This window comes from Mycobacterium sp. smrl_JER01 (assembly GCF_048513595.2).
GTDB lineage: Bacteria > Actinomycetota > Actinomycetes > Mycobacteriales > Mycobacteriaceae > Mycobacterium.
Genome location: NZ_JBLXXK020000002.1, coordinates 55,109 through 169,163, shown reverse-complemented (window position 1 = coordinate 169,163; position 114,055 = coordinate 55,109). Strand labels below are relative to the sequence as shown.

The window sequence follows — 114,055 nt, the reverse complement described above, 5'->3', positions numbered from 1 at the left end:
AAGTCGGTGCAGCGCAGCGGTTTCTGGGTGAGCAGGCGTGCGCGGAAGTCTTTTTCCAGGCGGGCGATGTGGTGGCCGGTGACGGCTACTCCCCTGCCGAGGTGTTTCCCGGCGTCGGTGAGCGTGGTGAACTGGGTGATCACGGCGAAGCGTTGTAGCCGTTCCCAGCCGCCGTGGCCGACGAGGGCCGGGATGAGGATGGCCGGGATCTTTGGGTTGTCGCGGAGTTCGGCGTCGGTGTGTCGGGCCACGGTGCGTACCGGCATTCCGAGCGTGGCGGCTTGGGCGGCTACCGCTCCGCAGCGGATTTGGAGTTCTCGCGCGAGGTCTGCACACGAGCGTTGGCGGACGATGTATTCGGTGTAGAGCCAGTCGGGGTCGACCGGCTCAGTGGGCCGTGGCCCGGACGGCCGCAGGGGAATCGTGTAGTCGTGCATCAATCGAGAGAGGGTGCGTTTGCTGAACCCGGTCAGGGCGGCGATGTCGGCGAGGCTGCGTTGTTCCTGGCTGTACAGGGCGACGAGGCGTTCCCGCGGCAGCGCTTCGGCGGCTTGCTGATACACCCTGCCGGGCCGCCGGGCGCCGATGCGCGGGGCACGCGGGCGCGGGGGCAGCGCCGGGGCGGGATGCTGTTCGAGTGCATAGCGAATGAGGTCGCCGCTGACTCCTAACTGCTGGCTGGTGGCGGCGATGGTGCGGCGGTCAACCCGGATTAGTCGGTGTAGCTCCGCGATCTCGATATCGCCGAGCTCGACACCGGGTAACGATAGGCCGGCGACGATATTCGTCGGGGGTTCCCACACCACCGGCTCGTCCTGAATGCCTTGGGTTGCAAGGAACCTCGTTGCGTGACGGTGTAGGGCGCGGCTGAGCTGCGGGGTGAGGCGGCCCGGGAATTCCCTGAGCTCGGTGTCGGGGCCGTCCAGGCCGGTGCGGGGTTTGGTGGTGCCGCGGAGCTGGTGCTGCAGGTAGCTGCGTGGGTGGGCTGCCGAGCATCTTTGGTGGCTGAGGCTTCCGCAGATGCGGTCCCACTCGTCTTGGGCGAGCAGGCCGCGGTAGTCCAGGCGCCGTCGCCGCGCGTAGTCGATGGGTGCACTCTCCTCGCTGAGGTAGTCCGATAGGGCAGCGAGGGCGTCGCGGATCGCGGGCCAGTGCGGCGATTCTTTGAGCCGCCACAGCAGGTAGATGGCGTTGAGGCGGGCCAGCTCGCCGCCGAGATGCGCGGTGGCCTCGGCGATGTCCAGGTCGCTGCCGACCAGCAGCACTGCGGCAGCCAGCGCCACCCGCGAGCTGGAATGGGCCAACGCCGGCGGGCTCAGCCGCAACGCCCAGCCCGTCCACAATGCTGTGGGCAGCGCCCGAACCAGCTGCTGCTGCCGCTGCGTGTCGGTGGCGTGCAGCCTTGGGAAGGCACTGCCGAGGCGGCACTGCAACTGCGCAGCGGGGCTCAGGCGGTCACCGAGTGCGGTGAAATGCAGGGCCTGAAGCACCGGGCTCGCCGACGGCCCGGCCGGCAGGTCGAGATAGGTCCATTGATGCAGCACGTAGCGGCTGACCTCTTCAGGCAGCGCTGCCAGCGGCGCCGCGGCCGACCCGAAGTCGGGCCTGCTGAGCACGGTGACGGCCGCGGTGATCGCCGCGGCGCACGTCAGGACCGACGATGACATCTGCGCGTTGGCCGCCTGCCGCTGGTGTCGATATTGTGCGGCCAACTCGGCGGGCAGCAGGTCCTCGAGGTAGCGACCGGCGGTGGCCGACAGGATGCCGCGGCCAAGGATGCGGATATCGGCCAGCACGTCCCGAACTGGCATCGGATGCTGCGCGTAGAGCCCGAACTGGCCATTCTCGGCGGCGACCAGGTCGAGGAGCACCTGTTGGGCGAGCAGTGTCGGATGATCAGCCTCCAGCATGGTGACTGGGGTGTCGGCCAGGTCGGCGTCGCAGCGGAGCCGGTTTCTGCCGGCAGCCGTGGGGCTGGGGTGAGCACAGTGCACTGGACGCGGTGGGGCGGCGTTGAGGGGTTGGGGCGCGCGTTGGCGCCGGCCGCAGCGCGGGCAGTGTTCGGCCAGCAGGCATCGATGCTGCAGGCAGGCGAAGCTCCACATCAATCGCCACTGCAGCAGCCACGTTCCCCCGCTCGCGCCGAGGCAGTGCGGACAGAACCGCCACCCGCCGTGGTGGCGCGGCGTGGTTGCGGTCAGATCCGCTGTCGCTTCCTGTGCCCAGGACACGTTCGCTAGGTAGTGCGCCAAGGTCATCGCGTGCACCTGTGTCGGTGTGAGTCCTGTTGCGGCGGCGATCCGTTGCGCGTCGTCCTCGCTTACCGTGGCAGCGGTGACGCGGGTGCGCAGATCGGCAACGGTGTCTAGGCCCATGTGGTGGTACAGCGCGTTGAGTGACGTGTTGTGGCGCACCGCGATGGCGTGTAACCAGGAATCCAGCGCCTCCCCCGCCGCCGGTGCTGTGGTCAGGGGTAGCGCGCGGACGGTGGTCATGGCGGGTTGGGCGTGGTGCGTAGCCGGGTGGTTTTCTTGCCGGTGCGAAACGCGGCGTGTAGTTCACGGCGGCCGAGCTCGGCGGCGCTGTCGATGCGGCAGGACTCGAGGAGCTCGGCGGTGAGTTTCTCGGTGCCGGTGCGCATGGCTTTCTGGCAGGCCAATCGGATCAGCGCCATCAACGAGCCGATGTGGCCGGTGCTGCGCACGAACAACTGATCAGAGAGGTCATCGGCGAGCATGCCCGGATACTTCTGAGTCAGGAGCAGCCGTTGTTCGAGGGTGAGCAGTAAATCCCGCCAGCGCTGTCGTTGCTTTTCGGTGCCGACCATGAACGGTGACATGTCCACCGGCGTGGTGCAGCGCAGCAGCTGTTCCATTTCGTGATCGCGGTAGGCGTTGCAGTCATCGAGTAGCGCGTTGCGCTCGTGCAGGCCGATCCCGATGAGCAACACCGTCAGGGGGAACTCGTTGGCGATGTATTTGAACTGGTTACTCAGATCGGTCATGCGTTCCCGGCGACCGCGCAAGAAGTGCAGGTCATCGATGATGAGTAGCCTTGTCTCACAGGAGGACACATCATCGAGCGCGTGCCGCAGCAGTTGTTGGGCGCTGGCCCGCTGCCCTCCCGGGTGGGCGTAGAAGTCGCATATTGCCGCGTTGAACTCGCGGGTGCCCGTGGAGGCGGTCATACCGATCCGGCACACCGGCCACCTTTCATCTCCGGCGCGTGTCGTTGTCCCGTAACGCTCGATATGTCTGCGGTGCAGGCGTTTCCCGAACACCCGCGAGACGGTGCTCTTACCCAGACCGGGCAGTCCGCTGAGCGCAATCATCGGTTTGGTGTCCTCACCGGTCTGGCAGTTGCAGGCCACGAAGTCTTCGAGTTGCTCCAGCACGGATTGGCATTCAGCGGTCATCACCGTGCCCATTTGGGCGTGCCAGCGGCGGCGCTGATCGTTGTAATCCTCGCTGGCAGCCGCACCCAGATGACGTAGTTGTTTGTGGGACAGCGCTTCCGGCCGGTCCAGGGTCGGTGCGTCAACCATGTCGCGCCACCCCTCCTTGCGGGCCAGGGTGAGATTATCCAGATACTCGCGAGGGTTTCTGACGTCCGATTTGCCCCGCGGCGCCCTGGCAGGTCGCCGCTTCGGTGTTGAGGACTTCGGTGAGGTCATTCCACCTCCAGCACACCGTCGTAGAAGCTGCCCTGCTCCAGCGGCGGCTCGTCGGCGTCATCGAGGTCGCCGGGTTCCTCGTCGAGGTCATCAACGAACGCATCAGCGCCGGCGTCGTGGGCCCGCTCGCGAGGTTCGCGATCCAGTGCTGTAGCGACCGAGCTCAATTCGGCGCTGTCCGGTGGCGGGTTGAGATCACCGATGAGGCTGGACTGCTCGCGGGCCACCCGCAGTGCCCGGCGACGCTCGGCCATCGAGTTCGCGACGCTGAGTTTGCGGCGTTCCAGGAAGCTAGTGATGGCCAGCGGGTCATCGACATACCGGTTCTGGGCTTTGGCCAAGGTGCGCTCGAAACGCAAGATTTCCTCGCTCATCGGGGCGTCAAGCATGTCGGCGTGCTCCCATACCAACGGATGCCAGTGGCGGGTGCGGTCATCGCGGAAATACACTTTGGTGATGTCGTCGACGTTGTAGGCGATCGGCCACTTCTGGTTCGGATACGGGCTTTTCTCCTTCGCGCGTCCGGCGACGATGTCTCCTTTGTAGCGGCGCCCTCCCACGTCGATGCCATAGTGCTGGATGACGCGCCACACCACCGGCAGAAACTCGTAGGCGAGATCCGGATCGCGCGGCACCTCCAGATAGCCGGCGCGCGCCACCCCGTGGGCGAACATCTCCGCCGGGGTCATCGTCAGCTTCGGCACCCCCAGCCCGGACAGACTGTCGTGGGCGCTGTGGTGATAGATGACGGCGATCCACTCCCGGATGATGGCTTCCAGCTCATCGAGGTAGAACCAGGCATCCTGTTCCGGTGACACCCCGCGCGCGAAAATGTCCTGCCCCTTATAGCCGGGCAGCTCCTGCAGCAGACCCACGCGCAGCGTGGAGAAGAACCGCTCCACCGGCCCCTTATCGCGGGGTTGGCGCAACCGGGCCGGCTGGATTGAGATCCCCAACCGCTGACACACGCTGTTGAGGTGCGCGCTGACATAGATTTTGCCGTGATCGACGACCAACGTCTCGGGAACGACCGCCGGGGTCGCCGCCGGCACACTGCCCGGGTCGAGAGCGTCCTGTTCGACGAGCACCGAGCGCGGGATCCCGCGTGGGGGCCACATCGCTTCGGCCGGCCAGTCCCGCCCCGCCGGTTGCGGCCGAAACGTCTCGTACAACACCGCGGCCGCATCAATGGATTTCGTCGACACCGGGGTCAGCCGCAACCCGGTGACGCAGCGGCTGTACCAGTCCATCGCGACCGTCAGCTCGGCGTTCACCCACGTCAGCGTGTAGGGATCCATCGCGAACACATCCAGGCGAGTGGTGTCCATCAGCAGGTACTCCCCCGGCCGCATCGGATGCAGCTTGCCGTACACCTCGTTCGATCGGGAAGCGATGTCGCGGTTGCGTTTCGTGCTCTGCTTAAACAGCGGCCGCTGGTCCTCGAGCCGGGCCAGGATCCGATACGCCGTGCGCTGCGACGGCACCTTCACCACACCGGCGCCGAACCGCGCGTCCAGACGCGCACGGGTACGTCGAATCACCAAGTCCTCGTTGGGCTTCGACAGATCCGTGTACTCGCTCATCACCTCCAGGGCCGTCTGCTGCCACCGCGGATCCTGCCGCCCACCCATGCCAGGCTGCACCGCCCGCTGCGAGATCAATCCCGCTTCCCCGTGCGCCTGGTACTGCGCAACCCACCGCTCGACCGTGCGGGACTGCACACCCAACTCGGCCGCCTTGGCGGCATAACGTTCCATCACCGGCAGCTCGGACCGGTACGCAGTGCGCGGTTCATACGGCAGCGCGGTCTCCTGGCATCCGGAGCGGTAACCTGTCAACACTTCTCGCACGTGGGCCGCCCGTTCCAGCGCTTGTTTCCGGGCGGCCGCGGAGACCGCAGACAATGTCACCGCCGCGACCTCGCCGGGATCATCGGAAGCGGGTCCTTCATCAGAGCTGAGCACCCGAGCGCGATCAGACATCAGCAATTCACTCATGGATAATCGACGAATCACGTTGCCGCGCAGACCCCTCGACAACACTTCCAGGGACGAAGCCGTCACGTGCATCTCGACGATCTCTAACGCTTCGCCTTCGTAGATGATGCGCGACCCCACACCCACGGGCACCGCGGCATTCGTCATCGCCGTACCTCCAAGACACTCGAGGGCCGCAGCGGTGTTGCGAGGTCGACCACGATCTCTTGTTTCCACAGCAGATGCATCAGAGCATTGCGCATCCGCAAAGACGGACCTGTCGCAGCGACTCGACGCTCAGCATCGTCCAGACGCAGCCCGCCCAAACCGTCCATCGCACAACGAATGCGGTCGAGTGATCGCTGATCGACATATTGCTCTCGGCGATAACCGGCAAGAAAACGAACGTTCCCGAGCAGGATGGGTGGCTGCTCGCTCAACACCCGATACTCCCACCCCAGCGCCTCGAGCACTTCACGCGTCCACTCGCACAGCATCTGAATCTTCGGGTTCTCGGCAAGTCGCTGCGCGCGCACCACATCCACGACGGTGAGTCCGACCCCACTCCCCCACAGAAAATCTGGAATGTGGCGTCGCAGCCGACCGTTCACTACCGCACTCAGCCGGAACGGCTGCGCCACAACGCGGGTAACCGCCGGATCGAAATCCGCCAATAACAGCGAGGAAAGCTCCAAACGCGACTCGTAGATAACGTGGTCGCGTTCAGTAGCGGCCCAATACTTTCCGGAGTAATGACGCTGACCCTGATAGAAACGAAAAGTACGCCAAGGAACCGCCTCCAAGAGGACCGTATCCGAGACCTGACTCGCGGAGCGGACGTCGGCCTCACCGCTGCCCATCCGGTGCTCGATCACAGCCGTGGCCAAATCGACCTCGACACCGCCAGTCACGTCGGACATCCACAAGTAGGCCCGTGCAATGCAATCCCGCGTCCCGCCCGACCCGGTGCTTCCGCGAACAGCCAAGTGGCACAGAAAGAATCGCGCAGCAAGCCCATACGTCGCCGACGCCACGCCGATTTAGGCCGAAGGGCTTCCACCAACGGCCAACTGACCGTAGGGATCGAGAAGCGCTCTACCGGTACCACACCTAAGCAACTCCACCCAGCTTGTGATGTCCTCTGAGCATGTGCCTGCCCAGGACCAGAAGCAATAGGCTGGCCACGGAGAATTGATAGTCCACCGCGCCGCGATCGCTCTGGCGCAGTTTTACCCGTGCACACGGGTCGTCCGCGCCGTACTGCCGTGTCTCGACCGGCTACTCAGGCTCTACCAAGCAATGATCAGACCTTTTGCCATCCGACATGTCGAATTCGACATCGTTCGACATTTCATATGGCAATTCGACACGGAGAATGGCAACCTACACCCAACCCCTCATTGCACTAACAGCATTCGTCTATCCCTCCCCACCCCTGTGCCGGGTGGGGAGGGATAGACGGCCCGGTGGCCATTAGCCAGAAGTGAGCACCTTGGCTAGCTAGAGCGCAGTCAGTAGACCGCGCGCCGCCACGACCTCGGAGTCATCCCCCGCGCGGGCAAGCACAGCCTCGGTAGCCGAATCCACACACAGAGTCAGGTGCGCACGATGGCGCGTCATCGTCACGCACATCCTGCCCGCGTCCAACGCGAACGGCTCAGCGCTGCGGTATCCCGCCATCGGATGCAGGGCCACCACTGCTGGCCGCTCCATGCCCTGCAACGCATTGACCGTACCCACCAACACCTCTGGAAGATCGGAAAGCAACGCCCGAACAGCACCGGCCTGCGCGACATGGGGAACCGCCACGGCGATATCACCCTCCGACAACGCCATCCGCTCCCCACCGCACCGGTATTCGAACGTCATCAACTCCCGCACCCGATCCACCAGTGTAGCCAGCAGCGCCGGATCAGTCGGGCCATGTCTGGTCTTGACGCGCCGACACTCCAACTCCGGCAACACGGTCCCGTCACTGGCGACCACCGACTCGTCTGGCCGCCGCGAGGTGAAGGGCATCTGCGGGTAGAAGTGCTCCGATACCAGGGCGCATGTCTGCGGCCCCAGCCGCCACGAGTTCGTCAGCCGATGCACACTGATCGCATCACCATGGGCGGCCAACAACGCAGCCGGGGCAGGCTGGTGCGGTCCACTCAACTGGCCGTCCCAGCGCGCCGTCGAGCCGGTCACCACCGGGTCGACCTGGCCGGGATCACCCACGCACACAACCTGCCGCGCAAGCGCCCCCAGCGCCCCGACATCGGAATACGTTGCCTGCCAGGCCTCGTCCACCAAAAGGATGTCTCCCCCGACCAGAGCCGGATCGACGTAAAGCAACCGGGCGGTCGTCCCGATCAGAATCTGCCCACCTGTCGAGCGGTCCCACCGCACCTGGTGTCCAGCCACGGTGCGCACCCCCTCAACCGCTCGCCCCGCCCGCTGCCCACCACTCTTGACGATGAGTGCGGCACGGTCACTGACCGCCGTGATCCGCCGCCCCAACTCACTGGCCTGCTCACGCGTCTGGGCAGCCACCAACACCCGCAATCCAACCCGATGGGCCAGCGCACCGGCCAACAAAGCGATCAGCCGACTCTTACCCGAACCTGGACAAGCTGGCACGCAGATGCCTGCCTCTCCACTCCACGCGGCCATCAGCACCCGCGCCAGCATCGGAGAGTTCAACAGTTCACGCCCCGGCCATTCCTGCTGCACCACACCAGGTTTCTCAGCAGCAGCGGGTGGGCGTGCCTTTTCGCGCGAATCAGCCGGCACCGCACCAGCGCGCGCACCCACAAACGACTCAGGCAGTCGACGCATCGCCACCCTCCCCTCTCAAGTCCTCATCATCGGCAGCGGCGATCATCACGGCCAGCGGCACCGCACGGCGCGCGCTCGTAGGTGTCGTGCCCTGCGACAGCCACGAGAACCGACGCCGGTACAACCGGGCCACCGCCGCACGCCTTGACCGGATGGTCGACGGCGACGGCGGGGCAGGGATCACTGTCACCCGCTCTGCGGCCACCGGACGATACCCCGATTTCCGTAGCCCCCCGATGGTCACTGCCAACGCCCCGCCGACCACCTCCGTGGCCAACACGTCCCCTCCGAAGCGGTCCCCGACACCGGGCGTCGCCGCCATCGGCTCACCCGGCCAACCGATTACAGCGGCACCGGGGCGCAACCGGGTATCGAGCCGATCAGCGCGCACCGTGACGCGTCCCGCCTGCGGCCCCACCCCGACCACGACCTCGCCGCGACAGACGAACCCGCCATGAACGCCCCGCGCACGCCACAGCGGGTCACCCAATAACGCCGCCTCGAACAGATCGGTCGCATCGCAGCGGCTCGCCAGCCGCGCCGCCGCCACATGCAGTGTCTCGACGCGATCCCAGCTACGCCCAGCATTCAACGTCTCCTGCACCTTCCCCAGATGCCAGTCGTCGTCCTCGCGGATCTGTTCCAACCCCGCGAGCAGGTCTCCACCGGTCACCGCCCGGTGCCACACGTGCAGTCCAGCCACACCGGTCGGGACCGCCAGCGCTGCCCGCCACCGGCCCGCATGATCAGCACCGGGCACCACTCCAAGCATGAACCGCTGCCGAGACACGCCCAGTACGTCGGTCACTGCCGAGGTGCCGGGATGGGCGGCACGTTCGGCCCACCACCCGGCCAGCGCCGAACCCGCTGCCACCTCCGCACTGGCCAATGCTGGGTCAGCGTGACGAGCCGCCAGCCCGCCCAGCACACGCAACGTGGCAGCAGAGTCGACCACTGCAGTCGCCCCGCCGCCCAGATCACCGCCCGCGCAACCGCTCGCTCGTGCCACCGCCGCGAGCCCCTCGGGACCGTAGCCGCTGTATCGGTGCCCATCAGACCCCACCGCCTGCACATGCACCACCGATCCGCGCCGCCGAACGCCCACAGCGACCCGCGTCTCCCGCATCGGTGCCGGATTGTGCAACAGCCGGGGCACCGGAACCCCGGCATCACGAGCAGCCACCCGCACCGCCAGGTCGAACAACACCGCACTCACCCCGCACCACCACAGCCAGAGTCTCTTGTTGCACGCCCCCGCCGCGCAGCGGCGAATCCATCGGCTAGAGCCAGCGTCGCTGGATCGTCACCGCCACGCTCGGTGACCTGTCGAACGCTGCCCTGATCCCAGCCCGTACCAGCGAGCACCGCATCCACCCACTGCCCGAAATCGCCCACACCCCGCTCAGTCATGCCGCGACCCGCACTGTTTTGGCCCACGCGGGCGCGGTGTCACTGGCGTGCGCCCCAATCAGGGCCACGACCAACGGCACCGGCAAACTCTTTGCGGGCCAAGGCGTCCCGCCATCGGTCATGCACACAATGACGTTGGCGGCTGGCCGAGCCGCCAGAGCCGCATCAATCCCGACCCGCAGATCGGTCCCTCCGCCGCCGGTCAACTCGACCTCGCTGATCGAGCGGACCTGCCGTGCCGTCGTGGCCTTGGCATCGCAGCACAGCACCCGCACCGTGGCCGTCGTGCGCCGCAACACCGCCCGCGTCTCCGACAGCGCCGCCGCCAGGTCAGCCGACCCCATCGACCCCGACGTGTCGATCACCAGATCAACCGCGATCTTCGGAGCCCGCAACGTCGGCAGCAGTACACCGCCAGGTGCGCGCCGGTTGGGTCGACGCCACGAGTGGTGTACCTGACCCTGCTGATCCTCGACGGCTCGGCGCACCGCCGCGCGCAGCACTTTGGGCCACGGCACCACCGCAGGAGCCAGCTGCGCGTCGGCCCACCGGGTCAGGCCCGCTGGCATCGTGCCCCGACCTGACCCGCCAATCTGAGACTCGCGCAGCACCGCCCGAGCGACGGCCACCTTCACCAGCTCAGCGGCAGCACCAGACAATCCCGCACCGTTGCCGAGGTCCGCAGCAGCGGGCAGTTCCCCGGCCACCGCACGATCCCCGGCCCCGGACCCGCAACCCTCACCAACCTCCCCGTCGCCGCCATCCGTGTTGATCGCCTTCGGCGGCGACCCCTCGGGCACCAGGTGCTGGTAATACACCTCGGCGGCGTGGCCGTCCTCGCAGCCGATCCCCTGCGGCGTGACAGCCCCCTCCGGCAGGCCCACACCCGCCGCGATCAGGTCGTCGTTGATCTCAGCGTCAGCCGCGTAGTTCCACATGGTCCGGTCCACCAGCGGATCAACTGCCTCGGCACGGTCGCTGTGGTCGCGCAGCAAGTGCCCGATTTCATGCAGCAACACGGCCCCGGCGACCGGTATCGACCACCCCTCATCGGTGCCCAACAGCACCGGATCGATGTACACGCGCCAATGTCGGTCCACTGCAAATGTCTTCAGCCCCGGCGCAGCAACCGGCGAGAGTGCGAACAGCGCCCGCGCGAAGTAGGGCATCGCCTCGACAGCCACCATGCGCGCCAGCCGAAACCGCCGCCATTCCTCGGCGCTGAGCGCCCGCACCTCGCTCACGCGGCGCTCCCGGCATCCAAGCCAGCGGCGATCATGACATCGCGAAACCGCCGCGCCGACGCCGGAGGGCGAGCACCGGCAGGCATCGCCACGCTCAGATCACGTGCCGCCGCCCCCGCCACGTCCGGTGCACCGTGGGTCGCGGCCGCGACCAACGGACCCCACGCGGTGTTCCATGCGTCTCTGGTGCCCTTGGCCGCAGCCCAGGCCACCACACCGGACAACACCGCCCACACCTGGTCCGGACGCGCCGAACCCCACGCAACGATGCTGGGATCTGCGATCACCTCCGCGACAGCAGGCAAATCCATGCTGGCACGCCATTCCAGGAACTCACTGCCCGCACCGTCACCAACCAAACCGAGCGCAACCGTGCTGATCGCCGCCAGGTCGTCACGGCGCAGGTGCGCAAGCACCCTCGCCATCGCCTCCCAGGACCGCCGCGACGGCCACGCCCGCCCAGCAGCTTCATCGGTGTCGGGATAGCAGTGCAGCTGCCCAGGGCGCGCCTCGATGTAAGCGCACACCGCCCCCACTTCCTCGGCCTTGCGCAGGGGATCAGCGGCAACCGCACGCGACGCGGGCAGCGACGAGAACGCCGAACGCATACCGGTCAGCCATTCCTCGGCAGTCGGCGCGAAATCCACGTGCAGGAAACGATTTGCCATCGGTGGCGTCAGGTCGACGCCCCCAGCACTGCGATCCGGCGGATTGGCCGCAGCAACAATACGCACCTCATCAGGCAACTTCGTGCGCCCCACCACACGCTCCAACGCCACCGTCAGCATCGCCGCCTGCACCGAAGGAGAACAAGTGGATATCTCATCGAGCAACAGATACCCGCCGTTGGCGTCAACCAAAGTCTTGGCCCAGTCAGGCATCGCCAACGTCTGAACCGCACCATCGGTGACGACCGGCCATCCCGCGATATCGACAGGCTCGCGCTGAGACCCGATCACCGTTTCCACTGGCACGCCGTCAGCAGCGGCCAACGCTCTGACAACCGAGGACTTCCCAGTGCCGGGGTCGCTCCACAGCAGCACCGGAACATGTGCCCGCGCCGCCGCATCGATCACTGTGACAGTCGTGTCAAGATCACTCATAGCAGAGTCCCTCCGAGTGGAATCCTGGGCCAGCCCAACGCGTGCCCAACTACCTGCATACTACCTGGCATCTCCGACATAAACGGCCCGCGCTGCAACCACTTTCGCAGCACACCGCAGTTCCGGCGGCGGTCCTAGAGGATGCCGCGCACCTCGCAGTAGTGGTCATACTCCGACCGTGACACAGCCGCATCCCAGTCAACGCCGAGTGCATCGCACAGGTGGCGCAAATCCCCCAGCAGGTCTGTCAACGCCACCCCAATATCCTCATTTAGCTTCGCACCACCGAGATGCTGCGCGTAAGCCACCAGGCCACGCGCAGCCCACCCGGCACGGATATCGTTGTCGCGCTTCGGGTCACAATCAAGACTATCCAACAGTGACCGCTTCGGCTGACCCGCAATCAACACCGCCAACGACTCCACCGACTCGGCAGGCACACTGCCCGCATTGAACAGCGGCCCATCACCAGTACCGGCATACAGATGCATCAGCGTTCGCCCCTCCCTGGGCTGCTAGGCTCGCCCCAACGGCGTGCCTTCACAACGGGTATCCTACTGCGCTACACCGACATTCATAGGTACGCAGCGCGCGCACCCTCTCACTGCAACGAGCGGTGCCCAACCAACAACACGACGACGACGACGACACGGCGAATCCGACTGAAGGGGCCGATCACTCCCCACCCCTGTGCCGGGTGGGGAGTGATCGGCAGGTTAAGAACTGTGATCGGCAGAATGGTCAGTGTCGCCGCGGTACTCATTCACGTCGACGACGACCCTGACCGACATCCCGGCAGCTTCCAGCTCGCCGGCCAGTCGCGCCGCACACACCGCGTGAACCAGACACGGATACGGAACACCATCGCGCCGGGTCCGCGCCCTCGGGTATTCCCGCTCGAACAGATCCTGATCGTCGAGCATCACGATCTCACGTACCGAGTCGCTGTCGACCCATTCCAGCTCTGTGGCGGTAGAGGCGATGAAGTCGTCGATGGCCTGCAACTCAGCGATCAGACCAGCCTGGGGCGGCTTGGCCCCTCTTTCGGCGTTGTAGTAGGACTTCTCACCGATCCTGAACAGGGTTGACGCTTGATTCTTGCCCAGACCTACTGCCAGACGCCGAGCCGCCAGGTCAAAGCGCCGCGCCCCGCGGTGCACCTCGACGTCCCGGCCGGCGCGGCTAAGAGCGCCGGCAGCCCGGCCCACCGCGACATGCTGAAGAACGAGCGGGTAAGGATCTCGGTGAAGCGTTGTCACCGCATCGGGGCGACCGTCTATGAAGGCAGCGTGCTCGGTTGCGGCTTGCAACACTACGGCGCCGGCGACGGGGGCCGCTGCGACCAGCGTGGCAGCTTCACAGGCAACGAACGCCTCCATCTTGATCAGCTCACCGACCAGGTGCGGGCCGACCTCGCGCGCCCCGCTCTCGCGAGAGCGGTACTTGCCCGGCTCAATCCGCAGCAAGGCTGACAGATCGTTGGCGGACAGACCCAGGGCAGTCCGACGCGCCACCAGGTCCGACCACAAGTACGGTGCCACTTCGATACTGATATTGGCCCCTTGTTCGATGAAGGCTGTCAGCAACGGATCTGCCAATCCCACGCTCATGGTCCGGTCTCCCTCTATGGAGCGCTGGGCCTCGCCCCTGATGGGCCTGCCCCCTCCTTTCAGGGTACCCCTGCCCGTCTCTGATCTCGGCTGGACGCCCCAGCTTGGCTCGACTTCCGCCACCGGTCACTTCGAACGGGCCGCGCAACGCCCTGGTCAGCCGCCACGAGCCACGATGAGGAACGAAGCGGAGTTGGACACCGGAGCGCCGCCGTCGGGCGGGGCCACGGTGACGGTGACCTGGTAGGAGCCTGGCTCCATGATTTCCACGCGGCTGTTTGGGCTCCCCGAACAGTCGCTGCTGCGCCGAAACTGCGGGAACCCAGATGCCGAAGAGACGATTTCGGCGCTCACGGTGCAGTCCCCGCTGCCGACCTTTCCGCCGGGTCCTTGCGACGTCCAATCGAAGGTCATTAGCGGCGGGTTGATGCTGGACGGGTACGACGGCAACTCATAGGTGTTCTGGCCGATCTTGGTGAGGATTCCGTTGCCTATCCGCGGAACCACGCTCACCGACAGTATGGCCGGCTGCGCCGCCGCCGGTGGCGGCGCGACCGGTGACGGCGCGGCAACGGTGGGGAGATCCCCGCCGCTGCCGCTTCCGGGACTCGGGTTGGAGGGAAGACCTGTATCGGGGATGCTGACGCTGCCATCGGCCGAGGTGGCGGGCGGCCGCGATACCATCGAGGTAGGCGGCGGAGTCAACATGACTGTGCTGCTCGGCATCGAACCGCCACCGCTGACCTCGGGAGGAGCTTGGCAAGCCTTCAGCGCGGCCGGGATTCCGACCACAGCCGCGACAGCTGCGATGACGGTCGCAACGACGCCGGTCCTACTCCAGTTTTGATCAGTCCCCCCACCCATGCCAGGATCCTGCCACAGGCCCCGGGAGCCGGCGGCCGCAAGCCCTCATCGAGCGAGACGCATGAGCCGCGCACGGCGACGGCGCAGCACGCATGCCGGCCGCGGACTCAGCGTCGCTGCGCATTCACCGATCCGAGGGCGGTTTCACTCCTCCTCATTTCCAAGCGGCAGCTATCGGCCCGCATTGGTCTAGCCAGCGTCGAGTAGCAGACTCATCACTTTGGCGCTGTTCTTTATGATGTGGTGGCTCAGGGGTAAGAACGGGAATCCTGAGCTAAGCAAGTACAGCTGCAGTGATGCCATTCCGTATTTCGAAGCCTTCGCGCGCCAGTTCGCGATCAGCTCCATCATGTTGGGATTGTTGCCCCACGTCGCCCCGGCATCGGCCATCCCTTCCAGAAGTTGGAGGTCGGATATCGGCACGATGCCCGGCGCGTACACCTGCGGGGAGAGGTGTTTGAAGACCTTGTGACCGCGCACATTGATGTCGAACTGGGTGAGAAGTCCGTTGACGACGCCGGCGTCAGGCACGACGACGAGTGGGACGTACATCGTCGTCGTGCCGACCTTCTCGTTGCCCCAGCCGCCATGTGTCCTCACGAGGTCGATGGTCGAGAGCAGCTGCCCGAACTTCCCCTCGCTCGCGTCGGCGAAGATCTGCTCGATCTCATCGCTGTACTCATCCCAGGTCGCCAACCCCTGCGCCGCCTTGTCTTTCACCGCGTGATTCGTCGCATCGATCACGACGCAGTGCTCGTTGCCGAAGATCATCCAGTCACATACTGACGGCGTGTCTTTCGTTGTCCACGCGGCCTGCATCTCGTGTTCATCGACGATCGTGGTCAGATGAGGACACTTGTCGAAGATCCGGTGCAAGATCCCCCCGACGAAGACCTCAAACGCGTCACAAATGGCTGTCTTGAACCGATTTCTAAGGCTTGCGGTGCTGAAGCTGGCCCACGCTTCAAAGTAGAGCTGCGATCCGCACAGTCGGTCGATCACCCATTGACGGCGCAGCAGAACGAAGGTGTCGTCGTTCACGGCCAGGAACGGAAATCTGGTGAGCGTGTAGCGCTGGTTGCCGATTGCACCCCTTCTGCGATCCCCTTTCAGCTCGTCTCTGTACGGCTCCAACGACCTCGCCATGGTGGCGAATAGCAGGTCAATTGCGCTGGCCGCGGCACCATCGGCGAGCAGCTCCTGGCGCGTGAACCGCACCTGTGCGGTACCGCTGTTACGCTCGATGATTCGGGCGCCCAGGCGCATCACTTCAAGCAGTTCGACACCGGTCGCGATCTTGAAGGCCTCTGCTGGGGTTTCCCCCAAGCCCTTGGTGTTTGATCTCGGCGCCCACTCGGTGAACCACAAGTCGTAGGTGTTGGACAACGCTATTTCGTACTTGAGTGGCTGATTGAATAGCGAGGAGGCAATCTCCTTTTGGATGTGCGGCCGCGCGAACTCATGGGTCTCTTCGAGACCCATTTTCGGCAATTTCCTTTGCAGCCTCGCGATTTCCTCGTCAGTGGGTACGTCACCTGCGAACTCCGGGTCAGATTCCTGTTCGGAGAGAATCGACAACAGGAGGTGCACCAAACTGTTTCGATCAATGGGCGGTGCTGCCGGATCCGGCGATGCGCACTCAATGATCTCGCGCTGCAGCTGAGCGGTCGCCCGAGGGGCGACAAGACGGTCGTTATAGATGATCGCGCGATTGAGGGCTGCCTCGCACACGCCGCCACTGCCCCCGCCGGCAAGGAAGTCGCGCTCAACGACGTCAACGCGCTGCGTAGTGGTATAGGCCAAGTCCCACTGCCCCTGGAGACGGGAGACAGTTTCGAGCACGTCGTAGAGACCGACGCCGGCAAGCACAGCGCACCTCTCATCGACGCTCAGCGGCGTGCATCCCACACGTCCGGCGACCATCAGCTGGCCCTGTGCGCCCAGGACGCCCATCAGCTGCGAAATCGGGTCGCCGTTGCCCCCGCCGCTGCCACCCGGTGGAGTCGCCCAAGGCGGTATCGAGCCGGCGCGACCTGCCCCACCCGCCGTGGTGCTCAGGCTCCCCTTGCTGCCGTCGCGCTCGCGCTTCGCGGCGCGCTCTCGCCGGATTCTCGCCCCTTTGCCCATACGCCCTCCCTTAGCAGGGAATACACGATATTGCTGACATCGGCGCAGCGCTGTGATTCAGTGGACACACCCACATGACCTGGGGGTTTGGATGGGGGAAGATCCGCGCGACGACGCAACTGCACCGAGCGGTCAGCCCGCGCCACACGAGGGCCACGTCGAAAATGACGCTATGCAGTCCGGGGAACAGTCGGCTGCCGCCGATTCGGTAACAGAAACACCACCCGAGTACGGCGGCGCTGCGGACGCCGGAACCCCCCGCGGCCGCCACATCATCGATACGTTCCGCCCCATCATGGCGTTGGCTCGCAAATCCACAATTACGCTTGTCATATTGATTCTCGTGCCCATTTTCACAGCATTTGTCGGCGGCGTTCTCGGCGGCATTATTGTATGGCGCTTCACCTACAGCCAGGAACGGGCCGACCAGGCCCAAGACGAGACGGACAAACGCGAGCAGGCTGCTGAACAGGAAAGAATTCGGGAAAGCAATCCGCTGGACATCCGCGTCTCCAGCCCTCTTGTGAACATTCCCGGAATGTATGAATTCGCCCTCGTTGTCACCGACCCAGACCGGTTAGAACTCGGTCCGGAACCGCCGCTCGACCAGAGCTGTCCGCAGCTCTGGTCGAAGGGGACCCAGGCTGGCGGAAAACCGCCGACGTGGAACCGCTACAACGTGACCGTCAGTGGAAACGTACCCAGTACCGTGGCAATTGTCGGGCTACGCGCGACGATCACGAAACGCGCGGATCCCGAGAACGGGGCGCTGCTCATGTGCATGCCCATCCAGATGGGCACCGGCGCCCAGCAGGGCCCGAAACTAACGTTCGATCTGACAAGTTCAGACCAGGCCGAGGCGGTGGTCACCACAGGAACTGGCGGCCCCGCCCAGCAATTTCATGACGGCTTTCAACTCCACGTCCCGCAGAACGATGCCACCAACTTCACCATAGAGGCGCGACTACCCGACGCCAGTGTTGAGTGGCATGTCGAAGCAGACATCGTTTTCGGCGACACGGCTCGGACGATAGTCATTAATGACACCGCAAATAAAACTGATTTCAGCAGTCCGGGCCTACTCCCCACAGGGAACTACGAGGAACTGATCCTTGGCTGGGGCGGAGTGATTCCGGGTACATGGTCACGTGGCAACAGCGTGGCCGAATTGGAATCCCTTCTCGGACGGGAGGTTGTGCTCCCGAACCCGGCAACCGATCCTGAGGTGTTCGCGCCGCCCCAACCGGGAAGCCAGACCACCAATCCGCCGGGGTAGTCGCACCATCAGCTTCGACGAGGGCAGCACAAGCGCCCGGTTGCCGCTCCTGATGCAGCCGCGAACCACCCACCAAACGATGATCAGGGGTGGCGGCGACCGCGGGTCGGTCGGCGTCGGCGCCGTGGCTACACCCATTCACGCAGCCGCGGTAGGGCCATGGCCAGCCGGTCGAACAGTTCGGGCCATCCTTTTTGCAGCCAGGCGATGTGGCCGTTGGACAGCTGGGAGGCGTCGATGATCGAGTCGACCCGGATCCGGTCTACCGGGGCGCCGAGGGCGGAGAGTTTGCTGTAAAGAGGGTTGGGGGCGATCCCGCGGCCGGCGAGGTATTCGAAGACGTGGCTGGGTTGCCAGTCCCAGATCGGCCCAAGGGTGACTGTTCCGTCCTTTCGGCGCACCTCACCCCCCTGCTCGGCGCGGATCTTTTCCCGCGATCGCGCGGTCCGGGATGCGGTGTACGCGGCGAGCTGGCTGCTGTAGAGGGTGCGCCGCGCCGGCGATTCTTGTGCGCGCACACCCCACATCGAGCCTTGACCGAAGTGTTGGTGAGCGAGTGCGGCAGGTCGGGCGATCATCACTTCCGCCAGCGGACCGCCCAGCCCACGGTCTGGGGCCTGGTGGTCGAACCCGCCGCCGGCGATCAGAAGGGTCAACAGATCCGGCTCGGCCGGGATCACATGGAGGTTCAGCTTCCATGTGTCAGCGAGATCTCCGATATAGCTGAGGGTTTCGGGGAACTGCAGACCGCTGTCGTAGAACACGACCGGGACATTGGGGTCGACCCGACGCGCCAGGTCGACCACCACGGTGGAGTCCTTGCCTCCACTCCAGGCGACAAATCCGTCGTAGGTTTCGAGGTGCTCGGCGATGCGTTCGAGTAGCTGCGGGATCCGGCCGGGCCCGCGCCGGCGGGCCGCGATGCGCCGCAGCTGCTCCAGGTCGAGCGGGTCAGTGCTCACGCACGCCGCTCCTGGCTGGCCGCGCGACGTGTCGCAGGCGCGGTCGGGGACTGCTCAGCCAGCTCGATGTGGGTGCCGCGGGGAAACAATGCCCGCAGGTAGTTCTCCACCAGCGTGGCTGCCCCGCTGCCGTCGTGTCGCGATTCGGCTGCCACGGTGCCATCCCAGTACACCCACTGACCACCGCGTTTGAACCCGAACGGGGCCAAGGTGTCCTCGTTGATGTGGCGGCGCACGAAACTGCGGGCGGCACCAGTGACAAAAGACCAATTCTCGCCGGCGAAGGTGACGCTGCCGTCCTCATCGGCCACGTCAGCCAGTGAGCTCGGCAAAACGACCCGCGCCAGACAGCTCTCCTGGGGTAGCCGCCGGCCGCGGCCTCGCGCAGCCCGGTAGTGGCCGTTGCGGCCTGCCTTGTTGGGACCGATCTCGGATCGATTGGGGTGCACCAACCACTGCTCGGCCATCACCGCTCCCTCAGTTGAATAACGATCCGTTCACCGAAACCCCCTGTTTCGCCCGCCTTTTCGTAGGGCGCGTACTCGACTGAGGCCACTTCGAACTGCATACCCCGCGGCAGCAGGTGGGTGGTGTCCTCGACACTGTCGGATCGACCGAAGTACATACCACGACTGGTCACCATCTCGAACACCAGATGTCGGTCACTGTCATGTCCGGGCGTCTCGTGCAGGTTGTGCCTTGTCACCGTGAACTGGTCAAAGTCAACGACTGAGCCGCGGCGCAGGTTCGCCGGCACGTCACGCAGCCGTCGCACATCAGGGTGAGTATCGGGAAGCTGCACGGCCACATACACGCGGTGACTTCGGTCATTCTCCCGTTCGTAGGCCTGGACCAACCGATCTAAACGCTGTACCACGACACGATCGGCGTCATCGAGACGCTGCACATCACCGGCGGCCAGATGCAGCGCCCGATTCACGCGCCGCCACTGCGCGGGGTCTTCCTCGCTCAGCAAGGTACGGACCGCGCGATGCTGTGAGGCCGGCGCACGATCGAGGACCCGGTTCTTCACCACCGAGCGCAGCTTGCGCTGCCGGCCACTGAGGGCTTCACGAAACTCGTCGAGTGCGGGAAGCTCCGCGCGCAGCCGATCGGATTCGACTGAACTGACATCGCGCGGTGTCGCCCGGTCACGATCCCGCGCCGCACGGGTCTGCGAGGAGTCGCCATCACGGGCCTCGTCGATAATCCGGTTTGCCAACCGCAGAAAGTCGCGATCGCTCATTACATCGGCAGCCACTTCCCGGGCAGCCTTGATCTCGCGCTCGGAGACGGTGCCGCCTTCGATGTCAACGACCAACGGCTCACGGTTGGGTCGAGCGGTCTTGGCGCCCACGAGCTCAGAACCACCGCCGGCCAGGCCGGCTACCGGGAGACCGCCCGCTCGATGACACGCTCACACAGCAAGTCTAGAAATCCGAGGCAAGAGGACCATGCAGGTCGCCGGGGAGGGGCGGCCCCCAGCGTGTCTCTGCACCCAGGGGCCGCCGGGAGACGATCACTCCCAATCCCAGTGTGCGTTTAGTGCCCGCCACGCTAGCAGCACAACGACGATCACCCGGCCAGGAGCCGTACCCTGGGGCGGCGATGCTCTCCGACCCCGCTGCGGCCGCCTGGATCGCCGCCGGCCGCCCCGCCGGCGACATCCCGACATCCCAGGACGCCCCATGCGGGCGGTGCGGAGACCCGTGCCCCACAGTGCCCAGCTCGCGCGTCGTGCGAGAGAAATTCACCGACCTCGACAGCTGGCCCTACGGAACACGCCGACTCTGCCCCGCCTGCGCCTGGATCTACACCCGGCCACCCACCACCCAGAACAGCCTCCACATCGCGACCGCCACTGCCCCGGGCACCGTCTATGAGCATCCACAGCCGCACACCCTCGCCGGCCTGCTCACAGCCCCCGACGGCCTCCCCCACACCGACGCCGTCATCGTGGTCGTCGCCAAACGCCGCCACCTGCTACCGACCGCGCAATGGGCGCACCTGGCCACCGACGGCCTGGTCCTTCGATGGGACCACGCCTACGCCGCCCGATTGGCCGAGCTGTGCTGGCTACGCAGCACCCTCGGCGCCACCTGGCCGCAGCTGACACGTCCAGCACCACCAACCCACCTCCTCAAGTCTCAACCAGCCGACACCTGGACGAAAATCTTGACCGCATGGGAACGGCTCCAGCCGTGGCGAAGCACCCCACCACTGTGGGCCGCCGCGCGCGTCCTGACCAGGACACCACCAGAGTCACCTTCACCGCCGCGACCCTGACCACCGGCTACTGTGACGCCCATGCCGGAGGCCCAAACACCCACCCGCACCTGGCAAGCACTCGCCCCCGAGCTACCGCCGTTGCCCGGACCCGCCGACACTGCCGAACGCCTACTACTGCTGCTGCACTACGGAATCGACTGGGACACCAGCTGGGTAGCCGAACCCCGCCACCGCAAGACCTACTGGGATGAGGCCCTGCCCGGACGTGTACGCCGTGCCGCCTACCGCGCCGACACCCTCGACCGGTGGTGGTCAGACGTCTGCGGAACACTGGGCGCGCCCGCCCCACGCCAGCGCGATCGCCGCCTGGAACTGGCGACGCTACTCTGCCAACCCTCGATCCCCGTGATCGATGAGCTGCGCCACAAACTGCCCGCCCGCATCCTGCGCGTCCGGATCATCGCCGAGGCCGTCGCCGAGAAACGCAACGCGGACCGCCCATGACGGCACTGAGCACCATCCGCTGGGACATCGACATCGTGGCGCTGTCGTCCATCGTTCACCGCGAGGACTACAGCTCGGTGGGAACCGACAACTTCGCACTGTTCCGACGCGAGAAGATCCTCTCCGCTGACGGCACCATGACTGAGGTCCCCATCGTGTCGGGGTCCAGCTTCCGAGGAGTCCTGCGCCGCATCGGCGAACAACACACCGCCGCGATCCTCGACTACGAGAGCACCCTTCCCGTCCCGGCGGCCCACCTGCTCACCAACGGCGGCCGCCTCGCCAAATCCGCCCGACCCCTGACAGACGAAAGCGAACGCCAACTGAAAACCTTGCTCCCGCTCATCGCCGTCTTCGGTGGCGCCGCATCAGGGCGCATCATGTCCGGGCTGCTCACCGTCGGCAAGGTCCTGCCCGAGATCGCCGAGCTCGCCCACATCCTGCCGCGGCCCCCACACAGCGACCCAGCGCCACCGGCGGTGCTCAGCGTCGCCGAAGAGCCCTTCACCCACCTCGCCGACCACCGCCCCAACACCCACCAACCTCCCACCCAGGACACCGACGAGACCAGCCCTCTGGGCCGCTACTACGTCGAGACCCTGCCCGCCGGCACACGCCTGCAGAGCTGGATTCAGCTCACCAACGCCACCGACAACGAGATCAGCTTCCTGTCCACCGTCCTAGACACCTTCACCACCCGCGGACACCTCGGCGGCCGCATCGCCAGCGGCCACGGCCAGATCCGCGCCACAGCCACACCCACCACGTTGCGCGGCGCCGTCCCCGACCCCCTGCCCGACTGGACCGACGAGCTACGCACGCACCGCGATCAAGCCATCAGCGCCCTCACGGCCTTGACTTAACACCGATGCGTCCCCTGCTGATCACCGCAACGACCCCGCACGGCGTCGTCCTCGCACGCCCATGGGGCATCGCGCTCGACGGCCTGCTCGCCTCGGTGCTGTGGCACCGGCGCAAAGCCGACGCCCGATGCGCCGGCCAGCAGCTGACCTACCACCCCGACGCTGCACCGGCCGACGTCGAGCTTCCGCTGGCACGATGTGGAACACCCGGCCAAGAAGCCGACTGGCACTGGATGGCCACATTCTGCGACCTACACCCCCGCCAACCCGCGGAGCCCGATATCCGTTGGCGCACAATGCGCACTGACAGATCCCGCCTCCAGCACCTCGCGCCCACCATCGGATCCCAAGCCGTCTCCGACAGCGCTGGCCGATACCAGCGGCGCGTCATCCCCGTGATGGCCCATCCTGCGTCCACGCTGACGTGGCGTGCTGTCGGCGACCCCGATGCGATCGCCGACCTGACCGCAGACCTCACCTCGATTGGCAAACACCGCGCCGTTGGCGAAGGTTTCGTCTCACGCTGGGAGATCAGCCACCTCGACGATGTCACCGAGTGGGAAGCCGGCCACCAGCACGAGCCTGGCGTCCTTGGCCGAACATGCCCACCGCGGTGCGTCAACGACGCCACTCTGACCGGATCCTTGGGTACCGCCGCAGTCAGACCCCCATACATCCATCCGGGAAACCGAACCACCGCCTACTATCCAGCGCGGTAGACAGGCAGACCGGCCCGCCACGCATCAACACACACCGCGCCGAGGTTCCGCCCCCGGCCCGGACCTCCGGGATTGCCTGGCCTGACCATGATTGGCGATCCAGCGGCGAACCTGCCGCGCTCATACCCCGGTCGCACGGTGACAACGCACGAAGGCAGATCTTGCAGAACGTGCGAGCCACGGCGCGCGCTCGTAGGTGTCGTACCCTGCGACAACCACGAGAACCGACGCCGGCATAGTTTCCGCTGCGCCGGTAACACGTTGCGGTTGCGTCCAGCAGAGTGGTGTACGAGTCGGACCTGATCAGCGGTACCGGCGTGTCGTAGCCGAAGGATTGAAGGTCATCGCGTGATTCTTCGAGAGACCGACCAAAGTCACTCGAGCACTACCTCGCCGACCTGAGCGAGTTGAGCATCGAACGCCGCCGCAGCCACATCGGCACGCTCAACGGGCTGTTCACCGCGATCCGCCAGCACCACTGGCACTCGGGCCTGGCCGCCACGGTCACCTTCTACAACGAGGACTACCCGCACCGCGCCGAGTTGCTGCCCCGGGCACTGGCCGAGCAGGTCATGACCCAGCTCGAACACCCGGCCAACCTCGACCGGTTCGACAACCGCACCTACCGGCTGATCACCATCGTGCTCATGCGCAGCGGATTGCGGGTCACCGACGCGCTGCGGCTGCGCGCCGACTGCATCACCACCGACGCCGAAGGCGCCCCCTACCTGCGCTACTTCAATCACAAGATGCGCCGCGACGCCCTGGTCCCCATCGACGCCGAGCTGGTCGACCAGATCAACGAACACCGCCGCCGCACCCTCGACCGCTGGCCGGGCGGGCCACTCGCCGACGCCGCCTGGGCCAAACAACGCCTGGCACAGGCAACCCAGGCCCTGCCCACCGGCTACTGCGGCGGGCTGCCGCTGCTCGCAGGACACCGAACATGCGCTCTGACAACAGCATTCACCTCGTCACCGCCGCCCGCCAACGCCACGAACTCGCCCGCGCAAAAGCCCTGGCCGCCCTGCACGAGCTCGACGCACCCGCCAGCCCATCACTTTCAGCACCGTCGCCGACGCCGCAGGCGTCTCCCGTTCCTGGCTCTACGCTCAGACCGACGTCAAAGACGAGATCCGGCGCCTGCGCGCCCGCAACCAGCCCCGGCCGACCCCAACGATTCCGTCCCGGCAACAGTCCAGCGACCAATCCCTGCGCCAGCGCCTCGACATCGCGCTACGCCGCAACCGCGAACTCACCGACGAAAACCAGCGGCTACGCCGCCAACTCGCTGTCGTTCTCGGCCAGAACCGAACCGCGACACCCCACCCCCCACCACATCGCAATCGGATAACGATCGGCCCATGCTGAACCGCCAGCGCACCCACCCTCACGACCGTCATCGACACCGTCCACAACACGAAACACCAGCTCAGACGACCGCACCTGCACCGGACTCCAGATAACGCAAGAGCGGCTCAACAACGAAATCCGCGGAACTTCACGCCACCGGATATGACCGTATGAACCCCGGCATCGAAGTCGACTCACCAGGCGGACCCACCATGGAAGTGATCGATCCGTTCTCCAACACGATTCGGTTCTGCCAGACCACCGCATAGAACGCGGTCACCGGGTGGTCTTTGACCGCCCGGTGACCGATTGCCGTTGTCTCGTTTCTAAAGAATCGAGACCGATCACTTCCTGTCTCAAGTGGCGGGGCCTGGTGCCTCCATCTCGGCGTGCGGGTTGCGTGGGGTGGGCCGGTCGATCTGCTCACGCAGGATGTCTCCGTGTCCGGCGTGGCGCGCGAATTCTTGAATCATGGCCAGCAGCGTCCACCGCATGCTGACGGTTCCTTCTCGCGGGTTGTCCTTGGTGTCGTCGAGGTCGAAGCCGGCCGCGATCTCACGCGACTTTTGGCTGGCGCGCTGAAACTCGGCGATGACGTCAGCGAGCGACTCGTCGTCGGTCACGGTGAAGGTGCCTTCGTCACGGCGTGAGTAACCATCGCATTCGGATTCCTCAAGTCCCGCCCAGAACCGCTGAAACCAAATCCTCTCTGCGCCAGCGGCATGCTTGATCAGTGAGATGGGCGTCGTCAGCGATGCAACAAGTCGGCGTCGGGCTTGGGCTTCGGTGAGACCACGGACGGTCTCGATGAGCGCTTCGCGGTTGTGGTCAAGCAGATTCTCGATGATCAATCGCTCGGTACCATTACGTATTTGGTTGTCCGGCATGGCATTTACTCTCTTTCTCTTTGGTTGGGGTTTGGTCACAAGGCGGTGGTAGATGCACACTCAAGTAGTGAGTGGTTTTGAGCGCTTACTTGCCGCGGCGCGGGCCGTGGTCGCTCCGCGGCAGTTAACGGAGTCCGCTGTGTGCGGCACTGTCGGCGCCGCGATAGAGACGGCTACCGGCGATGTGTTCGTGGGTGTCTGCGTGGACACCGCGTCATCGCTGGGGTTTTGCGCTGAGCATTCAGCCGCGGCCGCGATGCTTACCGCAGGTCAAAGCGAGATCGTCCGAATGGTGGCAGTGGACCGCCACGGCGCGGTACTTGCTCCCTGCGGGCGCTGCCGGGAATTCATCATCCAGCTCGATGAGGCCAACGTAGACACCCTCGTGATGACCGACTTAGACAGCTCGATCGCGCTGCGCGAGCTGCTGCCGTTCAGATGATCGTACGGTAGTCGGCCCCGCTAACTCGACTCTCAAAGCCCGTAGCTTCCGCAGGCGTTTGAGGTCGTCTCGTTTCTAGAGAAACGAGGTCGATCAGTTCCTGTCTCACCAAGAGAGATGTGCGGGCAGGGCGCTAGAAACGTTTGCGCGATACGGATTTACGTGGTGGCTGATTTGCTATCGCCGTCGGCTACCTCGGGATTGAGGATGTAGAGCCCGGCAATCGTTCGATCGTCGCGGAAGGTGATGCGAGCGACGAAATCGCCGGCCTCGAAGGCCAATGGCGTGTTGGTGACGGTGAAGTCGCCAGCGCGCACGGCCTCCGTGTCTCCGTATTTTTCGTATGCGCCGGCCATCCCCGCGAGGTAGGCCTGGCATGTCCCCGGTGAACGGGGCCATCTTGTTTTAGAGTCCTGTTGCCCGTGACCTGGGCCGGATAGGACGATAGAGAATATGGCTGGACGGAAGCGGAACTCCGCGGAAGACATCGTGCGCAAGCTGCGACGCGCAGACGAGCTGGCTGCGGCGGGCAAGACCCAGGAGGAGATCGCCGGCGAGCTCGAGGTGTCGGCGGCGACGTTGTACAACTGGCGCCGCCAGTACGGCGGGATGGACACCGACGCGGCGAAGGAACTCAAGGAGCTCCGCGAGCAGAACGGCCGGCTCAAACGCCTGCTCGCCGATGCCGAGCTGGAGAAGGACGCATTGCGGGAGGTGGCGCGGGGAAAATTTTAGACCCGGCTGCTAAGCGCCGCGCCGTGGACATGCTCGTCACAACGATGAAGCTGTCGAAACGGTTGGCGTGCAGAGCGGTTGGGCTGCCCCGCTCCACCTATGCCCGCACCCCGGTCGCACAGACGCCCGCCGATCCCGATGCGGATCTGAGGGCCACGCTGCGCATCTACGCACGCGAACACCCGCTGCACGGGTTCCGGCGCGCGTGGGCGCACCTCAAGCACGACCAGGGCGTACTGGTGAACAAGAAGAAGGTGCACCGGCTGTGGAAAGAAGAGGGTCTGCAGGTCCGGATCTACCACCCTCGCAAACGCGCCGGCGTCTCCACGATGCCGCAGATCGAAGCAGATGCGCCGAAGGTGGTCTGGGCGATTGATTTTCAGTTCGACTCCACCGTCGACGATAAGGCCATCAAAATCTGCTCGATGATCGACGAGCACACCCGGCTGTCGTTGTTGAACATCGTGGAGCGCTCGATCACCGCCGAGCGGTTGACGGTGGAGTTGGACAAGGCATTCGCTTTGTGGGGCGGGCCGCCGCTGGTGCTCCGGATGGACAACGGACCGGAGTTCATTTCACATGTGCTGCAACAGTTCTGCGGCGACCGCATCGGAATCTCCTACATCCCACCGGGCACGCCGTGGAACAACGGACACATCGAATCTTTCAACAACCGGCTACGGAAGGAGTGCCTGAACCGCAACCACTGGACGAGTCTCCTCGAGGCGCGGGTGGTAATCGAGGACTTCAAAGACGACCACAACAACCGACACCGGCACTCATCTCTGGGCTACCTCACCCCGGCCGAGTACTCTGCCCGATGCAGCCACACCCACCACCCCGTGGAAGGCTGCCAGATCGACTGACATCAATCACATACGGCTCTAGAACAAAGTGGTCCGACTATCGGGGACCTGCCAGGCCCACGCCTCGGCGAGTCCCGCTTCCGTGAGACCCGCGCGCATCGTCTCATCGAAGCGCTCAGTGATATCGGCCCACCGGGCGTGAGCGTGATCATCGATGACTGCCCGGGCTAGCTCAATGGCTTCAGGAAGCGGACTGGTATCCATGACTTCTCCGTTTCGAGGATCGATGGGCTTGCCGTATTTCTGGAAAGCGGCCTGGCGTGAAACGCCAAGCACTTGGCCGATTTCCTGCCATGTCCGGCCCGCCTCTCGTGCCTGTCGTACAGCCGCAGCCATCAATGCCTCGGCTCCGCCCCGGATTTGGTGCGCTGCACGCACCAGATCAATCGGATCGCTGTCGCTATTGAAAACCGGGGCGGCAAGGATCTGGCCGAGTTGGCGATGAAGCTGTTGGCCAGCCAGCATGAACGAACCTGACATACGTCAATACATTATTGACGTTCGTAGATTTGTCAACTTTAGATTGACAAGAACTCTCAGCGACCACCGATCTGAACAGATGTTTGCTGGCCCAGAAGCCTGTCACGTTTGTAGAGATTTGAGGTCGATCACATCCCGTCTCGGTTCTTCACGGCTGCGGTGCATTGGGCCGCCGGTAGCGTGGTCGGTTGTGTCTGAGGACCGACCGTTTCCCGAATCGCAGGTGTATAACCATGGGCTTCTCGACGTGGGGGACTGCAACCTTGTGTACTGGGAGACCAGGGGCAACCCCAATGGTCGACCGGCGCTGGTCGTGCACGGCGGACCGGGATCGGGTAGGCCGCGTGGCGCCCACAAGGGGTTCGATCCCGAGGGATTTCAGATCGTGCTGTTTGATCAGCGCGGATGCGGTGACAGCAAGCCCCACGCCAGTAACCCGGCGACCGACATGGCGCACAACACCACCGAACACTTGCTCGCCGACATGGAAACCTTGCGTGAGCACCTTGGTATCGACCGGTGGCTGCTCTACGGAGGCTCCTGGGCGTCGACGCTGATCCTGGCCTACGCCCAACGCCACCCCGATCGGGTGATCGGAATCGTCCTGGTCGGAGTGACCATGACCCGATCTCAGGAGATCGACTGGCTCTATGGCGGACTGCGTCTGCTCTTCCCCGTCGAATGGGAACGGTTTCGCGCGGGGGCACCCGAGCGCGACCGCGACGGGAACCTCGTCGAGGCCTACCGGCAGCTGATGGAGAACACGAACGTCGCCGTGCGGGAGCAGGCTGCACACAACTGGTGCGCATGGGAAGACGCCGTCATTGCCCACGAAAGCTTGGGCAGTCCCGGTCAGTACGGTGCGAAACCGGACGTAGCGAAGCTGGCGTTCGTGCGAATTTGCACGCACTACTTTGCCCATCGCGCGTGGCTTGATGACGGTCAGTTACTGCGAGACGCCCACCGCCTGAAAGGAATCCCCGGAGTCTTGATCCACGGGCGTCTCGACCTGTCAGGCCCGCTGCTCACCGCATGGGAACTCGCTCAGGCGTGGCCGGACGCCGACCTAAGGATCATCGAGGACTCCGGTCACACCGGCAGCCCTGCCATGGGAGCCGCAGTCATCGACGCCATCGCCAGGTTTCACCCGCTGCGTTCAGTTCTAGAGAATTGATGTCGATCAGATTCTGGCTCGGGTCACGGTGCCCCAGTACACGCCTATGCCCTGTCATCAATCAGGGATTGAATCCGTTGCTGGCAGTCAGTAACGTCACTGTATGGGTTCGATGCGACCCGCCGCCCGCGCCAAAAAATTGGTGAGGTGAACGCATCCGGCTCGGTCACCACCACACTCGTCTACGAGCACACGGTGCCTGGACAATCAGCAACGCGGGCACTGATCGCACACCGGCATCGGAAACGTAGGTGAAGTGATGGATCTGACCCTTGACGACGCCAAGCGCGCCGCACGCATACTCCGGGACCAACTACCCGCCGCCAATCTGACGCACTCCAAGGCTTTGGAAATCGTGGCCCAGCAGCTCGGTTTCCGGGACTGGAACACCGCAGCTGCGGGGCTCCCAACCCGCCAGGGCATGAGCGCACCCGTGCCCGTCCTCCGTAGCCTCGATGAAACCCGGGCACGCGAGTTCTACATCGACTACCTGCATTTCACCATCGAATGGGAACACCGCTTCGAGTACGCGCAATCAATCCTCTACATGCGGCTGCGCCGCGACCGGTTCGTACTCGACCTCTCTGAACACCACGGCGACGGCACCCCGGGCTCGACCGTATGGGTACCAATCAGTGACGTCGCGGCGCTACACAAAGAACTCCACGCCACCGGATATGACCGCATGAACCCCGGCATCGAAGCCGACTCACCAGGCGGACCCACCATGGAAGTCATCGACCCGTTCTCCAACACGATCCGGTTCTGCCAGACCACCGCATAGAACGCGGTCACCGGGTGGTCTCTGACTGTTGGCCGTCTTTCGGGATGACGACCATGGGGTAGTGGATCGTCGTTGAGGTTGCCGATCTGGAGGCCCGGATTGTTGCGGAGTTGCTGGTGTTGGTGTGCACCGTCAGGGTGAGGACGTACTGATGGGTCGCGCGGCACCCCGCTGAAGTCTTGGCGGGCTCGCAGGGTGCCGCGCTGTAGTGCACGGAGGCACTCATGGTGACGGTAGAGGCTGATCTCGTTCACGTCGAGTCCCGGCTGGCGTCCGGGCAGATGGACTGCCCGTCCTGCCCCGACGGCGTATTGGCCTGCTGGGGTTTCGCCCGTGTCCGCCGTGTCCACGGCGTCACCGGCCCGGTGCGTCCGCGGCGGGCTCGATGCCGGTCATGCCGAGTCACACACGTGTTGCTGCCAGTGATGGCACTGTTGCGCAGGGGGTATGGCGCACAGACTATTTGGAACGCGCTGGTCTTGCGGTCCCGTGGTTGGGGGCATCGCCGAATCGCAGAGAACCTGGGGGTGCCGGCGAGCACGGTGCGGGGATGGCTGCGCCGGGTGACCGGGCGTGTCGAGTCGATGCGGGCGTGGTTCCTCCAGGTCGCGGTGGGCACCGGGATCGACGTGGCAATCCCAGATGGGTCTGGCTGCGGCTGGAGTGACCTGGTGGCCGCGATCGCCACCGCCGCCGCGGCGATCGGTGCGCGGTTCGGCCCGGCTGGGGTGCTGGGCGTGATGACGCCACCGCTGGTGATGGTGGCGGTCAGCGGCGGCAGGTTGTTGGCGCCGTGCTGGCCGCCGGCTGCCCGGCGCATCTGAGCAACACCAGTTGCCCCTGACGTGGGGCTCACGTGATCGGTGATCCTCGCCAAGGCACCTGCCCGACAATCGGTTTCGGGCCGGGCCGTCAACAGTGTGAGGAGAACGTGGCGGTGTCGTTGGAGGACCACAAACGTCGGGAACGGGCCCAGGCGATCGGGCTGTTTCGGTATCAGCTGATCTGCCCCGCCCTCGAGCAAGGGCTGTCGACCAAGCAGCGCGGGAAACTGGTCCGCGAGATCGCTGATCGCCGGCATATCGATCCGTTCGGCGCCCAGGTGCAGGTGGCGCGGGCGACGCTGGACCGTTGGATCCGCCGCTACCGGACGGGCGGGTTCGAAGCGCTGGTGCCTGAGCCGCGGCGGCTGGGCACCCGCACCGACACCCAGGTGTTGGAGCTGGCGGTCTCACTGAAGCGGGAGAACCCGGCCCGCACCGTGGCTCAGGTGGCCCGGATCCTGCGGACCGCGACGGGGTGGGCGCCCTCGGAGTCGACGCTGCTGCGCCACTTCCACCGGTGTGAGTTGATGGGCCCGACCGCCGGTCAGCCAGGCGAGGTGTTCGGCCGATTCGAAGCCGCTGATCCCAACGAACTGTGGGTCGGCGATGCCCTGCACGGCCCGCGGGTCGGAGACCGCAAAACCTACTTGTTCGCCTTCCTCGACGACCACTCTCGGCTGGTGGTCGGGCACCGCTTCGGGTTCGCTGAAGACACTGTGCGCCTGGCCGCCGCCCTGAAGCCGGCGTTGGCGGCCCGCGGCGTTCCCGCCTCGATCTATGTCGACAACGGTTCAGCCTTTGTGGATGCGTGGCTGTTGCGGGCATGCGCGAAACTCGGGATCCGATTGGTGCATTCAGCACCCGGGCGCCCGCAGGGCCGCGGCAAGATCGAGCGGTTCTTCCGCACCGTGCGCGACCAGTTCCTCGTTGAAGTCACCGACACCAGCGCCGAGGACCTTACCGCCGCGGGGGTGGACCACCGTGGGGCTCTGTTGGAGCTCAACCGACTGTTCATGGCCTGGACCGAAACCGAGTATCACCGCCGCACCCACTCCGAAACTGGACAGTCCCCGCTGGATCGGTGGGAGGACGGCTGGGACCGCCTCGGCGGGTCGCCGGCATTGCCGACCGCGGCGGATCTGACCGAGGCGTTCTTGTGGTCGGAGTTTCGGGTGGTCACCAAGACCGCCACGGTCTCGCTGCATTCCAACACCTACCGAGTTGATCCCGCCTTGGCCGGGCGCAGGGTGGAGCTGGTGTTCAGTCCCTTCGATCTGGAGTCCATCGAGGTCCGCTACCGCGACCAGAGTTTCGGTGCCGCGGTCGCTCACACCATCACCCGCCACGCCCACCCGAAAGCCCGACCTGAAACCCGTGACGATCCGACACCGGCGACGGGGATTGACTACCTTGCGCTGACCGCCGCGGCCCATCATGAGCAGCTGCGCCATGACGAACGTATCGGCTACCACGCCCTCTACGGAGCGGACGGTCAGACCACGATCGGCACAGCTGAACAAGACGGTCAGATTCCCGGCCAGCTCTCCATCACCGACCTCGGCTCCGACAGCGCTGCCCATGAAGATGGGATGTCGGCATGAGTATTGAACGGCTGCAGTCACATTGGGGGTTCAGTCGGATGCCGTTCGGGCGCAACCTGGCTCCGTCGATGCTGCACCGCCACCCCGGCCACAGTGAAGCCATCGCCCGGATCAGCTGGTGTGTCAATCAGTGCGCCATCGGGGTCATCACCGGCGAAGTCGGCGCCGGCAAGACGGTGGCCATCCGCGCCGCCGCCACCGCCCTGGACCCGGCTCGCCACGTCATCATCTACCTGGCCAACCCCACCATCGGCGTTCGCGGCATGCTCACCCACATCGTGGCCGCCCTTGGGCACACCCCGGTCTTTCACACCGCCCGCCTCGCTCCTCAGGCCGCCGAGGCCCTGGCCGCTGAACACGCCGAACGGGGCCGCAACCCAGTGCTGGTGGTCGATGAAGCACACCTGCTCGACAACCATCAACTCGAAGCGATCCGACTTCTCACTAACCACGACATGGACTCCGGATCCCCGTTCGCGGTCGTGCTGGTCGGCCAACCGACCCTGCGGCATCGGCTGCGCCTGGGTGTCTTGGCCGCCCTGGATCAGCGCATCGCGGTGCGCTACGCCCTGCCTGGGATGAGCCCGGCCGACACCGCTGACTACATCAGCCACCACACCAAGATCGCCGGCCGCTCCGACACCCTGTTCGCCGACGACGCCGTCACACTGATTCACAACGCCTCGCGCGGGCACCCCCGCGCGGTCAACAACCTCGCCTTGCACGCGTTGACGGCCGCGTTCGCTGCCGGTCATTCCATCGTCGGGGAGAAAGCTGCCCGCATCGCGATCAGCGAAACAGCTTCAGACTGAACGAAACTCCCACCACCACGACCACAACTGCATCACCGCGGCGACGATTCCGTCACCGAGACCACCACGGCCCCGCTCACCACACCGAGCGGGGCCGTTCTCATCACAGCATCATCACCACCATCGGTGACGCCGACATGGTCACCGTCGACGACGCACAACACCGTCGGCAGCCAGCACGAATGTCCGGACAGACTCCACATCCACAGATCCACCCTAGATGTACAACTTGTGGTTGTAGCTCGCCGCCTGACGAGTTGTTTGAACTCAGCTGTTGGTTTGAGGGGCCTTGCCCCCGTGTAGTGGACACGGGATTTGTGGTTACGCGGCTTGTGGCAGCGTAGTGGATGTGTGGGTGTTTTCGTAGCTGGCCGGGCTGGAATAGGCGCAGCGGGAGTGCCTCCGTTTCAGGTTGTAGCGGACCAGCCAGCAGAACACTTCGCGGCGGCAGGTGGGCGCGTCGGGCCAGTTGCTGCGGTCCTGCAGGATCTCGCGTTTGAGGGAGGCGTTGAACGACTCAGCGAGTGCGTTGTCGGCACTTGACCCCACCCCGCCCATAGACTGGACGACGCCCAGATCTGCGCAGAGTTCGGCGAAATCGGTTGAGGTGTACTGACTTCCGTGATCGGAATGGAACACTGCACCGGCCAGCGAGCCGCGCAGCGCCTCGGCGGCTTTGAGTGCATCTTCGACCAGTTCGGTGCGCATATGCTCAGCGATCGCCCACCCGGCGACTCGGCCGGAGAAGCAGTCGATCACCGTCGCCAGATACAGATTCGACCCGGTCGCCAACGGTAGGTAGGTGATGTCTCCGACATACTTTTCATTCGGTGTCGCTGCGGTGAAATCCCGGCCGAGCAGGTCCGGAACCTTCTGGTTCGCCGGATCCGGCGTCGTGGTCTTCACCCGTCGTCGGCGGCGGTAGCCGGCAATCCCGGCGGTGCGCATCACCCGTGCCACCCGCTTGTGGTTGACCCGCTCCTGGTCGGGGACACCGTCGTTGAGCTCAGCGGTGATCCGCGGCGCACCATAGGTGCTATCCGCATCGTGCACAGTGCGGATACGCGCCTCGAGTGCCTCGTCCGCGGCCTGACGCGCAGCACGGCCGCCAGCGCCGGCCAACCAGGCATAAAACGAGGAACGCGCGACCTCGACGACCGCGCACAGCCACTTCACCGGATAGGCGTCGAGGTGGTCGGCGACGAACTGAAAGCGGCTCACCAGTTCGTCTCCCCGGCGAAATATTTGGCCGCCGACCGCAGAATGTCACGCTCGGTCGACAACCGAGTCTGTGTGGCACGCAGCTGCTGCACCTCGGCTCGGAGCCGGGCCAGCTCCTGATCAGGGGTTTCCGCACCCGGCGCCGGCTGTCCTGCCGGAGTCAGGTTGCGGTGCCGGATCGGCACCCCGGCCGCTTTGCACCACGCCGATAACGTCACCCCACTGATACCGAGCTCGGCGGCAATCTCGGTGACCGTCGCGCCCTCGGTATCCCGGTACAGCGCTACCGCGTCTCGTTTGAACTCTTCGGGATAATTTTTCCTTGCCATCGGTGTCGATCATCTCGCTTCCCCCGCCAATCTTGCGGGATTCAGCGTGTCCAACACCTGGGGTCAGGGCCCGAGTTCTGCTCAATGCTCACACCTAGAGGTTGTTCATTCGAGAGGACGATGATGGACTTTGCGCAGACGGTGCAGCGTGCAATCCGGCTCACCGCGGAACTAAGTACGCTCGAATACGCAGATCAGAAGGCCATCCGCCAGGGCTGGAGCAGGCTCACGGGACAAACTGTCGATGAGAAGTTCCATCTCATCCCGCCGGTCTACTCAGACCACGGAATCAACATCCGCGTCGGCAGGAATGTGTTCGTCAACCAGAATTGCCGTTTCAACGACATCGGCGGGATCGATATCGGAGATGACGTCATGCTCGGCCCGAACGTCAGTCTCATCACCTCGGGGCACCCGCTAGACCCCACTGAGAGACGAGTCGGGATCACTTCCGCGCCAATCGCTATCGGACGGAACGTGTGGGTTGGTACGTCCGCGCTGGTCATGCAAGGTGTGACCGTGGGCGATGATGCCATTGTTGGAGCCGGCGCCGTCGTCACCCGCAACGTTCCCCCGCGGACACTGGTCGCCGGCGTACCGGCAACCGTCGTCAAAACACTCGATTGCCCCCGCTGATGGCGAAACAAGACCGCAGCGCGCCTTCGTCCCCCTTCCGGGGGATCGATTGTGCGATATCTACACAAGATTGACCAGTCTCAGACGTAGAGATAGCGAGTGTCTCGAATCTTCGATGTCGGCAAACAACGAGACGGTACGCAGCGGCAATGCCGTCGGTTACATGTGCAACAAGCAAGACCCGATTCTCATCCGGGCTTACACATGTATTCATCGTCTAGAACTGCTCAAAGAGCCTTATCTTCAAGGTTCGTTACGGATAAGCGATCAATAGGTCTGGCCACGGTGTCTCGACGAGGAACGTAGCGGCCTGCATCGCCGCGTTGTCTCGGGCTGCAGCGTCTGCGTGCTCGGCGGCTTCGATCTCGCCGAACAGGTCGAGCTGGACAACGGTCACGACGGGCTCGCTAGCCTCGGCCGGCGGCGACGTCGTAGGAGCCGTCGTCGGTGTAGTCGGTGGTGTCCAGATCCCACGCTTGGTCGTTGACGAGGTCGATCACGTGGTCGTGTTCGCAGTCGGGACAGCGGAACGCGGCGAGGTGGGCCACGAGGTGCCGTCCATTGGACAGCTGGGCCCGGCGAATCGCGCGGACCATGCCTGGTTCGGTCCAGACCCTGCCGAGATTCATGTGGGGATCTTGGTGGCTTCCGCAGCGCACGCATTTGGGGCGTCGTGGCGGAGGCGGGCAGATGATGATGTCGGCGGTGTCCGACCAGCTGCCCCATTCGACGGGCAGGCCGTCCCATCGTGGCGGCAAGTCATGCTGGCGCGGCCACAGGTCAAGCTCCACAGCGCAACCTCCCGGCCAGTTGCAGGTCGTCTGCGGCGTCGATGTCGCGTGGGTGCGTGGTCGGGGGTGCGCCGCTGGCGGGCTGCTGGGGCCGGGGCCTGTTCATGCCCGGGCCCCGCCTTCGGCGCCGTCGAGGAGTCGTCGGGCCGCCTCGATGATGGATCTCACGGTGCTGTGGTGCAATTCGGTCTGGCGGGCGATCACGGTGAAAGGGACCTTTTGGTCCCACAGTTCGAGGACCTGCGCCGTCTGGTCTACGGACTTCTGTGTCGCCCCGTCTCGGACGAGGGATGCGGCAACTTGCATCCACCCGGTCGATACCTCAGGCGCCGCAGCGGCCGCGCTGGGCCCAGTTGTGGGCTCGACCGTGTCGATGGCCGCGCCGGCGCGACGGTCCGCCTGCGGTCCGGGCGCGGCGGCGGCACGGATCGGGTCGGAGGGTGGCTCGACGACGGGTTCTTCGAGGTCGAGCACGGGGATTCTTCGCTGCTTTCTGACGGGGGCGGGGCTCAAGACACCCACTCTGACGGGGGTGTCTTGAGCCTCCGCGATGGGCGCCTCCGCGGTGGGGGTGTCCACGGAGGCGTCGGCGGCCGGGGCGCGTCGTGAAACGAAGGCTGAGATGCGCAGCATGGTAGCGGCTCCGTGCACGGTGGCCAGAAGACTCAGCGGAGCGACCGCGGCGATGCAGGCGGCCAACCAGGGCCACAGTGCTGTGTCGGGCGGGAGGTAGCCGTGCAGGGCGTTGCCGCCGATGCTGATGATCGCCGAGATTGCCAGCACTGCCCAGAAGTAGCGGCGGTGGGCGCGGCTACCGACGCCAGCCGGGCCTAGGACGATGACGGCGACGGTGGCCAGAACGATGGTGAGGTCGACGATGACGGGCCACAGTTTGGCCAGCTCGGCCGGATATCCGGAACGTTGCGCGAGATCGGCCAGAGAGGCGAAGCTGAGCACGAAGCTCGCGGCCGCGACGACTGCGGTGATCAGGACTGCAACGATGCACGCGACGCGCACTGCGGTTGGTGAGATTCGCAGCTCCCGCTCGGGTGCACCAGGGCCCGGCTCCGCGGTGCCACATCCTTGGGCGGCCACCGGAATGCCTTTGGCAGCTGCCTCTTTCGCGTTGTGGCCGTTGCGGCGGTCTTCCATGATTACTAACCGTTGTCGGTGGCCACCCTGTTTTCAAGACCACCTGCCGCAGGTGAGGTGGATGGCCCGATGGTGAGGACGTTCGTCCTCGGCGGGATCTGGGACCCAGCGTTGCCGACGTTGGTGATGCCGCCGCGCAAGGGTCAGTTGTCTCGTCGATGCCTGACGTCTCGGCGGGGTTTAAGCACGGCAGGACGTGTTAAGACTCTAGTCTATGACAGCACAGTTGACCATTTGGATATCGCGTCAGTGAACCTATCTAGTTATGACCGCCAATCGGACCCGCGTATGACCAGGCGGGTGCTGCGTGGGTTCAATGCACAGCGGTTCGCCGAAGTGAGGCGGGACCGCCAGTTCACCGTGTCTGATCTCGCGCGCCTCGCCGACGTCGGCCAGTCGACTGTCCATTCCTGGGAAGCAGGCCGCGGCACGCCTCAGGTCGACCTCCTGGCTCGTGTCATGGCCATTCTCGATGCCCCGATTGAGCTGGTCGTGACCGTACCGGTCGATGAGCGTTTTCCCGGTGATTGGCGCGTCATCCGCGGACTCACTCAACCGCAACTCGCCGCCGCGGCCGGTATCGCCACCACCACGCTACGAGGGATCGAGCGCGCCGACATTGGACTCACCGAAGCCACCGCGACCAAGTTGGCGGAGCTGCTAGGCGTATCCACGGAGGACTACCAGCAGGCCTACCAGCGGGCCCGTAAACGCCCTCCCGGAACCACCGCCTGACCAGGCCGCAACCAGCGTCGACACTTCGTTCACTTCGCTGGCGGGACCAAAGGCGATAGCCACACCCGTCACTCGATGTCGCGGGCCTGGCGCCGGAATTCGTCGTAGGCGCGGATCGTGGCCTTAGGAAGCCGGCCCCGCTCGGGAACCTCGTGGCCGTGGTCGCGGGCCCATTGGCGAATCAGAGTGGAATCCGACCTTCCGCGGGGGGTGGCGCGTTCCTTGGCCGAGCCGCCGACGCGCCGGCCCCTCCGCATATAGGGCTTCAGGGCTTCACGCAGGGGCCGGTCGTCGATCAGGTCGATCTCGTAGTCCACGCCGTCCAGGCCGAAGTGGATGGTCCTGGCCCCGGGCTCGTCAGTGATGTCGTCGACGAGTTCGACCGTTACCTTCTTGGCCATTCGTGGATGCCCCTTATCGTCGCGGTTCTGGCGGGGGTGGCGCACCGCCTGGTCCCTGACGACGCGGCGATGGCGGCGGAGGCGGGGGCGGTGGTGCCGGTTTGTCGTCGCTGCGATGCCGCCCTGGCGAGGATCCTCGCGGCGGGGATCCGACCGGTCGAAGGTGCCGCACTGGTGGCGGGGGCTGCGCTCCAGGCCCTTGGCCGTTGCCCCGACGCGCAGGAGGCGGGGGCGGGGGCGGCGGCGGTTTGCGACGCGGCGCCGTATCACCGCCCGGTACCGCGGCGGTCGGCCGATTCTGTTCGGTCTCACCACCGCGCTGGTAGCGCACACCGGGTAGGTCTGGGCCGGCGGTTGCGGCCGCATGGTCGGTGGCGGCCGGTGCGCTCGTGTCGGCGGGCCAGCGCGGCTGGCCCGCCGGCTGCGCCCTGACGCCCGTCGGATTGAGATCGGGACGGACGCCCCGTGTCGGGCGGGCCAGTTCCGGCTCCGCGCCCCGGGTGGCCGCGCGCGGCGCTGACGGCGGATTGACTCCGAGCAGGCGGCGTTCCTCGTGGGTGGGTTTGGCTCGCACGCGGGCGCTCAGTCCGGTACGGGTTTGCAGGGTGAAGGAGTTCTCCGCGTCGGCGTCGACGAGCTCGACGTCAGCGTCGCAGGCCTCATCGTTGGTCAGCACCGTGACCCGCGGAAGCGTGGCCGGCCATTCGTCATCAGTGTCGAGCACCAGAAGTGCGTTATCGGGCAGCGATTCCGGGATGGACCCGACCACTGCCCCTGACGCGGCCACCGCCACAATCGATTCCCACTGCGCTGCGCGATCGGTCACCACGACCAGGGGACGTCCGGTCACACTGGCGCGCAGGGCCACCTGCCGCAGCAGCAGTGGAGTCTGGCACAGGACGGTGATCGGCCCCGCCAGCGGTAGGTGCACCGAAGCCTTGTCCCGCGGGTCGCCGATGGATCCGATGACGGGCCCGGTCGGCCCGAACGGAATCACCGGATCCGCGCCGGTCAGCAGGGTCGACGGGATGGGCGCCTCGAAGGGCAAGTACCCGATCCGGAACTGACGCCACATCGCCGGTTGCACGCCGTAGAGCGGGCCCAGCCGCGACACCGGTGGCGCCGTCGGACGGGCAGCGGTGCGATAGCGCACCAGTGCGGCGATGTTCACGGTGTCACCGCCAGCGCGGCTAAGCCGGATCAGCGTGGATGTTCTTTGCGCCAACGTCCATGTCCACCACTGCGGCGAATCGACGCTGATATGCGCGGGATCGGCGTAGTACACGCTGGCGTACCCCTGACGACTCTCCATGTGTGACCAGTGATCAACAGTCGGTGTGTCGTCGTGCAGTGCCGCGTTGACCGCATCGATCTGCGCCGCGCTTGCCGGGACAGCGTCGATCCCCTTGGCCGCCAGCATGTCGGCCGCACGAAGGCATGTCGTGGCGGCGACCCGGTGCGCGGATTCGATGTCCCTGCCACGGCGATCGATCGCTGCCAAGTTCTCGTAAAGGCGCATCCTTAGCACGATCCAGTTCGACCGCGCCGCTGCAGCTGGGGTGGGGCCCGTCATCTGTTGGTAGAGATCGGAGAATCCACCGACGGCCCGAAACCCGTCGCCGAGAAGGTCGATCGAGTCGAGCTCGACGTCGAGCACGTTCATCATCTCGGTCAACATCGCGATGCTGATCGTGTTGATTGTGCGTTCCTCGGTGTCGGTGACCACGCTGGGCGCTATCGGATCAGGCCGTAGCTCGACCATCATGGTCAGTGTCTCGTTCTCCGAGACCACACCGATCGGCACCCCACCGGTGGGTACATCCAGGGCTGCGGGCCACTGCGGCGGGGTGGCGGCACGACGGCGCCGCCACCAAGTCCATCTGCGCTGGACCCACCGTGTCAGCGTGACGTGGTAGACGGTGCTGAACGCCAACAGCGCCAGAACGACCACCGGAAGCGCGACCCACACCGGATGCAGTCTCCCCACGGTGGCCGCCACCCAGCCCACTGACACCACCAGCACGGTGATGGTCCGCCACAGCGTCCACCGCATTCCCCACACCGGCGGCTTGGTGAACCCCGATGCTGCACCCGTTTGTAAACGGCCGCTCCCACTGTTCATCGGCTCTGCTTCCTCCGCAGCGCGAACACCACGCCCACAACAGCGACACCGAGCGCCACCACACCCAGCAGTGTGTAGGTCGCGACTTGGCGTGGCGCCATGTCCGGCGGTGGCGGGGGCGGTTGCGGGACGATCACCTCGTTCACCGGCCGCGTCGGCACCGGATCGGCGACATTCCACGTCAAGGCCGCCAACGGGTCTAACACTCCCCATCCCAATGCCGGATCCGGGGTGGTCGGAGCAGCCCGCGCAGTGGCCTTCAGTCGATTCATCACTTGGAAAGCGTTGAGCTCGGGGTATTTCTGGCGGACCAGCGCCGCCACCCCGGAGACGTAGGCCGCCGAGTAGGAATCACCGAAGATCGGCACCAGCACACCGTCCTGACCGGGCACTCCGTTGACCAGCCGCCCATCGGGATAGTTGCCGATGCTGGTGATCAGCTCGCCCGGTGCCGCCAGATCCATCCACGGGCCCTGCAGGGTTGTCGTCGACGGCGCGCCGTCACCGTTGACCGACCCGACCGCCAGGACGTAGTCGGCCCACCAGGCCGGCGACGCGATGGTGACCACGTTGTCCCAACTATCTGGATCTCCTGCCGGCGGCGCCGGATTCTGGGTGCAGTCCCCGCCGGTGTTGCCCGCGGCGACGACAACCACGACATTGCGTTCGGTGGCCGCCCACCGCAGCGCGGCACCCAGCTCCCGGTCATCGGCGTGACGAACAGCCTTCATGCACGACACCATCGAGATGTTGATGACCTGAGCCCCCAAGTTGACCGCGTGTACCACCGCCCGCGCCATCGCCCGCAGATCCATCGCGGTCTCGGAGGCATTCGGGTCGTCCCCCGGCGGGGCCGCGCGCTCGGGGCTGAAATGCGTGGAGGATTGCCGGATGCTGATCAGTGCGGCATCGGGGGCAACCCCGGCGAAGCCGTCGCCGGGATGCGGTGAGGCACCGATGATCCCAGCGACCAGGGTGCCGTGCCCGTCGCAGTCGGATAACCCATCACCATCGGTGACGTAATCGCCGCCGGGCCTTAGGTTGGGCAGCCGGAAGTTCGGGGTGACACCGGTGTCGATGACCGCCACGGTGATTCCGGCGCCGGTGGCAAACGGCCGCACCGCATCAAGATTGAGAAGCCGCCACCCGGGCGGCGGGTCGGCGAAGTTACTGCCCGGCAGCACGCCGGGGGTTTGGCAGGCCACAGGCTGGGCCATGGGAACCTCAGGGCCGGTCGTGTCCGGCGGCACCGCGGCGGCATCGACGCTGGGCGGGGTCAGCGCCGCCGCTGGCGCGGCCGGGCCGATCACCGCGACCAGTATCGCGACCGCAGCGATGGCCACGGGCCGCCAGAGCCAATTCCCGAGCGAATCTGCGCTCATCCCAGGCTCAGATCTCGAAGCGTGGCGTAGACGCCCATCACCCAAAAGCACAGGGGGAACGCCACACCCAGCGCGGCGTTGCCCAACCACTGCACCCACCGGCTCACCCGCGGATTGACCGAGCGGCCCGGCACCACGATCGCGATTACGCTCAGCCCCACAGTCACTGCGGCTACCGCCGCCATGACCACGATCGGCGCTACCCCTGAGGGCCAGGCAAGCAAGGCTCTGGCGGCGACCCCAATGATCACCGCCACCGCGCCGCTGAACATCGCGTACGCCTGGATCTGGTTGGGCATGGTGCGCCCGCGGATGACGAGGACCAGCACCACGCAGACCGCGATCCCGATCATTTGCCTGACGTAGTAGGAACTCGGATCGAAGACCACCGCGGCTGCCACGGACACCACCGCCACGGTGGCCACCATCAGCCCCGAGGTCAGTTGGACGGCGCGCTGGGCGCGCAGGCGCAGTGTTTCCAGTTCGTCGGCGTCCACGCCGCTGCCGACCTCGATGTCTTCTTGGCCTGGCGCGAGTACCGGCGGCAGGGTGATTCGCGCCAAACCCAGCGCCGTTCGCGGCACTTGGAGCAGGCCGATAAGCCCGACCAGTACGGCGCCTGCTGCGATCGCCGAGGGGGCCAACTCGGTGTACTCGACCACCACGCAGGTCAGTGCTGCGGCGGCGGCCATCGCGATCACTGAACTGTAGGCGGCCAGGTGCCGGCGGGTGATCAGCAGCGCACATAGTGCGGCGATGCCCATCCCGACAGCGCTGATCAGCAGGTGCGCCACGCCAGGAACGGCGGTGCGCTGCGACACCGGAACGACCTGGCCGATCGCCGCGGCCGCGACCACCCAGACCACCGCCCAGGCCGTCGAGGCATCCGGGGATCGATACCGCAGCGTCGCCGAGGTCATCCCGATCAGTGCGGCCGCGGCCCCGACCAGACCCACTGCCATCCATATCCAGCTGAATCCGTTGGCCCACCACAGCGCCCACTGGCCTGCGCACAGCGCCACTCCACCGGCAACCAGACCGGCGAGCCCGGCACGGCGCGCGGCGGCGGCGTCGAAAGGTCGGGCGGCCTGCGCGGCCGCTTCTGATACCGCGTCGACGACGTCTTCGATCACGGGCCGATAGCGCTCGGTCGATGCGACCGAGCGCAGTTCGAGGATTGCCCCGTCGAGCACTCGGGCGTCGTTGAGTGTCTGATCGGGTTTGATGGCCCCGTCCATGCGTGCCAGCGTCCAGTGCCCGTCGCGGGGCGACTCGATGTCGGCATCTTCGGCAAGCGCGTCGATGACGTCGGTGATGAACTCCCCGATCGGCACTGACGACGGCAGGACAAGATCCTTTTGCGTCGTGTCGTATCTCACCGCTACCCGCGACAAGGCAGCTCCTGGTGTGGCAACCACTACCGCCCCTCCTGTTCGCGCCGGCCCCCTGCGGCGCCACTGTGTCGAGCTTGCATCGTTGTGGAGCTCAGTCAGTTCACGGTCCGCGGATACAGGTCCGACAGCGCCGCGGCGATCTCCAGGTAGCGGCGGCGGGTCTTTTTGTTCAGCAGCTCCAAGGTGATCTCTTTGCCTTCGTGCAGGTGCCGGTCAAAGGGCAGCTCGAAGATCCGATCGGGTCGGATCTCCCGGGAGAACTGCTCGATCGCTTGCGCGACATCAACATTGGGCCGCCCGGCCTCGGTTCGATTGATCGCCAGCACCGCGGTGTCAAGCAAGCGCTGGTAGCCGGCGTGCCGCAGCCAGGCCAACGCGTCGCGGGTTTCGTGCATCGCGTCGATCGAGGCGCTGGTCACCACCACCACCGCCCCGGCCTCAGCCAGCACCGATCGGATCAGTTCGGTCTTGAGTCCGATCCCGCAGTCCACCACGACCACTGCGTAGTGCTCTTGCAGGATGCCCAGCGCCTTCTGGAAGTCGCCGGTGTCGATTACGCGGTCGCTGCCGGCGTAGTCAGGTCCGGCCAGCACTTCGAGGCGGGTCTTGCCATTCTGCGACGTGTGAGCCCGCACGTCGTGGTAGCGGACCACCGAGGTGTCATCGACGAGGTCGTGGATGGACAGCTGATTCTCCACGCCGTGGCGCATGATGAGGTTGCCCCCGTCGGGGTCGGCGTCCATCGCGATCACCCGATCGCCTCGGTGCAACCCGAGTGTGGATCCCAGCCCCTCGGAGACGACCGTTTTTCCGACGCCGCCTTTGAGTCCGATCACAGCCACGGTGAATGTGGTTCGAATGGGGCGCTGAACATTTTCAACCAGCCCAATTTCATAGGATTCGTCTTTGCCAGGACCGAGGTTGATTCGCGTCAGCGTGTGCAGGGTTCGCCGCCATCCCGCTTTTGGTGGAACCTTGCGGCGACGTACGTCGAGACGGTCCAGCCCGACAGATCCCTCTACGGTGGCCGGCTGACGGGCGGGAACCGGCAGGGCATCCCCGCCTGCGTAGTGCCCTCCACGACGCGGCTCGACCAAGCCTGGGGTGGGCCGGTACTGAGGCTGCGGTGGTGGGAAGTCTTGCGGTGCATAGCTTCTGTGCGGAGCGGATTGGTGCCGCGGCGGCGGACCGTCCACAGCAGGATGGACCTCCGTCGGCCAGTCCGGAGGGTCACCGTGAAACTGTTCAGCTGGACGTGGTGGCGGAGCGGGCGCGGGCGGCGGCTCGGCGGCAGGGGGTCGCCGATGGGGCGCCCCGCCGGCTGGCGGGCCCTGTTCGAAAACGCCGCCATACGGGTCTTGTGGATTGCTCATGAATTGACCCTAACACCGCCAATGAATGAATAAAACACCATCGTGACCTGCGCAAAAACATAGCGGCACGGGATTCTTATACCCGTACCGCTATATTTCCGAGTTGGTGATGGTGTCAGCCGAACGACGCCATGTTCACCTTCTCGATGTTCTCCTGGCCGTGGGTGGCCTCCTCGACCGCCGCGAGGTACTGATCGACGGCGATCTTGAACTCTTCGCCACGGCTGTTGAGCTTCTGCTGCTCCATCGCCCACATCTCCGAGGCCTCGCCCTGCCAGGCGGCGACACCCTTGCCCAGGGCGGCCTCGGCCTGCTCGTTGCCCGCCTGAATGGTCGAGGCGTTCCCACGAAGCGTGCCGATCGTCGCGTGGATGGTGGCGAAGTTCCAAACCTGCTGTGTCATCTGCTCTCTCCTACAGTCTCGTTGTGAGGTGGTCTCGGCCGATCAGAACGCCGCGCCGGCGCTGCTACCGATGATGCTGGCGCCGTCGGCGTCGGAATTGATGTAACCGGTCGTCGCGTGGCCGACCCGCTCGGCAATGCTGTCGAACTCGGCCATCAACGCGATACCGACCTCATGCAGCTGGGAGGCCTTGGCCTGGGTGGCCATGCCCGCTTCGCCCTGGAACTGGGCCTGCAGCGCCTGGACCTCGCTGAGGAACGCCTGAATCTGCCCCTTCTGCGCCGCAGCGATGTTGCCGATCTCCTGGCCGACGGCCGCCTGGACCGCGGTATCGGTGCTCAGAATTGCCACTTGTCACTCCCTTTATCAATGGTTGGTTGTTGCGTCATGCTCGCTTGCTGTCTCACGAGGTTCACCTTCGACATTGAAGGCCGCGCCGGAAACAGCAGCGACGCGGAACATCTAATCCGTCCTTACCAGCCAAAACGATCCCTGCGGCGAACGCAAGAGGACCCCCAGCTTCCTCCCCTCCTCTCACCATGCCCTGACGTCATCTCCCGAGTCGATGGTGTCGAAGCCCAGTGAGGCCACCACGTGTCGCTCATCGACCTCTGGCTCGTCGGCGGCCACCATGGACCCGTCAACACCACGCATCGCGCCGGCCATCGGGCCCATCATCCCGGTGCCTGAGCCGACCGCACCGGTACCGGATCCGGCGACGGTGGCGCGAGAGGGCGCCAGCTCAGATTGCGGGGCTGCGGCAATCGGCGGGGTCCACCCTGCAGGAGATCGCAGTGTTGCACCGGAGCCGCCCGACCCGAGCAACCCTGCCCCGCCGTAGGCGCCGCCGGCCGAACCGACCGGGCTGGTGCCATACATCCCCATCTGGTCAACGGAACCAAAGTGCGACATCAGCGCATCGTTGGAAATGCCTTGGCTGGCAAGATCACTGCCAGCGCCTTGACTGAACAGCTGGGTGAGTTGCTGCAGCGGCTGGCTCGCCATCTGCATGAACTGTTGGGGCCCCTGCCCGAGCAGCTGGCCGGCCTGCTGAGGCAGCTGCGCGGCCATCTGCGGCGCCTGCATGGCCATCTGCGACATCTGTGTCGCCATCTGCGACGATTCCATCGGCGCGGCGGCCGCTGCCTCGGCGCTGCGCTGGGCACCCTGCTGGCCCGCCGACGCTGCGGTGTTGCCCGCGATTCCGCTGAGCTGGCTGACTGCCTGTGCGCGGCCTTTGACGTTCTCCCCCACGCTCGACGCTCCCAGTGAGGCCAGCACCGCGTTGCGCGCCATGCTCGCCGGCAGGGCGGCGGCGGTCTGCGACAACACCGCCGCCAGGCCCGCTTCCGGGGCGCCCGGGGCCGCCATGATGGGCGGGGCCGGGGGGAACGGTGGGAATGTCGTGTTGACCCCCGTCGCCGACGCGTAGCTCTCCATGACCCCTGCGGCGCGGTTCCACATCTCCACGAAGTATTGGAACTCGTTGACGGCGATCGGAACCGTGTTCACACCAAGGAAATTGGTGGCCTGCAACACCGCGTGGGTGATGTGATTCTCGGCGATCTCTCCCAGCGAGGGGGTGGTTGCCACGGCCATCGAGTAGGCCGACGCCTGCGCGGCCGCTGCCGCCGCGCGCTGCTGGGCCATGGCGATCACTGTGCCCATCCACGCCAGGTATGGCTGGAACGCCGCCTGTGCCTGCGTGGAGGCCATGCCCTGCCACGCACCCGAAACCACCGCGATCTGTGTTTGCAACGCCGTCGTAGCGGCGGTGAAGTCGGCTGCCAGCGTCTGCCAGCCGATCTCCGCCTGAAGGTAGGGCTGGGCGCCCGCACCGGCGATCAGCCGCCCGGTGTTGACCTCGGGCGGGAAACCATGCCACATACCGTTGAACCCCCGACGAGTCCGGGGATCAGACGATCAGCGTGGCACCGGCGACGTCACCGGCTTCGTAGGCCGCCCCGACCGCGGTCAAGCCCTCACCGGCCAGCGTCAGCATCGCCGCGCCTTCGGCCGACATGGCGCTGAACTCGATACCTTGGGCACCGAACGCCGCCGCCGCCATCACCGACACTTCGTCGACTCCGGACGGAACCAGTGCCGACACCACGGGCATTGCCGCGGCGGTGACCGCTGTCTGCTGGGCGCTAAGCCCCAGAACAGACGCGCCCCCCATAAGCAAGGCTTCGGGCTGTACCTGCAACATTTGTGATCCCCTTTCCTGCCCCAGCTAATCTACCGTGATATTTGCATGGTCCGTGCACCTTCTCAACAGGCGCCCCGACCTGGTCTTTTGCCGATCAGTTGGCTCCTGGTACCCCCGCGGGGTCTTCCATTTCAGTTACCACTGGCGTTTGTATTACCTCTTGTCCCGCCGCCGTGATGAGCACACCTCGGCCAGTCACACGGGGCTGGACCCGCAGCCCCAAGATGGGGCCGTTCTCCTTGATGCCATCCATCACCAGTGTGGCCCCGTTGACGTCATTGTTCATCTTGAGCAGGGAACCGGACTGCGCCAGCACGCGGGTGGCCAGCCCGATCGGGCACGACACCACGGCGTGAAGGCCCAGCGAGTGGGCGTTGCCCCAGTAGGGCGCCAGCGGCGCGAATGCCTGCGGTGCCGCGCTGTTGACCATGGCGTAGTCGTCGACGAACACAAAGACCTCCGGCCCGCTCCACCAGGACCGGTCACGACGTTCCTGCATGCCGACCTTCTCCGTCGGTGTGCGACCCGCGAGCGCATTGGCGATCCCCTCCACCGCCGTTGTGAGTTCGGTGGCGTTGAGGATCAGACCGTTGTGGGCCACCGATTTCCGCGTGGTGCCCGGCTGGCCGGGCGCCGGGTTGGTCACTGGCACGGTCTCCCAGCCCTGCCAGCTCAGGATGTAGCGCTCGTCGATGATGTCGAGCAGCTGGGAGGACTTCAGGTCGACGACCATGAACTTCACTTCGTCGGGGCTGTAGCGGGCCATCAGCGACTTCATGATCGCCGCGATCAGATGGGTCTTGCCGCTGCCGTTGCCGCCGCCGGTGCGCCCAAAGATGTTGAGGTGACGGTCGCTGAGCATGTCGAGCATGACCGTCGAGAGGTCCTTTTCGTACATACCGATCGGCACCGACCATTTCGATCCGGTCCACTCGGGCGGCACCACCAAAGAAGATGCCTCCACACGTTCGGGCAGCCGGCGCACCCGCCGCGCCGACTGACCCTGCCAGCGGTCGGCGACCTCGGCGATAGCCGCGGCCAGCCCAGCATCGTCGACGGCTTCGATGTCGTCCAAGCGGGGGGCGCCGATCATGATGTGCAGCGCCTCGGCCAGGTCCAGGCCGCGGCCGGGAACATCGTCGGGCACCGCCTCGGCGAGCCGTTTGTTGTTGACCCCAGACAGCTCCGGGGAGTTCATCTTGAAGTCGACTCGGGTGCTGAAGCTCTGGTTCATCGCCCGGCCAAGTTCGGAGTGCACCTGAACTGCTACCACGATGTGGATGCCGACGGCCAGACCGTTGTTGGTCAGGTTCGCGACTGCATCGAGGTGGGTGTCGTTCTCTTTCTTGAAGTTGTCCCACCCGTCGATGAGCAGCAGCACATCGCCATAACCGTCATCGGCCGCCTGTCCGGCTGCCACCTTGTCGCGGTAGGCGGCCATCGACCCGATCCGCAGTTCCCGGAACAGCGTGCGACGCTGGCTCATCACCTCGGTGACCTCGGCGATGACCCGGGCGATGCCGTCACCGTCGCCGCGGATTGCTACGCCGCCGACGTGTGGAAGCCCTTCCAACGCCGCCAATTTGAGGTCCGCGCCGCAGTCCAGTCCGTAGATCTGCACCGTGCGCGGGTTGTTCAGTGCCGCCGCCGACACTGCCAGGGTTTGCAACGCCACCGATTTACCCGAGCGTGGCCGCCCCAGCAGCAACAGGTTGCTGTCCGTCAGATCGACACGGAACACATCCTGGGCGTGGGTGTACGGGCGGTCGATCAACCCGATCGGCAGATCGAGCACCGCCTTGGCTCCCGCACGCAAACCACTGTCGGCGATCAACCGCCCCAACGGCCGAGGCCGCAGCAGCGGGGGCAGCCACAGCTTCTCGCAAGGCTCCCCCTGGCCGGCCAACTGGTCGAGCATCACCGAGGCAATCTCGGGAGCGCTGGCGATCTCCTCGGCGGTATGCACCGCCACCACCGGTGCACCGTCACCGTCGACGGGCTCCTCCTGAGGCAGCGGAACGGCCTCGACGCTAAACGGTGCGACCCCGGAGAACCCGACCGTCCCGCGCTTGTCCGCCCGTTCGGGTGCGGCCACCGGCGGGAAGTAGGGTGCCTGTGGGTTGGCGGCGGTGAAGTACTGCGGCTCGGCGCCGCCAACTTTGAGGTAGCCCTCGCCGATTTTGTCGAGGTAATAGGCCTCCTTGGTCTCGATCACCGCCTGGGAGTCCTGGGCGCTAGCGGTCTTCATCGCGATCTTCCACCCGCAGTTCGACAGCAGCTGGCCGACCGACACCCCGGTCAAAGACTGGGTGGCCAGCAGCAGGTTCATCCGATCAGAACGGCCCTGCCGGCCCAGGTGCTCGAAGACATCGCGGAACTCGGGATGGTCTTTGAGCAACGCGGTGAACTCGTCGACGACGATCAACAGGGTCGGAAACGGTGGCAGCGCCGCCCCTCGTTCGCGGGCCTTCAGATAGGTCATCGCGTCACGGAACTTCTTGCCCACGGTCCGCTTGCCCAACTCGCTGCGCGCGGCCTGACGCTTCTCCACAGCGCCGCGCATGACTTCCTCGAACCGGCTGATCATGTCCTTACCTGAGGACAGGTTGCTGATGATCTCCACGGTGTGGTTGAGCTTTTCGAACCCGTCAAAGGTGGCCTCACCCTTGTAGTCGACCAAGATCAGGTTCAGCTGCTCAGGGGTGTGTCGAGCCACCAAGCCCAGCAGCAGGTTGATCAGCAGGGTCGACTTGCCCGATCCGGTGGTTCCCAGGATCAACCCATGTGACCCCATTCCCTGCTCGGCTTCCTCCTTGATGTTCAACGACATCACGGCGCCTGACTTGGTCCATCCGATCGGGACGCGCATCCGATCGGGGTCGCCCTCGCGGAAGGTTCGCCACGTGCTCGTGCCGGTGGAACCGACATCGTCGATGCCCAGTAGCGAGGCCCATGTCTTGGGGGTTTCTGCTAGCGACGATTCCACACCGGCCAAGATCTGGGCATCGGTGGCAGCCCGCCACCGGGTCATCCGCCGCGCCACCTGACGGGCCTGCTCGACGCCGACCGAATCGGCCCGGCTCAGCCAGAACTTCAGCGGGTCATCGGGTGTCATGCGCCGCTTACGGGCTGCCCCATCTGCGGCGATCTGCACCCGCGCACCGAGGGTTTCCAGCCCAGATTCATCGACCTCGCCACGGCGTATGACCGTCACGGCTTCCAGACCTTCACCGCATCCGGGCACCGAACCCACACCGTCAGCGACAACAATCAGCCATGGCTTGGCTCCGGTGTACTTGTCATCAGCAGAGAAATCTCCGCGGTCAGCGATCAGCTCGGCCAACGCAGCGCCAGCCTCGGCCGGCGAATACACCATCCGTTCGGTGCCCAGCGCGTCCAGGCGCAGCGGATGCTGGTTGTGCGGCAACCACTTGATCCAGTCCCAGTCGGCCGGATTGTTGGTCACCACCGCGACCATCACCATGTTCGGCGGATGGAACACCGCCACCTGCAGCAGCAGTGCGCGCACCACGCTGGCGAGATCGCCCTCTCCGAAGAACTGCACCGCCCGATGGGTCTTGAGGTCAATCAGCGTCGGCATACCTTCGACGGCGCGATGGGCCCGGAAGAATCGTTCCCCCGCCGTGCGCGCGACCGGCTCAAGATCCTTCTTCTCGGCGGTCTCTTTCATCGTCATGCCGCCGCCCAGCTTCTGGGCCGCCACCCCGACCCGCGGGGCCAAAAAGTAGGTCGGGTCACGATCAGGGGCGCTGCGTTCCCATTGCCGAGGACTGCTGACCAGCGCGGCCAGCGTGTCAGGCGACGGCGCGTAGTGCGCGAGGTAGCGGTACTGCGCGGCCGCCCGCGAGTGAACCTTGCGCCGCAGCCCGGTCAACATCTCCAGGTACTTACGCCGGTTGAGGTCGATCTCAGGGGTCTTAGGGCCGCCACTGTTGCCGTGCCCGGCCATCATGCCCCCAGCGGCCATCAAGAACATGAGCGGGAACATCAGCATCATCGGACTCATCCGCCGGATACCCATGGATAAGAAGATGCCGATCATGCCGATGATCGCTACGCCCATCAACAGCGGGAGCAGCTTCTGGAACTTGTTGGGCGGCACCACCTCTGGGATCTCGTTGGGCGGCGGCACCTCGGTGGCAACCGTGATCTCCTCAGCCGAGGGGGCCTCGACCCGTTTGCTCGACCGGTTCGGGATCCAGGGACGCACACTCATCGCAGCCCACCTTCCGTATCGCCGTTGCCCGCCGCGATCGTGTCCTGGCTGATCAACGCCGCCTCCTTCGACAGCCCTGGGCCGTCAGCCAAGATCGCCAATACCGCCCACGGAGCCGGAATCGGCGAACTCAGACCCAGCGCCTTCTCCGTCGACGTGCCTTCCCGCGAAGACATCAGCCCGTAGCGCACCCCCGCATCGGAGACCCACCACAGCGTTTCGCGCGCCGGAGACCGCGGATCAGACCCCGTGGTCTGCACGAAGAAACCCGACCCCGGCGGCGCGTACATCGACACGGTGGGCCGCGAGACCAACTCGTGCTGCCACAGCATCTGCTGTTCGGCGTCCAACGGCAACCCCGGCCGGAAGGTCAGCACCGTCCGGGACTGCTGCTCCCCAGCGGCCTTGACCCACTGCCAGCACGTCACCGGTTCCTCCATACTTGGCGAGGAGTGCAGCGGCGACTCCGGAAACATACTCGTGTCCAATCCGGGATTGGCCGCAGGCAGCCGCGCAACCACATCTTGAGACACCGTGGGCGCCACGTCGGCCCCGTAGGCATTGGTATTGCGGATGACCGCAGCCATCACCTCAGAGATCTTCTGAACACCGTCGGCGAGCACCACATACCAGTCGGCGTCCTCTCCTGAGGGAACCCGAATCACGGATCCGACAACGATTCCCGGGCTTACCGCATACCCCGGGACACTGCCGCCCTGCGGGATGACCGGGGAACTGATAGGCCGCCCCGCCGGGATCGCGTTGAACAATTCCTCGCTGATCACGTCGATGGTGGGGAACCGCTGCAACCCCAGACCCAACACCAGGGCCGTGTCGTTGATGTCAATGCGGCGACGCTGATCACCGGTGAGCAGCCAGGTCGCCTCATCGGGGCCCTGCACGATCCGCGCCGCCGACGGGTCAGCACTCAACAACTGCTGCTGATCACTGGCGATGACCGCCGTCGTCACCGCCGGCCGGGCCGTCCCGGGCCGATCGATCACATCACAAGCTGTCCACACTGAATCCTTCTGCGCCGGCTGGAACACGCGCGACGGCGCCCCGGCGATACCCACCAGCGATCCGCGCGCCATGTTCTGTACCTCGGAGGTCTTCACTAATGCTGGCGTGTCCGGCTTGCCGACGATCAGCTGCGCCGAGACCAGGTTCAGCACCGGGTGCAGCTTTGAGTCGATCGTGACGAACAGTTCCGACGTTTCGCGAGCCTGCACAATCGGCGAATTGTCCCGTAACCCTTGCGGTTTGAAGTATGCGAGCGCGACAGCCCCAACAGCGACCAGCGCGGCGACCAGGAACCCTGCCATCGCCGCCATCGTCGCCGACCGATTGGGGTCGTGGCGCATCGAGGTGTCGTGCCGGGTCAGCGCGTGCGTCAGCCGGTTCACCAGGAACTTGTAGCCGGTGACTTGCAGCTTCGTAGACGGGATGAACGGCATCAGGACCCCACGATCTCGACGAGCTGCGTCAGATCCGAACCGGCTTCGCTGGATTCGGCGGCTAACACTTTGCGCAACCCCAACGCCATATCGGCGCCGATGATCGTAGTCAATGTCGTGGCATCGAGGACCTCCGGTGGATCCTCCTCAAGCCGGAGGTCGCGGAAATCGGCCGCACCTTCGATCACCTTGCGCACGAACCGTCCGTTGCCAACCACGTCGATCGCGCTGCGATCGCCGATCCGTAGTTCAGCCAACCGGCCACAGGTGGCGCGCAGGACCTCGACTGCCGACTCAGCCAGCACATCGTCGCGACCGACGGCCACAGCCTCAGCAATCGCGACCAGCTCACCGGCACTGTAGGTCTCGAACTTGAACCGGTGCGCAAACCGACCCCGAAGACCTTCGTTGGCCGCGAGCAACCGATCGATATCGTTCTCGTAGCCGGCGATCACCACCACCAACCGGTCCCGATCGTTTTCCATTCGCGCCAAAAGCGTGTCCAGGGCTTCCTTGCCGAACGGATCGGCCCGACCGTCACGCTCCTGGACCAGCGTGTAGGCCTCGTCGATAAACAACACACCATCGAGAGCACTGTTGATCGTCGCCCCGGTCTTGGCTGCTGAATGCCCTTCGTATTCGCCGACGAAATCGCGGCGCCCGGTCTCGATCAGCTTGGGCTCGGCAATCACACCCAAGCCGGCCAAGATGTTGGCCATCACCCGCGCGATCGTGGTCTTGCCTGTTCCCGGCGGACCGACAAACACCATGTGGTTGGCCGAACCGGGAGTCTTCAGACCTAACTCCCGCCGCTTGGCCGCCATCCGGATCCGCGCCCGAAACGTCTTGATCTGATCTTTGAGCGCACCCATGCCGATCTGGGCGTCCAGTTCCGCGGTCGCCTCAGCCAACAGCTTGGCGCGCGCCTCGGCGGCTCGCTCCCCGGCCAGCTCGGCGGCATCGGGCCCGGACTCGGGATCCCACGGGTCAGTCCTGGCTGCCACCGCTTCACGTGTCGTCACTTTCAAACGGATACCGGGATCGGCGATCGCCGCCGCTACCTCCGCCGACGGCGCCACCGCGTTGATCTGCTTGAGCAATGCGACCGCAGCATCTTCCTCGCCACGTTCCCGCGCGATGAGCGCCAGGAACCATTTCGCCGCCGGCTTGGCTCCCGGCAAATTCTCCTGGGCCTCGACACTATGCAGGTAGCGCTGCGCCTCATCGAACTCACCCAGAAACGCGTGCGCACCGCCAAGAGCAACATCGACGGCCACCCGCAACAACTGATCAGCCTCGAAGGAGCCCAGCTCCTCCCCCAGGCTGGAAATCACCTCCGGCCACCGCTGAGCCTTGTAGTGAATCGCACCAACGAGCCACCGCCCCGCGATCGTCGAGGGCGCCTCAGCCAAGGTCTCCAACGCCTCCGCGTAATCCGGCGGGGTCCGCATCGCCTGCATCCGCGCCAACGCCACAGTCAGGATCCCGCGGTCAACGATCGGCTGGTCGAGGGCGACGATCCCCATCCCGATATCGAACCGCGGCACGAAATGGGCCGGCGGAACCTGCAACCGGGACAACTGCTGGTGCATGTTCGCCCGCGACCGCCACGCGCGATAGATCACACCGGTCTCGTTGTCACCACACAGCATTCGACCCAGCCAGGCATCGCACATCTGCGGGTCCTCTTCGCTGGCAGCGGTAAAGTACCGCAACGCCTGCGCACTATCCGCGCGGCCGCCGTCGATGATCCCCAACGCCGCTACGCCAGCATCGAATCGATCCTCAGCTGCGCTCACGCCGGGTACCTCCGCGCGAACTCCGCACTCTCCATGTCCTGGTATTCCTCCGGCGTCGGTAGTTTCTGCGTCCGCCGACAGAACCTGTCGATCGGATCCGGATTCCGGCCCTGCGCTTCGGCGCTGAGCAACGTGAACAGCCGCAACTCCATGCGTTGCTTGGCCCGCGCCAACCCCGCGATCGCCACGATCTCCTCGGCCAGCGTTTCGTCGTTGGTCAACGCCTCAGGCTCCAGCATCAGCGCGCTGATCTGCCCGCGCCCATTGCAGGTAACCCCAACCGAACCGGCCGGGTTGAAAACCGTGAACTCCCTTGCGTAGAACTCCTCGGTCGACTCCGGCACCGACACATCGCCAACCTGCTGCCCGAGATCACTCACGATGCGATTCCCCTGTCCGGCACGCCGCCTGCTCCCTGTGTCAGCAACTCCACCATCCGTCCGAGCTCAAAATGATCAGGATCGAAGACCAATCCCAGCCGCGCGTACCGCAGCGCGGTTGGGGGATCCTCACAATGGCGAGCCGCCAACTCCCGGCACACCAGGCACACCACAGACGTCATCTCCGCTATCTGGGCCGCTGCCCAGCGCGGCGGTTCCGCACCGAACAGCGGCGCAGACACCATTGCCGCAGCGGAAGCCAGCGCACCGGTCGAGGCGGTCGCGGGATCTTCTCCCACCAGCTCGACGAACTGCCTCCACTCGGAGTTGATGTCGAGCACGTAACCCGTATCCGTGTGACGCGGGTCCAGACCTCGGTTGCGGATCTTGCTCAAGGCCACATGAAAACTCTTCGGCCGAGCGGGATCTCCGAACAGCATGTCACACAGATCCGCCGTCACGATCGGCTGACAGAATGCGATTGCGCCGATGATCTGCTGCTGCATCGGCTGGAACGGCGAGCCGGTCCCGTCGACCACTTCGAATCCCCCGAACACCGTCATCCAGGGCCCCTGCGGGCGATCCGGGGCGACAGCCGCCTCCCCTGTGACTGGCCTCAAGTCAGTGCCCGCGACCCTCGTCGAGACGTCATCTGCGGCGACTACCGGATCGGCCGGCGCCGGCGGCTCCGTGGCAGCCGCGTCCAGTGTCGATGCCACGTCGACCGGATCGATGACCAGCCCGGTTGATTCCACTTTGACCCCTTCGCCCGCGATCTGTCCACCGTCGGCGACACCAGCGATGGGAGAATTCGAGTCAATTGGATCTGTCTCGACTGCACCGCGCTCGATGCCGGGTGTTCCATCGGGAAGCGCAAGGACTGGCCGGCGCAGGGGCCGCACGGGCCAGGCCGTACCCGCGGCTAGCACGTCGACCCACCCGGGGTCGTCGGCGAGCAGCGGGTCAGCGATCACCACCGTGGCATCCGGGTTGCCACTGACCCGCGCGCCGGCTATCGCTGCGTCGTCGGCGACAACCCCTTGCGCGGCCGCCTGCATCGTCCAGTGGGCGATCATCGCGTCGCGGCCTGTGCAGGTCACACCGATCTCATCGATGGCTAATGCGTTGACCGCGAGCAGCTCGGATTCGCCCACACCCAGTACAACGAGAACGGGATCGGCCGACGCGTCACGCAGCCCTGGCTCGGAGCCGCGGGGAGCGCGCACCCAGCCCGCGTCGACGAACTCCCACGGAGCTGCCAGACGTCCCGGGTCGGTGGAGAACTTCACCCACACCCACTGCGGGTCAACGCGCACCACCACTGCCCTGGCCGAGGTCAACGAGTGCACACCGCCCAGCAGCCTGCGCACGCCGCCATCGAGGCACTCAGCGACCAACTCAGCCGGGGTTGCCTGTCCAGCAATCATCAACCCAACCCCAGGTCGAGTTGATCGAACTCGGGCACCGCCTCACGCACCGCCTCCAGGCGCCGCTCGTCAATCGCCGCGTAGCACTCCTGCAGCCCTGACATCACCAGGTCCTCGATCTGCCGCGCGGAATAGCGACCCACGATGCCGTCCAGGTACAGGTCGGTCAGTGCCCCATACCCGTCTATCTCTGGCATCACATTGGGCTCTTCGGGTGCCGCACGGCGCACGCGAAGATCGTCATACATCGCCGACTGAACCTTGCCCAGCACCGAGCCCAGCTCCCTGGACTTGGCCAGGAAACTCTCCACCGCGGGGTGAAACGACACTGGCTGAACTCCTTCTTAAGTCTCGGTCGGCCGCACGCGACGTCGCTGACCGGCCACCGGTTCGGAGACCTCGGGCTCGTCAGCGACCAGTGGCTCGTCGGGAAACCAGTCTTTATTGCGGGCAGCTTCCTTGTCGCCTTCCCCGCCACGGTTGTGCGGCATCATGCCCATCGGCATCATCCCGCTACCGCCGAATCCTCCCGGCCGAGCACCAGCACCGGTCGATGGCGCGGTAGTCGATGACGCGGCCGGCGGCGGGGCAGCGGCCGGCGCTTGCTCGGGCAGACTGGCCGGCATCGTGCGGCCACCTCCTCCAGCACCACCGCCGCCACCGCCCAAACCTGACCCGCCACCGCCAGACCCCAAGGCACTCAATGGGTTGCGCCCGGAGCTGCCCAGGCCCGAACCGCCGGTCGGCGATCCGCCTCCACCGAGAACATTGCCCAGCTGGCTGGCGGCCTGACTGGCCTGCTGGCCCATCTGCTGCACCGATTCACCGGCCTTACCCATCATCTGGCCACCGGCATTGGCCACCATCGACGGGATCTGCATCAACGTCGACATCACCGACTGCATCCCCTGGCCAGTCGATTCGCCAAGCCCCTGCGCAGCATCACCAGACTGCAGCTCATCAGCTGCGGCAGGATCATCGATACTGCCGATCTCGCCCGCCGGCTTGTCCGGCAAACGCGGGTCCCCGTCACCGCTGATGCGCGGTGAGTCGCCGGGCTTGTTCACCTGATCGTTGACCCCGCCCGCACCTTCGCCGTAGCGGTTGATCGTCGACGCCGAGACCTCTCTGGCCTCTTCAATCGCACGTTCATGCTCGGCAGCCTCCGCGGCACCACGGGGATCACCGGCGGCCGCCCTCGTCGATGCCGCCAGCAACAGCTTGTACCGCTGCCGAACGTCCTCGGCCCGAGGATGCTCAGCTACCGCAGACCGCCAATAGGACCCCACCTGACGCGCCGCCATTGCCTGCGCACCCGCCGAGGTCGCGCCTTCGTTCATCCATTGACCAAAGCTCTGAAGCCGCGCCGACAGCAGCGAGGCCGCCTCACTGTCCCACGAGCCGGGTAGCCCAGTTGCCAACGCCTGCAAAGCGGCAGCCGCCGAACTCAATTCCGCAGCCGCAGAATCCCACGCCGCTGCGTGAGCTTCCATTCCAGCTTCACCGGCACCACCGCGCAACGCGTCGTCGACAGTCGCAGGCTCTGCGGGGATCTGCGCAACCGCAGAAGACGTATCAGGCATGTCAGGGATTGAAACTGCGGGCGGCGCAGGGATATTCAGCGCCGAGAGCGCCGCCTGCACAGCACCGCCTACCGAGCCAGCCCCTACCGACCCTCCCGAAATGCCCTGTGCGCCCGCCGCGTCACCATCGACATAGCGCTGCAGCGCCGCAGCGACTGCCTGCGAGCCCTCAGTGATCCGAGCGATACCCCCGGCAAGATCAGCGCTGAGCCGCCCCGCACTCGCTGCCACTTGTCCGGCCGCGGCCACTGATACGGGATCCGCCCCGGGCGCGGCGGGCGGGGTGATCGCAGCAGGCGCCGCCAGCGCGGCCGCTGCCGAGCTCAACGCCGCACTGATACGCGGCCCAACCTCGGCAGGATCAACCCGAATTCCAGCCACCTACAGGCCACCGCCTGCAGCAGAGATCGACTGTGCGCCATCAGCATCGCCGCCTTCGTAGCGCCCCGCCGCGGCCATCAGATTCTGGGCCATACCAGCCCGCCGCGCGCCAGTCTGCTCGGCGTAGCCCGACACCCTGCCGAAGTACTCGCGCAGGGACGCCCCCACGGGAGCCGCGATGGCGCCATGACATCGGATGATCTCGTCTTCGACACCGTCGATCCACGCAGAGACCTGGCGCCGGTACTCGTCGTAGCTCGCGGCACATTCGTCGTTGTCAACGGCGGAGGTCCGCAACGACGCCGGGTCAACGGAAACAGGTGCTGAACTCATGCGGTAATGATCTTGCAGCGAACAGGTGTTTTCAACAGGCGCACCCCCGACCATCGTGTCCGCGGTTAGTACTGCCATGTTTACACCCCCCTTTGACGCCAATCTATACCCGTGAACTATTACGCTAGCATGTACCTGTATGTGGTGCCATCGTCCAAACTCTGCAACCATGGCCCACACCGCCACACCCACACCACTGGCACCACAATGAGCCGACGCGTCATGCGAGGCTTTGACCCCGAGGATTTCACCCGAGCCCGCATCTCCGCCGGTCTAAGCCGCCAGGATCTCGCCCGCCTATCCCGTACCGGCCGCGCCACCATCGACAACTGGGAAAACGGCAAAGCCACACCCCAGATCGACGCGCTTGTCCGCGTCGCCGCAGTCCTCAACCTCACCCCCGAGTCCTTCATCAAGATCCCCCCCGACCGGCGCTACCCCGGCGACTGGCGCGTCATCCGCGGACTCACCCAGCCACAACTGGCCGCTGCGACCGCACTGAGCACCACCACCATCGGCGCCATTGAGCGCGGCGAAGTCGCCCTCACTGACTCCAACGCTGCAACCATCGCCGCCATCCTCGATCTCACCCCCGCCGCCTACCGCGCCGCCTACGAACGCGCCCGCACACGCCCCCCAGGAACACCCGCATAACTTCCCGAGCACCCGCTTCTCGAAGTTCCCAACATCGCGATACCTTTGACTCATGCATCCCGTTGACGCTGCCCTCCAGCAGGCGCGCCAGCTACTGGGCAACCTCACCCCGCCCGAGCTGACCCCACCAGCCTATGGCGGGCAGGTCAGCACACCTACCGACTGGACCGGCACAGCCGCCGAGCGCGCTGGCACCGTCCACACCGAACTCGACACCAACCGAGAAGACCTGCGTGCTACCCACAAGAGAGCCGCCACCGCAGTCGCCTCCGCTAACCGACTCTCCGAAGAAGCCCGCACCGGCCTCACCGCGGTCGAGACCTCATGGCAGCAAGACAAGGCCATCCTCGGCCCACTGGCCGACACCCCCACCGGACAGGCGGCGCTGCTCCAGGCAGGACAGCTGCGCATCACCGAAGCAGCCCAGCTCATAGAGCAGACCGCCACCCAGTACGCGACCATCGCCGAACAGCTCGCCGCCTCCTCGGCCGAGCTCCCCCACAGCGTCGAGAACCCAACCGCAACCCAGGCCGTCGACTTCAAGACCGACAAACCCGACACCGAGGGCCCACCCGACAAGCGCAGCATGCCCATCATCACCGAACCTGGCGGCCTCGGCCCACCGGGAACGATTGGCAGCGCCGGCACCCCCAACTGGATCGAGATCGGCCAGGACACCGGCATCTGGCTGCCCGACAACGAACTCGATGGCCTCTACGTCACCGAACCCGGCGGCCTTGGCCCTTCCTCGCCCTACGGCACTCCCGGCTGGGTCGAACTGCTCCCCGACTCGGGCTACTGGCTCCCCAAAGACCAGCTCCCCGACAACGCCATCTACCAGACCCCCGGCAGCCTCGGCCCACCCGGCACCATGGGCTCAGCCACAACGCCCGACTGGGTCGAATGGATCCCAGGATCGGGAATCTGGCTTCCCGACGACAAACTCCGCAGCCCCTAACACGCCGACGCAGCGAGTCCGAAACATCATTCAGCCGACGAGCTTCTTCCACGGCGGAGTGCCCGGCAAGCAGCCCGGGGACCGCATCGTCCCCGCCGCGCACCTCGGCCTCGACTACTCGACTGCTTACTCCTGGGCACCAGGGGCGCAACCCCAAGTTCCCCGCTACCGCCCAGACCTCGTGTACTTCACCACTCATCTCGGCGTCGCGCGCGGGTACGCCGCCCGCTACATGAACAGCCAGCGCGAACCCGAACCGGGTGACGTCTACCGCGTCGTTGTGCCCGGCCCCGTAGAACCCGATCCCGACTTCGATCATCCCAAAACCAGGGAAATCTACGCAGCCAGCCCGACACCAGTGACCGTCGAGGCAGTCGTGCAACGCGGCGTCGCACTCACGCTGCGCCAACAGAACCAAGCCGCGTGGCCCTACCGGATGTACTACGCCAACTTCGAAGAAATCCACGACCAGGACGGCACCGTACTTGCCTCCACCGAAATGCGCCTGCACGGCGCGACCGACGAGTACCTCCGGCTCCTCCCCAAGTGGATGGACGCCAGCGAATTCGGCAACGGCGGCAGACTCTGGTCGCCAGGCCGCCCTGGCGGCTCCTGGGCAACGCCCGATGAGGTTCTCGACATTGTGGATCACCTCGCCCTCGACACCGGCCTACACCTCATCAGCGGCAACAACATCAGGGCCGCACGGTTCGTCGAACGCGGATCCCGCACTCCCATCCTGTTCGGCACTCTCCAATGCCGCGAATGCAGCGCACAGTTCGCCGACCCCACAGGCCGACTGAGCCGACAACACCTCCTCGACGCTGCAGTGCACCAGGCGGGCCCCGACCTCCGCCTGATCGCCCAATTCAACGGCGGACTGGACGGATACCTGCATGCTCTACGCCGGCGCCACCCGACCCGCTGGACCTGGGCCGCGACACCCACCACGTGATGCACCCTGCATCACGTGCCCCGGCGACCACACCACCAACAGTAGTCCTGAGCTACCCAATTGATACCTAATCAGGGTATCTTTAAGAGCATGTCCGGGATGCGTGACGCCGAACTCGCGCTGGCCGTGGAAGCGGCCGGCCAGTGGGGCATGTTCACCGCAGCCCAGGCCACCCGCCTCGGCATGACCCGAAAACGCATCACCCAGCTCTGCGCCGCCGACCGCATCCACCACACCGACACCCGCGCGGTCTACCGCTTCGCCGGCACACCCACCGACATCACTCTCGACGCCGTCCGAGCTACCTGGCTAGCCCTCGAACCCTCCCACTTCGCCGGCGAACGACTCGACGCGCTACGCGCCGGCACACCAGGCCCACTGGCATCCCACCTCACCGCGGCCCACTACCTCTATGAACTGGGAACACTGCAGCCCGACCACCTCGACTACACCGTGCCCACACCCCGGCGCACCAACAACCCCTGGATCCGATTTCACGTCCCCCGACAGTGGCCACCCTGGCGACTCGTCGCCGGCATCCCCACCACCACCATCGCCCAGACCATCGCCGACCTCTACGCCGACGGCATCGACGCCGGCCACCTCGGCGACATCCTGCGCGACACGCTCACCCGAGCCCTCACCAACATCACCGACCTCACCGACGCCCTCGACCCACTCACCAACGGCGCCGGCCGAGACACCATCGAACACGCCCTCACCGTCGTAGGCGCTCCCGCCCACCTCATCGCCGCCAACGAACTCCTCTTCACCGGCCGATGACCTGGGCCCACGAATACCGCACCAAGCAAGCATTCTGGGTCGCGCTACGCACCCGCGCCACCCGCCACGCACGCACCACCCAACCACCACAACCCTCACACGAACTGTTGCGCCAGTTCGTCATTCAACGATTCATGGCACGCGTATTCAACGCCAACGAGCCACCCTGGGTAGTCGCCGGCGGCATCGGAATGCTCATCCGTGTCCCCGGAGCCCGCGCGACCCGAGACCTCGACCTCACCGCCACCGAGCCAGGGCGCAGCGACCGCCACCAGGTCCTCGACGACATCGCCACCCACACCGGCCTCAGCGACCTCGACCCGTTCGACTACACCGTCGACACTGCTGAGCCGTTCACCGGCGTCATGAACGGCACCAAACTGCGCATCACCGCCACCATCGGCGCCGACCGCGCCGCGGTCTTCGCCGTGGACGTCGCCTCCGACACCATCCCCATCAGCGACATCGAGCGCCGCCAACCCAATCCGATAGTCCCCGACGTCAAAGGCATGTCACCCCTACCAGCTGTCCCGCTCTACCCACTGGCAAGCCAACTCGCCGACAAGATCATCGGCGTCATGTACCGCGACACGACAGGACGATCCACCAACCGCTACCGCGACCTCGTCGATCTCACCCTCTACGCCGGCGCCGTCGACATCAACGGTGACGACCTGCGCACCGCCCTGGATCGCCGCGCACAAACCCGAACCCAACCGCCCCCCAACACCATCGACATACCCCCCAACTGGTCCAACGGCTACACCCGCATCGCCACCACCACCTCACTGCCCGAACCCCTACGCCACCTCGACAACGCCGCCGATACCGTCAGCGCCTGGCTCAACCCACTACTGTCCGGGGAACTCAACACCGGCTACACGTGGGACCACCACGCCGGCGCATGGCGCCCACCAGACCGCGGGCCCACAGTGCCAGGACAGGTTTGGGTACGCCCTCACACCAGAGACGGCCGCCCCATCACCGACCACTACCGCCGCCGCCCCCAACGCTGACCCCAACCTGTCGGCACCCGAGAGCACAATCACAGCCGTGAGCGAAAACCATTTCACCCGCCAGCCCCGCAAACACACCGACGCCACCATCGCCGACTTCGCGATCCTCGTCCGCCTCCCCGGAAACCCTTCAGCGATCAAGGTTTTCACCGAAGCAGAGCGCCCCGAAGCAGCCGCCTACGCCGCCGCGACCGGCGGCACCATCGAGCCTCTACCGCAGACATAACCGCGCCGATCAGCTCCTCTTGAGAACCCACCGCCGTGCCCGCATAGTCGCATCAACGTCTCATCAACTGGCAGCGAGGAACGGCGACGATGATCGAGCAACTCGTCCACGACATCGAACCCGGTGACTACCTACCCGAATTCGGCGCCACCGTCACAGCCATAGACATCGTCATCGACCACCCGGGGTGCGAGAACGCCTCCATCACATTGTCCGACGGCAGGACGATGCAGCTCGCGGGACTAGACGACATCACCGTCGCGCCCGCACCCGACTAGCAGCGGCTTCCGGCCACGGCTTTGCCACCACGCTCGCCCTTAAAGCCCATGCCACATCACACTTCCCGAGCTGCCGGGACTGTCGCGGTAACGGTGTAAACGGCCTGATCGGCCCCGGTGTGTCGGGGCCGGAAAGGTCGCGTGATGACCGAAACTGTCGTGGCTGTGGAGCCATCGCAGAATCCCGATGATGAGGCCGCCGTGGCGGCCATTGATGTCCCGGATAGCCGTGAGGTCGACGAGCTCGAGGTTGCCCGGGAGTTGGTACGCCAGGCCCGCGAGGCCGGCGTATCGCTGACCGGTCCGGGCGGGTTGCTCAAGGCGATGACCAAGACGGTCATCGAGACCGCTCTGGACGAGGAACTGTCCGAGCACCTGGGCTATGACCGTCACGATCCGGCTGGGTATGGCTCGGGCAACTCCCGCAACGGAACCCGGGCCAAGACCGTACTGACCGATGCGTGCGGGCAGATCGAGATCGAGGTGCCGCGCGACCGCGCCGGCAGCTTCGAACCCCAGATCGTCCAGAAGCGCCAACGTCGCCTGACCGATGTCGACGAGGTGGTGTTGTCGCTGTATGCCCGCGGGCTGACCACCGGCGAGATCAGCGCCCATTTCGCCGACATCTACGGCGCGTCGGTGTCCAAGGACACGATCAGTCGGATCACCGACCGCGTGGTCGAGGAGATGACCGTGTGGCACACCCGCCCGCTGGAACGCGTGTACGCCGCGGTGTTCATCGACGCCCTGCACGTCAAGATCCGCGACGGCCAGGTCGGCCCCAGGCCCATCTACGCCGCGATCGGGGTGGACCTGGCCGGGCATCGTGACGTGCTGGGCATGTGGGCCGGCGAGGGCGATGGCGAGTCAGCCAAATACTGGCTGGCGGTACTCACCGAGCTGAAGAACCGCGGGGTGGCCGACATCTTCTTCCTGGTCTGCGACGGGCTCAAAGGCTTACCGCAGTCGGTGGGCGCGGTGTTCCCCGACACTGTGGTCCAGACGTGTGTCATCCATTTGATCCGTGGGACGTTCCGCTATGCCGGGCGCCAGCACCGCGACGCCATTGCCAAGGCGTTGCGGCCGATCTACACCGCGGTCAACGCTGAGGCTGCAGCGGCAGCGCTGGACGCATTCGAGGCCGAGTGGGGTAACCGCTACCCGGCGGCGATTCGATTGTGGCGCAACGCGTGGAGTGAGTTCATTCCGTTCCTGGACTACGACACCGAGATAAGGAAGGTGATCTGTTCGACCAATGCTATTGAATCGTTGAACGCCCGCTACCGCCGCGCCGTGCGGGCCCGCGGTCATTTTCCGACCGAGCAGGCGGCGCTGAAGTGCCTATACTTGGTCACCCGGTCGCTGGACCCGACCGGGACCGGACAGAAGCGATGGACCATACGCTGGAAACCAGCCCTGAACGCCTTCGCGATCACCTTCGCCGACCGCATGCCGGGCAGCGAAACCACCTAACCGAAGATGCCGCTTACACCGTTAATCTGACGGACCCGAGCTGCCTCCAGAATCCGACAAGACTGCGCGACGAGCATCGAAAATCGGGCGTGATCTCCAAGGTGCGGAATGACTCCTACCGGCTTCAAATTCTCCCGACGTTGGCTACACGTAGCGCGATAGCCCGCCCGCGCCAGCCAAACGGGGTGGAGCCAGCCGCGATGGGCGGTAGCTGCGATGGTCCGTCCGGGCCGACGATAAGCGCGGACTTGGCGTAGATAAGAGAGACCACTAGCCCGATGAAAAGGGCTGCTGCTAGGGACATTGCAAGGAAGGAGTGGTTCAGGCCGGTCACGATCACGAAGACCAGGCACAGAAACGCACCGAGTAGGCGCACCTCCGCGCCGATGCCCGCCGCCCGCACGTCAGCCGCGACAGCGTGGAGCCGCCACTGGTCGACAAATGACTCCACTGCGGCTCCGTCGAGTGCGTCAAGCGCCTCCGGGCCATCGGTGAGACACCAGCGGTAGTAGTCCTCGGCCGCTTGCAGCTCGGCACCCTTGCGTGTGGGCCTGTCCTTCAGACCATGCGCCGCCAGGAACGCTACGGTCATCTCGGCGTCGCGGCGCAGCCTCACGGCCGCGTTGTACTTGTTCCACGCCCGTGACTTCATACGTTACACCTGCCCCACACGTTCACGAACTCCACGGCGGATTCGCTCGACGACGCCCAATCGATCGAGGGCGCACAGTTGGGGATAGATGCGGTAGCCGGTCTCGGCGTAGCGGCGGGCGCCCAATAGCTCGCAGACGCGGCGAGTCGATACCGGCAGCGGCCACTCACTGCGTAGCGCGGCGAGGATTTGGTCTCGGATGGCCACGGGCCGCGCGGACGGCCTACCCACGAGGGCCTCGCTCGGCAGCGGAGGTCGCGCATTCCGCGAATGGCTCGGTCCGCTGAATCATGCTGCACTCCCCCATCATTGGCGTATCGGGCAGGATCACCTTCGCGGGGTGACCCCGTGGTGAGCTGCGCAAATCTCATGCTAAGGAGTGTTCGGTGCACTATTCCAGAGGAGCTCTCCCGCTCGCCCGGGACCGGACATCACCGTCGCGCCCGCACCCGACTAACAGCGGCTTCCGGCCACAGCTTTTCCACCACGCTCGCCCTTAAAGCCCATGCCACATCACACTTCCCGAGCTGCCTCCAGAATCCGACAAGACTGCGCGACGAGCATCGGAGCTGACTGTGCAATGGCGCGATGAACCGGATGGTCGGCCGGGTACCGGGCGAGGACCTCGCTGAGGCGACCAGCGGGATCCACCGGCGTGCCGTCGGGACCATTGCACAGATCCGCGCAGCTCAAGATAGCGAGATTGGTTTGATCGGGCTCGGGGCAGCCGGCCAGTGCGTCTGACAGTCCTCGTTCGCGGGCTTCGAAGGCGGCGCCGGTGTGATGAGCGACCAGAGCTACAACCTCGGCTGCAACCTGCCCCGTTCCCGACAGTCCAGCCAGGTATGCGGCCCCATCGAGCGGATGGAAACCCGTATTAATCAGGCCCGGGGCGTATCCGATGTCGTGAAGCCACGCGGCGCATACAATCTCATCGGCAGCGCTTGGTGCGAGACGGCTCGCCAGACCCGCAGCAGTCTTCGCCACCGCCACTGTGTGAGACCACCGACGGGGCAGCGCTTCTGCGAGCAGGTCCGAAGCGAGCTGTCGCGCCTCCTCGACACCCATATCTGCATGCATGTCATCTATCCGATCTGCCCACTCCGGACGCTTCCTCTCACTCACGCTGATTCGGCGATCCGCCTTACGTTTCAATAGCACCCGCTGCCGACCTTCTCCGAACTGGCGGTCCGCCTTCCACCTTATGCCTCCGCACCGTCGCATCTCCAAGAACCGGCATCTCGCGGCCGCAGTGCGAGCAGATCCCGCGCGGGTTGGCGTAGCTGCCCGGCGAATCCAGACGTACTACAGACGGCGGAGTACGACTGCCCACGCACCACCTCGACGACGAATCTCCGGGGCTGACGCGCAGCTTCACGCCGTACCGCCCTGGCCCATACGAGTCGTAATCCGTTGGCTCGACACAGTATCCGAGCGCCCGCAACCGCGACTCTGCCGCAGAAGCGTTTCCACCAGAGTTCAGATGCAGGATTACCGACCCGCCCGCCTCGCGCGTCGACCCGATGACCGCATCCGCTACATGGTGGCCGAGCCGCTGCGAGATCGCCTCGACAGCATGGCGCTCTACGTGCCGAGACTGCACCTGCCGTACCGGCCCCACCGTTCTCATGGAGCGGGCTCACCTTCCCTCGGCCGATTGGCACACAGGTTGACGAACTGGCGAACCAGCGCTGCCAGATCGTCGGCCGCGCCTGCTTCGGCGTCACCATCACCTGATGCGGCCGCGTTGGAGAAGCGCCTTTCCGCCTGATCGAGAGCCTTGATATTGCCGTCCAGGGTCGACAGAATGCGTTCAATTCCGTCAGGTGGTTGCACTGTCCCCAGTGGGTGTGGACGTTCGATAGCTGGTGAGTCCATCGCGTCGACCGCCGCGTTCAACTCGGCGTCCGTCGGGTCCCCACAGAAGCGCCAGAACACATCGCGGCATTCAGCGCCACGGCGGATTCGCTCGACGACGCTCAATCGATCGAGGGCGCACAGTTGGGGATAGATGCGGTAGCCGGTCTCGTCGTAGCGACGGGCGCCCAATAGCTCGCAGACGCGGCGAGTCGATACCGGCAGCGGCCATTCAGCGCGTAGCGCGGCGAGGATCTGGTCTCGGATGGCCACGGTCCGCGCAGACGGCCTACCCACGAGGGCCTCTCTCGACGGTCATGACGCAGCACCTGCCAGCGTCGGAGTGGCCGCGGTGGTCGCACCCGCGGCGTTGTCGTGCTCGGTCGCGCTATCGATGTTCATCGCGCGGCGGATCGCCTGGTGCAGCACGTGCGGCGCCTCCTGGGGGAGCATGTGGCCGGCGCGAGGAAGATGCACGTGTCGAGCACCAGGAATTCCGCCAGCGAGGTCGCGCCCGTGTGCTGGCGGTGTCAGCGGGTCTGCACCTCCGCTGATCACGACGGTGCGGGCCCGGATTGATCCCAGGACCGGATACTGGTCGTAATCGCGAAGAGCCGGCAGGAATCCGACCGCAGTGGCCAAGGTGACGGTGCTGAACGCATCCACTGCGAGCGAGGCCAACGTCGCTGCCGGCGGATTGCGTCGCCATCGGCTCAGCGTCACGCACAGGGGGCTGAGCATCGCCTTCATAGCCTGCTCAGGGACGTGCTCTGCCGCACCACGCAGTGCCGCGGTGGCGGGAGTCCCCAACAGCTGGCCCAGGCCGCGGCAGCAGAGCTTTCCAGCTGCGCTAGCCGCCAGTACAAGCCCGGCAGGATCGATGGGCCTGCCGGAAGCGGGACGAGCAAGATAGCCCAGTGCGGTCATCCCACCCATCGAGTGCCCGACCAACGTCGTCGGGCCGACCACATGCGCCGCTTCCAGCACCCGTGCCAAGTCCTCAGCCAGCCGGTCGATGCTGTAGGTGTTCATCGGTGCGTGCTGCGAGCGCCCGTGTCCGCGGTGGTCGTAACTGATGATCCGGATCGCCGGACCGTACCGACGCACAAGGCGGTCGATGTGCACCGACCAGGTCAGCTGCGAAAGACATAATCCATGCAGAAAAACCACAGTGTGCGTTGCGGCGTTGGAGCCGGTGTCACGAACTGCGAGGGCGACACCATCATCTGTTGTGACGGTGAGCTCGCGATTGGTCGGCAATGCTAAACCCGACAAAGGAGATCGCCCATTCGCGAATGGCTCCGTCCGCTGAAACATGCTGCACTCCCCCATCATTGGGCGTATCGAACAGGATCACCGCGCGGGGCGACCCCTTGGCGAGCTGCGCAAATCTCATGCTAAGGAGTGTTCGGAGCACAATTCCAGAGGAGCTCTCCCACTCGCCCGAGACCGGGGCCCTTGGTGGCCCGCAGCCGATCGACGTCGAGCGACGCCAACGGCAGCCCCTGCTGGTGGCCAGTGTGCATGTCGGGGGCGAGGTCGCGCAGTTGCGTGGGGTGGTGCGGGAGCTGCTGTTGCCCAACCAGCGGTCTATTCACATGAAGAACGAGCGGGATAGCCGGAAACGGCAGATCGCCGCGGCTCTAGTGGCTGCCGGGGTGCAGGCGAGGGTGTATCGGGCTGGGCAGGGTTGTCGTGGATCCCGGCTCTGCACGGGCGAGGCCACCGCCAGGCGGTGCCGTCCCGCCTGGTCCAGCACCGGGTTCGGAGCCACCGAGGTCTGCTCATCAGCCACCACCACCGTGGGCCGGGTAAACAAGCCGTCGAGCCCCAACCACGCCCGCGCCACCACAATGCGCGGCTGCTCCCCAATGGCCTTCGCATACGCCGCCAACACTCGCGACCTCGGCCCCGACATGCACACTGGCCACCAGCAGATAATCACGGCGCTTGCTCTCTTGACGTCCTCCCCACGGCTGAAGCCGGGGGATTCCAACCCGGTTCATGCTGCGGGTGCAGCAGTGGTGGGTTGGCGCAGTAATTCCTCGCGGTTTCCTGCTGGTTCCTGGTTCAGCGACCGCGCTCGGCCCGCGGGCCTCGGTTGGTCTTCACAGGCGGTGACCGCACGCCCTGCGGCCAGAACGTTCTTGGCGGCATTCACATCCGCGTGCTCGGTATGCGGGCAGTGGGTGCACCGGAATACCGCTTGGCTCTCACGGGATTTCGGGTCCACATGCCCACACGCTGAGCAGCGTTGCGACGTGTAGGCCGCCGGCACCTTCACGACGTTGGTCCCGGTGTAGCGGGCCGCCGAGGACAGGACCAACGCGAACTGATGCCACCCCTTGGACAGGATGGCGCGGTTGAGCCCGGACTTGGCAGCCACGTTGCGCCCGGGTTGGTCGATGGTTCCTTTCGCTGATTTCGTCATCTGTTTGGTCTTGAGGTCTTCGAGGACGACCACAGCGTTGGCGGCCGCGATCTGGTGGGCGGTCTGAGCGGCGAAGTCCAGGCGCCGCCGGCGCTCGCGGGCCCGCACCGCCGCTAACGCGGCGCGGGTCTTGTCGCGGTTGGTCGAGCGTTTCGCACACCGCGACAGCTTGCGCTGCAACGCCACCGCCCGGCGGCGCTCCCCAACGGTCACGAACGCCTGGTCGATCAGGGCACCATCGCTGGTCGCGATCGCCGCCGCGACACCGCGGTCCACCCCCACCGCGCTGCCCGGTGACGCGTGGGCCTCGGGGGTCTGGCGACCGTCGTCGACAAGCACCGAGACGAACCAATGCCGGCCCTCTCGTGCGAGGGTGGCCGAACGGATAGTCTCACCGTCGAGGCTGCGACTGGCGCGGAACTTCACCCAGCCCAGCTTGGGTAACTTGATCCGGGAGTGGCGGCGGTTGAGCTTCTCCACGGCCATCTTGTTGCCCTCGGGGAACCGGAACGACGGCGCCCACCGACGCCCCGATCGCCACCGCACCTTCCACGTGCCATGCTCACGGCACGCCCGGTCCAGATCCATCAACGTCTGCTGCAAGCAATGCCCGGGAACATCTTTCAACCAGAGATGCTCGGTCTTGGCTTCGGCCAGCTCCTTGGCCTGGGGCTGGTAGTTCATCCACGCCCCACGGCGGCGATACTCCCGGCGCTGCTCCAACCCGGTGTTCCACACCGCCCGGCACGCCGCGCCGATCCGCTCAGCGTAGTCGGCTTGTTCGTCGGTGAACTCGACCCGAAACCGCCGCCCCGTCAACACAACTCAACGATCCTTCTGCGACTCGACGTAGCGTTTGATCACCGACAACGGCGCCCCGCCCACCGTGGCCACGAAGTACGAATTCGTCCACAACGACGGCAACCGCGATTTCAGCCATGGGAATTCCTCGCGTAGCACCCGCGACGAGCGGCCCTTGATGGCCTTCACCAGTTTGTGCACCCCAAACTGCGGGTCCACTTCCACCAACAAATGAACGTGATCAGGCATGGTCTCCATCTCGATCAACCACGCCCCCTTCTCGGTGATCACCTCGGCGATGATCTCCTTCAAGCGGACTTCCATCCGGCCACCGATCACCTTCCGGCGGTACTTCGGGCACCACACCACGTGATATGCGCACTGGAACGCGATATTCGCATTCGTCCGCAACGTAACACCCACAAACCGACAAAATTTGACAGGCTGCACCTACCTAATGCGTCGACACGCCAGAACACACATGCCAGTGGCCACTCAAAGAGCAAACTTGACGCGCTCACCCCCAGGGTTGAAACCCGGGGTCCGCCGCGCTACCCACCTTCGATCGCGTGGTGTTGGGCCAAGGGCGGACACTGGCGGCAGATGATCGCTTCGGCGGTGACCGAGGTCCGGGAGGTCTAAGCACGTTGTGGTCCCCGTGAAATATGCAAAGCCCGAGCGCCACAGTCGTCCGGCTGGGTCTCGGGCTCTCTGAACCGTCCCGGGTTTCATGCACCCTCAGGTTTCTGTGATCCGGCCGGTCTACCGGTCACGAGTTGGGAATAGTAGCGGGCTTCGGCTTCGGCCGGCGGAATGCGTCCGAGGCGGTGCATCAGGCGCTGCTGGTTGTACCAGGCGACGTAGTCGGCGGTGATGTATTCGACGTCGCCCACGGTGTTCAGTGGGCCGCGGCGAAACGGGGAATCCGCCCGGACACATTCGTTCTTGTACAGGCCGATGGTCGTCTCAGCCAGCGCGTTGTCGAAGGCATCCCCAACACTGCCCACAGACGGGCGAATTCCCGAAAGGCTCAGTGTCTCACCGAATCTCACACTCGTGTACTGCGAGCCGGCGTCGCTGTGATGGATTGCGCCGTCGACGGGATGGCCTTGGCGGGCACGCAGTGCAGCGGCCTGACGCAGCGCGGATTCGACGAAGCGGGTGTGCTTGGACGCCGAGGCTTCCCAGCCCACGATCGACCCGGCGTAGACGTCGATGACGAACGCGACGTAGACGAACACGCCGGTGACGAGCTTGACGTAGGTGAAGTCGGCCACGAGCAGCACGTTGGGTGCGGCCACCCCGAACTGGCGGTCCACCAGGTCCGGCGGTCGCACCGCCTCCGGGTCGGGGATCGTGGTGCGGACCCTCTTCTGGCGGCGCACGCCTTGCCAGCCGTTCTTGCGCATCAGGCGTTCCACGGTGGACTTGGCCACCGGGATGCCCTCACGCTGCAGATGGGCCCACATCTTCAGCGACCCGTACAGCGACTCGGGCCTGCGGCGTCCGTGCTCATCAGGCTCGTAGTAGCCGGCTAGGATCTCGGTGATCGTGGCGTCCCACAGGGCCCGTTTCGAGGGCGCCCGCACCGCCCAGGCATGAAATGTCCGCGGGGCGATCGGCACGGCGTGCTCGGTGAGCACGCGGCAGATCGGAGCGACCCCGAAACGGTCCCGGTGGGCGGCGATGAACTCGCAGACCGTAGCGGTCAGCGGCGGTTGCGCGAGTCGCTCTCCCGCACGAAGAAAGACGTTGCCGCCTTGAGGATTTCGATAGTCTGCTCCAGCTCGGCGTTACGCCGTTTCAACGCCCGGATCTCCGCAGCCGCCTCCGAAGAGACCCCGTCTCGATCACCGTCATCGACCTGTTGCTGGCGAATCCAATTACGCAGCGTCTCGGCGTTCATCCCCAACCGTTTGGACACCGCGGTAATCGCCGCCCACTCGCTCGGATAGTCCTCCCGGTGCTCGCGCACCAGACGGACCGCCTTCGCTCGGGTCTCCGGGTCGTACTTGCTCGGCATGACATGCACCTTCCCAAGGAAGGAGGTGCGCATCAAACGCGGGATGGTTCACACTTCCTGAACGCTCACCGCGCCAGGCACTATCCAGCATAGCGGCTGGCGCGGTGAGCGTGGTAGTCGATCAGGAGATGGAGCGGTGCGCCATGGTCTCCACGGACTCGGTGATGCTGGTGACGCGCTTGACCAGGTTTTCCAGTTCTTCGCCGATGGTATCGCGGCTACCGTTCTGCTGGCGTATGGCAACGAGGACAGCCTCGTTGATCTGGGCTGCCGCGGTGGTGGCCTGGGCGAGGACACAGAGGGCGTGTGCTGAGGCGTAGGCGATCGCCTCGGCGGGCGGTAGTTGTGCAGGATCGACGCTTTTGAGTGCAGTGCGGGCAGGTTCGAGAGCTTCATTCGTGGTGGTCAATAGGCGGCGATGATAGGAGAGTCCTCCGACATCGACGTCTAGACGTCTCAGCGTTATAACGTTTTGATGTTGCGACGGTCACTGAGTCGGTGCGCCCTCTTCGGTGGAAGCTGCCGTATCCGGCGCGGCCGCTTTCACCGAACTCGATGAGTAGATTCATTGTGTCCTCATCAAGCCGTCCATCGCCGCTTCGTACGGCACGTAGGTCCGGATCTCGCACCCGATGCCGGTTATGTTGTCGCGGAGGATTATTCGCCCTTCGCCACCGTTGCGCGAGACTCGGCGTGCCGCTATGGTCGCAGCTTCTTCGGTTGCGTTGTTCCGTCGATGGGTCACGAGGCGTCGATGGTGTAGCTGTCCATTCGCGTTTCGTCGTCGCTGAAGGTCTTTGTGCCGTCGTCGTGACAGTGCACTTTCCAAGGCCGCTGGCGACTCACTGGCAACCTCCCCTTATGTGCAGGCCCTGTGCGGCCAGCGCGCGGCGGTAGTTGGGCCACCGCAAGAGCTCGTCGCCGCGTGCACGTTGGTCAACTACCCGGCCATGAATGGCCAGGCTTGCAGCTGTTGTTCGTGACTGGCTGTCACGCTTCACGCCGCGCTGGGGGCCGTTGACTGGGCCCAGGTGGTTGCTGCTCGGTGCGCGATGTTGTCGGCGCCGAGGATGTCTGCGTGTTCTGCGGTGTATCCGCAGTCCCGACAGACGAACTGGGCCTGGCTGGTCCGGTTACGTCTGTCGATATGGCCGCAGGCGGTGCAGCGCTGGCTGGTGTAGGCCGGGTCCACTTGGACTATCGGCACACCCGCGCGGGCTGCTTTGTAGCTGAGGAACGCCCCGAGCTGGGCGAACGCCCAGCTGGAGTGGGTGGCGCGTTGGGGCTTGCGGAGCCGTACCCGTTCACGGATGCCGGTCAACTCTTCGACCGCTATCCCGCGTCCGGTGCGTTCAGCCTCGGCCACGATCCTCTTCGAAATCTGGTGGTTCACATCCGCGGCGAACCGTGCCTCCTTGCGGGCCCGTTTGCGCAGCAGCCGTTTCGCCGACTTAGTGTTCTTCGCCTGCAGCTTGTGACGCAGTTCCCGGTTGCGGGTGCGGCGGTCTTTCACACTGCCGCGGCCGGCCGCACCTTCGGGTGCTTCGGAGCCGTAGTTGCTCATCAGTTCGGCGGCGAGGGGCCGGTCGCTGGTGACCGCGATGTTCTCGATCCCCATATCGACCCCGATCCAGCCAGCGGCGGTGTCGAGGTGCTCGCCGGTTCGCACTGCCGGTTCGGGCAGGTCGACGGTCGCGATCAGATACGCCACGAGCGGGCCGCTACCGCGCCGCCGGCGGCGGCGGATCACCAGATCAGTTTCCCCGCTGCGATGCGCGCGTAGCAGGGCGATTTGGCCCGGTTCGCCGACAAACCGCAGGTTTTTCAACCGGCCGTCGACGGTCCAGATCGACACTACCCCACCGGTATCGGTATCGCTGTCATGGGTCCAGGACAGGCAGCGGTCGTCGAACGGCTGCGCCGACAACGCCCCGAGTCGGATCGGATTTGCTTCCACCTTGGCTCGCCGCGCACTGCCCGGCTTGCCGTACCGACCATTACGTACGTTTGCCCTCAACGTGGTGTAGGAGTCGGCGACCTTGCGGATACACGACTGCGCAACCTGGGCGCCCAGTCCGGCGTGCTGGCGGGCCTGGGCATAGGTGATCGCCCGCAGATCCCGGCCGCGAAACACCCCCTCGCGGTGCGCGATCGCCGATACCAGGTTCGCCGTCTGGTTACACGCCATCAGGGTGCGGGCCAGCGCATCCAGCTGGGCGGCGTCCGCCTCCAGCCGAACCTGCACCACCTGCTTCATGCCCGCTACCCTAACCATTTCGGTCCGACACACACTCGGAAATCCATGCCAGGATAACATTGGTCTATGTCGCCGCGGTGGGAACCAGATCCCGATGTTCGCAGGGGAAGATCGGTGGTCTACAACCTTCATGCGCATTTGGTCTTCACGTCAAAGTACCGGCGCGGGCCGTTCACCGACGAGATCCTGCGCCGGTGCGAACAGATCATGTCCGACGTGTGTGCCGACTTCGGTGCCGAGCTGCGCGAGTTCAACGGAGAAACCGACCACGTGCACCTACTCGTGCACTACCCACCCAAAGTCGCGATCTCACGGCTGGTCAACAGCCTCAAAGGCGTCTCCGCCCGACACCTACGCCAAGAATTCCCCGCCCACATTCGCAAATACCTGTGGGGCGAGCACTTCTGGTCACCCTCTTACTTCGCCGGGTCCTGCGGTGGCGCACCACTGTCAGTGGTCAGGGACTACATCGAAAACCAGAAACGACCCAACTAGTCCAAGGTGCCAGCGCTACGCGCCGACACCACGATCAGGATGCGATTCCTCCCGGGCGTGAACGACCGGGGTTCCTCGCAAGATAACCGCTGAACTGCCGCCCTGGCTGGCCAGCCAGTGTTTCGATGGACATGTAATAGCCGCTTGCGCTGTAGGTTTTGCGGCCACCGGGCCTGACCACGAATCCGCAGCGTCCCGTCGTCGTAGACATGCTGAATACCCCAGTGGAAGGCCCGGGGTCCGTGGTCGATCTGGCCGTCGCCAGTGATGATCGACCCGTCGACCGTCTGGGTTAGCTCGTAGGTGGCGAACCCGAACGGGGACGCTCCAGCTCGACCGGCATGGCGTCAGCGCTTCCACGTGGAGATCTCCGACACGGCGACAATGCCAAACCCGGTTGGCATTGCCAAGTGTGCTCAAGGCCCACGCGGCACTCAGGCCGAGGTCGCGAAAAGAACCGGCTGCACGCGAGAGCGCATCCGGCAGATAGTCCGCGACGGCGCACCCGTGCCGGCGAATCGCGCCATACAAACACCAGAGCCGTGGCCCCACAGTCCATCCGAAGAGAACCGGACCGGCACCGGAGACCTCCCCCCTCCAATGGCCACGCCCTAACTTAGGGCGTAGGATGGAGTCGCGGGCAGGCAGAAGGCCACACCCCACCGGAAGGACCACGATCATGACCGCGACAGCAACCGCAACCGTATCCGCCGAAGCCCCCAACTACGCCACTGACGGCTCCCGGGGCTACCAGCTCACCATCACCGACGGACCCCGCCACACCACAGGATGGATCCGCATCGGCGACGACGGGCACACGGTCTACTGCACCATCAACGGCGCGCCGTGGCGGCCCGTCGGATCGGTCGACAAGGGTCTGACACCGGCCTGGGTCGCGACACACGCCGACGCTATCCTGCATCACCGCTGACCTCGCCTTATGTCCGACGCGGCGGGCATCCACAACCCCGGGGACATGAGTAAGGAACTCGCCCAGCATGACACCCGCAGACTTCAAAACGATCCGCGAATCACTCGGACTATCAGCCCAGTGGCTCGCCGACGCCGTGGGCGTCGACCAACGCACAGTCCGACGCTGGGAAGACGGCGCCCTGCCTCTGCGTACCGATGTCGTCGCTCTGCTCACCCAGCTCGACAAGCAGATGGACGCCGACGTCACCGACGAACTTGCTCGCATAACTGCCGAGCTCGCCCCGGGCCAGGGTGCCACTGATGTCGACCAGCTGCTGGCCTCAATGACCCCTCAAAGCTGGCCCACCACAACCGTCCCCCGCGTTGACGCCGACGTCGACGACCCATCCACGACGGGACGTCCGCTGCCCGCCGCGTTCTACCGCGCCGCGGCCGGACGGCTCCGATGGGCCCTGGATGGTCGCCTGCGAATCACCTACACAGCCGCTACCGGTAGCTAGGAAACCTGATGTCCCACTTCACAATCACTCACATGCAGTCCGGGCCGGAGGACCTGAGCACGCAGCTGCCCCGTACCGGGTCGACCGTGCGTCTGTTCGCCGGCGACACCTACTACGCGACCCTCGACGAACCGGTGTACTTCCGCCCAGATGAAGCGTTCCCCCTCGACCGCTGTGACCCTGATCTGCTCGGCCACGACGACCACGGCCCTTACCTGTGGATCACCGATGTCGTCGTGCACCCGCACACGCCCGGTCAGCGCCCGCACCGCGGGATGACCGACTTCCCCATGGCCCTGTCCTACGTCCTGGACCCGACAGCGGCCGCCGACGACACACTGGACACCACCAAGACCGCGGTCGTGGCCGTCGTCCTGATCGACGACGCCCCTTCCGCCGGACGGCCCACCGATCAGGTCCCCGATCCTGCTGCCGACACGCCGCTCCAGCAACCCCAGCCCGCAGACCCCGAGCAGCAGGCCGCCGGAGCCATGCGGGCACCCGAACAGCTCCAGGCGGATCACGAGCCGACCGTGCCCCTGCAGCAGCAGATCGACCACATCAAGGCTCAGCTGGTGACCATCGCCGGAGCGCCGCTACCCCTGGACTCCGCGACCCCCGCACATGTAAGACCCGACACCGAAGATCATCACGACGGGCCGTGCTACAGCATTGCCACAGTCGGTCCCGCTGGCACCCTATACCGCTACCGCACCCGAACCTTCCTACACGGCACCGTTACTCGCGAGACAACCGCAGTCGACGAACTGCTCTACTGGATCGCCGACGACCTCGCCCGCACCACGGCGTGGCGACGGGCCAGTGCCTCACCGGCTGCCGCCACCATGACCGAAGCAGAACGGATGCGACTCATCGCTATCCCGCTGTGGCACAGCTACATGTTCGCGATCCGCAAGGACTGGGGTTACATGACCAGCCAGGCCACCGCCGAGGCCACCAGGGACAAACAGCCCGTCCCCCACGCCGTCTGAACGCCTCTCGTCGACACCGCTCGTCAGGCGCCTGGTGAAGGCACCACCACGGCAGAGGTCCCGTGCTCCTCGGCCGGCAACGGCGTGCCGGCACTTGGCCCGGGCGCCGGTCCTGAACCCTGCCCGGCAGGCTGCGTCCCAGCGACGCTGGGCTCCGGGGCCACTGCCGGCAGCTCTGGCGCACCGTCACCCGCCGGCAACGGAGTGCCCTCGCTTCCACCCTCGATCGGGGTGCCCTGGCTGCCGCCCTCGACGGGGACGACTGCGCCGTCGGTGACCGGCGTGGTCGAATCCGCGGCCTCGCCCGCGGGGACCGCTTCTGTCTCGGCGCCAGCCGGCTCAGCAGCCACCGCGCCGCCCGCACCGGAGCCCGAGGACGCGCCCGAACCCGACCCGGACCGCGTCGCCGGCCGCTGCGGCACCGGTGGCGGCTGCACCCACACCGCCAGATCTGGCCCGCCCGCGTTGTACACCACGCTGTCGGGAGCGTCGCCGGTGACGTCGAAATAGATTGTGCCCGTGGTACTTTCACCCTGACCCAGGGTGGATGGGTTCACGCCCTGCGGCGTGGCTACACCAAACAGCACCCGGTAGGTCTGCCCACTCCGGGCCCGGGCGTTGAAGTTCGACACGATCGGGATGACCGATCCTTCGACTGCGGTGTCGGTCGCGGTGGCCTCCCACAGCGTCCCGACTACCGGGTACGGGATCACGTCGCTGCTGGGCTTGAGGTCGCTCACCGTCCACTCCTGCACCACGGTCCCGTTGACGAGCTCGGCGCCGGCGCCGAAGTGGTGAATCACCGCCTCCTCGGCTGCCGCGCTGGGCGCCATCGGCACACCGGCCGCCATGGCCATGGCCAGAGCGATCGACGCCATTCCGACGTTCTTCAATTTCCCGACCCTTTCGTTCTCTGTGCGCTGCAGATAAGTGCAGCTAATCATCTCCGTCCGGCAGGCTACCAGCGTGTACGCGGATCACCGCCCCCCGTGACGGGACTTCGGCGGCAGGTTCCGTTGTCGGGCCCACCACAGCGACTACTCAAACCCGTTCAGCTCCGACGAGATCGCTGCGACGGTGACCGAGGTCCGGGAGGTCTAAGCACGTTGTGGTCCCCGTGAAATATGCAAAGCCCGAGCGCCACAGTCGTCCGGCTGGGTCTCGGGCTCACTTCCTGAACGCTCACCGCGCCAGGCACTATCCAGCATAGCGGCTGGCGCGGTGAGCGTGGTAGTCGATCAGGAGATGGCGCGGTGCGCCATGGTCTCCACGGACTCGGTGATGCTGGTGACGCGCTTGACCCAGGTTTTCCAGTTCTTCGCCGATGGTATCGCGGCTACCGTTCTGCTGGCGTATGGCAACGAGGACAGCCTCGTTGATCTGGGCTGCCGCGATGGTGGCCTGGGCGAGGACACAGAGGGTGGACCATCGGACTGAGTTGGTTGGCGAGCAGTTCCAGCGCCCGCGCGAGGTCGGTGATGGCGTCGGCGTCGTTGATGAGCTGTTCGGCGGTTATCGGCCGGGTGGCGGGGTCGGGGAGGTGGGTTTCACGCCCACCGCACGAGCAATCACCGCCCACGACGCGCCGTTGCCTTTTGTTGAGCGAATGTGAGTGCGCTTGTTTCATCAGGCAGCCTCGCCTTGCGGTGAGGCGGTCCCCGTCTGATCCACCGGCTGGTGGTGCGGGGTTGACGTTTCATCGCCTGCTGCGTTGCCCGCTGGCGCGGGTTCGGTTTCATGCGTGGCTCCGCGTCCTGCCACCGGGCCACTCCCGGCGGGACTCTGTTCATCCACGGGTGTGGGTAGGTACGCCGAGTCGGGCGAGGTTGATCGCAGCACCGAGATCACGATCGATCCGGACACCACAGTGATCGCAGTCGAAGATTCGGTCGGCGAGGGTGAGGTTTGGCTTTCGCCTCCCACAGGCCGTGCATGTCTTCGATGACGGAAAGTACCGGTCGGCCTCCACCAAATGAGAGCCGTACCAACGGGTTTTGTAGCCCAGTATGCGACGGATCTCGGCCAGAGCAGCATCAGCTAGGGCTCGGTTGAGGCCCCGCTTGCGAGAACCGCCCTTGGCGCGCATGCCCGCGGCGTTCAGAGTTTCGACCACCACGACCTGGTGCTGCTGGGCCAGCGCGGCGGTGGCCTTGTGTAGTACGTCGTGGCGCACGGCCGCGGTGTGGGCGTGTGTGCGGCCAATCCGGGCCTGAGTGCGCCGCCACCGTTTCGAGGGCTGCCGGCGGGTCCGGGCCTGCGGATCATGGGGGCCCAGCTGGCGGGCGGCTCGGCGCTGCAGCGCCCTCAACCGGGACTGCGCGGCGGTCAGTGACTTCGGTGCAGCAACGCGGTCGATCTCGGTTCCCCCGGGAGTTGCCACGACAAGCAGACTGTCGGCTTTCACCCCGACGTCGACCCCGACAATCGGATGAGCTGACCGCCGTGCGTGCGCGGGTCCGGTCTTGGCGGCGACGATGGTCTGCAGGGCGCAATGCCAGCGCCCGGCACTGTCTTGACGCACAGTCGCCGACAAGATCCGCGCGGTTCCAGCCTCGATACGGGGGGCCAGCTTGCGGGTCGACTCATGGGTGCGCACCGCACCCAGCCGCGGCAACGAGACGTGGCGACGATCAGCCTCGATGCGGATCACACCGGTGGTGAACCGCACCGAGCGCGGGGCGCGGGCCGTTTTGAACCGTGGGAAACCGATCGCGCGGCCGGCCGCTCACCCTTGCGCAACGCCGGCAACGACCGCCTCACCGCGGGGGTCAGCCGATCCTCAGGGGTTCCGTAGCTGCGTTCGCCGGCCCGCTGATCCATCACCGCGATTCGCCTCGGTGAGTGGGGGTCGTCCATGAACTTCTGCCGTTTCTCGAGCAGTATCGCTTGCAAGCAATATCGCTTCGGAGTAATGTCGGTGGCGTGCTGATCGACTGGTCGAGTGAGTTCGACGCCTACCTCACGCGATTAGAGGAGTCGGATCAGGCTGACGATCAGCGCCGGCTTGATCTGCTTTACGCGGAGCTGGAAGTGCTTGCAGACCTCGACGGTGTGCCGACGGACGACACGGCGACCCTGAAGCGGGTTCGGCAGTCGCGCCGCTACCAAGTGTGGCGGGTGGCTCATCCGTTCGAGGCCGGGTTCGCGGTTCGGCTGATCGTGTGGTTCCCGTCGGATCGGGAAGTGGTCGTCGCTCTGTTCTCGGCCGACAAAGCGAACATGGGCGACGTGTTCTACGACAGCGTGGGTACGCGCGCAGACGCAGCGATCGATTCGTGGAAGATGCAAACCGACAGGGAGAGGCCCGGAGATGAGTGAGAAATTCGTGCGGGGCAACGATCGGTTAGCCAAGGCGCTCGCCGATCCTGAGCGGCGCGCACGGGTCGATGTGATCCGGACGCAGATGCGCCAGGCTGACCGTGCACACAAGATGGGCTTGGCCGCGGTGCGCCAGGCTGCGAACCTGACGCAGGTCGAGCTGGCGAATCGTATGGGGATCGGCCAAGCTGCGCTGTCTGGCTTGGAGAACCGGGAAGACTTGCTGTTGTCGACGTTGGCGAGTTACCTCGAAGCGGTCGGCGCGCGCGACGTAATGATTACCGCTCGGCTCGGAGATAACGTTGTCGAGCTTGCGCTTTCGTCTGGCGACATCGAACACGCGGCCTCTGTTGCGACAGATCCACCAACGCAGGCGTTTTGAGCCTCCTCCTTGTTGACGTCCTAGCGCGTGAGCACCTCAGATCAGCTGGTAGCTCAGCTGTCGCGCTGCTGAGGCGATCCGCACTGCAAGACCGGGATGGTTCAGCGGCAGCGACAGCACTGGCCGCGGCGGCACGGCCGCCGCGGCGGGCGCGAATAGCGCGACACAGTGGCGGTCGGAGAACCGGCTGTTGTAGAGGATGCCGTCGACATCAGGAAAGGCCTCGGCGATCCGGTGAGCCCAGCGCTGGGTGATTGAGTGCGGGCCGGTGGCAAGGGCGAATGTGCCGCCGGCTCGTGTCGGCCACGATCCGGCACTGTCGGCTGCCAGGTCGAGCAGCCGCAGCTCCCGTGTGAACCGCAGCGCCGTCAGGTAGGGCGCGCCGCGGAACCGGTCGATGGTGCGGTCAATCTGGAATGACTCGGCCAGCGCCGCAAGCGGTTCGGCGGCGCCGTACCAGACGCCGATCCCCGGGTGATCCCCTACCGGCAGTGGGTGCGGGTCGAACCGAAGGCGCGGCCCGTTCTCGCGGAACGCGTTCCAGGCCAACACATGTGCTCCGCTGGTGCGGTGGACGCGCCACCACAGCTGGTCGGTGGGTGCGGACCGGTACTCGTTGTCGCGGATCCCGATGGCGCGCAGCTCGGCAAGTGGTGGGGGGCCGGGCAGGCGTGCGGTCACACGGTGTACCAGTCGGCGTTGGCTGCGACAGCTGCGGCCTTGTCCACTTCGCCGCCGTCGCGCAGCCATTCGATCACTGTCCTGGGGCGCTCATGGAACAGGTCCGGTTGCGGGGTACGCAGGAAACCGGCCACGGCCACCGGATGCAGGTCAGCGGGGAGCTGCTTGAGCACCCGGTCGAGGCCGCGGACCTGCCGGATGGGGCCGCCATCATCGCCGGTTTCAAACTGCAGAATCGGAAAGACCCACGTCTGGCCATCGGGGATAGCCCACAGCTCGCCGGCGAGGCGTTTCTGCCGCACCCGCGAGGCGCTGATTCCCAGGCCGGTGGCGACCTCGTCGGCGGTGAAAGCGGTGACCGCCAGACGCGCTACCTCGCCGGCGACCTCGGTGCCTGCGGCCACGAACGCGTCCGGGTTTTCAACCAAGCCCGCCTCGTCGAGGAGTCGGGCTGCGTCTTCGGCCAGGGACGCCGCCCAGGGACGGGTGATGGGCAGGAATTTCAGTGCGTCGACGAACTGGGTCGTCGAGACCTCGAATCGCTCCTGCAACAGGCGTTCCAGCTCGTCAGTCGTTGACACCGTCCCACACCCCTAACGTTGATTAACGTCACTGTATATCCGTTAACTTTGGGTGTCGAGCGCAGCCCCGAGGTCACCTGTCCACGCTCGTTTACCCTGGCCAGGGCCACATCAACCTGCTCAACGGAAGTTTCTCGTATCATGTTGCATGAAGGAGGTGACCCCGATGCCCACCCGCTACGACCGCAGCGCAGCCCAGAACGCCCGCCAGGCGATCCTGGATTCCCTCAACCGGTTCTGGAAGCCGGCCGACCTCGACACCGCACCATCGACCGCACAGCACCTGCTCGCCGAGCTGGTGAACCAAGGGGAGCTTCGCCACCTCCGCAGAGGCCTGTACTGGCGCGGCCTCAAAACCCCACTGGGCATGGCCCCACCACAGCCGGACCTACTGGCCGCCGAGCTGGCCGGCGTGCCGGGCATCGGACCAGCCGGACTGTCAGCGGCCAACGCGCTCCAACTGTCCACCCAGATCCCCCGCCGCGGCGAATACGCCATACCCGCACGCCCCCCGGCCGACTACGAACTGGTGCGGTTCGCGAACCGCTCGGCTCGCCGCGGCCGCGCCGACGCCGCCCTGACCCCTATCGAAGTGGCCGCACTCGAAGTGCTCGACCGCTGGGATCAGGTGATCGAAGCAAGCCCTGATGCCGCGATGACGCGGCTCACCGAACTCATCGACGCCGGACGCCTCGACGCCGAGCGCCTGGCCGAGGCCAGCGACACCGAACCCGCGTCAGTGCGGGCGCGACTACGCCACCTGCTACAACGCACCGGCCACACCGAACTCGCCGACAAGGTGCGCCGCCCAGACCGACGCACCGCGGAGCGGGCACTGACCGGACTGACCAGAACCTGACATGGCACTCTGGCGCGAAGAGAATCCCGATGTCTTCGCCGCGACAATCGTTACCGCGGCCGAACAGCTCCGCGTGCAACCGCTGGCCGTCGAAAAGGACTACTGGGTCTGCGAGGTGCTGCGCACCATCGCCGCAAGCCACCGCGACGAGATCGTGTTCAAAGGCGGGACGAGCCTGCAGAAGCTGCGCATCATCAAGCGGTTCTCCGAGGACCTCGACCTGCTGGTGCTCGGCGAATTCCCCAACGTGCGCACCGCAAAGCGCGCGATGCTCACCATGTTGGAGACCGCGGCGTCGACGACGGGCGGCAACTACACCGACCGCAAGTCCGGCGGGCGGCTGGGAACCGCAACCCAGACCGCCCGGCTCGAGCTACCCCTCGATCACAGCGGTACCGCGAACGGGCTGGCAGACCCGACGTCAGTGCTCATCGAGCTCGGGCAGGCTGGCGGCCCGAACCCGGCACTGGACGGGACTGTGCGGTCGCTGCTGGCGCGCCAGTTGGCGGGGGCAGTCGATGACATTTGGGAGGATCTACGGCCATTCTCGGTGTCGATCCTTCACCCAGGACGCACGCTGATCGAAAAACTGCTGCGGGTCAACAACTTTGTCGTAGACCCGGCGCGACGAAACACCACTCACGGGCTGCCACGGATCGGTCGGCAGTTCTACGACATCTGGGCCCTGCTCGGGCACGATCTGGTTACCGAGCTGCTCGCCGACTCCGCGATGGTCCGCGACATCGTCGCCAGCGCCCTCGACGTCTCCGCACACCTCGACAACCCGGACCACCCCGTACCCGATGGTGGTTTCGCGGCCTCTGCCGCGTTCGATCCCGCCGGCCAGTTCGCCGAAGCCCTCCGACGAGAACATGATTCGGCCATGGATGCGTTCTTCTACGGCGACGATCCGCCGTCGTTCGACGACGTGCTCAACCGGGTACACGCCTGCGCCGAGCTGCTCGACCCCGCCCGCCACTGACACCAATCGCAGTGTCAGTTGCTTTAGGTGTAGGCGACGTGGACGGTGTGGATGCGGCCCTCGAACGGGAACGGTGCGCGTTCCCGGTAGTCCATCGACACCGGTGACCCGAGGCAGGTGCCGATGTCGAGGCAATCGTTGGCGGTGAACAGCAGCGGCGCACTCATCGGCACCTGGCCGGTGGCGATCGATTCACCGTTGCGGGCGATCGTGATGTCGAGCGGTCCGGCCGGGCGTGGATCGGCGTACCGGGTGGCCACGGTGAGTGTGACACGTCCCGGAGGGATCTTCTCCGTGGTGCGGATCTTGGTGCGCGACAGGATGAACAGGTTGTATTCGTAGCAGAGGTCGCCCTCGTCCATATAGACGGTCAACCCGCCGGCGCCGGAGCCGAGGGCGTAGAGGACGCCGTGGGCATTGGCGGGGATGTCGGCGTCGATGGTCACCGTGTTGTTCTTGTTCCCGAGGCTCGGTGCGCAGAACTCCGGCATCCGGATCATGTCGCCGGAGAACTCCCACTCGGTGAATGGCGGTGCGATCCGCAGCTCGGGGTGATAAACCGGCACCCACAGCCCGCCGCCGATCGGCAGCACCGCGTTCTTGGCGGCCTCGATAGCGAAGGTCTCGCGCATCTGCGCGAGTTTGTCGGGCATCTGCGCGGCGAGATCGTTGGCCTGGGTCCAGTCCTCGTCCAGGTGGTATAGCTCCCAGGTGTCCTGGTCCGGGGTCCAGGTGGCCATCCCGGGCGGCAGGCCCGGTATCCACGGCAGACGCGGCCCGACCGCGCCGGCGAACCAGCCGTCGTGGTAGATCCCGCGGCTGCCCATGATCTCGAAGTACTGGGTCTTCTTGCCGCCTTCGGCATTCCGGTCAACCAGAGTCTGCGCGAAACTCACCCCGGCCAGCGGAATCTGGGTCTCCCCGAACACCGTGCGCGGCGCCTCGATCCCGACCACCTGGTAGATGGTCGGCACGACATCGTTGCAGTGCAGGAACTGGGTGCGCGGCGTGGGGTCGGCGGCGACCTTGGCCGGCCAGCGCACCGCCAACGGGTTGCGGGTGCCGCCCAGGTGCGAGGCCATCAGCTTCATGCCCTTGTACGGGGTGGACCCGGCCCACGCCCACCCGGCGTGGTACTGGTTGTCCACCAACGGGGAACCCAGCACATCCAGCCCGCCCAGCTCATCCAGAGCGTCGATGTGCTGGCGCACGGTGGTCGGAATTCCGTTCTGCGCCAACAGCTCCGAGATGGTCCCGTTCTGGCCCTCACCGGAGGATCCGTTGTCACCCCAGATGTAGAGGAACAACGTGTTCTCGCCGTACCCCAGCGCGTCGAGCTCGTCGACGAGGCGCCCCACCTGCACATCCACGTGCTCGGCGTAACCGGCGGCGACCTCCATCAAGCGCCGCTGGAACGGCTTCTCATCCTCGGGGATATCCTCCCACGCCGGCAACTGCGGATCACGCTCGGTGAGTACTGCGTCCTGCGGGATCCAGCCCTTGTCCTTGGCCCGGTCGAACACCCGCTGCCGGTAGGCATCCCAACCGTCATCGAACTTGCCGGCGTAGCGGTCGGCCCAGTCCTTCATGATGTGGTGCGGGCCGTGCAGGCAGCCGCTGGCCCAATACATCATGAACGGCTTATCGGCGTTGAACGCCTTGTGCCGGCGCAGCCAGGAGATGGCGTCATCGGCCAGATCCTCCGACAGGTGATAGCCCTCCTCCGGAGTCTTCGGCGGGGCGACCACGGTGGTGTTGCGCACCAGGTTCGGCTCGTACTGTGAGGCCTCACCGGCGAGGAAGCCGTAGAAGTACTCGAAACCCAGCCCGGTGGGCCAGTTCTCGAACGGACCCGCCGCGGTCGTTTCCTCGGCCGGGGTGTTGTGCCACTTCCCGAACGCCGACGTCGCGTAGCCGTACTGCTTGAGCACCTCGGCCACGGTCGCACTGGAGCGCGGGATCTTGCCGGCGTAGCCGTCCCAGTCGTTGGCCAGCTCCGCGATCTGACCGTTGCCGATCTCGTGATGATTGCGGCCCGTCAGCAGCGACGCCCGGGTCGGCGAACACATCGCCGTGGTGTGAAAGCGGTTGTAGGACACGCCTTCGCCGCAGATCCGGTCCAGTGTCGCGGTGGTGACCTCACCGCCGAACGTCGACGGCAAACCGGGCCCGGCGTCGTCGATCAACACGATCACGATGTTCGGCGAATCCTCATGCAGATGCTTGGGGATCGCGCGCGGCTGGTACGTCGATTCCTGCAGCGTGCGGCCGGCGATACTGCCCGACGGCGTCGGTGGGAATGGCAACACCCCGCCGTCGGGCAACACCGGCGCCACAATCTGACCATCCAGCCGCTCAGACAACACAGCCCCTTCCTCAGGTACATCGTCGCAGCAGCACACCACCCTCGGGGCCCACCACGAACACGCAACGGTCCGGTCCCCCGACCCGGGCAACAACTTTGCACGACCCAGCAACGATTCGTCTTGACACTCTGAGACGAATATTTGACAGTTTGGGACATGGCGGTGATCCGGGGGACGGCGTTGACGGGTTTTCACGAGCTGGTCACCGAACTCGGTGGCGACAGTCACATCCTGGTGGCCGACGCGCACATCCCGTTCAACGACATCGGCCGCCACGACCGGTTCATCTCCCTACCCAACGGCGCCCGGCTACTCGAAAACGCCGCCGACATCCTCGACACCCCCGATTTCGCGCGGCGGCTGGCCCGCCGACAGGGCATCGAGATCCTCGGACCGGTCGGGCTGGCCGGCCGCAGCGCGGCCACTGTCGCCGAGGCATTCACGATCTTCGACAAGTTCATGGCCGCCTACAGCCCGTCGATCAGCGCCCGGGTCACCGCACACCTCGACCCCGACCTGAGACGCTTCGAGTTCGAGTACCTCCTCAACCCCCCGCCGCCGCAAGCCCAGGCCATCGAACTCTCACTCGGGGTCACCCTGCGGGTCCTGCGCCTGTTCCTCGGAGCGGCCTACCGTCCCGTCGCCGTACACCTGCCCCACCCCGCCCTCGGCCCCGCCGACGACTACGACACCTATTTCGGTTGCCCACCTGGCTTCTGCGAGCACGTCGCCGGGTTCACCGTGCGCACCGCCGACCTGCAACAGCCGTTGCCCAAAGACCGGCTGGCCCACCAAACCGCCATCGACTACCTCGCCGACACCGTCGGCGACTACACCCCGGCCACCAGCCAACTGGTACGCACCCTGGTGCGCCAGCTCCTCCCCACTGGTGCGGTCGGCCTACCCGACATCGCCCGCCACATCGGCCTGCACCCCAAAGCCCTGCAACGGCGCCTGGCCGCCGAAAACACCACATACGCTGAGCTGGTCGACCAAACCCGCCGCGACACCGCCCAACGCCTACTCCTAGACACCGCACTCAGCCTCGACCAACTCTGCCGCCAACTCGGCTACGCCGAACAAAGCGTCCTCACAAGAGCGTGCAAACGATGGTTCAACACCACACCCACCGCCTACCGCAACACCGTGGGACACCGCCAACCACACCACTGATGCCCAGGTGATCATTTGCCGCAGACGGGTCGCTTAGCATTGGGACCCGCTATTACGGTGGTATAGCATCTTTGCGCGGCAGCTACTGACGATAGCTGGCTCAGATTATTGCGCCGATCGCCGCCTACACCACACCCTTGTCGGCAGGTGATGGCGCCTGGCGCAGGCAAGCCGATCAGGGGGTTGGGGTTGCGCGGGGATCTTCGAAGCTTCCGAGTGTTCGGCCGGCACCTTGATGACTGGTGGCGAGAACCGGTCGACTACTCCGCGTACGTGCAGTACTTCGCTCGGAGGTCGCTGGCTGGCGCGATCCGCGTGATGATCGGTGCCGGCATCGGCCTGATCTCAATCATCACCGCGGCCGGGTTGTTGCCCGCAGTCGAACCCGCCTCAACGCCCCAACAGGTAGTCCTCATCACGTTCGCCACGGTGAATACCTTTTGGGCCGTGATGTGGTGCGTTCGCCCGTGGCCGACACGTCGACAATCACGGGCCTTTGTCATCTCATCAGATATCGGCATCGCTGCAATCGGACTGACCGGATCAAGTTGGCTCATGGGCCTATTCGCCCTGAACTGTTTCGCACTGATATCGGTGTACTTGATGTTCTTCGACGGACCCAAAGCGCTCACACTGCATACGGGCTTGATCTTGGTGACGACCGTAGCCTTTATCGCGCTGGCAAGCCGCGACGAAGCCCTCAGCGGAGCACTTGCCGGCCGGATCCTCGGGGCCGTGATACCGGTGATTGCGACGCCGCTGGGAATACAGTTCGGCATCCGCATGCTACGCACCGACGCCAACAAGTCTTCGATCGATGCGCTGACAGGGTTGTTGAATCGTCGCGGCCTGTACCTGCATTTCGGCGATCTCCTCGAAAGCAACGCAACATCCACCGAAGGCACGGTGACTGTAATCGTCGTCGACCTCGACCGGTTCAAAGACGTCAACGACACCCACGGCCACGCCGTCGGCGACGAGGTATTAGTCCGATCCGCCCGGCTGATTGCGGCTACCTCGGGCAGGCAGGCCTTGATCGCCCGAATAGGCGGCGAAGAATTCGCCATAATCGACACCACGACGCCTAGCCGCGGCGCCGAAACCGCCGAGGCGGTCAGGCGCGCGATCGCAGCGGGCGGACCTCCGGAAATCACAGCCAGTGTGGGAATCACAAGCGCCAACCGCACCGACTTCATCGCCTCCAACGAACGCCCGCAGCTGGTGCTCGACACAGTGATCGCACGCGCTGACCATGCGATGTTCTGCGCGAAACGCAACGGCGGCAACGCAACCCACCAACTGTAGCCGGTGCGGAGATCTCAGTCCTCCAGATCAGCCCAGATCAGTGCGTGATCGGAGGCGGCGTGTTGTTCGGCGGTCAATGTGTCGTACATTTTCCACGGCTTCCTGACTCGGGGGCCTCGCCACATCCCGGATCGGATGATGCCGCCGGCCACTACCCGCTCAGACAGCGCCGGCGACAGGAGGATGTAGTCGATCTTCGACGCCAGCGTGTGACCGGTTCCGAAGGTGCCGAGTCGCTCTCCGGGGTCGAATCCGTCGTGCTCGCTGATGTCTTTGAGGCCGGTGTCGAACAGTGGTTGCAGCGACGATTCGGGTTTGCCGTCCAGGGTTGGTGAGTCATTGAGGTCTCCGAGCACCGCTACCTGATCGAAGCCGTCGCGAACGAGCTGGGTGTAGATTTCGGCGATCCCCTCCGCCTGCCGGCGCCGCTGTTTGGCGCCGATCGGGTCGTCCTCGCTGTTGTAGCCTTTGGATTTCAGGTGGTTGACCAACACGACAACCGTTCGGCCGCTGGCCTCTTCGGTGATGTGGTACTCGGCGCAGTCCCGGGAGAACAGCCGACCGGAACCGTCGGGGTCGGGTTCGAAGATGTGTGTCCGAAAGTACGTAACTGGGTAGCTGGCGCGGTCACGGACCAGCAGACCGACGTCGATGCCGCGTGGATCGTTGCCGTCGAACAGCATGACCTGCTCGTAGGGTCGGCAACCGACCCGCTTGAGGAACGACTGTGCGAACATGTCGAGCGCGACGCGGTTGTCGGCTTCGACTACACCGACGATGTCGGCTCCGGAGTCCCGGATCACCATTGCCATGTGGTCGGTGGCGAGCTCGCTGACCGGCTCCGGGTTGAGGTCCAGCCAGCCCACCCAGTCCGCTCGGCCGGACGCCACGATCTGCACCGGCTTGGTTTTGTCGGTCGGCCTCCGCAGCAAGCGGCCGCGCAGCACCCGCAGCGTGACCAGGCTGACGTTGTCGCTCGAACGAAGCCCGAGCGCCCCGATTATCTCGGCCATCCGGCCCTTGTCGCCGCTGCTGTACACGTCCTTCGCGAACAGCTGGTTGAGCTCTGCGTGTAGACCGATGACGTCATTGAAACGGTCCGAACTATCGACGCGGGCGCTTGTGCGCACCGCTTCCTCGGTCCAGTCCTTGTCGCGGGCGAACACTTTCGGTCGCTCGAACATATTCTCAACGTTGTAAGACGCGATACGCATCGCTTCCCCCCGGATGCCCCGTGGGCGCCCCACAGCACCCCTGACGCTCAGCGTAGGACCAACAGTGCTCGTTCGGGAATGAACCGCGCACACCGCTGTCGACCAGTCAGCCAAGGAAGTCGCTCCGGCTCCCTACCCGGTGAGCAGCGGGCCCAGGCGCGGATCCCGCCACCACCGCTGGGGGTCCAGCGCCACACTGACCAGCACGGCCGCGGCGGGAACGCACGGCCCCACGAGTTGCATTGGCACACACTGGCTTCCGAATCCCAACGTCAATGCCCACCGCGGAAGATCAGGCGCATACTCATTGACCGCCGAGTAGTAGAACGACAGCCAACCATGCTCGACGGTGTTCACCATCAGCCGCGAGCTCGTGCCGATCACCATTGATTGCTGCTGATCCCGCCACCGCGAGACAGCGTCCCGTTTCGCGGCAACCTTGCGCCGGTGATTCACATATGCCGACGCGGCCAACGCCCCCGCCATCACCGCGGGCCGCCCGAACGCGACGAACCCATTCGTGGTGTAGCTGCCGTCGCCCCCATACAGCCGGGCATACTGCGCAGTCGCCGAAAAATAGACGCACTCATCGTGATCCAGCACCGGACCGAACACATCGATCTCCGGTGGGGCCTCCCCTAGCCGGAATGCCACCGCGCACGCCTGCGCGTAGGACCACCACCGAGCGTGCTCAGGCACCGGGACAGGCGTCGACGACGGACCTGCCCCGGGCCGCGCCAACCACTGCGACACCCCGTAAACCGCCTACATCAGCGCGGCCGCAGCCGCATATGTCATGTCTGCCAACGTCGCCCGCGTCGCCGCGCGCTGCGCCAACCACAGCACTTCCCAACCACGCAGCATCTGCTCGGCCGCAATCAGGTCATTGTTCCAGCCCTCATGCAGCGGCTCAGGTGCCGCGATCGGAGCCGTCATGATCTGCGCGCGGGTCCAGTGCATCTGTTGCTCGACGGCGTGCCAGACCGCTTCGCCGCCCGGGCGGCCGATCTGTTCGACAGCAGCTACCCGCAATGCGCGCCCACCGAAATTCTGGCTGTCGGCGTCGTGGACACCGAACGCCGCGTCGTGCGCCTGGGCGACGTGGTCGGCAAGGTCGCGGATCCGTGTCGCGATATCGGCCTCGGGGATGGCCTGGACCTGCGCCCACCACCGGTCCGGGGACGCCAACTCCAAACGGTGCCGCCCGTCAGGGTTGAGGACCGGATTCGGGCTGACAACGGTCTCATCATCGGCAGCCAACACCGTCCCGCGACCGAACAAACCCTGCAGCCCCAGCCACTTCCGGGCCACAACGATGCGCGGCTGCTCCTCGATCGCCTTCGCGTACGCCGCCAGCACCCGCGCCGGCGGCTTCATGCCGCGCCACAACTGCCGAGTCGCGTAGGGCACCGATTCGTCCAGCGAGGCCACCGTCACCCCGTCGGGCATGTACACACCGGGCGGGATCCACGACAAGCCTTCACGCGATGCCACCACGAATCGGGCGGCAGTCTCGCCGGGCTGCTGGAACATCGCGCACGCCCACTCGCACACCACACCGACTGCAGGGTCGTTCAGCGCCGCCACGAGCACAACGGCGGCGTTGAACTCATCACTGGTCCGCAAGCCCTCCCCGACCGCAGTCGTGCCCATCTTGGCCAGCTTGGCCGCCACGTTCTGCCCACCAAGGCCCATCACCGGGGGCGGCTGCGCAGGCGCTGGCGCGGCAGGAGCCGGCGCAACCGGAGCGGCCGGGGCAGCTGGCGGAGGCGCAACGCTGGGCGTTCCCGCAGGCGGCGGGGCAGTCATCGGCATCGGCCCAGCCGCCGCCGGCACACCCCCCATCGGCGCGGCACTCGCCGCAGGAGCCGCCGGCGCTGCGACGGGCCCCGCCGAAGACGACGTCGGCGCCGACACAGCCGAAGAAGCCGGCGGCGGACCCGCCGGAATCGTCGAACCCGGCACCGGCTTGAACGGCTGCGCACCAGCAGCAGACGCACCCGAAGCCACCGTCGACGGCGACGCTGACGAAAACCCTTGTCCCACACCATTCAAGAACTGCTGCGTAGGCGTCGGGGCAGCGGGCGCCGACGGAGCACCCCCACTGGACAGCCCGGACAACCCGCTGCCACCGCTGGACACGCCACCAGGAGACGACAACCCCGATCCACCAGCAGACGACAGACCGCCACCGCCGCTCATCTTCGGCATCGCACCACTCAAGCTGCTCGCAGACCCGCCACCACTCGCAGACGGCGCACCCATCGAAGGCGGCATCGCGACAGGAGAAGCCGCGGACTCAGGAGCCGTGATAGTCGGGTGACCGGACGCCGATCGATCGCCAAAGGCCAGAGGATCCGCACCCCCCTCTTCCGTACTACTGGGCGCGGAATCCCTTGACCCCGATTCGCCGCGCTCGGACCAGGTCTCCGGTTGTTCCGATCGTTGGACTTCCGAAAACTGTTCACTCTTTGCGTCGGATTCGACATTCCCGGTCGTATCCTTGTCACCCCAGCTCAGCGGCTGGACGCCCATTCCATTTCCGGCTGGCGGTGCGCCTTTCCCGGGGGCTGGGCCGTTGTGTGTGATTGGGGTGAGGCCTGGAGTGGCGGGTGCCGTGGGTGTGTAGATGCCGTTGTACATCGCCCGGATGTCGCTCTTGGCCTCGTTGGTTATCTGTTCGATCTCGTTGCGCAGCTGCTGGATTCGCATCGCGCGGATCTCGGGACGCAGACTTGCAGCCTGCAATGCCGCGATCTCGGCTTCCTTGGCGGCGATCAGGGCTTCTGCCACACCGACCGTGACGGTGATCTGCACTTTGGCCATCATCACGGCTTGGGCGACCACAGCCGTTTCGCCACCGGCTTTCCCGAGTGCGGCAGACAGATCTGCGGCCATTCCGCCGACCTTGAAAGCTACCTCCACCTGCTTCTCAAAGCCTTCTGGTAGCAGGCTGTTGTAGGCGTTGCCGTCGGTGTACGCCTTCTGCTCGGCTGTCTGCGATGCAGTCCCAGCCCCCGCGAAGGCGGTGCTGAGCGTGGCTAAAGCCACCTCGTCGATCGATGGCCAGTTATCACCGATCAGATCATTCGGGCTGGGCGGACGCTCAAGCATTGATCACCTAGTCGCATTGCAGTAGCTGTTCACCGCGTTCCCAAAGTCGGTCGAGGCCGACCACAGCGCCTTGTCGGTTGAAGGCACATAGTTTGGAAGGCGCTCGGTGAAGGCCTCCTGGTACGACGCGCTCAGCCCGAGAAGGGTCCTCAGCGCGGGATCCTCCGTCTTGTCTGCAAGCCTTTGAAGATCGACGACCTCAGACCGTAGGACTGGGATTACTGCCAGGCTTGTCCGTCGTTGTTCAGCAGTCCACTGACTGGCGGGAACGTTCGCGTCGGTCTGGACCCAATCCGCGCGCTCCGCGCGGTAACGATCGTTGAGGGCGCCCCATTCGTCGCAGACGGGGTCGATAGTTGCGGGGACGCCAGGAAGCTCCTGTGTCGGCGCCGTCGCGGTGATGGTGACGGGTGCGGGGGCGGCTGTGGTGGTGTTGCGGTTGCCGGATCCGATGAGTCCGCCGATCACGCCGCCGATGAGGAGTGCGATGGCGGCGGTGATGCCGGCGACGGTCGGCAGTTGGCCGTTTCGACGCTTCGGGGACCGTGTGAGTGGGGCTCCGGCTGTGAGGTCTGGGCGCTGGAGGAGGTCGCGGACTGCGGCGTCGATCGCGTCGGCTGGCGCGCCGGCGTCTGTCATCTGCTTGACGGTGCCGGCTAGTGCGATGTGGTGGGGGTTGTAGCGGGGGCCGTTCGGGGTTTCGGTGTGGGGGATGAAGCGCAGGACGAGGTCGGGGCGTAGCCCGGTTTCGCGGGATACTTCGTCGGCGGTCTTCCATGGCCCGGTTGCCGGCGACTGGGTGGCGAAAGTCGTCATATGGTGTACGTCCCTCCGCTTGATTGGATGACGGCGGCGCCCTCGCGGTCGGCGGCGTCGACTCGGCGTGGTGCTGCGACCATGCCTTCGCGGGCCTGGTCAAGGCTGGTGTTGTAGGTGGTGATGTCGGTGCTGATGGCGGTCACGAATGATTGCAGTTCGGTGGCGATCGCGGCGCTCTTGGTGTCGGCGCCGGTCGGGACGTCGGGGAAGTCTGAGGATAAGTGCATGCCAACGCTGGCGCCGGCCTGTGCGCCTGCTGCGGTCTCTCCTCGAATAGCCATTGCTCCCCCTACGGTTTCTCCTTGCGAATTCAGTCTAAAGGTTTGCCTGGGTTCTCGACAGAGACGACGTCGTTGGGGAGGCGGGCACGTATTCGCTGGTCGCGGGTGCCGTTACGGCGGCGGATGGTCGATCAGGTGATGCACCCTGGGCAGTTCTCTTATTTTAGCTTTAATGCCATAACTTATAGTAAGGCTGTTGATTGTTGTACGTTGCCGCCGAAAGGTTGTCTATGGACTGGCCGGCGCACTCCACGGCGAGCCGCCGATGGACTCTGCAGGGCCGGCACGGCAACCGCGAGGACCGGTTGCTGACCGAGGTCGAGGTGCAGATCCCTCCGCTGATCGCGACTCTGCCTGTCGCTGTCACCGGCGACACAGCGCGCAGCCACGAAGACGCGGTCATAGCGGTGACGCGACTCGACGCCGGGTTCGGCCAGCACCTGGCACCTCTAGCCGATTTCTTGGTTCGTAGCGAGTCCGTGGCTTCTTCGAAGATCGAGCAGGTCGACTCAGGCTGGCACGCGTTCGGCCGGGCAGTGGCCGGCGCGAAAGCCAGCGCCGAGGCACAGTCTCAGCTTGGGGCTGTGCACGCGCTGCTGGCGTTGGTCGATGCCGCCGTGTCCGGGCCGATCGAGGCGGCGGCGATCCTGGAGGCGCACCGGCTGCTGATGGCGCCCGATCCGTATGCGGACCGTCCAGGCTCGTACCGCAGCGTGCAGAACTGGGTGGGCGGTAGTGATTACTCACCGGTGGGCGCGCTGTTCGTTCCGCCGCCGCCTGAGATGGTGTCGGGTTTGATGGCGGATCTGATGGCTTTCGCCGGGCGGACCGATATTCCGATCCTGGCTCAGGCTGCGATCGCGCATGCTCAGTTCGAGTCGATACACCCGTTCTTCGACGGCAACGGCCGGGTGGGCCGGGCGTTGATTAGTGCCATCTTGCGTCGTCGGGGGCTGACCGCACGGGTCACTGTGCCGATGGCTTCGGCCATGCTTGCTGACACCGACCGCTACTTCCGCTGTTTGACCGAGTACCGCCGCGGCGGGGCCGAGCAGTTCGTGGGCTATGTGGCGGATGCGGCGGTACACGCCAGCGAGGCGGCTGCAGAGTCTGCGGCACGCCTGGCTGTGTTGCCCGAACGTTGGCGTGAGATCGCGCGGCCGAGGGCGAACTCAGCTGACGAGGCGCTGATCGAGCGACTTCTCGACGTGCCGATATTCAACGCTGATACAGCGCAGGCTATGACCGGGACGACGGAGGCCAGCACCTATAAGGCGTTGAGTCGGCTCACCGATGCTGGTGTGTTAGAGCTGCTTTCGACCGGAAAGCGTAATCGGGTCTGGGCTGCCAGCGACGTCCTCACCGAGCTGGATGCGCTCAGCGAGGCCGTCCGGCGGCGCAGCGCTTCCGGCTAGTTTTTCCCCCGAGGGCCCCGGGGCCGAGCCGGGGCGCGTCGCTGCCGCGGCCGCCGCTGCTTCTTTCCGTGCGCGTGGTGCTCACCAACCGTTGAGGGCGTCAAGGACTAGCCAGCTGCCGCCCGTTCCGGATCCTCCGGCACCGAGTAGGACGGCCGCGACGAGAAAGGTCCTGCGGATTCGTCGAACCAAGCGCAGCAGTGCGACTGCGGCCAGTAGCGCCGCGATTCCCAGTAATGTCGGTCCCTGCCTGGCGAGAGCGTCGAGCAGGTCAGCCATGGCGCCGTCTCCTGTCTGTGCCTCGGCGGGTAGGGGGGTCGACCGTGATGGCTACGAGGACGTACAGCCAGCCGGCGGACACACCAGTTCGCCTGACAGATATGTGCGGGAGCACCCATAGCGGTGGTCCAGTGTTGCAGTGCAAGAAAAGATTTGGCCGCCTGAGGGGGATGCGCCAGGTTCGATTGGTCTGGCCGTCCTGGGTTCGAAGGCGGAGCCGGCGTGCGTGGTCGAGGTCGCTGTCGGTGAATCCTGCTGTTCGCGCAGATTTGAATGTTGCGCGTTGGCCGCTCGGTGAAATGATGGTCATTTCGGTGCGGTCCGGCGTGACTTGCAGGGTGTTGTTTCCCACTGCTATTGGGGTCCCGTGGATCGGTCGGCGTGGCCGTAGAGCCATTGTTCGCGGGCCTCTTCGTGGCGGGCCTGGGCGGCGAGCCGTTGGCGGCGTAGGTCGCGGATGCACCGGCGGGTCAGGCGGCGGCCGCGGCGGCCGCGGGGGCGGGCGTCGGCGAGCGCTTTGAGCTGCGCTGCGGTGAGTCCGGCTGGGGCGCCGGTGGGTTTGTCGTGGGCGGTAATGACGATGTTGCCGCGCAGCAAGGGGATGTCGCGTGCTTCGAACTCAGTGTAGGCGGCGAAGATTTCGGTGGCCGGCATGTTGACGCGGTGGTGGTTGGGCCGGGTCGAGGGGGTGAACCAGAAGTCGATTTGGCCGTCGCTGCTGCTGAGTGATTCGAGATCGGTGTTGCGCACGAGGTGTGCGATTGTCTCGGTTCCGTTGAGGTCGACGATGTACAGACAGCCGTTGTGGCTGGCATGTAGTGCTTTGAACACGGTTCCCCTTGGTCTTTCGGTTCTCAGTGCACCGGGTGCAGGTCCGCATCGCGGCTGGCGGTGTTGCGGCGGCACTTGGCGTCGTGGACGTAGCGGCGGACAATGCGGCGTTCGTCCCGCCGGCCGGGCCGGGTCTGGAAGAGGTGGTTCTGTTGTGGCTGAGTGCAGCTGGCCAGGTTTCCGTGGGCGTCGTTGGCGGTGATGATGACGTCGCCTCGCAGCAGCGGGACGGAGGTTGCGGTGAAGTTTGTCAGCGCGAGCAGCAGTTCCGTGGCGCGGCGGTTGACCGGTTTGAGCGAGGGCACGAACCAGAACGTGTAGTGGCCGGCGTGACTGGTCAGGCTGGCGTGATCACTTGTGCCAATGGTGGTCGCGATGGTGGTCTCGTCGGTGAGGGTGATCGCTGTGAAACGGCCGTCGGGGGTGACGTGTAGCGCGGCGGGCATCAGTTGGGAGTCCTTTGGGTTGTCAATGTTTCGCGGTCCGTGGTTTCGACGCTAAGGCGGTGAAGGACCCAAATCCAGAGGAGCTCCGAGCTGCGGTGATGGGCCGTGCAGGTGTCTCGGCACTCGTGTTTAGCACGGATTCGGCGCTTGTGGAGGCGGTCGGCTCGCTGCCGGTGTCGGCGGTGTTGGCGCGCTCGGGGCGGGTGGTCGTCGCGTCGTCGTCCTCGGCAACGTCCTCGTCGCGGTACTTTCCGTTGGCGGTCAGATCGACGTCGTCGGTGACGTCCTACTGGTCGTCGTCGGTATTGAGTGCGCGGGTATCGGTGTTCTCTGAGTCGGTGTCGTCTTTGAGGGATCGCGGTGTCGTCACGAGAAGGTCCTCGACGGTGCTGGTGTCGCTGGCGGCGGGCTCTCCCCCGACTTTGCCCAATGTCGTCGCCGGCAGGGTGTCCGCCAGGGCGGTCCTCGCGTCGGGGGTGTTCTCGGCCGACCTTGCGGACGTCAGCTTTCAGTGAAAGGTAAATCCGAGCTGGCCGTCGACATCGTCGTCGGCCTGCGTTTCCTTGGCTACCGGAGCCTGATTGGCGCGGCGCCGCGGATCGTTGGCTGCACCCGGCCACTCCACCCCCGCCGAGGCCAGATCGGAATAGCTGGCCACTGGCCTGTCCAGGATTCGTCCGAGCAGCTCAGCTTGTGCCGGCTCCAGCTCGACGAGGCGATTTAGCACCGAAAGCAGGTCGATGAGCTCACCATTCCACTCTGCTGGCCACGCCGAGGCGTTGATGTCATCCAGTGCACTGGTGCGACGGCCAGTCGGGTTGGCTTTGCGGTAGTTGAACCACGATTTGATGACGGCGCGGCCCCCGACCGTGTAGTCCCAGACCGCCGCGGGGACCGGACCGAACGACCCTGACCCGATACTCAGTACTGCGGTCTCGGGGTCGTAGCTGGCGTCCAGCGGTAGGGAACTCACCGTGGTCAGATTGGTGATGCGCCGGGGATCATCGGTCGGATAGCGGATTCCGCCGTCGTGCCCTTCCGTGAAGGCCTGCCCGTATGTGTGTAACCAGACCACTTCGCGTCCGAGGTGGATTGCACGTTCGAACAGTTCAGCGTCACCGGTGATTGGGATCCGCACTCCTGGGGTGTCCAGCTCTTCAGCGAACCGCTGGGTGAATCCCGGGTGCGCGGCCACCCCGGCGATGTAGGCGACAAGGTCGTCCGCCGATAGGGCACGGCCGCTGATCGTCGAGAGGGCTCCGAGCAACCCTTTAGCCATATTTACCCGGCCACCGGGATGCAGCATCGGTAGCACCCGGCCACCGCGCCCGTTGAAATGATGGGCATCAGGGATCAACGCCGAGAACACCGCGGCCGGTCCGTCGGCGATGGGTTGCGAATGCTGCTCAACAACAAAAACCTGGCCTGGGCGACGGGCTGCCCATAGCTCGGGGCGTGACCTATCCAGCAGTCGGCGATCAGCGACGATCCACTGCCGGTCGAAACTTCGGCATCCGTAGCGGACGATGGCCGGCGACTTGAGATAGGTCGCGGTTTCCGAGGCGAACGGCCGCGTGGTGTTGGGCTCGGTATCCGCAGCGCCGAAGGGATCCTTGGTCATCGCAAGAGTGGACGCGTCAGTTTCCTTGAACAGCTCTGCCTTGCGCGCCAAATCAGGCTCCGCGACAAGGGCTTTCAGTCGTTCCTTGAGCACCCCTGCGGCAGGGGCGCTGGGCCAGTTGCGGTTGGCCGTCACCCCGGTGCTGCTCCACGGCAGAAGATCATTCAGCGCGGGGTAATCGTCCCATTGAGATTGAGCGGCGGGCGTGAACGGGGCCTGCCACGCTGCGCGTGTGGGCTGCCAGTGCGGACCATCCAAACTCAACGTCTGTAGCGCGGCGTACTTCTCATTGCGATGGCCGTGCACTGCGGTGTAGTGAATGATTGCGGGGACCTGCGGATCGCAGTCCGGAGTTCGGGTGAAGATGGCGATCGCCAGAGGCTGCTGCACACCCGGGAAGATGCGGGTTGCAACTTCTGGACGTTGCCCTTCCGGTGACACATCGACGATCCAGCCTTCAGCGGTGTTGCGCCTCAGGTACTCGCGCATTCCCTTGAACCCCGGCCCACGCAGGTAACCTGAGGTCGTGATGTAGCACACCACGCCGGTGTCGCCATTTGGCTGATCAGCGTTGGCGTCAAACACCTTCCATGTGCCCCACCGCCAGAAGTACACGTACAGGTTCTTCAGATTGAACTCATGACGACCGTTGCCCTCGGCGCGAAAGTCGTCTAACGGTCGGTACGGATCAGCTCCGCTGCCGTTCTCAACCCATGCCCCCATACCATCAGCGCGCTCGCGGTAGGGCGGTTCCGTACATGGTTTCGGCGTGTTGTGGCAAAGCCCGTCTCATCATCTTTCCGATGCCCCCGGAGAGCATCCGTTGGGTCCTGCGCCTCACTGATGACTCCCGGCCAGGCCATGATTGCCAAACATTCACGCGGCGAATGATCAGGCCGCCCACCAAAACGGACGAACCGCCGCGTTGCCCAGGCTGACGGCGATCAGCCCCGTGGCTGTCGCGCATTCGGTTCATGGTCTGGCAGTCCGTCCGGCCGCGGTGGCATCGCAAGACCGGCACGACGATCCCGCAACCGTAGAAGCTCACCCAATAGATGCAATGCCTGCACAGCGAAGTAGAGGGTGATGTCCTCACGTGCGGTCATTCGATAGACAGGGTGACCGTCCGTGCCTCCGCCGACCTGCTCGCGGCGTAAAAACCCCTGGTGTGCCCACGGCCGCCCGTGGGCGAACCCCGACGTGATCTGCCAATCACCGAACACCGGCAAGCTGGTGTACATCGCGCCGCCCTTGATCGGCTCGGTGACCTGAAATCCCGACTTCGCGCGCTTCGGGTCCATCCCCAAACGGTCCGCGACATCGGCGATTTGGTCCAGACTGTCGGTATTGCGTTTCAGCATGTCCGCCGAATGATCCGAAGACCTGAGGTAATACGCGAAATCGTGATAGTTCCGGGCATGCCAGCGCAGTGCACGCTCGATCCGCTCGGGTCTGGTTCCGGGGCCCAAGATCCACAGCCCAGTCGCGGTGTTCTCCAACGCTGCCCGGACAAGGGTGTTACTCACCGCCAGGTGTTGGTAATTGGCGTCCCTCACCACCACCTTCACACCGTGTAACTGGTCAACGGAAGCATTGATTATGTGACGCAACGCATGGCTGACCTCGAACGGGTGAGACTTGGCGTCGTCCCCGGCCAACGAACTGCGCGGGACCACCGGAAAATCGTCAGGATTCCCGACCCGCGCCGCCAACGCATCGACCGACTGCGCGTACTCACTCCATTTTTGCTCGATCCGTTCGGCTGTGACGTCAGACATCAGCCGACTCGCCGAGCGTCTGCAGCACTTTGTGCTGCGCCGCCAGGCGCGTGGATTTCCCGGTCCAGGCGGCGTATGTGGCGTGCAGCGCCTTGCCGATCTCTGCGCAGGCCAGCTTGACATGGGTCTGCATGTGCGGGCCCTCCGCGGCTGCGGCGAGAATGCGGTCGATACCGTCGGCGGCGGCATTAAGGCGATGAAGGTGCAGATTCGCGATGACCTCGAAATTGTCGAACATGACCTTCTGATACGCGCTGGGGTTTGCGCCGCGGGTCATCTGAATCAGTGCGAGCGCCTGCGGGTAATGACCAGTCTTCAGAAACCGGTCGATCTGATTGATCTTGTCGATCTCTTGCGGAGCCGAAAGCTGTTGTTGATTAGCAATTTCGGCGAGCTCCTCAGCTACCGCGCGAGTCTCAGCGGTACCGAATCGGTTAATCGCCTGCGCGGCCTGTACAGCGAACCGATAGATGATCTCCCCCCGCCGCGGCACGTTGGTGAACTGCTCAATCTTCGCGATTTCATCGATCGCGCGCCGCGCGAAACGCAGTGCCCGTTGTTCTCCGAGTCCGCCAAGCTCGACGTCAGCAATGGCGTCGCATGCCGCCTTGGCCAGGGTGCACTGCGGATGGATAGTTGGTGTCACGTCCACGAACTCGTCGAGCGCCTGCTCAATCAGCTCAACGCCGCGCTCATAGTGTCCGCGGGATGAGTGGCAATTTGCCACTTCATAACGCAGATAGAGGATGGCGCAACGAAATACGTACACATCGTGCTCGTCGGCATCAGCGGGATTGCTGATGGTGTCGACCAGGTCGAGGATCCATTGAGCGTGCACGAGCAACTGCTCGACAGGGAAGAACGCACCCGATGGCCGCAGGGTGATGATCCACCCGTAAAGGTGCCCCATGAACAGGGTCATCAAGTTCATGACCGAACTGTCACAAGGTGCGGCCTTCACGTGGATCGCGCGAAGGATTTCGTGCACGAGAGGGTGCATGCTGATCGTGTCGCTGGCCGGATTCGCGGCCCCAGAGGCGTCCAGATAGGTACGGCGCCGCGCAATGGTCTGCGTACGCAGGTTCGTCAAGAGGCGATTTCGGACATGGGGATCGGCCTCTACCGGACTTGGCGGCGAAGTCAGATCGAGCGTCGCCACCGTGCTGTCGACGGTCTGCAGCACCAAGTTGACCGGTATCAACTCCGGGGCAAAGTACGCCGAATGATAGATGAGCAGCTGCGTTGCTCGCCTGAATTTCTCATCGCCGCCGGTCTCGGACCCAATCTGCGTTACCGCAAACTGGACCGCCGCGAACGCTGTCCTGTCGAAACCCTCAGGAACCGCTGTCGAGTCATCCAGGGCCTCCAGACTCTCGAAATACCTATCGGACAACAGCGCGACATCTTCATCGGCGTTGCGAAAGTATGACGCCGCCATAGCGATTGCGAGCGGAACGTGCCCCAGGCGCCGCACGACCCCGGCGACTGCCTCTGTATGCACACCGGGCTCTATGCCGGCGTACACCTCAAAGCATGCAGTCGCCTGATCGTCGGTGAACGCGCCAACCGGCAAGGACCGGGCGGTGTGCCACCAGCCCGTGCTGTTGGTCGTTGTGACGATCACGAACCCGCATCCGCTGGTGGGTACGAACGGTTCGATGTCTTGTCGCTGGCGAGCCCCGTCGAACACCACAACGAATGGGCCACCGAGACCCGCCAACTCTGTGCGGAAAGCGGCACCGACGTCACTACCGGTGTCGACATCCACGCCCAACTGTGCCACGAGATCCTTGATTCGGGCGACGAGCAGTTCAGGTGAGCGAGAATCGATCCAGCAGATGTGCTCGTAGAGGTGCCGATTGAGATGGCAAAAGTCGGCGGCTATGGTGCTCTTTCCGAATCCCGTCGTCCCTGAGAGTACGGCGACCTGAGGGATCCGCCCGCCTGCGGATTCGTTGAAAAGATCCGTCAGAGTAGTTAGCTCATTTGTCCGCGCCACGGCTGATGCCAGCAGAGGAACTTCAACGCCCAGTGGCACGCCCCAGTCGAATCGTCGTCGAGCGTGCGCTACCTGGTTATCGGGCAGACACAGCAAGTCGACTATTTCACTGGCCGGCCACCTGCGCGGGGACAAATCAGCCGCGGCTTCGAACATGGAGTCGAGCATCATGGCAGTAAGCAAGGCAGCCGATTTTTCGCCTGGGCCGACGGCGTTGTCTCGCCGGATCTGGCGGACAAGGTCCAACACCGATTGTTTGACGTCTTCGATACGTCGGTCATCCCACACGACCGTTCTGGTCGGTGTGGCGTAACCGGCCGTAATCGCTTGACCAGTAACGGAGTACACCTTACTGCCATCATCAGACAGAGTCGGAGGGGCACAGGCTTTGACCAACTTTTTCGCCGGCGGCTTGTTGGTCAAGATGACGGCTTCATGTGCGCCAGCGCCCATCCGATTGAATATCGCGGCAGCGTCTGAATACCTCAGCGGGTTCATCCCAGAAGGCACACGGGAGGACTTCACCTGTACGCGACGGGCAACCTCGCCACTGGCCTCGATCGCGAAATCGACCACGTCATCGTCGGCTACGTCGCTGGCGCCGAGATCGCTACGTGTCGGCTCGATAATGACCGCAAACTCCGTCAAGTCATCGCCGCGCGCAACGACGAGGCGAAGGAACTCCTCAGCTGTGGCGAGATACTGGCGCCGAAACCCATAGGATGCGACGGCACCGCCATCGCTGGTCATCGATATGGCCGATCAACGGACATAACGACCCTCCTATACTCACGAAATCGGCATCGCGTGGTGCGTCAACCATCGGCGCTAGTCACGGCGCCGACTAGTTGACTTCGGTGTGGGCTGGGACGCTGAGAGTTCGGCATACCGCTTGAATAGGATCTCTTGCCGCTGTAGCTGATTGAAGCAGCGGCCGGTGGCGCCGAATGCTGAGTCGACGACATCGTCGAGTTGGTCGTGTGCCGCGACCAGTTGAGGATCCATGGCCTCAGGGTCGTATTGATCGGCTAACGAACGGGACGAGTGGAGCGCCCGCGCTGCCAGAACCTGCTTTCCGGCCTGTGCGATCGCCTCGCGTCGCTTCGTGGGGACAGCGGGCAACGGCAGGGTATTCCAAGTGAATGTGCTGGCAAAGCGTAGATCTGATTTGATCCGGCCACCGACCGTACGTTGCCAAGTGATAAACATCGTCGACGAGATGACACCAAAGAAGAATCCGTCCGGATCGTCCACTACGAAGGTGGCGTCACCCGCAACGACATCGGGCTCGAATCGCGCAGCTGGGTAGTACTTTCGAGACTCTGACACGTGCCGTGGAATGCAAAGGTAGGCCGAACTCGGCTGCTGAACGCGGTTGAAGCGCCACGGGGTAGCGGCGGCAGCACGAACACCTGCATCCTTAGCCAGCTCCGACCGGAACCGGTAAACGTGCTCAATACGATCCTGCAGGAACCGGGAATTGGCGACGTCGGCGGGGAGATCGTCGTCTGGAATCCAAATGCACCAACGCGGTGTGCTGTGGAGGAGCTCCCGTGCCCCTATGAAGGGTCGCAGGTAATTGAGGGCAACCGGATCGGCCGCAGCCAGCTGCATGTATTCCGTTTGGTCTACAAACAGGCCGCCGTTGTCGGCTGCCATTGACCCAAACCGGATGTCGCTGTCGAGTTGAGCGTTGAGAGCCCGGCGCCGGTCGGTTACGAGCACGTTGGGCCCGTCAACCAGATAGGAATTGATTGCTGACACTTCTAGCTCAATCGGCGCCGAGTTCAGTGTCGTGTACTCGAACAACCGAAGTCGGGCTTTGGGGCCGTTGCTCATACCGATGATGACACAGTGCACAACCGCCTGCCCGACGGCGTCCGACGACCAGGCGAATGTCCGGTGTGCGAAGAAGATGCGCCAGCCGCGAGCAAGTAATGCACCAAACACGGGCGCGACAACGACACCTTGCGCCACTGAATTAGTCGTGACGAATGCCAACCGACCGACAGCGGCACCGAAGTAGTCAGCGCCTTTGGCGAACCACGCAGTGACGTAATCGGCTTCACCCGAGTAGGCGCTGCCCCAAACCAGCTGCATGTCCTCGGTCTGTGCGGCAGTGCGCTGCTTCTTCCCAAGGTAAGGCGGATTGCCTGCAACGACTACTGACTCCGAGGAAGGGCAAAGCTCTTGCCACTGCAGTCGAAGTGCATTTCCAACGGTTATGTTCGCCTGAGTCTGGATGGGGAGTCGTTGTGGGGCTTCGCCGAATCGTTCTTTGAGTTTGAGGTCGCATTGGCGGTCGACAAGGAACATCGCGGTTTCCGCGATTCGTGCTGGCCACTCATCGATTTCGATTCCATAGAAGTGGTCGAGCGTAACCTTCAGTGCGAGGGTGGGATCGAAGGCGAGTTGGGATGCGCCGGCCAGTTCCTGCAGGCGTTCCATGATGCGCAGCTCCAGGTCGCGGAGCTCGCGGAAGGCAACGATGATGAAATTTCCGCAGCCGCAAGCGGGATCCATGTACCGGATGTCACCAAGGCGTTTCCAGAGCCGTGTGAGAACACCCTTCTCGTCTTTCATGGTCCGAGCCCGGTCAAACTCAGCGCGAAGCTCGTCGAGGAAGAGTGGGTTTAGGGTCTTGAGGATGTTCTCCTCGGAGGTGTAGTGCTCGCCGAGTTCACGCCGAGTTTGCGCGTCGCGGACCGACTGGAACATCGATCCGAAGATCGCTGGGCTGATTGTGGACCAGTCGACCACACAGGCATCGAGTACCGCTTCGCGGAAGTCCTTACTGAGCACCGGCAGGGTGATCATCTCTCGGAAGAGACCGCCATTGATGTAGGGAAGGACCGCGTTTATACCGTTCGCTGCGGCGCCGCCGGGCTTATCGAGGGCGTCGAATAGGTCGGTGAGTTGTTTTCCAAGAGTCGATGCGTCCCCGGGAGTCTGCAGGTGAATGAACTCGAGGAAGGCGTCGGGTACCGGTTCACCCTGTTCGTTCTCCCACATTTCGGTGTCGTCGCCAAACATCAAGAACAGAAGCCGGGCGAGAATGACAGAGATCTCGTGATCACGCTTCGCCGCATCGTACGAGGCCGGATAGGCGGTTTCGAGCGCAGAGTACATGCGGGCCATGAGTTTTGAGGCTCGCTTGCTTTCGTTACGCGCCTCGACATCGAACGCCTCACGAACCTTGGTCAGTACCGTGTTGGCGTCGAGCATGACATCGATGGGCAAGCGGATGACATCAAGCCTGGCAGCGAAGCTCGGATTACCCCGGCCGTTGCGGTGCCGGTGGCTCGTCAGCCTGGTTGATGTCGAGTTGTCCTTGGTACGGCGAGCCGGCCAACGCCAGACCTGCTCAACGTCGTTGTGGAAGATGACCAGACGGTCTGTGGTCGTCTTGGCGATCAAGCGGTCGAGTTCGGCTTCGATTTTCGAGCCAGGCTTGTCGTTGCAGACCCAGACGCGAAGACCCTTGTAGGACGAGATATTGGTGGCGGTGTAGGTCTGCCCATCGTCGGCGGTGTAGCTGATCGGCGGCGAGTCAGGCGCACTCCAGTTCAGCTCGTGCAGGAAAAGCTCTTGGTAGAGGTGCTTCTCGACGAGGCTCAATGGGTTGTCGGTCATGCTTCGCGTACTCCGATCGAGCAGACGAGTTTGATGTTGTCGGTCTCCGATGACTTGATGACCAGGCGGTCTTCTTCATGGAGCTGGTTGAGTAGGTCGGCGATGTCATCGATGCTGTAGCGGTTTCGACGGGCCTGACTGAGCCTCATGGTTGCGTGCTCTGTGAAGGGTTGTGCGTGTAGTGCGTTGAGTGCGTCAGCTGCCTTCTGGGCGTACAAGGTTCCACCGAGGCGTTCCCACACCCACTTCCGGATCCCTTTGAGATTCCCGGCTGCAATGGCTTCGATAGTGAGGGGTCCGTGGACGAGTGCCGTTTGTCGATCGAAGTGATCGGGTCGGAGTTCAGCTGTGGGCGTGTCGATTTGCGCGCGGAAGGTGCGCATCGCTTCCAATGGTGTGAGCAGTCTTTCGACGGTAGAGTTGTCGGCGTTCGTGGTAGATGTCGCGAACGCATCGACGCCGGACTCGGTGCTTACGAAGCAGGTGACGCTGCCGGCGTTCTCGTCGATGTACTGCTCGCGGGTGCTGTGGACCATGTCCTGCATCCCGAGCACCTTCTTGGCGATCTGCGGGTGCTTCGTCTGGGCGTTGGACCAGACGACCCACGCCTCGCTCACGGCGTCGGCCTCACTGTCGGCGTCGTCGGCATCATCGCTGACCTTGCCCTTGTAGAAGTCATCGAGGATCTTGATTTCAGCGTCACCGCCGAAGAATTGTTCGTCGGAACCAAATGCTTCCGCCGCGGCGCCTAGGCGTGCACGGATGCGCTGTCGTAGGTTGATCTGGGCTTCAACGTTCTCGTGGCTGATGAGGTAGATGAAGACCTTGTCCGACTTTTGGCCGACGCGGTCTACGCGGCCGGCGCGTTGGATGATTCGGATAATCGCCCACGGCAGGTCGTAATTGACCACAATGTGGGAGTCCTGCAGGTTCTGACCTTCGGAGAGCACATCAGTCGCGACGAGCACGTCGACGGCGTCAGCTGGGTCTTCGTCGGTAGGTTCCTCCTGCCCCGGGATACGGTTGGAGTGCGGTGAAAATCTGCGGGCGATGGCTGCTGGATCGTCGGTGTTTCCTGAGACGACGGCAACCTTGTCGATGCCCGCTTCCTGCAACGCCTGGGCGACGTATTCGGCAGTGTCCACGTACTCGGTGAAAACCAAGACCTTCTCGTCGGCATGGTCGTTGCGGAGCAAGTCGACCAACGCGTTGATTTTCGAGTCTCGGTTCGAATCCCAGTTGCCGAATCGGTCGAGCATGCGCGTCAGCATCTGGTTGTCGCGTTCGAGGTCCTTGCGCAGAGTGGTTTTGAAGACGGTGGAGTTGACCCATTTGGTCTTTGCAGGGAGGGTTCTGCGAAGCTCCTCGTAACGACTGGCGAGCGTGCCGTGCGGTGTCGGGTCGTCCTCGACATCTTCGTCGCTGACCGCGAATTGCTTGTCGGTGAACGACCCGATAGGAATCGACAGCTCATTGTCGATTGCATAAAGGAACAGCTCGTTGCGCGCACGCTGACGCTGAAGCGACACAATGAACGAGTGCCCGGACGAGGACAGTCGTTTGAACAATCCGGTACGGACGAAGCCGCTGACGTTTCCCCGCCCGGAACGGATGTCGTCGAGGATCTTCGTGTCTGACTCTGTGTGCGGCGCCCGGGGGTTGTCGTAGTCGGCGAGCCTGTAGCGTGGCAGCGCGAGAGTGCTCACGGCGTTGAGTGTGTCGTTGTCTTCCATGAGTTTCGCGGGATCGTCGTCGGCGAAGTCGTGGCTGAGTGGCCGGGCAATCCGGGCGGGGAAGTGGAACTTCTCGCCGTTCGCGAACTGGAGGTACGGCTGTTCCTGGGTAGTTCCGTCGGGCAGGGTGACTAGTTCTGTCTTTGCCGTTCGCTTGATGAAGCTGCGTGTTCGCCTCACTAGGTGATCGCTCATCAGTCGGCGCCAGTCCTCGGCGTGGTCGGAGCGTCGGAAGGCGGCAAGCGTATTGATTTTCCCGTCGACCTTGTCGCGAAGTCCGGGGTCTGCGGCCAGTGCCGCAGTGGGAACGATGCCCAAGTCTTCGTCGTCGTCGATGTACAGGGCGATCTGGCTAGCGACGTCTTGGAACGCGAGGTTGTAAGGGGTTGCTGTAAGCAGCAGCACTTTGGAGGCGTTGCGGCGTATGTACTCATGGATGGCTTCGTAGGCGATCGTGCTGCTGTTGCGCAGGTTGTGCGACTCGTCGCAGATGACCAGGTTGAAGCGTTTGAGCTCAGGCAGCACCTTGTCGGCCATCGAGTATGGGATGACGCGCCCATTGATCTCGTATTCGTCGAGGTGCTTGGTCCACATGAGTTCGAGATTCTTTGGGCACAGCACCAACGTCGAGTAGTCCTCGGCGGACTGCAGCATCAACGCAGTCGCAATTGCAGTCAGCGTCTTCCCGAGACCAACGACGTCGCCCAGCATCGTTCCGCCCCGGCGAACAATGCGGCGGGCGAGCGTGCGAACTGCGCTTTCCTGGTAGTCGAGCAGCAGGTTCTGCATCGATGCGGGCAAGACGTAGCCAAGTCCATCCCGGGCATCTTGGGACAGCGCATGGCAGACCTTGAGGTAGACCTCAAAGGGGGTCGGCTGTTGACCGGCGGCCCACGATTCGGAGATCAGCTGGATGATCTCACCGGTGATGGGCAGCGAGAACCGGTCGGTCCATCGGGCCTCGAACCACTCGGCAATTTTGCTGTTGGCGTCGGAGTCTTGAACGTCAATGTTCAGCTCAAGGTTGGTGGTCAGTCCAGCGTGGGTGAGGTTCGACGACCCGACGTAGGCCCAGCGTGAGCCGTGGCTCTTCCCTGGGGCATGAAACAGGTATGTTTTTCCGTGCAGCGGCTTCTCTGTGAACACCTTCATCTCAACGGTGCCGTCCTCCAACTGCCGCTTCAGCGTCTGGAGGGTCTGCTGTCCTTCGAATGTGGCCAGCCCTCGCATGAGCTGGTTCCGAAGGTGCTTAACGAGCTGATCGCGGCGGGCAAGCGCCTTTTCGCGGTCGTGAATGGCTGCTCCGTAGCCCGGTGGCTGAACCTCGCGCTGCAGGGCGTCGAGGATTTCCTGCGAGTCGGCTGGCGCGACCATTCCGATGAGAATCCGAGCAACGGGCTCCGCACCTGTTCGAGGCTTCGTGTCAACGATGTCGGCCATGCTCGACCAGCCGCGCAGGTCGAGATATCCCGTCGCAACGTCGACGGTGTCGAAGTCCTTGAGAGAAACTCGCAGCGCGTCCTTCAGGCGTGTGTCGTCGCTGAGGTTGTCAAAGAGGTTGGGCACTAGCGGTCATGTCCTCGAAGTCTGGGCTGATTTGGACGGTGGGCCATGTCATTCTCCTAGTCGCAACGACACAATCTTGTCGCTTTGGATCCGATTCAATCGCAGCTCGTGGTTCTCGAGTGCGAGTACGTGAATGATTCGCTCTAGCTGGTGTGACTGGGTATTTCCAGGTGCGGCGAGCGTCGGGTTGACTAACGTCGCGCGCCTTGAGGTGGTTCAGGACTGGTGGAGGAGGTCGGCCAAGGCGTGGTCGCCGCGGGCGCGCAGGGTTGCCTCGGTCTGGTGTGTGGGGCAGTCCAAGGCGGTTGCCAGCGCGGCGGGTAGGTCATCGATGGGGCGGCCGAGGACGTGTTGCCACAGCAGGTGTGCGGGGGTGCTCGGGGGCAGGCGGGTGGCGTTGATGGTGGGTTCGGTGAGGCCGAAGGCCAGAACGATGCGATCGGCGGCGGTGGCGGCGGTGGCGCGTAGCAGTGCGCGGATCGATCCGAGTGTGGCGCCGTTGGTGGATGCGAGTCTCCATGTCACGGCGGTCTGTCCGTGTGCGCTGGTGAAGTGTTTTCGCTGGCCGGGTCTAATACCGATGGCTGCTGCGAATGCGGGCGGTAGTGGGCGGCCGGATCCACGGAGCAGATCGGCGGTCACCGGTAGCAGGAGGCGTGCTTGGTGGTGCGGGTCGTGGAATGCCCCGCGGGCGGTGCGCAGGTGGGGGAATTCAGGCCACGGGTCTCTGGGTTTGCGGCGGCGGATCAGGCCGTCGCGCCGTCTGATGAAGTTCAGGGTCGATAGGTGGGTCTGGATAGAGGTCGCTGCGACGTCGGGGAAGGTCGACCGGACTGCCGTGATGAGGTCTGCTTGGGTGGCGGCGCCGCCTGCGGCGTCGAGGCAGGTTGTGATGGCGTGGTCGATGCCGGCGTACTCGGGCAATCCCCAGGTGCGCAGCGCCCAGGTGGTCCGGCTGGTTCGGCTGAAGCGGTGGTCGTCGGACAGGACCGCCGCGACGGTGGCTACGCGTACTTGCGGGGTGTCGATGAGCTCGGTGAGTTGGGCGGGTGTCGCGGGGGTTTTGTGCGCTTGTAGTGCGGCTTCGATCATGTTGGCGGTGGTGTCGGTGTTCCATGGGACACAGCGGTCGCCGAAGTCGCGCAGGGTCAGGTGTGTTTCGAGATAGGCGTCGGCGGTCTGCGGTGGCATGCCGATACCGGTGAGGGCGGCCAGCAGTGTTTCGCGGGGTGGGGCTGGATCGGTGGCGAATGCGGTGGTGATGGCAGCGCGTGCTGCGGCGGATCCGTCGATGGTGGTGTTGTTGTACCAGTCGTGGTGGCGGCGGTACGGGCCGGCGAGGTGTAGCAGTAGGTCAGCGGCGATGTCGTTGGCGGGGATGTCGAGGCGGTGCAGCTCGGCGGTGACCGCTGCGTGCGGTGTGTAGGGGCCCAGCGTGGCGCGCAGCGCCGCGGCGTGGCCGACAAGGGTGTGGTGGGCGGGCTGGGTGAGTAGTTCTTCAAGGCGGGCTTGGGCGCGTCGCTGGTAGCGCCGGATCGAGATGGGTTGCACGCCGAGGTGGCTGGCGAGCTCGGCGTGTGGGGTGGGGGTCTGCGCCCAGGACCGTTGGGACAGGATCGTGACGTCGCGGTCGTTGAGTTCGCTGATGAGTCGGTCGGCGGCGGCTCGGGCGGTCTCTGGTGGTGGGGTGGTCTCGGTGGCTGCTGCGGCAGTCGCGGCGGTGATGATCGCGTTGACGGTGGTCGGTCCCGAGAGTTTCCAGGTCAGCAGGGATTGTGGGGGGTGTTTGCCGAGGTCGCACCATTTCTGCATGGCGCTGCCGTAGACGGTCCGGGCGCGGCGGGGAAGAAGCGCGTACGGGATCGGGCGGTCGGCGATCGCGGTGTATCCGGGGATGAGGTCCTGTAGCGGGGTTGAGCAGTGCTCGGGCGTGTTCCACCAGTGCCGGTCTGCTGGGGCGGGTGCGGCGCCGGGGTCGCGCTGGTGGGTCATGCCCAGTACGGCGGCAGCTGCTCGATGGACTGTCGGTAGTCCGGTTCGAGGGTCATAAGGTCGAGCTGGTCGTTGCGGCGCTTCACGTCGGGCCAGAGCCGGACGCGTTCGATGAGCCAGTCATACCAGTCGACGTCCAAGCCTCCGGCGGCCAGACCAGCCCGGTAGGAGGCGGTGGCGAGGTCGCGATCCATGGTGATGCGCGCGGTGACCGAGTCGGCGGACATCCATGTTTCGGCGCGAAGGTGACGTTCTGCGCGTTCGGTGTCGGCCAGGCACGCTTTGATGACGTCGAACCATGCATCTAGTGCGGTGCGCCAGCCGACTTTTCTTCCGGGCTCCCAGTCGGCCGGCGGTATGGCGGCTAGGTCGGCTGCGGCGCGGGAGCGAGCTGATTGCTGAGTGTCGGCGGGTTCAGTGGTCGTCTCGGCGGCGATGGTGGTGATGGTGGCGCGCCAGTCGGGTTCCAGTGTGCCGTCGCGGGCCGCCAGTAGCTGGGCGTGGAGATAGTTCAGTTTGGTGATCTGGTAGGTGAATTCAGCGATGGCCGTCTGGGCGTGGGACAGCTTGGCGGCGGCGTCGATGTTCCACTCGAATTCGTCGTGAGCGGGTCCCGATGCGAGGTCGTCTTCGGTGTCTTTCATGGTGTTCGGGTCGGTCATGGCGCGGTCATTGTCGTCGCCGTAGTGGGAGCCGCGTGGGTAGTCGGCCGGAGCCGAATGCGCTCCCCCCAGTCCCCCGGTCCACCATGGCGCCAAACCTACTCGGCTGCTGCTCAGGTCGCGAGTGCCGGCGGCCCCGGTTATTGGGGCTGCCCGGCAGCCAGGAGCTGCTGGCCGAAACTTCGGATGGCGTCGTTGAGTTCCCTCATCTCCTCGATCAGCAACGCGTTTGATTGGGCCATGCTCGCGAGTGCGGCTGCCTGCGCGAGTTGCGCATGCACCGCCGCCAGCGCAGTGCGCTCCGACTGCGGCAGCTCATCGACGGCTGGGTCGTCTTCGCCGCACAGTTCGAGGATTGCGGTGGCGCGGTAGGCGTGTTCTTCTGATTCGCGGATCGGTCGGGTCACCTGCTCGGTGCTCGGATCGGTCATGAGGTGGACGCTAACAGCGGGCTCTGACGAGCGGACGCAATGGGCGGTGAGCCCTGACGCGGACGTCGGGACTCGTGGAGTTCTTCGTCGGCGTGGCGGCGGCCAGCGGCGGTCAAGCGGTAGAGCTTGGAGCCCCGCTTTCCCGTCGAGCGAGTTCTGGACTCGACGAGGCCCCGGCGTTCGAGCTGGGTCAGCAGCCGGCTATGTCCGGACCGGTCGCGGCCGCC

Annotated in this window: 114 protein-coding genes and 2 pseudogenes (2 of these 116 cut by a window edge); 42 read left to right on the top strand and 74 right to left on the bottom strand. The window is 65.1% G+C overall.

The features are described 5' to 3' along the window. The 11 genes from ACNUDN_RS29025 to ACNUDN_RS28975 form a co-directional block, all read right to left on the bottom strand. On the bottom strand, positions 1–2,495 hold the 5' portion of the coding sequence (locus ACNUDN_RS29025) for a TniQ family protein (RefSeq protein WP_011767801.1). The gene continues 55 nt to the left of window position 1, outside the view; only the first 2,495 of its 2,550 coding nucleotides appear in the window; the start codon lies at positions 2,493–2,495; its stop codon lies beyond the left edge, outside the window. Next, complete coding sequence (locus ACNUDN_RS29020) at positions 2,492–3,673, bottom strand: ATP-binding protein (protein WP_011767800.1); 1,182 nt, start codon at positions 3,671–3,673, stop codon at positions 2,492–2,494. The genes ACNUDN_RS29025 and ACNUDN_RS29020 overlap by 4 nt, the downstream gene beginning before the upstream one ends. Next, on the bottom strand, positions 3,670–5,817 hold the full coding sequence (locus ACNUDN_RS29015) for a TnsB C-terminal domain-containing protein (protein WP_011767799.1): 2,148 nt from the start codon (positions 5,815–5,817) through the stop codon (positions 3,670–3,672). The genes ACNUDN_RS29020 and ACNUDN_RS29015 overlap by 4 nt, the downstream gene beginning before the upstream one ends. Then, positions 5,814–6,569 (bottom strand): TnsA-like heteromeric transposase endonuclease subunit, encoded by a 756-nt coding sequence (locus tag ACNUDN_RS29010; protein ID WP_233211303.1) that lies wholly within the window; start codon positions 6,567–6,569, stop codon positions 5,814–5,816. The genes ACNUDN_RS29015 and ACNUDN_RS29010 overlap by 4 nt, the downstream gene beginning before the upstream one ends. A 580-nt stretch (positions 6,570–7,149) precedes the next feature. Continuing rightward, complete coding sequence (locus ACNUDN_RS29005) at positions 7,150–8,469, bottom strand: AAA family ATPase (protein ID WP_011896153.1); 1,320 nt, start codon at positions 8,467–8,469, stop codon at positions 7,150–7,152. Further along, entirely contained in the window at positions 8,453–9,685 is a 1,233-nt protein-coding gene (locus tag ACNUDN_RS29000; protein ID WP_041801098.1) for a hypothetical protein, read from the bottom strand. The genes ACNUDN_RS29005 and ACNUDN_RS29000 overlap by 17 nt, the downstream gene beginning before the upstream one ends. Before the next feature lie 190 nt (positions 9,686–9,875). Then, the gene (locus tag ACNUDN_RS28995) at positions 9,876–11,123 is read right to left on the bottom strand and encodes a vWA domain-containing protein (RefSeq protein WP_011896155.1); all 1,248 of its coding nucleotides are present in this window, start codon (positions 11,121–11,123) and stop codon (positions 9,876–9,878) included. Continuing rightward, positions 11,120–12,226 (bottom strand): AAA family ATPase, encoded by a 1,107-nt coding sequence (locus tag ACNUDN_RS28990; protein ID WP_011896156.1) that lies wholly within the window; start codon positions 12,224–12,226, stop codon positions 11,120–11,122. The genes ACNUDN_RS28995 and ACNUDN_RS28990 overlap by 4 nt, the downstream gene beginning before the upstream one ends. Before the next feature lie 134 nt (positions 12,227–12,360). Next, a complete protein-coding gene (locus tag ACNUDN_RS28985; protein WP_011896157.1) occupies positions 12,361–12,717 on the bottom strand; it encodes a hypothetical protein in 357 nt (118 codons plus the stop codon). Between the two features lie 225 nt (positions 12,718–12,942). After that, positions 12,943–13,830 (bottom strand): hypothetical protein, encoded by an 888-nt coding sequence (locus ACNUDN_RS28980; protein WP_419125385.1) that lies wholly within the window; start codon positions 13,828–13,830, stop codon positions 12,943–12,945. 162 nt (positions 13,831–13,992) lie between these two features. Continuing rightward, entirely contained in the window at positions 13,993–14,343 is a 351-nt protein-coding gene (locus ACNUDN_RS28975) for a hypothetical protein (protein WP_419125358.1), read from the bottom strand. Here ACNUDN_RS28975 and ACNUDN_RS28970 point away from each other — a divergent pair. Beyond that, positions 14,324–14,683, top strand: coding sequence for a hypothetical protein (locus ACNUDN_RS28970; protein ID WP_419125359.1), 360 nt, complete (start codon positions 14,324–14,326; stop codon positions 14,681–14,683). The two genes, ACNUDN_RS28975 and ACNUDN_RS28970, sit on opposite strands and share 20 nt — an antisense overlap. A gap of 206 nt (positions 14,684–14,889) precedes the next feature. On the opposite strand, the gene ACNUDN_RS28965 is transcribed toward ACNUDN_RS28970, so the two are convergent. Further along, on the bottom strand, positions 14,890–16,827 hold the full coding sequence (locus ACNUDN_RS28965) for a hypothetical protein (RefSeq protein WP_011896160.1): 1,938 nt from the start codon (positions 16,825–16,827) through the stop codon (positions 14,890–14,892). A 172-nt stretch (positions 16,828–16,999) separates the two neighbouring features. On the opposite strand from ACNUDN_RS28965, the gene ACNUDN_RS28960 reads away from it, so the two are divergent. Next, positions 17,000–18,103, top strand: a complete 1,104-nt coding sequence (locus ACNUDN_RS28960) for a hypothetical protein (protein WP_041801100.1) — start codon at positions 17,000–17,002, stop codon at positions 18,101–18,103. Positions 18,104–18,231: 128 nt separating this feature from the next. Here the strand turns inward: ACNUDN_RS28960 and ACNUDN_RS28955 are convergent, their stop codons facing one another. From ACNUDN_RS28955 to ACNUDN_RS28945, 3 genes are read right to left on the bottom strand one after another with little or no spacing between them, the layout of a single operon-like run. Next, entirely contained in the window at positions 18,232–19,065 is an 834-nt protein-coding gene (locus ACNUDN_RS28955; protein ID WP_011896162.1) for a phosphoadenosine phosphosulfate reductase domain-containing protein, read from the bottom strand. Beyond that, positions 19,062–19,532, bottom strand: a complete 471-nt coding sequence (locus ACNUDN_RS28950; RefSeq protein ID WP_011896163.1) for a hypothetical protein — start codon at positions 19,530–19,532, stop codon at positions 19,062–19,064. The genes ACNUDN_RS28955 and ACNUDN_RS28950 overlap by 4 nt, the downstream gene beginning before the upstream one ends. Beyond that, entirely contained in the window at positions 19,532–20,422 is an 891-nt protein-coding gene (locus ACNUDN_RS28945; RefSeq protein ID WP_011896164.1) for a hypothetical protein, read from the bottom strand. The genes ACNUDN_RS28950 and ACNUDN_RS28945 overlap by 1 nt, the downstream gene beginning before the upstream one ends. Positions 20,423–20,673: 251 nt before the next feature. Between ACNUDN_RS28945 and ACNUDN_RS28940 the strand changes: the two genes are divergently transcribed. The 6 genes and pseudogenes from ACNUDN_RS28940 to ACNUDN_RS28915 all read left to right on the top strand — a co-directional run. Beyond that, entirely contained in the window at positions 20,674–21,351 is a 678-nt protein-coding gene (locus ACNUDN_RS28940) for a hypothetical protein (RefSeq protein WP_011896165.1), read from the top strand. A 21-nt stretch (positions 21,352–21,372) separates the two neighbouring features. Continuing rightward, complete coding sequence (locus ACNUDN_RS28935) at positions 21,373–21,798, top strand: hypothetical protein (RefSeq protein WP_011896166.1); 426 nt, start codon at positions 21,373–21,375, stop codon at positions 21,796–21,798. Further along, the gene (locus tag ACNUDN_RS28930) at positions 21,795–22,661 is read left to right on the top strand and encodes an RAMP superfamily CRISPR-associated protein (RefSeq protein WP_011896167.1); all 867 of its coding nucleotides are present in this window, start codon (positions 21,795–21,797) and stop codon (positions 22,659–22,661) included. Before ACNUDN_RS28935 ends, ACNUDN_RS28930 begins: the two co-directional genes overlap by 4 nt. 5 nt (positions 22,662–22,666) lie before the next feature. Further along, positions 22,667–23,380, top strand: a complete 714-nt coding sequence (locus ACNUDN_RS28925) for a hypothetical protein (protein WP_011896168.1) — start codon at positions 22,667–22,669, stop codon at positions 23,378–23,380. Positions 23,381–23,787: 407 nt separating this feature from the next. Then, positions 23,788–24,846, top strand: a complete 1,059-nt coding sequence (locus tag ACNUDN_RS28920; RefSeq protein WP_011896169.1) for a site-specific integrase — start codon at positions 23,788–23,790, stop codon at positions 24,844–24,846. A 39-nt stretch (positions 24,847–24,885) separates the two neighbouring features. Next, positions 24,886–25,002: pseudogene (locus ACNUDN_RS28915) on the top strand (glyoxalase superfamily protein); the annotation flags it as partial. A gap of 87 nt (positions 25,003–25,089) precedes the next feature. Here the strand turns inward: ACNUDN_RS28915 and ACNUDN_RS28910 are convergent. Continuing rightward, on the bottom strand, positions 25,090–25,620 hold the full coding sequence (locus tag ACNUDN_RS28910) for a DinB family protein (protein WP_011896170.1): 531 nt from the start codon (positions 25,618–25,620) through the stop codon (positions 25,090–25,092). A gap of 67 nt (positions 25,621–25,687) precedes the next feature. On the opposite strand from ACNUDN_RS28910, the gene ACNUDN_RS28905 reads away from it, so the two are divergent. Continuing rightward, positions 25,688–26,062 carry a cytidine deaminase family protein gene (locus tag ACNUDN_RS28905; protein ID WP_199203337.1) on the top strand — a complete coding sequence of 125 codons (375 nt, stop codon included), beginning with the start codon at positions 25,688–25,690 and terminating at the stop codon, positions 26,060–26,062. 158 nt (positions 26,063–26,220) lie between these two features. On the opposite strand, the gene ACNUDN_RS28900 is transcribed toward ACNUDN_RS28905, so the two are convergent. Next, positions 26,221–26,418: a hypothetical protein gene (locus tag ACNUDN_RS28900; RefSeq protein WP_041801103.1), complete on the bottom strand. Its 198-nt coding sequence runs from the start codon at positions 26,416–26,418 to the stop codon at positions 26,221–26,223. 97 nt (positions 26,419–26,515) lie between these two features. On the opposite strand from ACNUDN_RS28900, the gene ACNUDN_RS28895 reads away from it, so the two are divergent. Next, a protein-coding gene (locus ACNUDN_RS28895; RefSeq protein ID WP_085981177.1) for an IS3 family transposase occupies positions 26,516–27,663 on the top strand; the annotation gives its coding sequence in 2 pieces (ribosomal slippage) (positions 26,516–26,792 and positions 26,792–27,663; 1,149 coding nt in all). A gap of 18 nt (positions 27,664–27,681) precedes the next feature. On the opposite strand, the gene ACNUDN_RS28890 is transcribed toward ACNUDN_RS28895, so the two are convergent. Continuing rightward, complete coding sequence (locus tag ACNUDN_RS28890) at positions 27,682–28,143, bottom strand: hypothetical protein (RefSeq protein ID WP_011896174.1); 462 nt, start codon at positions 28,141–28,143, stop codon at positions 27,682–27,684. A 190-nt stretch (positions 28,144–28,333) separates the two neighbouring features. Between ACNUDN_RS28890 and pip the strand changes: the two genes are divergently transcribed. The 5 genes from pip (at position 28,334) to ACNUDN_RS28865 (ending at position 33,338) form a co-directional block, all read left to right on the top strand. Continuing rightward, on the top strand, positions 28,334–29,317 hold the full coding sequence (gene pip / locus ACNUDN_RS28885) for a prolyl aminopeptidase (RefSeq protein WP_011896175.1): 984 nt from the start codon (positions 28,334–28,336) through the stop codon (positions 29,315–29,317). 259 nt (positions 29,318–29,576) lie between these two features. After that, the gene (locus ACNUDN_RS28880; RefSeq protein WP_011896176.1) at positions 29,577–30,101 is read left to right on the top strand and encodes a glyoxalase superfamily protein; all 525 of its coding nucleotides are present in this window, start codon (positions 29,577–29,579) and stop codon (positions 30,099–30,101) included. A 224-nt stretch (positions 30,102–30,325) separates the two neighbouring features. Continuing rightward, on the top strand, positions 30,326–30,925 hold the full coding sequence (locus ACNUDN_RS28875; RefSeq protein ID WP_099248877.1) for a helix-turn-helix domain-containing protein: 600 nt from the start codon (positions 30,326–30,328) through the stop codon (positions 30,923–30,925). Between the two features lie 113 nt (positions 30,926–31,038). Further along, positions 31,039–32,526 carry a DDE-type integrase/transposase/recombinase gene (locus ACNUDN_RS28870; protein WP_041801157.1) on the top strand — a complete coding sequence of 496 codons (1,488 nt, stop codon included), beginning with the start codon at positions 31,039–31,041 and terminating at the stop codon, positions 32,524–32,526. Beyond that, positions 32,523–33,338, top strand: a complete 816-nt coding sequence (locus tag ACNUDN_RS28865; RefSeq protein ID WP_011896180.1) for an ExeA family protein — start codon at positions 32,523–32,525, stop codon at positions 33,336–33,338. The genes ACNUDN_RS28870 and ACNUDN_RS28865 overlap by 4 nt, the downstream gene beginning before the upstream one ends. A gap of 32 nt (positions 33,339–33,370) precedes the next feature. Here ACNUDN_RS28865 and ACNUDN_RS28860 read toward each other — a convergent pair whose 3' ends face one another. Together ACNUDN_RS28860 and ACNUDN_RS28855 are read right to left on the bottom strand one after the other, a co-directional pair. Further along, positions 33,371–33,541 carry a hypothetical protein gene (locus tag ACNUDN_RS28860; protein WP_158230581.1) on the bottom strand — a complete coding sequence of 57 codons (171 nt, stop codon included), beginning with the start codon at positions 33,539–33,541 and terminating at the stop codon, positions 33,371–33,373. A gap of 118 nt (positions 33,542–33,659) precedes the next feature. Then, a protein-coding gene (locus ACNUDN_RS28855; RefSeq protein WP_419120833.1) for an IS3 family transposase occupies positions 33,660–34,888 on the bottom strand; the annotation gives its coding sequence in 2 pieces (ribosomal slippage) (positions 33,660–34,576 and positions 34,576–34,888; 1,230 coding nt in all). Positions 34,889–35,008: 120 nt separating this feature from the next. Here ACNUDN_RS28855 and ACNUDN_RS28850 point away from each other — a divergent pair. After that, the gene (locus ACNUDN_RS28850) at positions 35,009–35,524 is read left to right on the top strand and encodes a DapH/DapD/GlmU-related protein (RefSeq protein WP_041801106.1); all 516 of its coding nucleotides are present in this window, start codon (positions 35,009–35,011) and stop codon (positions 35,522–35,524) included. Between the two features lie 253 nt (positions 35,525–35,777). On the opposite strand, the gene ACNUDN_RS28845 is transcribed toward ACNUDN_RS28850, so the two are convergent. The 3 genes from ACNUDN_RS28845 to ACNUDN_RS28835 all read right to left on the bottom strand — a co-directional run bounded on the left by ACNUDN_RS28845 (position 35,778) and on the right by ACNUDN_RS28835 (position 37,467). Beyond that, entirely contained in the window at positions 35,778–35,921 is a 144-nt protein-coding gene (locus ACNUDN_RS28845) for a hypothetical protein (protein WP_158022120.1), read from the bottom strand. Between the two features lie 10 nt (positions 35,922–35,931). After that, complete coding sequence (locus ACNUDN_RS28840) at positions 35,932–36,315, bottom strand: hypothetical protein (RefSeq protein ID WP_011896182.1); 384 nt, start codon at positions 36,313–36,315, stop codon at positions 35,932–35,934. A 102-nt stretch (positions 36,316–36,417) separates the two neighbouring features. Beyond that, a complete protein-coding gene (locus ACNUDN_RS28835; protein WP_011896183.1) occupies positions 36,418–37,467 on the bottom strand; it encodes a DUF2637 domain-containing protein in 1,050 nt (349 codons plus the stop codon). 288 nt (positions 37,468–37,755) lie between these two features. Here ACNUDN_RS28835 and ACNUDN_RS28830 point away from each other — a divergent pair, with 288 nt between their 5' ends. Further along, positions 37,756–38,202 (top strand): helix-turn-helix transcriptional regulator, encoded by a 447-nt coding sequence (locus ACNUDN_RS28830; protein WP_041801107.1) that lies wholly within the window; start codon positions 37,756–37,758, stop codon positions 38,200–38,202. A gap of 68 nt (positions 38,203–38,270) precedes the next feature. Here ACNUDN_RS28830 and ACNUDN_RS28825 read toward each other — a convergent pair whose 3' ends face one another. The 18 genes and pseudogenes from ACNUDN_RS28825 to ACNUDN_RS28740 form a co-directional block, all read right to left on the bottom strand. Next, positions 38,271–38,603, bottom strand: a complete 333-nt coding sequence (locus ACNUDN_RS28825; RefSeq protein ID WP_011896185.1) for a histone-like nucleoid-structuring protein Lsr2 — start codon at positions 38,601–38,603, stop codon at positions 38,271–38,273. Positions 38,604–38,616: 13 nt separating this feature from the next. Then, positions 38,617–40,725 (bottom strand): type VII secretion protein EccE, encoded by a 2,109-nt coding sequence (eccE, locus tag ACNUDN_RS28820; RefSeq protein WP_011896186.1) that lies wholly within the window; start codon positions 40,723–40,725, stop codon positions 38,617–38,619. Then, positions 40,722–42,107: a type VII secretion-associated serine protease mycosin gene (gene mycP / locus ACNUDN_RS28815; RefSeq protein WP_041801108.1), complete on the bottom strand. Its 1,386-nt coding sequence runs from the start codon at positions 42,105–42,107 to the stop codon at positions 40,722–40,724. The genes eccE and mycP overlap by 4 nt, the downstream gene beginning before the upstream one ends. Then, positions 42,104–43,501, bottom strand: a complete 1,398-nt coding sequence (gene eccD / locus ACNUDN_RS28810; protein WP_419125360.1) for a type VII secretion integral membrane protein EccD — start codon at positions 43,499–43,501, stop codon at positions 42,104–42,106. The genes mycP and eccD overlap by 4 nt, the downstream gene beginning before the upstream one ends. A gap of 95 nt (positions 43,502–43,596) precedes the next feature. Beyond that, complete coding sequence (locus ACNUDN_RS28805; protein ID WP_158230582.1) at positions 43,597–44,343, bottom strand: MinD/ParA family ATP-binding protein; 747 nt, start codon at positions 44,341–44,343, stop codon at positions 43,597–43,599. 646 nt (positions 44,344–44,989) lie between these two features. Further along, positions 44,990–45,277: a hypothetical protein gene (locus ACNUDN_RS28800; RefSeq protein WP_011896190.1), complete on the bottom strand. Its 288-nt coding sequence runs from the start codon at positions 45,275–45,277 to the stop codon at positions 44,990–44,992. Positions 45,278–45,319: 42 nt separating this feature from the next. Continuing rightward, entirely contained in the window at positions 45,320–45,628 is a 309-nt protein-coding gene (locus tag ACNUDN_RS28795; RefSeq protein WP_011896191.1) for a hypothetical protein, read from the bottom strand. Between the two features lie 183 nt (positions 45,629–45,811). Further along, entirely contained in the window at positions 45,812–47,164 is a 1,353-nt protein-coding gene (locus ACNUDN_RS28790; protein WP_011896192.1) for a PPE family protein, read from the bottom strand. Positions 47,165–47,192: 28 nt separating this feature from the next. Beyond that, positions 47,193–47,486, bottom strand: a complete 294-nt coding sequence (locus ACNUDN_RS28785) for a PE family protein (protein WP_011896193.1) — start codon at positions 47,484–47,486, stop codon at positions 47,193–47,195. 94 nt (positions 47,487–47,580) lie between these two features. Continuing rightward, positions 47,581–51,723: a type VII secretion protein EccC gene (locus ACNUDN_RS28780; protein ID WP_011896194.1), complete on the bottom strand. Its 4,143-nt coding sequence runs from the start codon at positions 51,721–51,723 to the stop codon at positions 47,581–47,583. Then, positions 51,720–53,180 (bottom strand): type VII secretion protein EccB, encoded by a 1,461-nt coding sequence (eccB, locus tag ACNUDN_RS28775; protein ID WP_011896195.1) that lies wholly within the window; start codon positions 53,178–53,180, stop codon positions 51,720–51,722. Before eccB ends, ACNUDN_RS28780 begins: the two co-directional genes overlap by 4 nt. Continuing rightward, a complete protein-coding gene (gene eccA / locus ACNUDN_RS28770) occupies positions 53,180–54,979 on the bottom strand; it encodes a type VII secretion AAA-ATPase EccA (RefSeq protein ID WP_431961279.1) in 1,800 nt (599 codons plus the stop codon). Before eccA ends, eccB begins: the two co-directional genes overlap by 1 nt. Further along, on the bottom strand, positions 54,976–55,359 hold the full coding sequence (locus ACNUDN_RS28765; RefSeq protein ID WP_011896197.1) for a YbaB/EbfC family nucleoid-associated protein: 384 nt from the start codon (positions 55,357–55,359) through the stop codon (positions 54,976–54,978). Before ACNUDN_RS28765 ends, eccA begins: the two co-directional genes overlap by 4 nt. Then, entirely contained in the window at positions 55,356–56,786 is a 1,431-nt protein-coding gene (locus tag ACNUDN_RS28760) for a hypothetical protein (protein ID WP_011896198.1), read from the bottom strand. Before ACNUDN_RS28760 ends, ACNUDN_RS28765 begins: the two co-directional genes overlap by 4 nt. Continuing rightward, entirely contained in the window at positions 56,786–57,115 is a 330-nt protein-coding gene (locus ACNUDN_RS28755; protein ID WP_049777507.1) for a hypothetical protein, read from the bottom strand. Before ACNUDN_RS28755 ends, ACNUDN_RS28760 begins: the two co-directional genes overlap by 1 nt. Positions 57,116–57,130: 15 nt before the next feature. Further along, complete coding sequence (locus ACNUDN_RS28750; RefSeq protein ID WP_081437724.1) at positions 57,131–58,369, bottom strand: PPE domain-containing protein; 1,239 nt, start codon at positions 58,367–58,369, stop codon at positions 57,131–57,133. Positions 58,370–58,495: 126 nt separating this feature from the next. Then, positions 58,496–58,750, bottom strand: a pseudogene (locus ACNUDN_RS28745) (PE domain-containing protein); the annotation flags it as partial. Then, positions 58,751–59,083: a type VII secretion target gene (locus ACNUDN_RS28740; RefSeq protein ID WP_041801110.1), complete on the bottom strand. Its 333-nt coding sequence runs from the start codon at positions 59,081–59,083 to the stop codon at positions 58,751–58,753. A gap of 207 nt (positions 59,084–59,290) precedes the next feature. Between ACNUDN_RS28740 and ACNUDN_RS28735 the strand changes: the two genes are divergently transcribed. The 8 genes from ACNUDN_RS28735 (at position 59,291) to ACNUDN_RS28700 (ending at position 65,426) form a co-directional block, all read left to right on the top strand. Beyond that, positions 59,291–59,737, top strand: coding sequence for a helix-turn-helix domain-containing protein (locus ACNUDN_RS28735; RefSeq protein WP_041801111.1), 447 nt, complete (start codon positions 59,291–59,293; stop codon positions 59,735–59,737). Between the two features lie 52 nt (positions 59,738–59,789). Then, complete coding sequence (locus ACNUDN_RS28730; protein WP_011896202.1) at positions 59,790–60,695, top strand: hypothetical protein; 906 nt, start codon at positions 59,790–59,792, stop codon at positions 60,693–60,695. Between the two features lie 58 nt (positions 60,696–60,753). Beyond that, complete coding sequence (locus tag ACNUDN_RS28725; protein ID WP_011896203.1) at positions 60,754–61,650, top strand: hypothetical protein; 897 nt, start codon at positions 60,754–60,756, stop codon at positions 61,648–61,650. A gap of 90 nt (positions 61,651–61,740) precedes the next feature. After that, positions 61,741–62,433, top strand: a complete 693-nt coding sequence (locus ACNUDN_RS28720; RefSeq protein ID WP_011896204.1) for a hypothetical protein — start codon at positions 61,741–61,743, stop codon at positions 62,431–62,433. Further along, positions 62,430–63,449 (top strand): nucleotidyl transferase AbiEii/AbiGii toxin family protein, encoded by a 1,020-nt coding sequence (locus tag ACNUDN_RS28715; RefSeq protein WP_011896205.1) that lies wholly within the window; start codon positions 62,430–62,432, stop codon positions 63,447–63,449. The genes ACNUDN_RS28720 and ACNUDN_RS28715 overlap by 4 nt, the downstream gene beginning before the upstream one ends. A gap of 37 nt (positions 63,450–63,486) precedes the next feature. Continuing rightward, entirely contained in the window at positions 63,487–63,675 is a 189-nt protein-coding gene (locus ACNUDN_RS28710) for a hypothetical protein (protein WP_049777510.1), read from the top strand. Positions 63,676–63,764: 89 nt separating this feature from the next. After that, a complete protein-coding gene (locus tag ACNUDN_RS28705; protein WP_041801112.1) occupies positions 63,765–63,953 on the top strand; it encodes a hypothetical protein in 189 nt (62 codons plus the stop codon). 165 nt (positions 63,954–64,118) lie between these two features. Further along, entirely contained in the window at positions 64,119–65,426 is a 1,308-nt protein-coding gene (locus ACNUDN_RS28700; protein WP_419125386.1) for an IS256 family transposase, read from the top strand. Positions 65,427–65,550: 124 nt separating this feature from the next. On the opposite strand, the gene ACNUDN_RS28695 is transcribed toward ACNUDN_RS28700, so the two are convergent. From ACNUDN_RS28695 to ACNUDN_RS28645, 11 genes are all read right to left on the bottom strand, one after another. Further along, positions 65,551–66,078 (bottom strand): hypothetical protein, encoded by a 528-nt coding sequence (locus ACNUDN_RS28695; RefSeq protein WP_011896206.1) that lies wholly within the window; start codon positions 66,076–66,078, stop codon positions 65,551–65,553. 3 nt (positions 66,079–66,081) lie between these two features. Next, positions 66,082–66,309, bottom strand: coding sequence for a hypothetical protein (locus ACNUDN_RS28690; protein WP_419125363.1), 228 nt, complete (start codon positions 66,307–66,309; stop codon positions 66,082–66,084). Between the two features lie 282 nt (positions 66,310–66,591). Next, entirely contained in the window at positions 66,592–67,146 is a 555-nt protein-coding gene (locus tag ACNUDN_RS28685; protein WP_011896207.1) for an HD domain-containing protein, read from the bottom strand. Between the two features lie 558 nt (positions 67,147–67,704). Continuing rightward, positions 67,705–68,232, bottom strand: coding sequence for a hypothetical protein (locus ACNUDN_RS28680; RefSeq protein ID WP_011896208.1), 528 nt, complete (start codon positions 68,230–68,232; stop codon positions 67,705–67,707). 18 nt (positions 68,233–68,250) lie between these two features. Continuing rightward, positions 68,251–69,195 (bottom strand): alpha/beta fold hydrolase, encoded by a 945-nt coding sequence (locus ACNUDN_RS28675; protein ID WP_419125364.1) that lies wholly within the window; start codon positions 69,193–69,195, stop codon positions 68,251–68,253. Positions 69,196–69,529: 334 nt separating this feature from the next. Continuing rightward, a complete protein-coding gene (locus ACNUDN_RS28670) occupies positions 69,530–69,829 on the bottom strand; it encodes a hypothetical protein (protein WP_419125365.1) in 300 nt (99 codons plus the stop codon). A 108-nt stretch (positions 69,830–69,937) separates the two neighbouring features. Continuing rightward, positions 69,938–71,188: an RNA-guided endonuclease InsQ/TnpB family protein gene (locus tag ACNUDN_RS28665; protein WP_011896210.1), complete on the bottom strand. Its 1,251-nt coding sequence runs from the start codon at positions 71,186–71,188 to the stop codon at positions 69,938–69,940. Between the two features lie 3 nt (positions 71,189–71,191). Beyond that, the gene (gene tnpA, locus ACNUDN_RS28660) at positions 71,192–71,590 is read right to left on the bottom strand and encodes an IS200/IS605 family transposase (protein ID WP_041801115.1); all 399 of its coding nucleotides are present in this window, start codon (positions 71,588–71,590) and stop codon (positions 71,192–71,194) included. A 305-nt stretch (positions 71,591–71,895) separates the two neighbouring features. After that, a protein-coding gene (locus ACNUDN_RS28655) for an IS3-like element ISMysp3 family transposase (RefSeq protein ID WP_419122764.1) occupies positions 71,896–73,190 on the bottom strand; the annotation gives its coding sequence in 2 pieces (ribosomal slippage) (positions 71,896–72,917 and positions 72,917–73,190; 1,296 coding nt in all). Between the two features lie 121 nt (positions 73,191–73,311). Further along, a complete protein-coding gene (locus ACNUDN_RS28650; protein ID WP_011896212.1) occupies positions 73,312–73,599 on the bottom strand; it encodes a hypothetical protein in 288 nt (95 codons plus the stop codon). Between the two features lie 588 nt (positions 73,600–74,187). Beyond that, a complete protein-coding gene (locus tag ACNUDN_RS28645) occupies positions 74,188–75,447 on the bottom strand; it encodes an RNA-guided endonuclease InsQ/TnpB family protein (RefSeq protein WP_011896213.1) in 1,260 nt (419 codons plus the stop codon). A gap of 66 nt (positions 75,448–75,513) precedes the next feature. Between ACNUDN_RS28645 and tnpA (ACNUDN_RS28640) the strand changes: the two genes are divergently transcribed. The 5 genes from tnpA (ACNUDN_RS28640) to ACNUDN_RS28620 all read left to right on the top strand — a co-directional run bounded on the left by tnpA (ACNUDN_RS28640) (position 75,514) and on the right by ACNUDN_RS28620 (position 78,367). Then, positions 75,514–75,942, top strand: coding sequence for an IS200/IS605 family transposase (gene tnpA / locus ACNUDN_RS28640; protein ID WP_011896214.1), 429 nt, complete (start codon positions 75,514–75,516; stop codon positions 75,940–75,942). 384 nt (positions 75,943–76,326) lie between these two features. Continuing rightward, the gene (locus ACNUDN_RS28635; RefSeq protein WP_371411341.1) at positions 76,327–76,557 is read left to right on the top strand and encodes a sigma factor-like helix-turn-helix DNA-binding protein; all 231 of its coding nucleotides are present in this window, start codon (positions 76,327–76,329) and stop codon (positions 76,555–76,557) included. 64 nt (positions 76,558–76,621) lie between these two features. Next, positions 76,622–76,873, top strand: coding sequence for a hypothetical protein (locus ACNUDN_RS28630; RefSeq protein WP_041801116.1), 252 nt, complete (start codon positions 76,622–76,624; stop codon positions 76,871–76,873). A 67-nt stretch (positions 76,874–76,940) separates the two neighbouring features. Then, positions 76,941–77,375 carry a helix-turn-helix domain-containing protein gene (locus ACNUDN_RS28625; RefSeq protein ID WP_011896216.1) on the top strand — a complete coding sequence of 145 codons (435 nt, stop codon included), beginning with the start codon at positions 76,941–76,943 and terminating at the stop codon, positions 77,373–77,375. Positions 77,376–77,407: 32 nt separating this feature from the next. Further along, on the top strand, positions 77,408–78,367 hold the full coding sequence (locus ACNUDN_RS28620; protein WP_041801117.1) for a hypothetical protein: 960 nt from the start codon (positions 77,408–77,410) through the stop codon (positions 78,365–78,367). Between the two features lie 23 nt (positions 78,368–78,390). On the opposite strand, the gene ACNUDN_RS28615 is transcribed toward ACNUDN_RS28620, so the two are convergent. Further along, on the bottom strand, positions 78,391–79,245 hold the full coding sequence (locus ACNUDN_RS28615; protein ID WP_041801118.1) for a DUF1942 domain-containing protein: 855 nt from the start codon (positions 79,243–79,245) through the stop codon (positions 78,391–78,393). A gap of 343 nt (positions 79,246–79,588) precedes the next feature. Here ACNUDN_RS28615 and ACNUDN_RS28610 point away from each other — a divergent pair, with 343 nt between their 5' ends. Together ACNUDN_RS28610 and ACNUDN_RS28605 are read left to right on the top strand one after the other, a co-directional pair. Further along, the gene (locus ACNUDN_RS28610; protein WP_041801119.1) at positions 79,589–79,804 is read left to right on the top strand and encodes a hypothetical protein; all 216 of its coding nucleotides are present in this window, start codon (positions 79,589–79,591) and stop codon (positions 79,802–79,804) included. Then, on the top strand, positions 79,788–79,979 hold the full coding sequence (locus tag ACNUDN_RS28605; RefSeq protein WP_158022123.1) for a hypothetical protein: 192 nt from the start codon (positions 79,788–79,790) through the stop codon (positions 79,977–79,979). The genes ACNUDN_RS28610 and ACNUDN_RS28605 overlap by 17 nt, the downstream gene beginning before the upstream one ends. A gap of 174 nt (positions 79,980–80,153) precedes the next feature. Here the strand turns inward: ACNUDN_RS28605 and ACNUDN_RS28600 are convergent, their stop codons facing one another. Next, positions 80,154–81,035, bottom strand: coding sequence for an RNA-guided endonuclease TnpB family protein (locus ACNUDN_RS28600; RefSeq protein WP_011896220.1), 882 nt, complete (start codon positions 81,033–81,035; stop codon positions 80,154–80,156). A 254-nt stretch (positions 81,036–81,289) separates the two neighbouring features. On the opposite strand from ACNUDN_RS28600, the gene ACNUDN_RS28595 reads away from it, so the two are divergent. Then, positions 81,290–81,685: a hypothetical protein gene (locus ACNUDN_RS28595; RefSeq protein WP_041801120.1), complete on the top strand. Its 396-nt coding sequence runs from the start codon at positions 81,290–81,292 to the stop codon at positions 81,683–81,685. Beyond that, entirely contained in the window at positions 81,678–82,067 is a 390-nt protein-coding gene (locus tag ACNUDN_RS28590) for a helix-turn-helix domain-containing protein (RefSeq protein ID WP_049777512.1), read from the top strand. The genes ACNUDN_RS28595 and ACNUDN_RS28590 overlap by 8 nt, the downstream gene beginning before the upstream one ends. 36 nt (positions 82,068–82,103) lie before the next feature. On the opposite strand, the gene ACNUDN_RS28585 is transcribed toward ACNUDN_RS28590, so the two are convergent. Both ACNUDN_RS28585 and ACNUDN_RS28580 read right to left on the bottom strand, forming a co-directional pair. After that, positions 82,104–82,748: an RES domain-containing protein gene (locus ACNUDN_RS28585; RefSeq protein WP_011896223.1), complete on the bottom strand. Its 645-nt coding sequence runs from the start codon at positions 82,746–82,748 to the stop codon at positions 82,104–82,106. Beyond that, a complete protein-coding gene (locus ACNUDN_RS28580; protein ID WP_011896224.1) occupies positions 82,745–83,329 on the bottom strand; it encodes a hypothetical protein in 585 nt (194 codons plus the stop codon). Before ACNUDN_RS28580 ends, ACNUDN_RS28585 begins: the two co-directional genes overlap by 4 nt. A gap of 148 nt (positions 83,330–83,477) precedes the next feature. Here ACNUDN_RS28580 and ACNUDN_RS28575 point away from each other — a divergent pair, with 148 nt between their 5' ends. Continuing rightward, on the top strand, positions 83,478–84,188 hold the full coding sequence (locus ACNUDN_RS28575; RefSeq protein WP_233211399.1) for a hypothetical protein: 711 nt from the start codon (positions 83,478–83,480) through the stop codon (positions 84,186–84,188). 1 nt (position 84,189) lies between these two features. Then, positions 84,190–85,170 (top strand): nucleotidyl transferase AbiEii/AbiGii toxin family protein, encoded by a 981-nt coding sequence (locus ACNUDN_RS28570; protein ID WP_011896226.1) that lies wholly within the window; start codon positions 84,190–84,192, stop codon positions 85,168–85,170. 23 nt (positions 85,171–85,193) lie between these two features. On the opposite strand, the gene ACNUDN_RS28565 is transcribed toward ACNUDN_RS28570, so the two are convergent. After that, positions 85,194–87,536 carry an arylsulfatase gene (locus tag ACNUDN_RS28565; RefSeq protein ID WP_011896227.1) on the bottom strand — a complete coding sequence of 781 codons (2,343 nt, stop codon included), beginning with the start codon at positions 87,534–87,536 and terminating at the stop codon, positions 85,194–85,196. Positions 87,537–87,692: 156 nt separating this feature from the next. Between ACNUDN_RS28565 and ACNUDN_RS28560 the strand changes: the two genes are divergently transcribed. Further along, the gene (locus ACNUDN_RS28560) at positions 87,693–88,709 is read left to right on the top strand and encodes an AraC family transcriptional regulator (protein WP_431961265.1); all 1,017 of its coding nucleotides are present in this window, start codon (positions 87,693–87,695) and stop codon (positions 88,707–88,709) included. A gap of 216 nt (positions 88,710–88,925) precedes the next feature. Continuing rightward, positions 88,926–90,014, top strand: a complete 1,089-nt coding sequence (locus ACNUDN_RS28555; RefSeq protein ID WP_419125366.1) for a GGDEF domain-containing protein — start codon at positions 88,926–88,928, stop codon at positions 90,012–90,014. 14 nt (positions 90,015–90,028) lie between these two features. Here ACNUDN_RS28555 and ACNUDN_RS28550 read toward each other — a convergent pair whose 3' ends face one another. The 3 genes from ACNUDN_RS28550 to ACNUDN_RS28540 all read right to left on the bottom strand — a co-directional run bounded on the left by ACNUDN_RS28550 (position 90,029) and on the right by ACNUDN_RS28540 (position 92,902). Further along, on the bottom strand, positions 90,029–91,198 hold the full coding sequence (locus ACNUDN_RS28550) for an endonuclease/exonuclease/phosphatase family protein (protein WP_158022124.1): 1,170 nt from the start codon (positions 91,196–91,198) through the stop codon (positions 90,029–90,031). Between the two features lie 162 nt (positions 91,199–91,360). Then, a complete protein-coding gene (locus tag ACNUDN_RS28545; RefSeq protein ID WP_419125367.1) occupies positions 91,361–91,927 on the bottom strand; it encodes a hypothetical protein in 567 nt (188 codons plus the stop codon). A gap of 66 nt (positions 91,928–91,993) precedes the next feature. After that, positions 91,994–92,902, bottom strand: a complete 909-nt coding sequence (locus ACNUDN_RS28540) for an EspK C-terminal domain-containing protein (protein ID WP_049777516.1) — start codon at positions 92,900–92,902, stop codon at positions 91,994–91,996. Between ACNUDN_RS28540 and ACNUDN_RS28535 the strand changes: the two genes are divergently transcribed. Both ACNUDN_RS28535 and ACNUDN_RS28530 read left to right on the top strand, forming a co-directional pair. Then, on the top strand, positions 92,892–93,551 hold the full coding sequence (locus ACNUDN_RS28535) for a hypothetical protein (protein ID WP_419125368.1): 660 nt from the start codon (positions 92,892–92,894) through the stop codon (positions 93,549–93,551). The genes ACNUDN_RS28540 and ACNUDN_RS28535 overlap by 11 nt on opposite strands. Positions 93,552–93,661: 110 nt before the next feature. After that, on the top strand, positions 93,662–94,177 hold the full coding sequence (locus ACNUDN_RS28530) for a hypothetical protein (RefSeq protein ID WP_419125369.1): 516 nt from the start codon (positions 93,662–93,664) through the stop codon (positions 94,175–94,177). A 168-nt stretch (positions 94,178–94,345) separates the two neighbouring features. Here the strand turns inward: ACNUDN_RS28530 and ACNUDN_RS28525 are convergent, their stop codons facing one another. Both ACNUDN_RS28525 and ACNUDN_RS28520 read right to left on the bottom strand, forming a co-directional pair. After that, on the bottom strand, positions 94,346–95,158 hold the full coding sequence (locus tag ACNUDN_RS28525) for an ESX-1 system-associated protein (RefSeq protein ID WP_011896233.1): 813 nt from the start codon (positions 95,156–95,158) through the stop codon (positions 94,346–94,348). Then, positions 95,155–95,442, bottom strand: a complete 288-nt coding sequence (locus ACNUDN_RS28520; RefSeq protein ID WP_011896234.1) for a hypothetical protein — start codon at positions 95,440–95,442, stop codon at positions 95,155–95,157. Before ACNUDN_RS28520 ends, ACNUDN_RS28525 begins: the two co-directional genes overlap by 4 nt. 230 nt (positions 95,443–95,672) lie before the next feature. On the opposite strand from ACNUDN_RS28520, the gene ACNUDN_RS28515 reads away from it, so the two are divergent. Next, on the top strand, positions 95,673–96,857 hold the full coding sequence (locus ACNUDN_RS28515; protein WP_011896235.1) for a Fic family protein: 1,185 nt from the start codon (positions 95,673–95,675) through the stop codon (positions 96,855–96,857). A gap of 81 nt (positions 96,858–96,938) precedes the next feature. Here ACNUDN_RS28515 and ACNUDN_RS28510 read toward each other — a convergent pair whose 3' ends face one another. From ACNUDN_RS28510 to ACNUDN_RS28500, 3 genes are all read right to left on the bottom strand, one after another. Beyond that, entirely contained in the window at positions 96,939–97,136 is a 198-nt protein-coding gene (locus tag ACNUDN_RS28510) for a hypothetical protein (protein ID WP_081437727.1), read from the bottom strand. Positions 97,137–97,490: 354 nt separating this feature from the next. Further along, positions 97,491–97,967 carry a hypothetical protein gene (locus ACNUDN_RS28505; RefSeq protein WP_011896236.1) on the bottom strand — a complete coding sequence of 159 codons (477 nt, stop codon included), beginning with the start codon at positions 97,965–97,967 and terminating at the stop codon, positions 97,491–97,493. A gap of 23 nt (positions 97,968–97,990) precedes the next feature. Further along, entirely contained in the window at positions 97,991–98,413 is a 423-nt protein-coding gene (locus ACNUDN_RS28500) for a hypothetical protein (protein WP_011896237.1), read from the bottom strand. Positions 98,414–98,538: 125 nt separating this feature from the next. On the opposite strand from ACNUDN_RS28500, the gene ACNUDN_RS28495 reads away from it, so the two are divergent. Then, positions 98,539–98,928, top strand: coding sequence for a hypothetical protein (locus ACNUDN_RS28495; RefSeq protein ID WP_041801122.1), 390 nt, complete (start codon positions 98,539–98,541; stop codon positions 98,926–98,928). Here ACNUDN_RS28495 and ACNUDN_RS28490 read toward each other — a convergent pair. The 9 genes from ACNUDN_RS28490 to ACNUDN_RS28450 form a co-directional block, all read right to left on the bottom strand. Further along, entirely contained in the window at positions 98,922–100,757 is a 1,836-nt protein-coding gene (locus ACNUDN_RS28490) for a type ISP restriction/modification enzyme (RefSeq protein ID WP_431961256.1), read from the bottom strand. The genes ACNUDN_RS28495 and ACNUDN_RS28490 overlap by 7 nt on opposite strands. 221 nt (positions 100,758–100,978) lie before the next feature. After that, the gene (locus ACNUDN_RS28485) at positions 100,979–101,812 is read right to left on the bottom strand and encodes a DUF3322 domain-containing protein (RefSeq protein ID WP_011896241.1); all 834 of its coding nucleotides are present in this window, start codon (positions 101,810–101,812) and stop codon (positions 100,979–100,981) included. Beyond that, complete coding sequence (locus ACNUDN_RS28480; RefSeq protein WP_011896242.1) at positions 101,805–104,561, bottom strand: tetratricopeptide repeat-containing protein; 2,757 nt, start codon at positions 104,559–104,561, stop codon at positions 101,805–101,807. The genes ACNUDN_RS28485 and ACNUDN_RS28480 overlap by 8 nt, the downstream gene beginning before the upstream one ends. Before the next feature lie 78 nt (positions 104,562–104,639). Continuing rightward, complete coding sequence (locus ACNUDN_RS28475) at positions 104,640–107,444, bottom strand: class I SAM-dependent DNA methyltransferase (protein WP_419125371.1); 2,805 nt, start codon at positions 107,442–107,444, stop codon at positions 104,640–104,642. Continuing rightward, positions 107,441–110,743, bottom strand: a complete 3,303-nt coding sequence (locus tag ACNUDN_RS28470; RefSeq protein WP_419125372.1) for a helicase-related protein — start codon at positions 110,741–110,743, stop codon at positions 107,441–107,443. The genes ACNUDN_RS28475 and ACNUDN_RS28470 overlap by 4 nt, the downstream gene beginning before the upstream one ends. 216 nt (positions 110,744–110,959) lie before the next feature. Beyond that, positions 110,960–112,735 (bottom strand): hypothetical protein, encoded by a 1,776-nt coding sequence (locus ACNUDN_RS28465; RefSeq protein WP_011896247.1) that lies wholly within the window; start codon positions 112,733–112,735, stop codon positions 110,960–110,962. Next, positions 112,732–113,397, bottom strand: coding sequence for a hypothetical protein (locus ACNUDN_RS28460; RefSeq protein ID WP_419125373.1), 666 nt, complete (start codon positions 113,395–113,397; stop codon positions 112,732–112,734). The genes ACNUDN_RS28465 and ACNUDN_RS28460 overlap by 4 nt, the downstream gene beginning before the upstream one ends. A 140-nt stretch (positions 113,398–113,537) precedes the next feature. After that, the gene (locus ACNUDN_RS28455) at positions 113,538–113,828 is read right to left on the bottom strand and encodes a hypothetical protein (RefSeq protein WP_011896249.1); all 291 of its coding nucleotides are present in this window, start codon (positions 113,826–113,828) and stop codon (positions 113,538–113,540) included. After that, on the bottom strand, positions 113,825–114,055 hold the 3' portion of the coding sequence (locus ACNUDN_RS28450) for a helix-turn-helix transcriptional regulator (RefSeq protein ID WP_081437728.1). 126 nt of this gene lie beyond the right edge of the window; only the last 231 of its 357 coding nucleotides appear in the window; its start codon lies off the right edge, out of view; it ends in the stop codon at positions 113,825–113,827. Before ACNUDN_RS28450 ends, ACNUDN_RS28455 begins: the two co-directional genes overlap by 4 nt.

Bases quoted from the DNA above. Each gene is read 5' to 3' on its own strand.
- ACNUDN_RS29020 (WP_011767800.1), bottom strand. From the start codon at position 3,673: ATGACCTCACCGAAGTCCTCAACACCGAAGCGGCGACCTGCCAGGGCG.
- ACNUDN_RS29015 (WP_011767799.1), bottom strand. From the start codon at position 5,817: ATGACGAATGCCGCGGTGCCCGTGGGTGTGGGGTCGCGCATCATCTAC.
- ACNUDN_RS29010 (WP_233211303.1), bottom strand. From the start codon at position 6,569: ATGTCCGACGTGACTGGCGGTGTCGAGGTCGATTTGGCCACGGCTGTG.
- ACNUDN_RS29005 (WP_011896153.1), bottom strand. From the start codon at position 8,469: ATGCGTCGACTGCCTGAGTCGTTTGTGGGTGCGCGCGCTGGTGCGGTG.
- ACNUDN_RS28990 (WP_011896156.1), bottom strand. From the start codon at position 12,226: ATGAGTGATCTTGACACGACTGTCACAGTGATCGATGCGGCGGCGCGG.
- ACNUDN_RS28985 (WP_011896157.1), bottom strand. From the start codon at position 12,717: ATGCATCTGTATGCCGGTACTGGTGATGGGCCGCTGTTCAATGCGGGC.
- ACNUDN_RS28965 (WP_011896160.1), bottom strand. From the start codon at position 16,827: ATGGGCAAAGGGGCGAGAATCCGGCGAGAGCGCGCCGCGAAGCGCGAG.
- ACNUDN_RS28960 (WP_041801100.1), top strand. From the start codon at position 17,000: ATGCAGTCCGGGGAACAGTCGGCTGCCGCCGATTCGGTAACAGAAACA.
- ACNUDN_RS28950 (WP_011896163.1), bottom strand. From the start codon at position 19,532: ATGGCCGAGCAGTGGTTGGTGCACCCCAATCGATCCGAGATCGGTCCC.
- ACNUDN_RS28940 (WP_011896165.1), top strand. From the start codon at position 20,674: ATGCTCTCCGACCCCGCTGCGGCCGCCTGGATCGCCGCCGGCCGCCCC.
- ACNUDN_RS28935 (WP_011896166.1), top strand. From the start codon at position 21,373: ATGCCGGAGGCCCAAACACCCACCCGCACCTGGCAAGCACTCGCCCCC.
- ACNUDN_RS28930 (WP_011896167.1), top strand. From the start codon at position 21,795: ATGACGGCACTGAGCACCATCCGCTGGGACATCGACATCGTGGCGCTG.
- ACNUDN_RS28925 (WP_011896168.1), top strand. From the start codon at position 22,667: ATGCGTCCCCTGCTGATCACCGCAACGACCCCGCACGGCGTCGTCCTC.
- ACNUDN_RS28910 (WP_011896170.1), bottom strand. From the start codon at position 25,620: ATGCCGGACAACCAAATACGTAATGGTACCGAGCGATTGATCATCGAG.
- ACNUDN_RS28900 (WP_041801103.1), bottom strand. From the start codon at position 26,418: ATGGCCGGCGCATACGAAAAATACGGAGACACGGAGGCCGTGCGCGCT.
- ACNUDN_RS28890 (WP_011896174.1), bottom strand. From the start codon at position 28,143: ATGTCAGGTTCGTTCATGCTGGCTGGCCAACAGCTTCATCGCCAACTC.
- ACNUDN_RS28880 (WP_011896176.1), top strand. From the start codon at position 29,577: ATGGATCTGACCCTTGACGACGCCAAGCGCGCCGCACGCATACTCCGG.
- ACNUDN_RS28875 (WP_099248877.1), top strand. From the start codon at position 30,326: ATGGTGACGGTAGAGGCTGATCTCGTTCACGTCGAGTCCCGGCTGGCG.
- ACNUDN_RS28865 (WP_011896180.1), top strand. From the start codon at position 32,523: ATGAGTATTGAACGGCTGCAGTCACATTGGGGGTTCAGTCGGATGCCG.
- ACNUDN_RS28860 (WP_158230581.1), bottom strand. From the start codon at position 33,541: ATGTGGAGTCTGTCCGGACATTCGTGCTGGCTGCCGACGGTGTTGTGC.
- ACNUDN_RS28850 (WP_041801106.1), top strand. From the start codon at position 35,009: ATGATGGACTTTGCGCAGACGGTGCAGCGTGCAATCCGGCTCACCGCG.
- ACNUDN_RS28835 (WP_011896183.1), bottom strand. From the start codon at position 37,467: ATGGAAGACCGCCGCAACGGCCACAACGCGAAAGAGGCAGCTGCCAAA.
- ACNUDN_RS28830 (WP_041801107.1), top strand. From the start codon at position 37,756: ATGACCAGGCGGGTGCTGCGTGGGTTCAATGCACAGCGGTTCGCCGAA.
- ACNUDN_RS28825 (WP_011896185.1), bottom strand. From the start codon at position 38,603: ATGGCCAAGAAGGTAACGGTCGAACTCGTCGACGACATCACTGACGAG.
- eccE (WP_011896186.1), bottom strand. From the start codon at position 40,725: ATGAACAGTGGGAGCGGCCGTTTACAAACGGGTGCAGCATCGGGGTTC.
- mycP (WP_041801108.1), bottom strand. From the start codon at position 42,107: ATGAGCGCAGATTCGCTCGGGAATTGGCTCTGGCGGCCCGTGGCCATC.
- ACNUDN_RS28800 (WP_011896190.1), bottom strand. From the start codon at position 45,277: ATGACACAGCAGGTTTGGAACTTCGCCACCATCCACGCGACGATCGGC.
- ACNUDN_RS28790 (WP_011896192.1), bottom strand. From the start codon at position 47,164: ATGTGGCATGGTTTCCCGCCCGAGGTCAACACCGGGCGGCTGATCGCC.
- ACNUDN_RS28785 (WP_011896193.1), bottom strand. From the start codon at position 47,486: ATGTTGCAGGTACAGCCCGAAGCCTTGCTTATGGGGGGCGCGTCTGTT.
- ACNUDN_RS28780 (WP_011896194.1), bottom strand. From the start codon at position 51,723: ATGAGTGTGCGTCCCTGGATCCCGAACCGGTCGAGCAAACGGGTCGAG.
- eccB (WP_011896195.1), bottom strand. From the start codon at position 53,180: ATGCCGTTCATCCCGTCTACGAAGCTGCAAGTCACCGGCTACAAGTTC.
- ACNUDN_RS28760 (WP_011896198.1), bottom strand. From the start codon at position 56,786: ATGATTGCTGGACAGGCAACCCCGGCTGAGTTGGTCGCTGAGTGCCTC.
- ACNUDN_RS28750 (WP_081437724.1), bottom strand. From the start codon at position 58,369: ATGCCTGATACGTCTTCTGCGGTTGCGCAGATCCCCGCAGAGCCTGCG.
- ACNUDN_RS28740 (WP_041801110.1), bottom strand. From the start codon at position 59,083: ATGAGTTCAGCACCTGTTTCCGTTGACCCGGCGTCGTTGCGGACCTCC.
- ACNUDN_RS28735 (WP_041801111.1), top strand. From the start codon at position 59,291: ATGAGCCGACGCGTCATGCGAGGCTTTGACCCCGAGGATTTCACCCGA.
- ACNUDN_RS28730 (WP_011896202.1), top strand. From the start codon at position 59,790: ATGCATCCCGTTGACGCTGCCCTCCAGCAGGCGCGCCAGCTACTGGGC.
- ACNUDN_RS28720 (WP_011896204.1), top strand. From the start codon at position 61,741: ATGTCCGGGATGCGTGACGCCGAACTCGCGCTGGCCGTGGAAGCGGCC.
- ACNUDN_RS28715 (WP_011896205.1), top strand. From the start codon at position 62,430: ATGACCTGGGCCCACGAATACCGCACCAAGCAAGCATTCTGGGTCGCG.
- ACNUDN_RS28705 (WP_041801112.1), top strand. From the start codon at position 63,765: ATGATCGAGCAACTCGTCCACGACATCGAACCCGGTGACTACCTACCC.
- ACNUDN_RS28695 (WP_011896206.1), bottom strand. From the start codon at position 66,078: ATGAAGTCACGGGCGTGGAACAAGTACAACGCGGCCGTGAGGCTGCGC.
- ACNUDN_RS28685 (WP_011896207.1), bottom strand. From the start codon at position 67,146: ATGGGTGTCGAGGAGGCGCGACAGCTCGCTTCGGACCTGCTCGCAGAA.
- ACNUDN_RS28645 (WP_011896213.1), bottom strand. From the start codon at position 75,447: ATGAAGCAGGTGGTGCAGGTTCGGCTGGAGGCGGACGCCGCCCAGCTG.
- tnpA (WP_011896214.1), top strand. From the start codon at position 75,514: ATGTCGCCGCGGTGGGAACCAGATCCCGATGTTCGCAGGGGAAGATCG.
- ACNUDN_RS28635 (WP_371411341.1), top strand. From the start codon at position 76,327: ATGCCAAACCCGGTTGGCATTGCCAAGTGTGCTCAAGGCCCACGCGGC.
- ACNUDN_RS28630 (WP_041801116.1), top strand. From the start codon at position 76,622: ATGACCGCGACAGCAACCGCAACCGTATCCGCCGAAGCCCCCAACTAC.
- ACNUDN_RS28625 (WP_011896216.1), top strand. From the start codon at position 76,941: ATGACACCCGCAGACTTCAAAACGATCCGCGAATCACTCGGACTATCA.
- ACNUDN_RS28620 (WP_041801117.1), top strand. From the start codon at position 77,408: ATGCAGTCCGGGCCGGAGGACCTGAGCACGCAGCTGCCCCGTACCGGG.
- ACNUDN_RS28615 (WP_041801118.1), bottom strand. From the start codon at position 79,245: ATGGCGTCGATCGCTCTGGCCATGGCCATGGCGGCCGGTGTGCCGATG.
- ACNUDN_RS28590 (WP_049777512.1), top strand. From the start codon at position 81,678: ATGAGTGAGAAATTCGTGCGGGGCAACGATCGGTTAGCCAAGGCGCTC.
- ACNUDN_RS28575 (WP_233211399.1), top strand. From the start codon at position 83,478: ATGAAGGAGGTGACCCCGATGCCCACCCGCTACGACCGCAGCGCAGCC.
- ACNUDN_RS28570 (WP_011896226.1), top strand. From the start codon at position 84,190: ATGGCACTCTGGCGCGAAGAGAATCCCGATGTCTTCGCCGCGACAATC.
- ACNUDN_RS28560 (WP_431961265.1), top strand. From the start codon at position 87,693: ATGGCGGTGATCCGGGGGACGGCGTTGACGGGTTTTCACGAGCTGGTC.
- ACNUDN_RS28550 (WP_158022124.1), bottom strand. From the start codon at position 91,198: ATGTTCGAGCGACCGAAAGTGTTCGCCCGCGACAAGGACTGGACCGAG.
- ACNUDN_RS28525 (WP_011896233.1), bottom strand. From the start codon at position 95,158: ATGACGACTTTCGCCACCCAGTCGCCGGCAACCGGGCCATGGAAGACC.
- ACNUDN_RS28520 (WP_011896234.1), bottom strand. From the start codon at position 95,442: ATGGCTATTCGAGGAGAGACCGCAGCAGGCGCACAGGCCGGCGCCAGC.
- ACNUDN_RS28515 (WP_011896235.1), top strand. From the start codon at position 95,673: ATGGACTGGCCGGCGCACTCCACGGCGAGCCGCCGATGGACTCTGCAG.
- ACNUDN_RS28510 (WP_081437727.1), bottom strand. From the start codon at position 97,136: ATGGCTGACCTGCTCGACGCTCTCGCCAGGCAGGGACCGACATTACTG.
- ACNUDN_RS28500 (WP_011896237.1), bottom strand. From the start codon at position 98,413: ATGCCCGCCGCGCTACACGTCACCCCCGACGGCCGTTTCACAGCGATC.
- ACNUDN_RS28490 (WP_431961256.1), bottom strand. From the start codon at position 100,757: ATGGGGGCATGGGTTGAGAACGGCAGCGGAGCTGATCCGTACCGACCG.
- ACNUDN_RS28485 (WP_011896241.1), bottom strand. From the start codon at position 101,812: ATGTCTGACGTCACAGCCGAACGGATCGAGCAAAAATGGAGTGAGTAC.
- ACNUDN_RS28480 (WP_011896242.1), bottom strand. From the start codon at position 104,561: ATGACCAGCGATGGCGGTGCCGTCGCATCCTATGGGTTTCGGCGCCAG.
- ACNUDN_RS28475 (WP_419125371.1), bottom strand. From the start codon at position 107,444: ATGACCGACAACCCATTGAGCCTCGTCGAGAAGCACCTCTACCAAGAG.
- ACNUDN_RS28465 (WP_011896247.1), bottom strand. From the start codon at position 112,735: ATGACCCACCAGCGCGACCCCGGCGCCGCACCCGCCCCAGCAGACCGG.
- ACNUDN_RS28460 (WP_419125373.1), bottom strand. From the start codon at position 113,397: ATGACCGACCCGAACACCATGAAAGACACCGAAGACGACCTCGCATCG.
- ACNUDN_RS28455 (WP_011896249.1), bottom strand. From the start codon at position 113,828: ATGACCGATCCGAGCACCGAGCAGGTGACCCGACCGATCCGCGAATCA.